103 protein-coding genes, 1 tRNA gene, 4 pseudogenes and 1 riboswitch (2 of these 109 only partly in view) are annotated in these 112573 nt (G+C 71.4%); of the genes and pseudogenes, 56 read left to right on the forward strand and 52 right to left on the reverse strand.

Annotation, left to right across the window (positions count from 1 at the left end; translation table 11 throughout):
• On the reverse strand, positions 1-2084 hold the 5' portion of the coding sequence (locus ABTY62_RS22715; RefSeq protein ID WP_352131250.1) for an acyl-CoA dehydrogenase family protein. The gene continues 163 nt to the left of window position 1, outside the view; the window shows 2084 of its 2247 coding nt (coding positions 1-2084); it begins with the start codon at positions 2082-2084; its stop codon lies beyond the left edge, outside the window.
• A 262-nt stretch (positions 2085-2346) separates the two neighbouring features.
• On the opposite strand from ABTY62_RS22715, the gene ABTY62_RS22720 reads away from it, so the two are divergent.
• The 5 genes from ABTY62_RS22720 (at position 2347) to ABTY62_RS22740 (ending at position 6925) form a co-directional block, all read left to right on the forward strand.
• A complete protein-coding gene (locus ABTY62_RS22720; protein WP_352131416.1) occupies positions 2347-2943 on the forward strand; it encodes a class I SAM-dependent methyltransferase in 597 nt (198 codons plus the stop codon).
• A gap of 272 nt (positions 2944-3215) precedes the next feature.
• Positions 3216-3764 (forward strand): Uma2 family endonuclease, encoded by a 549-nt coding sequence (locus ABTY62_RS22725; RefSeq protein ID WP_502997504.1) that lies wholly within the window; start codon positions 3216-3218, stop codon positions 3762-3764.
• A gap of 98 nt (positions 3765-3862) precedes the next feature.
• The gene (locus ABTY62_RS22730; RefSeq protein WP_352131252.1) at positions 3863-4786 is read left to right on the forward strand and encodes an N-acetylmuramoyl-L-alanine amidase; all 924 of its coding nucleotides are present in this window, start codon (positions 3863-3865) and stop codon (positions 4784-4786) included.
• A 165-nt stretch (positions 4787-4951) separates the two neighbouring features.
• Entirely contained in the window at positions 4952-5779 is an 828-nt protein-coding gene (locus ABTY62_RS22735) for a DUF5336 domain-containing protein (protein ID WP_352131253.1), read from the forward strand.
• A gap of 135 nt (positions 5780-5914) precedes the next feature.
• Entirely contained in the window at positions 5915-6925 is a 1011-nt protein-coding gene (locus tag ABTY62_RS22740) for an LLM class F420-dependent oxidoreductase (protein ID WP_352131254.1), read from the forward strand.
• A 48-nt stretch (positions 6926-6973) separates the two neighbouring features.
• Here the strand turns inward: ABTY62_RS22740 and ABTY62_RS22745 are convergent, their stop codons facing one another.
• The 3 genes from ABTY62_RS22745 to ABTY62_RS22755 all read right to left on the reverse strand — a co-directional run bounded on the left by ABTY62_RS22745 (position 6974) and on the right by ABTY62_RS22755 (position 10280).
• Positions 6974-8071 (reverse strand): prenyltransferase/squalene oxidase repeat-containing protein, encoded by a 1098-nt coding sequence (locus ABTY62_RS22745; protein WP_352131255.1) that lies wholly within the window; start codon positions 8069-8071, stop codon positions 6974-6976.
• Positions 8068-8802: a class I SAM-dependent methyltransferase gene (locus tag ABTY62_RS22750; protein WP_352131256.1), complete on the reverse strand. Its 735-nt coding sequence runs from the start codon at positions 8800-8802 to the stop codon at positions 8068-8070. Before ABTY62_RS22750 ends, ABTY62_RS22745 begins: the two co-directional genes overlap by 4 nt.
• Positions 8803-8888: 86 nt before the next feature.
• On the reverse strand, positions 8889-10280 hold the full coding sequence (locus ABTY62_RS22755) for a glycosyltransferase family 4 protein (protein WP_352131257.1): 1392 nt from the start codon (positions 10278-10280) through the stop codon (positions 8889-8891).
• Positions 10281-10645: 365 nt separating this feature from the next.
• Here ABTY62_RS22755 and ABTY62_RS22760 point away from each other — a divergent pair, with 365 nt between their 5' ends.
• Both ABTY62_RS22760 and ABTY62_RS22765 read left to right on the forward strand, forming a co-directional pair.
• Positions 10646-11296, forward strand: a complete 651-nt coding sequence (locus ABTY62_RS22760; protein ID WP_311722850.1) for a TetR family transcriptional regulator — start codon at positions 10646-10648, stop codon at positions 11294-11296.
• A gap of 124 nt (positions 11297-11420) precedes the next feature.
• Positions 11421-12041, forward strand: a complete 621-nt coding sequence (locus tag ABTY62_RS22765; protein WP_352131258.1) for a response regulator transcription factor — start codon at positions 11421-11423, stop codon at positions 12039-12041.
• Positions 12042-12275: 234 nt separating this feature from the next.
• On the opposite strand, the pseudogene ABTY62_RS22770 reads toward ABTY62_RS22765, so the two are convergent.
• From ABTY62_RS22770 to ABTY62_RS22795, 6 genes and pseudogenes are all read right to left on the reverse strand, one after another.
• Positions 12276-13964, reverse strand: a pseudogene (locus tag ABTY62_RS22770) (ATP-binding cassette domain-containing protein); the annotation flags it as partial.
• Positions 13900-15693 (reverse strand): ABC transporter ATP-binding protein, encoded by a 1794-nt coding sequence (locus ABTY62_RS22775; RefSeq protein ID WP_352131259.1) that lies wholly within the window; start codon positions 15691-15693, stop codon positions 13900-13902. The gene ABTY62_RS22775 and the pseudogene ABTY62_RS22770, both read right to left, overlap by 65 nt.
• A 177-nt stretch (positions 15694-15870) precedes the next feature.
• The gene (locus ABTY62_RS22780) at positions 15871-16008 is read right to left on the reverse strand and encodes a SapB/AmfS family lanthipeptide (protein ID WP_352131260.1); all 138 of its coding nucleotides are present in this window, start codon (positions 16006-16008) and stop codon (positions 15871-15873) included.
• 72 nt (positions 16009-16080) lie between these two features.
• Complete coding sequence (lanKC, locus tag ABTY62_RS22785; protein ID WP_352131261.1) at positions 16081-18915, reverse strand: class III lanthionine synthetase LanKC; 2835 nt, start codon at positions 18913-18915, stop codon at positions 16081-16083.
• A 132-nt stretch (positions 18916-19047) separates the two neighbouring features.
• A complete protein-coding gene (locus ABTY62_RS22790; RefSeq protein WP_311722845.1) occupies positions 19048-19308 on the reverse strand; it encodes a ferredoxin in 261 nt (86 codons plus the stop codon).
• Entirely contained in the window at positions 19308-20774 is a 1467-nt protein-coding gene (locus ABTY62_RS22795) for an aldehyde dehydrogenase (RefSeq protein ID WP_352131262.1), read from the reverse strand. Before ABTY62_RS22795 ends, ABTY62_RS22790 begins: the two co-directional genes overlap by 1 nt.
• A gap of 134 nt (positions 20775-20908) precedes the next feature.
• Between ABTY62_RS22795 and ABTY62_RS22800 the strand changes: the two genes are divergently transcribed.
• The 4 genes from ABTY62_RS22800 (at position 20909) to ABTY62_RS22815 (ending at position 25474) form a co-directional block, all read left to right on the forward strand.
• Entirely contained in the window at positions 20909-21994 is a 1086-nt protein-coding gene (locus ABTY62_RS22800; RefSeq protein WP_352131263.1) for a Strvi_7410 family MBL fold metallo-hydrolase, read from the forward strand.
• Positions 21995-22151: 157 nt separating this feature from the next.
• Positions 22152-23609: a cytochrome P450 gene (locus tag ABTY62_RS22805; RefSeq protein WP_352131264.1), complete on the forward strand. Its 1458-nt coding sequence runs from the start codon at positions 22152-22154 to the stop codon at positions 23607-23609.
• Positions 23591-24724, forward strand: coding sequence for a cytochrome P450 family protein (locus ABTY62_RS22810; protein WP_352131417.1), 1134 nt, complete (start codon positions 23591-23593; stop codon positions 24722-24724). The genes ABTY62_RS22805 and ABTY62_RS22810 overlap by 19 nt, the downstream gene beginning before the upstream one ends.
• Before the next feature lie 234 nt (positions 24725-24958).
• A complete protein-coding gene (locus ABTY62_RS22815) occupies positions 24959-25474 on the forward strand; it encodes a GNAT family N-acetyltransferase (protein ID WP_352131265.1) in 516 nt (171 codons plus the stop codon).
• A gap of 55 nt (positions 25475-25529) precedes the next feature.
• On the opposite strand, the gene ABTY62_RS22820 is transcribed toward ABTY62_RS22815, so the two are convergent.
• The 4 genes from ABTY62_RS22820 to ABTY62_RS22835 form a co-directional block, all read right to left on the reverse strand.
• The gene (locus ABTY62_RS22820) at positions 25530-25658 is read right to left on the reverse strand and encodes a hypothetical protein (RefSeq protein ID WP_352131266.1); all 129 of its coding nucleotides are present in this window, start codon (positions 25656-25658) and stop codon (positions 25530-25532) included.
• Positions 25659-25824: 166 nt separating this feature from the next.
• Entirely contained in the window at positions 25825-26463 is a 639-nt protein-coding gene (locus ABTY62_RS22825; protein ID WP_352131267.1) for an RraA family protein, read from the reverse strand.
• A gap of 69 nt (positions 26464-26532) precedes the next feature.
• Entirely contained in the window at positions 26533-27609 is a 1077-nt protein-coding gene (locus tag ABTY62_RS22830) for a hypothetical protein (protein ID WP_352131268.1), read from the reverse strand.
• Between the two features lie 58 nt (positions 27610-27667).
• Positions 27668-28783 carry a hypothetical protein gene (locus tag ABTY62_RS22835; protein WP_352131269.1) on the reverse strand — a complete coding sequence of 372 codons (1116 nt, stop codon included), beginning with the start codon at positions 28781-28783 and terminating at the stop codon, positions 27668-27670.
• Positions 28784-29205: 422 nt separating this feature from the next.
• Here ABTY62_RS22835 and ABTY62_RS22840 point away from each other — a divergent pair, with 422 nt between their 5' ends.
• Positions 29206-29976, forward strand: a complete 771-nt coding sequence (locus tag ABTY62_RS22840) for a TetR/AcrR family transcriptional regulator (RefSeq protein WP_352131270.1) — start codon at positions 29206-29208, stop codon at positions 29974-29976.
• On the opposite strand, the gene ABTY62_RS22845 is transcribed toward ABTY62_RS22840, so the two are convergent.
• Positions 29948-30748, reverse strand: a complete 801-nt coding sequence (locus ABTY62_RS22845; protein WP_352131271.1) for a DUF5984 family protein — start codon at positions 30746-30748, stop codon at positions 29948-29950. The genes ABTY62_RS22840 and ABTY62_RS22845 overlap by 29 nt on opposite strands.
• A 125-nt stretch (positions 30749-30873) precedes the next feature.
• Positions 30874-30999, forward strand: a riboswitch (cobalamin riboswitch).
• A gap of 162 nt (positions 31000-31161) precedes the next feature.
• Between ABTY62_RS22845 and ABTY62_RS22850 the strand changes: the two genes are divergently transcribed.
• The 5 genes from ABTY62_RS22850 to ABTY62_RS22870 all read left to right on the forward strand — a co-directional run bounded on the left by ABTY62_RS22850 (position 31162) and on the right by ABTY62_RS22870 (position 37034).
• Positions 31162-32493, forward strand: coding sequence for an SCO2321 family membrane protein (locus tag ABTY62_RS22850; protein ID WP_352131272.1), 1332 nt, complete (start codon positions 31162-31164; stop codon positions 32491-32493).
• Between the two features lie 161 nt (positions 32494-32654).
• Positions 32655-33299 carry an SCO2322 family protein gene (locus ABTY62_RS22855; protein WP_352131418.1) on the forward strand — a complete coding sequence of 215 codons (645 nt, stop codon included), beginning with the start codon at positions 32655-32657 and terminating at the stop codon, positions 33297-33299.
• Complete coding sequence (locus ABTY62_RS22860; protein ID WP_352131273.1) at positions 33296-34558, forward strand: CbiQ family ECF transporter T component; 1263 nt, start codon at positions 33296-33298, stop codon at positions 34556-34558. The genes ABTY62_RS22855 and ABTY62_RS22860 overlap by 4 nt, the downstream gene beginning before the upstream one ends.
• Entirely contained in the window at positions 34555-36177 is a 1623-nt protein-coding gene (locus ABTY62_RS22865) for an ABC transporter ATP-binding protein (protein WP_352131274.1), read from the forward strand. The genes ABTY62_RS22860 and ABTY62_RS22865 overlap by 4 nt, the downstream gene beginning before the upstream one ends.
• Positions 36174-37034: an ECF transporter S component gene (locus ABTY62_RS22870; RefSeq protein WP_352131275.1), complete on the forward strand. Its 861-nt coding sequence runs from the start codon at positions 36174-36176 to the stop codon at positions 37032-37034. Before ABTY62_RS22865 ends, ABTY62_RS22870 begins: the two co-directional genes overlap by 4 nt.
• A 25-nt stretch (positions 37035-37059) precedes the next feature.
• Here ABTY62_RS22870 and ABTY62_RS22875 read toward each other — a convergent pair whose 3' ends face one another.
• Positions 37060-37506, reverse strand: coding sequence for a nuclear transport factor 2 family protein (locus ABTY62_RS22875; RefSeq protein WP_352131276.1), 447 nt, complete (start codon positions 37504-37506; stop codon positions 37060-37062).
• A gap of 112 nt (positions 37507-37618) precedes the next feature.
• On the opposite strand from ABTY62_RS22875, the gene ABTY62_RS22880 reads away from it, so the two are divergent.
• A complete protein-coding gene (locus ABTY62_RS22880; RefSeq protein ID WP_352131277.1) occupies positions 37619-38263 on the forward strand; it encodes a TetR/AcrR family transcriptional regulator in 645 nt (214 codons plus the stop codon).
• Here ABTY62_RS22880 and ABTY62_RS22885 read toward each other — a convergent pair.
• Positions 38251-39420, reverse strand: coding sequence for a steroid 3-ketoacyl-CoA thiolase (locus ABTY62_RS22885; RefSeq protein WP_352131278.1), 1170 nt, complete (start codon positions 39418-39420; stop codon positions 38251-38253). The genes ABTY62_RS22880 and ABTY62_RS22885 overlap by 13 nt on opposite strands.
• A 234-nt stretch (positions 39421-39654) precedes the next feature.
• On the opposite strand from ABTY62_RS22885, the gene ABTY62_RS22890 reads away from it, so the two are divergent.
• Together ABTY62_RS22890 and ABTY62_RS22895 are read left to right on the forward strand one after the other, a co-directional pair.
• Complete coding sequence (locus ABTY62_RS22890) at positions 39655-40887, forward strand: cytochrome P450 (protein ID WP_352131279.1); 1233 nt, start codon at positions 39655-39657, stop codon at positions 40885-40887.
• Positions 40888-40944: 57 nt separating this feature from the next.
• On the forward strand, positions 40945-41592 hold the full coding sequence (locus ABTY62_RS22895; RefSeq protein WP_352131280.1) for an HD domain-containing protein: 648 nt from the start codon (positions 40945-40947) through the stop codon (positions 41590-41592).
• Positions 41593-41608: 16 nt separating this feature from the next.
• Here the strand turns inward: ABTY62_RS22895 and ABTY62_RS22900 are convergent, their stop codons facing one another.
• From ABTY62_RS22900 to ABTY62_RS22910, 3 genes are all read right to left on the reverse strand, one after another.
• A complete protein-coding gene (locus ABTY62_RS22900; protein ID WP_352131281.1) occupies positions 41609-42295 on the reverse strand; it encodes a superoxide dismutase family protein in 687 nt (228 codons plus the stop codon).
• A gap of 122 nt (positions 42296-42417) precedes the next feature.
• Entirely contained in the window at positions 42418-44472 is a 2055-nt protein-coding gene (locus ABTY62_RS22905; protein ID WP_352131419.1) for a bifunctional glycosyltransferase 87/phosphatase PAP2 family protein, read from the reverse strand.
• Between the two features lie 315 nt (positions 44473-44787).
• Positions 44788-45327, reverse strand: a complete 540-nt coding sequence (locus ABTY62_RS22910; protein WP_352131282.1) for a hypothetical protein — start codon at positions 45325-45327, stop codon at positions 44788-44790.
• A gap of 214 nt (positions 45328-45541) precedes the next feature.
• Here ABTY62_RS22910 and ABTY62_RS22915 point away from each other — a divergent pair, with 214 nt between their 5' ends.
• Positions 45542-46297, forward strand: a complete 756-nt coding sequence (locus tag ABTY62_RS22915; protein ID WP_352131283.1) for a dienelactone hydrolase family protein — start codon at positions 45542-45544, stop codon at positions 46295-46297.
• Positions 46298-46406: 109 nt separating this feature from the next.
• Positions 46407-47003 carry a dihydrofolate reductase family protein gene (locus ABTY62_RS22920; RefSeq protein WP_352131284.1) on the forward strand — a complete coding sequence of 199 codons (597 nt, stop codon included), beginning with the start codon at positions 46407-46409 and terminating at the stop codon, positions 47001-47003.
• A 167-nt stretch (positions 47004-47170) separates the two neighbouring features.
• On the opposite strand, the gene ABTY62_RS22925 is transcribed toward ABTY62_RS22920, so the two are convergent.
• Positions 47171-47542, reverse strand: coding sequence for a MerR family transcriptional regulator (locus tag ABTY62_RS22925; RefSeq protein ID WP_311722815.1), 372 nt, complete (start codon positions 47540-47542; stop codon positions 47171-47173).
• A 91-nt stretch (positions 47543-47633) separates the two neighbouring features.
• Between ABTY62_RS22925 and ABTY62_RS22930 the strand changes: the two are divergent.
• Both ABTY62_RS22930 and ABTY62_RS22935 read left to right on the forward strand, forming a co-directional pair.
• Positions 47634-48067, forward strand: a pseudogene (locus tag ABTY62_RS22930) (hypothetical protein).
• On the forward strand, positions 48064-48477 hold the full coding sequence (locus tag ABTY62_RS22935; RefSeq protein ID WP_352131285.1) for a cytidine deaminase family protein: 414 nt from the start codon (positions 48064-48066) through the stop codon (positions 48475-48477). Before ABTY62_RS22930 ends, ABTY62_RS22935 begins: the two are co-directional and overlap by 4 nt.
• Positions 48478-48509: 32 nt before the next feature.
• Here the strand turns inward: ABTY62_RS22935 and ABTY62_RS22940 are convergent, their stop codons facing one another.
• From ABTY62_RS22940 to ABTY62_RS22950, 3 genes are all read right to left on the reverse strand, one after another.
• Positions 48510-48944, reverse strand: coding sequence for a VOC family protein (locus ABTY62_RS22940; RefSeq protein WP_352131286.1), 435 nt, complete (start codon positions 48942-48944; stop codon positions 48510-48512).
• Between the two features lie 38 nt (positions 48945-48982).
• On the reverse strand, positions 48983-49630 hold the full coding sequence (locus ABTY62_RS22945) for a class I SAM-dependent methyltransferase (RefSeq protein ID WP_352131287.1): 648 nt from the start codon (positions 49628-49630) through the stop codon (positions 48983-48985).
• A 73-nt stretch (positions 49631-49703) separates the two neighbouring features.
• Positions 49704-50045 carry a winged helix-turn-helix transcriptional regulator gene (locus ABTY62_RS22950; protein ID WP_352131420.1) on the reverse strand — a complete coding sequence of 114 codons (342 nt, stop codon included), beginning with the start codon at positions 50043-50045 and terminating at the stop codon, positions 49704-49706.
• A gap of 139 nt (positions 50046-50184) precedes the next feature.
• On the opposite strand from ABTY62_RS22950, the gene ABTY62_RS22955 reads away from it, so the two are divergent.
• Both ABTY62_RS22955 and ABTY62_RS22960 read left to right on the forward strand, forming a co-directional pair.
• Entirely contained in the window at positions 50185-50811 is a 627-nt protein-coding gene (locus ABTY62_RS22955; RefSeq protein WP_352131288.1) for an NAD(P)-dependent oxidoreductase, read from the forward strand.
• Positions 50812-51025: 214 nt separating this feature from the next.
• Positions 51026-51352 (forward strand): antibiotic biosynthesis monooxygenase family protein, encoded by a 327-nt coding sequence (locus ABTY62_RS22960; RefSeq protein ID WP_352131289.1) that lies wholly within the window; start codon positions 51026-51028, stop codon positions 51350-51352.
• Positions 51353-51470: 118 nt separating this feature from the next.
• On the opposite strand, the gene ABTY62_RS22965 is transcribed toward ABTY62_RS22960, so the two are convergent.
• Positions 51471-51707 (reverse strand): hypothetical protein, encoded by a 237-nt coding sequence (locus ABTY62_RS22965; RefSeq protein ID WP_352131290.1) that lies wholly within the window; start codon positions 51705-51707, stop codon positions 51471-51473.
• A 355-nt stretch (positions 51708-52062) separates the two neighbouring features.
• On the opposite strand from ABTY62_RS22965, the gene ABTY62_RS22970 reads away from it, so the two are divergent.
• The 3 genes from ABTY62_RS22970 (at position 52063) to ABTY62_RS22980 (ending at position 57283) form a co-directional block, all read left to right on the forward strand.
• Positions 52063-53259: an NsdA family TPR-like regulatory protein gene (locus ABTY62_RS22970; protein WP_352131291.1), complete on the forward strand. Its 1197-nt coding sequence runs from the start codon at positions 52063-52065 to the stop codon at positions 53257-53259.
• A gap of 556 nt (positions 53260-53815) precedes the next feature.
• Positions 53816-56764, forward strand: coding sequence for a GH59 galactosidase (locus tag ABTY62_RS22975; protein WP_352131292.1), 2949 nt, complete (start codon positions 53816-53818; stop codon positions 56762-56764).
• Between the two features lie 87 nt (positions 56765-56851).
• Positions 56852-57283, forward strand: coding sequence for a protein-tyrosine phosphatase family protein (locus ABTY62_RS22980; RefSeq protein WP_352131293.1), 432 nt, complete (start codon positions 56852-56854; stop codon positions 57281-57283).
• A gap of 69 nt (positions 57284-57352) precedes the next feature.
• Here ABTY62_RS22980 and ABTY62_RS22985 read toward each other — a convergent pair whose 3' ends face one another.
• A complete protein-coding gene (locus ABTY62_RS22985; RefSeq protein WP_352131294.1) occupies positions 57353-57793 on the reverse strand; it encodes a YybH family protein in 441 nt (146 codons plus the stop codon).
• Between the two features lie 23 nt (positions 57794-57816).
• Complete coding sequence (locus ABTY62_RS22990; protein WP_352131295.1) at positions 57817-58401, reverse strand: NADPH-dependent FMN reductase; 585 nt, start codon at positions 58399-58401, stop codon at positions 57817-57819.
• A gap of 148 nt (positions 58402-58549) precedes the next feature.
• Here ABTY62_RS22990 and sigJ point away from each other — a divergent pair, with 148 nt between their 5' ends.
• Entirely contained in the window at positions 58550-59515 is a 966-nt protein-coding gene (gene sigJ / locus ABTY62_RS22995; RefSeq protein ID WP_352131296.1) for an RNA polymerase sigma factor SigJ, read from the forward strand.
• An 80-nt stretch (positions 59516-59595) separates the two neighbouring features.
• Positions 59596-60150 (forward strand): GNAT family N-acetyltransferase, encoded by a 555-nt coding sequence (locus ABTY62_RS23000; protein ID WP_352131297.1) that lies wholly within the window; start codon positions 59596-59598, stop codon positions 60148-60150.
• A 30-nt stretch (positions 60151-60180) separates the two neighbouring features.
• On the opposite strand, the gene ABTY62_RS23005 is transcribed toward ABTY62_RS23000, so the two are convergent.
• Complete coding sequence (locus tag ABTY62_RS23005) at positions 60181-62253, reverse strand: DHA2 family efflux MFS transporter permease subunit (protein ID WP_352131298.1); 2073 nt, start codon at positions 62251-62253, stop codon at positions 60181-60183.
• A gap of 139 nt (positions 62254-62392) precedes the next feature.
• Between ABTY62_RS23005 and ABTY62_RS23010 the strand changes: the two genes are divergently transcribed.
• Together ABTY62_RS23010 and ABTY62_RS23015 are read left to right on the forward strand one after the other, a co-directional pair.
• A complete protein-coding gene (locus ABTY62_RS23010; protein WP_352131299.1) occupies positions 62393-63580 on the forward strand; it encodes a peptidoglycan-binding protein in 1188 nt (395 codons plus the stop codon).
• A 205-nt stretch (positions 63581-63785) separates the two neighbouring features.
• Positions 63786-64448, forward strand: a complete 663-nt coding sequence (locus tag ABTY62_RS23015; protein WP_352131300.1) for an HAD-IA family hydrolase — start codon at positions 63786-63788, stop codon at positions 64446-64448.
• A gap of 97 nt (positions 64449-64545) precedes the next feature.
• Here the strand turns inward: ABTY62_RS23015 and ABTY62_RS23020 are convergent, their stop codons facing one another.
• Together ABTY62_RS23020 and ABTY62_RS23025 are read right to left on the reverse strand one after the other, a co-directional pair.
• Positions 64546-65127, reverse strand: coding sequence for a TMEM165/GDT1 family protein (locus ABTY62_RS23020; protein ID WP_352131301.1), 582 nt, complete (start codon positions 65125-65127; stop codon positions 64546-64548).
• Between the two features lie 197 nt (positions 65128-65324).
• Positions 65325-66167, reverse strand: a complete 843-nt coding sequence (locus ABTY62_RS23025) for an ABC transporter permease (protein ID WP_352131302.1) — start codon at positions 66165-66167, stop codon at positions 65325-65327.
• Between the two features lie 211 nt (positions 66168-66378).
• On the opposite strand from ABTY62_RS23025, the gene ABTY62_RS23030 reads away from it, so the two are divergent.
• From ABTY62_RS23030 to ABTY62_RS23055, 6 genes are all read left to right on the forward strand, one after another.
• A complete protein-coding gene (locus ABTY62_RS23030; protein ID WP_352131303.1) occupies positions 66379-67050 on the forward strand; it encodes an HNH endonuclease family protein in 672 nt (223 codons plus the stop codon).
• A gap of 147 nt (positions 67051-67197) precedes the next feature.
• Positions 67198-68952: an alkaline phosphatase D family protein gene (locus ABTY62_RS23035; protein ID WP_352131304.1), complete on the forward strand. Its 1755-nt coding sequence runs from the start codon at positions 67198-67200 to the stop codon at positions 68950-68952.
• A gap of 224 nt (positions 68953-69176) precedes the next feature.
• A complete protein-coding gene (locus ABTY62_RS23040; RefSeq protein ID WP_352131305.1) occupies positions 69177-71159 on the forward strand; it encodes an FAD/NAD(P)-binding protein in 1983 nt (660 codons plus the stop codon).
• A gap of 42 nt (positions 71160-71201) precedes the next feature.
• Entirely contained in the window at positions 71202-71681 is a 480-nt protein-coding gene (locus ABTY62_RS23045) for a DoxX family protein (protein WP_311722790.1), read from the forward strand.
• Between the two features lie 252 nt (positions 71682-71933).
• Positions 71934-72608 carry a DedA family protein gene (locus tag ABTY62_RS23050; RefSeq protein WP_352131306.1) on the forward strand — a complete coding sequence of 225 codons (675 nt, stop codon included), beginning with the start codon at positions 71934-71936 and terminating at the stop codon, positions 72606-72608.
• A gap of 91 nt (positions 72609-72699) precedes the next feature.
• A complete protein-coding gene (locus tag ABTY62_RS23055) occupies positions 72700-73377 on the forward strand; it encodes a lytic transglycosylase domain-containing protein (RefSeq protein ID WP_352131307.1) in 678 nt (225 codons plus the stop codon).
• Here the strand turns inward: ABTY62_RS23055 and ABTY62_RS23060 are convergent, their stop codons facing one another.
• Positions 73378-74160 carry an alpha/beta fold hydrolase gene (locus ABTY62_RS23060; protein ID WP_352131308.1) on the reverse strand — a complete coding sequence of 261 codons (783 nt, stop codon included), beginning with the start codon at positions 74158-74160 and terminating at the stop codon, positions 73378-73380.
• Positions 74161-74459: 299 nt separating this feature from the next.
• Between ABTY62_RS23060 and ABTY62_RS23065 the strand changes: the two genes are divergently transcribed.
• Complete coding sequence (locus tag ABTY62_RS23065; protein WP_352131309.1) at positions 74460-75287, forward strand: PP2C family protein-serine/threonine phosphatase; 828 nt, start codon at positions 74460-74462, stop codon at positions 75285-75287.
• An 85-nt stretch (positions 75288-75372) separates the two neighbouring features.
• The gene (locus ABTY62_RS23070) at positions 75373-76380 is read left to right on the forward strand and encodes an MASE1 domain-containing protein (RefSeq protein WP_352131310.1); all 1008 of its coding nucleotides are present in this window, start codon (positions 75373-75375) and stop codon (positions 76378-76380) included.
• A gap of 3 nt (positions 76381-76383) precedes the next feature.
• Here the strand turns inward: ABTY62_RS23070 and ABTY62_RS23075 are convergent, their stop codons facing one another.
• From ABTY62_RS23075 to ABTY62_RS23090, 4 genes are all read right to left on the reverse strand, one after another.
• Positions 76384-77658, reverse strand: a complete 1275-nt coding sequence (locus tag ABTY62_RS23075) for a hypothetical protein (RefSeq protein WP_352131311.1) — start codon at positions 77656-77658, stop codon at positions 76384-76386.
• Positions 77659-77792: 134 nt separating this feature from the next.
• A complete protein-coding gene (locus ABTY62_RS23080; RefSeq protein WP_352131312.1) occupies positions 77793-78296 on the reverse strand; it encodes a hypothetical protein in 504 nt (167 codons plus the stop codon).
• A 199-nt stretch (positions 78297-78495) separates the two neighbouring features.
• Positions 78496-79884, reverse strand: coding sequence for a hypothetical protein (locus ABTY62_RS23085; protein ID WP_352131313.1), 1389 nt, complete (start codon positions 79882-79884; stop codon positions 78496-78498).
• 284 nt (positions 79885-80168) lie between these two features.
• Positions 80169-80801, reverse strand: a complete 633-nt coding sequence (locus ABTY62_RS23090) for a RidA family protein (protein ID WP_352131314.1) — start codon at positions 80799-80801, stop codon at positions 80169-80171.
• Positions 80802-80827: 26 nt separating this feature from the next.
• Between ABTY62_RS23090 and ABTY62_RS23095 the strand changes: the two genes are divergently transcribed.
• Positions 80828-81196 carry a hypothetical protein gene (locus ABTY62_RS23095; protein ID WP_352131315.1) on the forward strand — a complete coding sequence of 123 codons (369 nt, stop codon included), beginning with the start codon at positions 80828-80830 and terminating at the stop codon, positions 81194-81196.
• Positions 81197-81260: 64 nt separating this feature from the next.
• Here the strand turns inward: ABTY62_RS23095 and ABTY62_RS23100 are convergent, their stop codons facing one another.
• Positions 81261-82034, reverse strand: coding sequence for a vWA domain-containing protein (locus ABTY62_RS23100; protein WP_352131421.1), 774 nt, complete (start codon positions 82032-82034; stop codon positions 81261-81263).
• 153 nt (positions 82035-82187) lie between these two features.
• On the opposite strand from ABTY62_RS23100, the gene ABTY62_RS23105 reads away from it, so the two are divergent.
• Positions 82188-82880, forward strand: coding sequence for a restriction endonuclease (locus tag ABTY62_RS23105; protein WP_352131316.1), 693 nt, complete (start codon positions 82188-82190; stop codon positions 82878-82880).
• 80 nt (positions 82881-82960) lie between these two features.
• Here ABTY62_RS23105 and ABTY62_RS23110 read toward each other — a convergent pair.
• Positions 82961-83032: transfer RNA gene (locus tag ABTY62_RS23110), tRNA-Val, on the reverse strand.
• 301 nt (positions 83033-83333) lie between these two features.
• Here ABTY62_RS23110 and ABTY62_RS23115 point away from each other — a divergent pair.
• The 3 genes from ABTY62_RS23115 (at position 83334) to ABTY62_RS23125 (ending at position 85922) form a co-directional block, all read left to right on the forward strand.
• Complete coding sequence (locus tag ABTY62_RS23115; protein WP_352131317.1) at positions 83334-84638, forward strand: hypothetical protein; 1305 nt, start codon at positions 83334-83336, stop codon at positions 84636-84638.
• A gap of 102 nt (positions 84639-84740) precedes the next feature.
• Complete coding sequence (locus ABTY62_RS23120; protein ID WP_352131318.1) at positions 84741-84965, forward strand: FmdB family zinc ribbon protein; 225 nt, start codon at positions 84741-84743, stop codon at positions 84963-84965.
• Between the two features lie 132 nt (positions 84966-85097).
• Positions 85098-85922 carry a DUF4383 domain-containing protein gene (locus tag ABTY62_RS23125; protein WP_352131319.1) on the forward strand — a complete coding sequence of 275 codons (825 nt, stop codon included), beginning with the start codon at positions 85098-85100 and terminating at the stop codon, positions 85920-85922.
• Here ABTY62_RS23125 and ABTY62_RS23130 read toward each other — a convergent pair.
• Together ABTY62_RS23130 and ABTY62_RS23135 are read right to left on the reverse strand one after the other, a co-directional pair.
• Positions 85876-86487: an O-methyltransferase gene (locus ABTY62_RS23130; RefSeq protein ID WP_352131422.1), complete on the reverse strand. Its 612-nt coding sequence runs from the start codon at positions 86485-86487 to the stop codon at positions 85876-85878. The genes ABTY62_RS23125 and ABTY62_RS23130 overlap by 47 nt on opposite strands.
• A 59-nt stretch (positions 86488-86546) precedes the next feature.
• Positions 86547-86780: pseudogene (locus ABTY62_RS23135) on the reverse strand (DNA-binding response regulator); the annotation flags it as partial.
• Between ABTY62_RS23135 and ABTY62_RS23140 the strand changes: the two are divergent.
• Positions 86763-86960, forward strand: a pseudogene (locus ABTY62_RS23140) (DedA family protein); the annotation flags it as partial. The pseudogenes ABTY62_RS23135 and ABTY62_RS23140 sit on opposite strands and share 18 nt — an antisense overlap.
• A gap of 9 nt (positions 86961-86969) precedes the next feature.
• Here the strand turns inward: ABTY62_RS23140 and ABTY62_RS23145 are convergent.
• The 3 genes from ABTY62_RS23145 to ABTY62_RS23155 all read right to left on the reverse strand — a co-directional run bounded on the left by ABTY62_RS23145 (position 86970) and on the right by ABTY62_RS23155 (position 91656).
• Positions 86970-87824, reverse strand: a complete 855-nt coding sequence (locus ABTY62_RS23145; protein ID WP_352131320.1) for an HAD family hydrolase — start codon at positions 87822-87824, stop codon at positions 86970-86972.
• Entirely contained in the window at positions 87824-90394 is a 2571-nt protein-coding gene (locus ABTY62_RS23150) for a phosphoribosyltransferase (protein WP_352131423.1), read from the reverse strand. The genes ABTY62_RS23145 and ABTY62_RS23150 overlap by 1 nt, the downstream gene beginning before the upstream one ends.
• Positions 90395-90456: 62 nt before the next feature.
• A complete protein-coding gene (locus ABTY62_RS23155) occupies positions 90457-91656 on the reverse strand; it encodes an HpcH/HpaI aldolase/citrate lyase family protein (protein WP_352131321.1) in 1200 nt (399 codons plus the stop codon).
• Between the two features lie 242 nt (positions 91657-91898).
• Here ABTY62_RS23155 and ABTY62_RS23160 point away from each other — a divergent pair, with 242 nt between their 5' ends.
• Positions 91899-92972 (forward strand): TerD family protein, encoded by a 1074-nt coding sequence (locus tag ABTY62_RS23160; protein ID WP_352131322.1) that lies wholly within the window; start codon positions 91899-91901, stop codon positions 92970-92972.
• 73 nt (positions 92973-93045) lie between these two features.
• Here the strand turns inward: ABTY62_RS23160 and ABTY62_RS23165 are convergent, their stop codons facing one another.
• From ABTY62_RS23165 to ABTY62_RS23190, 6 genes are all read right to left on the reverse strand, one after another.
• Positions 93046-93774 carry a TerD family protein gene (locus ABTY62_RS23165; RefSeq protein ID WP_352131424.1) on the reverse strand — a complete coding sequence of 243 codons (729 nt, stop codon included), beginning with the start codon at positions 93772-93774 and terminating at the stop codon, positions 93046-93048.
• Positions 93775-93927: 153 nt separating this feature from the next.
• Positions 93928-95076 carry a DUF475 domain-containing protein gene (locus tag ABTY62_RS23170; protein WP_352131323.1) on the reverse strand — a complete coding sequence of 383 codons (1149 nt, stop codon included), beginning with the start codon at positions 95074-95076 and terminating at the stop codon, positions 93928-93930.
• Positions 95077-95127: 51 nt separating this feature from the next.
• Entirely contained in the window at positions 95128-95703 is a 576-nt protein-coding gene (locus tag ABTY62_RS23175) for a TerD family protein (RefSeq protein ID WP_352131324.1), read from the reverse strand.
• 235 nt (positions 95704-95938) lie between these two features.
• Positions 95939-96514 carry a TerD family protein gene (locus tag ABTY62_RS23180; protein WP_352131325.1) on the reverse strand — a complete coding sequence of 192 codons (576 nt, stop codon included), beginning with the start codon at positions 96512-96514 and terminating at the stop codon, positions 95939-95941.
• A gap of 162 nt (positions 96515-96676) precedes the next feature.
• Positions 96677-97135, reverse strand: a complete 459-nt coding sequence (locus tag ABTY62_RS23185; protein ID WP_352131326.1) for a peroxiredoxin — start codon at positions 97133-97135, stop codon at positions 96677-96679.
• A gap of 200 nt (positions 97136-97335) precedes the next feature.
• Positions 97336-97776 carry a DUF3052 domain-containing protein gene (locus tag ABTY62_RS23190; RefSeq protein ID WP_311722764.1) on the reverse strand — a complete coding sequence of 147 codons (441 nt, stop codon included), beginning with the start codon at positions 97774-97776 and terminating at the stop codon, positions 97336-97338.
• A gap of 515 nt (positions 97777-98291) precedes the next feature.
• On the opposite strand from ABTY62_RS23190, the gene aceE reads away from it, so the two are divergent.
• Positions 98292-101024 (forward strand): pyruvate dehydrogenase (acetyl-transferring), homodimeric type, encoded by a 2733-nt coding sequence (gene aceE / locus ABTY62_RS23195; protein WP_352131327.1) that lies wholly within the window; start codon positions 98292-98294, stop codon positions 101022-101024.
• A gap of 356 nt (positions 101025-101380) precedes the next feature.
• On the opposite strand, the gene ABTY62_RS23200 is transcribed toward aceE, so the two are convergent.
• Complete coding sequence (locus ABTY62_RS23200; RefSeq protein ID WP_352131328.1) at positions 101381-102982, reverse strand: DHA2 family efflux MFS transporter permease subunit; 1602 nt, start codon at positions 102980-102982, stop codon at positions 101381-101383.
• Between the two features lie 116 nt (positions 102983-103098).
• On the opposite strand from ABTY62_RS23200, the gene ABTY62_RS23205 reads away from it, so the two are divergent.
• From ABTY62_RS23205 to ABTY62_RS23230, 6 genes are all read left to right on the forward strand, one after another.
• Positions 103099-103752 (forward strand): TetR family transcriptional regulator, encoded by a 654-nt coding sequence (locus tag ABTY62_RS23205; RefSeq protein WP_352131329.1) that lies wholly within the window; start codon positions 103099-103101, stop codon positions 103750-103752.
• 111 nt (positions 103753-103863) lie between these two features.
• A complete protein-coding gene (locus ABTY62_RS23210; protein ID WP_352131330.1) occupies positions 103864-105096 on the forward strand; it encodes an alpha/beta hydrolase in 1233 nt (410 codons plus the stop codon).
• Between the two features lie 167 nt (positions 105097-105263).
• Entirely contained in the window at positions 105264-106295 is a 1032-nt protein-coding gene (locus ABTY62_RS23215) for a DUF4429 domain-containing protein (protein WP_352131331.1), read from the forward strand.
• An 87-nt stretch (positions 106296-106382) separates the two neighbouring features.
• Positions 106383-107822 (forward strand): sensor histidine kinase, encoded by a 1440-nt coding sequence (locus tag ABTY62_RS23220; RefSeq protein ID WP_352131332.1) that lies wholly within the window; start codon positions 106383-106385, stop codon positions 107820-107822.
• Positions 107819-108493, forward strand: a complete 675-nt coding sequence (locus ABTY62_RS23225; RefSeq protein WP_311722757.1) for a response regulator — start codon at positions 107819-107821, stop codon at positions 108491-108493. The genes ABTY62_RS23220 and ABTY62_RS23225 overlap by 4 nt, the downstream gene beginning before the upstream one ends.
• Before the next feature lie 161 nt (positions 108494-108654).
• Entirely contained in the window at positions 108655-109860 is a 1206-nt protein-coding gene (locus ABTY62_RS23230; RefSeq protein ID WP_352131333.1) for an alpha/beta hydrolase, read from the forward strand.
• 59 nt (positions 109861-109919) lie between these two features.
• Here the strand turns inward: ABTY62_RS23230 and ABTY62_RS23235 are convergent, their stop codons facing one another.
• Positions 109920-110855 (reverse strand): DUF5829 family protein, encoded by a 936-nt coding sequence (locus ABTY62_RS23235; RefSeq protein WP_502997502.1) that lies wholly within the window; start codon positions 110853-110855, stop codon positions 109920-109922.
• A 207-nt stretch (positions 110856-111062) separates the two neighbouring features.
• Positions 111063-111515 (reverse strand): MerR family transcriptional regulator, encoded by a 453-nt coding sequence (locus ABTY62_RS23240; protein ID WP_352131335.1) that lies wholly within the window; start codon positions 111513-111515, stop codon positions 111063-111065.
• A gap of 139 nt (positions 111516-111654) precedes the next feature.
• Here ABTY62_RS23240 and ABTY62_RS23245 point away from each other — a divergent pair, with 139 nt between their 5' ends.
• Positions 111655-112470 (forward strand): serine hydrolase domain-containing protein, encoded by an 816-nt coding sequence (locus ABTY62_RS23245; RefSeq protein WP_352131336.1) that lies wholly within the window; start codon positions 111655-111657, stop codon positions 112468-112470.
• Between the two features lie 8 nt (positions 112471-112478).
• Here ABTY62_RS23245 and ABTY62_RS23250 read toward each other — a convergent pair whose 3' ends face one another.
• Positions 112479-112573: the end of a pirin family protein gene (locus ABTY62_RS23250; RefSeq protein ID WP_352131337.1), read on the reverse strand. Its footprint extends 592 nt past the window's final position; only the last 95 of its 687 coding nucleotides appear in the window; its start codon lies beyond the right edge, outside the window; it ends in the stop codon at positions 112479-112481.

The raw sequence follows: 112573 nt of genomic DNA on the forward strand, positions 1-112573 counted from the left end.
AGTTCCAGGGCCAGCTCGGCGACCTTCTGCTGGTGCGCGGTCTGGATGAGCTTGCGGACGCTCGCGCCCGCCCCCGGCTCCACGCCGGACACCTGCCGCAGGGTGGTGCGCAGCGCCAGGCACGCCAGTGCGTGCGCCTCGGCCGCCAGCGCCCCGACCCGCTCCCGCACCCAGTCGTCGGCACCGGCCCCGTCGGCGGCCATGCGCGCGATCAGGGCCTCCAGGCCGGTGTCGAAGGTCAGCTGGTCCGCCATGTGGACGCGCTCGTTGCCGAGCGTGTTGCGGGCCACCGCCCAGCCGCCGTCCACCTCGCCCACCACCGCGTCGTGCGGCAGCAGGACGTCGTCCAGATAGACCTCGTTGAAGAGCGACTCCCCGGTGATCTCCCGCAGCGGGCGGATGTCGATCCCGGCGGTGCGCTCCATGTCGACGAGGAAGTAGGTGAGCCCCTTGTGCTTGGGCGCCCGGGGGTTCGTACGGGCCAGCAGGATGCCGTGGTGCGCCCGCCGCGCCCCCGACGTCCACACCTTCTGCCCGTTGACCCGCCACCCCTCCTCGGTCCGCTCGGCCCTCGTCCGCAGCGCCGCCAGGTCGGACCCCGCCTCCGGCTCGGAGAACAGCTGGCACCACCGCAGTTCGCCGCGCAGGGTCGGCAGCAGATAGCGCTCCCGCTGCTCCGGCGTCCCGTACGCGATGAGCGAGGGCACGACCCAGGTGGCGACCCCCAGGTCGCCGAGGACCACCCCCGCGTCGGCCAACTCCCGCTGCACCGCGAGCTGCTGTACGGGTCCGGCGCCAAGCCCGTACGGGGGCGGCAGGTGCGGGGCGGCGTGGCCGGTGGGCGCGAGGGCGCGGCGGGCGGCGCCGGGGTCCAGGCCGCGCGCCGCCCCGATCGCGGCCCGCGCCTGCTCCCGGTACCGCTCGTAGTCCCGGCGGACCTCCCCCTCCGCCGGGAGCTCCAGCCGCAGCTCGCGCCGCGCGCCCGCGGCGGCGAGCCGGGCGGCCCGCAGCCGGTGGGCGCCGCCCGGGCCGAGCAGGGCCCGGGCGGCGGTGGCGCGGCGGAGATGGAGGTGGGCGTCGTGCTCCCAGGTGAAGCCGATGCCGCCGAGGATCTGGATGCAGTCCTTGGCACAGCTGTGGGCGGCGTCGAGCGCGGTGGCGGCGGCGAGCGCGGCGGTCAGTGCGCGCGCCCCTTCGTCACCCGCCTCGCCCGCCTCACCCGCCTCGTTCGCCTCGCCTGCCGCGCGGGCCGCGTCCCAGGTGAGGGCGCGCGCCTGCTCGACGCGGACGAGCATGTCGGCGCACAGGTGCTTGACCGCCTGGAACTGGCCGATGGGCCGCCCGAACTGCTCACGCGTCCTGGCGTGCGCGACCGCGGTGTCCAGGGCCCACCCGGCCGTCCCGCAGGCCTCGGCGGCGAGGAGGACCGCCGCCAGGTCCCGTACCAGCCCCGGGTCCACCGCGAGCGCCCGGTCGGCGGGGACGGCCGTGCGCACCGCCCTCACCTCGGCGGTCGGGCGGGTCGGGTCGGCGCCGTCGTGGGCGCGGATCTCCAGGTCGCGGGCGTCGACGGCGAACCACGCGGTGCCGCCGTCGGCGGTCGTGGCGGCCAGCACGACGAGGTCGGCCTCGGCCGCGCCGAGCACGGGCGGGGCGCACCCGTCCAGCGTCCAGCCCCGCGCCGCGTCGACCGGGGTCGCGGTGAGCGAACCGGCGCTCAGGGCGACCGCCCCGACGCACACGCCCTCGGCGAGCGCGGCGGTCAGCTCGCCCTGCCCCGCGCGCGCCAGCACCGCCGAGGCGAGCACGGTCGGCAGATACGGCCCGGGGAGGGCCGCGCGCCCGGTCTCCTCCAGGACGACGGCGAGGTCGAGCAGCCCGCCGCCGCCCCCGCCGTACGCCTCGGGCAGATGCGGCCCGAGCAGCCCCTGCCCGGCCAGCCCGGCCCAGTACGCGGGCCGCCCCGACCCGCCCGCGGGGGCGTCCAGCAGCTTGCGCACCTCCTCGGACGGCACGGCCCGCGCGCACCACCCCCGCACCGCGCGCGCCAGTTCCCGCTGGTCTTCCGTGATGGCGATGCCCATGGAGCGCCTCTCTCGGATCTCGAACCGGCCGGCCGGCCGTGGGCGATGGTAGAACCTGTTCCAATCTGACGGAAGGTCAGATGACAGGACGGGCGCGAGGATGTCGCGGATCCATGGACCACCCCCGCCGCCGCGCCGCCGCCGAGCGGTACGGCACGATGACCCGGTGACCCCTCCTGCCTCCGCCCCCACCGAGACCCCCGAGACCTCCGGGTCCCCCGACCCCGCCACGCTCGCCGCGTTCCGCGCCGCGAAGGGCTTCATGCCCGTGGACGAGGGCCTCGCCCTGTACGCCGCCGCCGCTGACGCCGCCGGCGCGCTGCGGCTGCCGCTCCTGGAGGTCGGCACGTACTGCGGCCGCTCCACGATCCTGCTGGCCGCCGCCGCCCGCGCCGCGGGCACGGTCACGATTACCGTCGACCACCACCGCGGCTCCGAGGAGCAGCAGCCCGGCTGGGAGTACCACGACCCGGAGGTCGTCGACCCGGAGGTCGGCCGGATGGACACCCTGCCGACCTTCCGCCGCACCCTCCACGCCGCCGGCCTCGAGGACCACGTCGTCGCGGTCGTCGGCCGGTCCCCGCGGGCCGCGGCGATATGGGGCGGACCGGTCGGGCTGGTGTTCATCGACGGCGGCCACACCGACGAGCACGCGGCGGCCGACTACGAGGGCTGGACCCCGCACCTGGCCCCCGGCGGGCTGCTGGTGATCCACGACGTGTTCCCCGACCCGGCCGACGGCGGCCAGGCCCCGTACCGGATCTACCGCCGCGCGCTCGCCTCCGGCGCCTTCACGGAACTGTCCGTGACCGGCTCGCTGCGCGTGCTGCGGCGCGCGGGCGGGGGCATGGCCGGCTGATTCTTTCCCCTGTCCCGCCCCTTCCCGACGGTCCGGACGGGCGCGATCCCCGCGCCTCCGCACACCTCCGCGCTCTCCATGGCGACCGGGACGTCCACGCCCGGCCCGAGCAATGCCCGGCAACCTCGGCCGGGCTTCGTGAACACTCGACAGCCGACGCCATCCACTACGCTGACACCAGCCGTGCGACCGAGTCGGCGATCAGGGATCGAGGCCCGCACCGCTCCGTGACACGCCTGGAGGAAGCCGTGACCGCCGAACTCCCCGACTGGATGATCCCGCCCAGGCCGAGCGGCTGGGAAGCGGACGACCTCGATCACCTCCCCCAGGCACCGCGGCACACCGAACTGATCGACGGAGCCCTGATCTTCATGATGTCGCCGCAGCGGTCCTGGCACTCCCGACTGGTGGAGAACCTGACCTTCGCCCTTCGGCAGGCGGCCCCAGCGGGATTCGACACCGAGCGCGAGATGACCATTCGACTCGACAAGAAAAGTCGTCCCGAACCAGACATTCTGGTCACCACTGCCTCATACGACCCGGACCGCACCTGGTACGCACCCGAGGAGATCACCCTTGTCATCGAGGTCGTCTCGGAGGAGTCGGCGGACCGCGACCGGTCCCTGAAGCCCTTCAAGTACGCACAGGCCAAGATCCCCCACTTCTGGCGCATCGAGGACGAGGCCGGCGCCCCCACCGTCCACACCTACGAACTCGACGGCATGACCAGCACGTATGTGGCCACCGGCATCCACCGTGACCGCCTGAAGGCAACCGTCCCCTTCTCGCTCGACATCGACCTCAAGAGCCTCGTGCCCTGACACCCTGACCCCGACCCGGCGCACCGCGCGACAAGGGTCCGCGACCGACTGTGCGCCCCGCCCGCGGGCCTTCACCCCGCGCGGCTACCATCGCCCGGGTGTCGAACGGAAGCTTTCCCCCCAGCCCCGGCCGCCCCGGCCGCCGCGGCGGAACCCTCGCGGTCGTGCTGACCGCGCTGGTGCCCGCCTGTCTCGTCGGCTGGCTGATCTGGGACTCCACGAGCGGCTCGAAGAGCGGCGGCGCTCCCCTGCCGACCGCCGACAGCACCTCGATCGCCCCGCCCCGGAGCGGCGGCCCGTCGGGCACGGCCACCCGAGATCCGGAGGGGGACAAGGGAGACCCCGGCCGGTCACTCGCCGGCAAGGTCGTGGTCATCGACCCCGGCCACAATCCACACAACCGCGACCACACCTCCGAGATCGCCCGCAGCGTCGACATCGGCACGGCGAAGAAGGAGTGCGACACCACCGGTACGGCCACCAACTCCGGCTATTCCGAGGCGTCTTTCACGCTCGACGTCTCACGCCGCGTGCGCACCCTGCTCCAAGACCGCGGCGCCAAGGTCGTCTTCACCCAGGACGGCGACCGGGCGTACGGACCGTGCGTGGACGAGCGGGCGGAGATCGGCAACAAGGCGCACGCCGACGCGGTCGTCTCCGTCCACGCGGACGGCGCGGCGGCCGGGCAGCGCGGCTTCCATGTCATCCTGCCCGCCTCCGTACGCGGCGGCGACGCCGACACCTCGTCGATCACCGCGCCCTCCCGCAGCCTCGGCAAGCGGCTGGTCTCGGGCTTCGAAGCGGCGACCGGAGACGCGCCCGCCAACTACATGGGCGACGGCGACGGCCTGAAAGTGCGCGATGACCTCGGCGGACTCAACCTGTCCACCGTGCCGAAGGTGTTCATCGAGTGCGGCAATATGCGTGACCCGAAAGACGCGGCACAACTGACCGACGCGGCATGGCGGCAGCGCGCCGCACGGGGGATCGCACAGGGCATTACGGACTTCTTGAACGGCTAACGCAACAACTCTCCGAACGGCAGGTCACGAGCGGGACACCGATCGGATACCCCTGCTCACCGGCGGCAGAATCACCCGTACGATGGGGCACCACCCCCGACGCCTTCGCGCCACGCGCCCGGCGACTGCCGTCCGTACCGACGAAACCGACAAAGGACCTCTACGTTGAACATCCGCTCCCTCACTCGAGGCGACGGCGTGGTGATCGGAGCAGCGGTGTTGCTGTTCATCGCCTCGTTCCTCGACTTCTACTCCTACAGTTGCAGCGGTCAGTACTGCGGCAGTAGCCCCAGCGTCAACGGATGGAAGTCCGACTTCTTCCCGGTGCTGCCGTCGATCTTCCTGGCTGGTGTGATCGCTGCCGCTCTCATCGTCTCCGCGCGCTTCCAGCCCGCGGGCCGGAACCTCTTCGGGCTCTCGCTCGACCAGTGGGGCACCGCGCTCGCGGTGTTCGCCGCCTGGAGCTCGCTGTGGACGATCATCGGCGGGCCCGACGGGCTCGACAAGGGCGTCGGCCAGATCCTCGGTCTGATCGCCAACCTCGCGCTGGCCGCCGGCGCCCTGCTCACGCAGCGCATCCCCGCCCTGAAGCTCCCGCTGATGAACGCCGCCGCCCCGGCGGCCATGCCTCCGTACGGCGCCGCCCCGCAGCCCGGTTACGGCTACCCGGGCCCGGGTGCCGCACAGCCCGGCGCCCCGGCCCCGTACGGCGCCCAGCCCGGCCAGCCCAACCAGCCGTTCGGCGCCCAGCCGGGCGCGGGCCAGCCGACCCCGCCTCCGGCGGCGGCCGGCTCGGACTTCGCTCCGTTCTGGTTCGCGGTGCCGGTGGCCCGTCCGCTGTACGCGGAGGACGGCTCGTCGTCGACCATCGCCGAGCTGGCCCCCGGTACCTGGTACCTCGCGGTCGAGCAGCGCGGTCAGGCGCTGGTCGCCCAGACGCAGGACGGCCGTCGTGGCGTGCTTCAGGACACCACGGGAATCCAGCGCGGCTGACGCCCACGGAAACCCATCGGCCCCCCGCCCGGTCAAGGGCGGGGGGCCGTTGCCATTCCCGGACCCGGGCCGTACAGTCCGACAGTCATGCCACCTGACGTACCGTCATGTCACGTACGGGGATGGAGGGACGCCATGCGGCTCGGACTGGCGCTCGGCTACTGGGGCCGCGGCCCCGACCCCCGCCATCTGGAACTCGCCCGGCAGGCCGAGCGGTTCGGCTATCACTCCGTCTGGACGGCCGAGTCCTGGGGTTCCGACGCCTTCACCCCGCTCACCTGGATCGCCGCCCACACCACCCGCGTCAGGCTGGGCACGGCCGTCGCACAGATGGCCGCCCGCACCCCCACCGCCACCGCGATGCACGCCCTCACCCTCGACCATCTCTCCGGCGGCCGGATGATGCTCGGCCTCGGGCTGTCCGGCCCGCAGGTGGTCGAGGGCTGGTACGGGCGCCCGTTCCCGAAGAGTCCGCTGACCGCCACCCGCGAGTACGTGGACGTCATCCGCCAGGTGCTGCGCCGCGAGGCCCCGGTGCGGCTGGACGGCCGATTCCATCCGCACCCGTACGCCGGGCCGGACGCCACCGGGCTCGGCAAGCCGCTGAAGCCGATCGTGCACCCGCTCCGGCCCGATCTGCCCCTGCTGCTCGGCGCCGAGGGCCCCAGGAACATCGCGCAGACCGTGCGGATCGCCGACGGCTGGCTGCCGCTGTACTGGTCGCCGCAGCGCACGGAGCTGTACGAGGCGGCGCTCGCCGAGGCGCCCGAGGGGTTCATGGTGGCGCCCATGGCCCAGGCCCGGGTGTGCGTGGACGTCGCCGAGGGGCTGCTGCCGGTGAAGGCGATGCTCGGCTTCTACATCGGCGGCATGGGCCACGCGGCCCGTAACTTCCACGCCGACCTGATGGCGCGCATGGGTTACGAGGAGGAGGCGCGGCGGGTCCAGGAGCTCTTTCTGGCGGGCCGCCGCGCGGAGGCGGTCCAGGCGGTCCCGGACGCCTTCGCGGACGAGATCTCGCTGGTCGGGCCGCGCGAGCGGATCGCGGAGCGGCTGGAGCTGTGGCGCAAGGGGCCGGTGACCGACCTGCTGGTGACCGCGCCCGACCCGGAGACGCTGCGGACGCTGGCCGACCTCAACAGCTGAACGACTGCCGAAGCCGAACGACTGCCGGGGCCGGCCCGGTCCGCCCCGCTAACCGCAGCAGTCCGAGTCCAGCCCGCGCGGCAGCCGCTCCCCGCCGAAGACCGCCATGGTCGCCTCGTCCCCGCCGAGCGCGGCCACCGCCAGCAGCAGCGAGCCCGCGGTCCAGGTGGTGCGCTCCTCGGGCCAGACGGCGTCGTCGTCGAAGACGTACCCCGTCCAGTACATCCCGTCCTCCGCGCGCAGCGGGGACTGGATCCACTGGAGTATCTCCACCGCCCGGTCCGACTCCCCCATCACCCACAGCGCGAGGGCGAGTTCGCAGCTCTCGCCGCCGGTGACCCAGGGGTTGGTGGACAGGCAGCGCACGCCCAGGCCGGGGACGACGAAGCGGTCCCAGCCGGCCTCGATGCGCTCCTTGGCGTCCGCGCCGGTCAGGGCCCCGCCGAGCACCGGGTAGTACCAGTCCATCGAGTAGTGGTCCTTGTTGAGGAACCGCTCGGGGTGGTGGCGGATGGCGTGCCCCAGCAGCCCCGCCGACAGCTCCCAGTCCGGCTGCGGCTCCTCGCGGTGTTCCGCGATGGCCAGGGCGCAGCGCAGCGCCTGGTAGACGGACGAGGAGCCGGTGAGCAGCGCGTCGGTGGCCGCGGTGCCGTCGGCCTCGCGGCGCCAGCCGATCTGTCCGCCGGGCTGCTGGAGGCCGAGGACGAACTCGACGGCGGCGAAGACGGTCGGCCAGACGCGGTCCAGGAAGGCGTCGTCGCCGGTGGCCAGGTAGTGGTGCCAGACGCCGACGGCGACGTACGCGCAGAAGTTGGACTCCCGGCCGGGGTCGGTGGGGTGGGCGGCGTCGACCCCGCTCGCGATGTCGGGGTAGGCGGCGTACCAGGAGCCGTCGGGGTTCTGGTTGCGGGCCAGCCATTCGTACGCGGCCTTGGCGCGCTCCCGCTCGCCCGCCGCGTCCAGCGCCATCGCGGCCTCGATGTGGTCCCACGGGTCGAGGTGGTGGCCGCGGAACCACGGTATGGCCCCGTCGCCGCGCTGGACGGCGGCGATGCCCGCCACGGTCCGGGTGGCCTGTTCCGCGGTCAGCACGCCGGGCAGGACGAGGCGTTCGGTGCGGCCGGGCCCGGGGCCGAAGGCCGTCACGCCTCCCCCCGCGCGGGGATGTGCGGCTTGGTCGCGTACGCCACGAAGCTCTTGCCGACGACCGGGTTGAGGACCCGCTCGGCGAGCCGGGTGGCCATGGGCTTCTTCATGATGTCCCACACCAGCAGCTTGTGGTACGCCCGGACGGGCAGGGCCTTGTCGTTGTCCACCCCGAAGGCGCACTTGAGCCACCAGTAGGGGCTGTGCAGCGCGTGGGCGTGGTGGGTGCCGTAGGGGCGCAGCCCGGCCTCGCGCATCTTGCCGAGGAGTTCGTCGGCGCGGTAGATGCGGATGTGGCCGCCCTCGACCTCGTGGTACGCGTCGGACAGCGTCCAGCAGACCTTCTCCGGCCCGTAGCGCGGCACGGTGACCGCGATCCGGCCGCCGGGGCGGAGCACCCGCACCATCTCGGCGAGCACGCCCTTGTCGTCGGGTATGTGCTCCATCACCTCGGAGATGATGACGACGTCGAAGCTGTCGTCGGGGAAGGGCAGGGCCAGCGCGTCGCCCTCCATGGCGGTGGCCGTGGCGCCCGCGGGGGCCTCCCCGGCCTCCTTCATGGCGGCGAACCACTTGGCGACTTCCCGTATCTCCTCGCCGTTGCGGTCGAGGGCGACGACCCGCGCGCCGCGGCGGTAGCACTCGAAGGCGTGCCGGCCGGCGCCGCAGCCCAGGTCGAGCACGCGATCGCCTGGGGCGAGCGGGAAGCGGGAGAAATCCACGGTCAGCACGTGATCTGCCTTCTGATCAGGGGGAATCCGGCGGGTCGGGTCGGCGTGCGGGCGGGGGTCGGTGGGCCGGGGCGGCGGCCTGGCGGTCAGCCGGGACGGCGGGCGGCGCCGCGGGCGGCGGGCCGGCCGCGAAGGGACCCCGCCTGGGCCGCGATGGCCTCGCGGTAGCGCTCCACCGTGCCGATCGCGGCCCGCTCCCAGGTGAAGTGCGCGAGGACCCGCTCCCGGCCCGCCGCGCCCAGCTTCCGGCGCAGCTCCGCGTCGCCCAGGAGCCGGGTGAGCGCGGCGGCGAGCGCGCCCGCGTTGCCGGGCGGCACCGCGAGACAGGTCTCGCCGTCGGGGCCCGCGACCTCGGGTATCGCGCCGCCGGTGGTGGCGACCAGCGGGGTGCCGGTGGCCATGGCCTCGGCGGCGGGGAGCGAGAATCCCTCGTACAGGGAGGGCACGCAGGCGATCTGCGCGCCGCGCACCAGGTCGACGAGTTCGGCGTCGCTGATGCCCTTGACGAATTCGACGGCGCCTTCGAGCCCGTACCGGGCCATCGCCTCGGCCACCGGGCCGGTCTCGGGCCGCTTGCCGACGACGACCAGATGCGCGTCGTCGTTCTCGGTGCGGACCTTCGCGAGCGCCTCCACGAGGTGGACCAGGCCCTTGAGCGGCACATCCGCGCTGGAGGTGGTGACGATCCGGCCGGGCACCTCGGGCACGGCGGGGTCGGGGGAGAACAGCCGGGTGTCCGCGCCGATGTGCACCACGTGCACCCGCCCCGGGCGCACCCCGAGGTGGCCGACGATCTCCCGGCGGGAGGAGCCGGAGACGGTGAGCACGGAGGGCAGCCGCCGGGCCACCCGCTTCTGCATCCGGGTGAAGCCGTACCAGCGGCGCACCGAGGCGCGGCGCTTCCAGTCGGGCGCGGCGTCCAGCTCCAACTGCCGGTCGACGGTGATCGGGTGATGGATGGTGGTCACCAGCGGGAAGCCGACGCGGTCCAGGCCCAGCAGCCCGTAGCCGAGGGTCTGGTTGTCGTGGACGACGTCGAACGCGCCGCGGCGGGCGGCGAGATGGCGGCGGGCGCGCAGGCTGAAGGTCAGCGGCTCGGGGAAGCCGCCGGTCCACATCGTGCCGACCTCCAGCGCGTCGATCCAGTCGCGGAACTCCTCGCGCCGGGGCGTGCGGAAGGGGTCGGGCTGCCGGTAGAGGTCGAGGCTGGGCAGCTCGGTGAGGGTGACGCCGTCCTCGTCGTCGAGGATCGGGTACGGCTGGGCGCCGATGACCTCCACGGTGTGGCCGAGCCGGGCCAGTTCGCGGGAGAGGTGGCGTACGTAGACGCCCTGGCCGCCGCAGAACGGATTCCCCTTGTAGGTGAGCAGCGCGATCCGCAGCGGTCCGTCCGGATCCCCGGGATCCCTGTCGACGGCGGCTGGAGGTGTGTCGGGAGTTGGTCCGGTCCCGGTCTCCTGCGCGGCCTCAGCGGTCACTCGCGCCCCCTCCTAGGTGCAACTCAGCGGGAGCGTAACCGCTCGCGTTTATCTAGAACAAGTTTCACTAGCGGATCGCCCGAGAAGTCTCGAAGATACCTGGTCAGGACATCGGCACCGGCGCCGGGAAGGGTGATCCGCACCACTGCGGGCACAGGTCGGGGCGTTGCGGCGACGCGCGGACGGCCCGCCGGATACTCGCGAGTAGCGCCGCCACCTGTCTCAACTGCGCAAACGCCGGTGTGGACGGCGACCCACCGCGCTAACCTAGAACGAGTTTCAGTGGTTCGCCACGCGCCCGTTCCGGCCCCCGGGGCCGGCCGGCCGCCGGCGGATCACCTCTGTACCGCACCGAAGTGAGACAGATGACCGCAGAAGCCAAGCCGGCCTCCCTCCAGCTGACCGAGCGGCAGGAGGCGCGCCGTCGGCGGATCCTGCACGCCAGCGCCCGGCTGGCCAGCCGCGGCGGCTTCGACGCGGTGCAGATGCGCGAGGTCGCCGAGAACTCGGGCGTCGCCCTCGGCACGCTCTACCGCTACTTCCCGTCCAAGGTCCATCTGCTGGTCGCGACCATGCAGGACCAGCTCCAGCACATGCACGAGACGCTGCGCAAGCAGCCCCCGGCCGACGAGGAGCCCACCGCCCGGGTCGCCCAGACCCTGATGCGCGCCTTCCGGGCGCTCCAGCGCGAGCCCCATCTGGCCGACGCGATGGTCCGGGCCCTCACCTTCGCCGACCGCTCGGTCAGCCCGGAGGTGGACACCGTCTCCCGCCTCACCACCGCGATCATCCTCGACGCGATGGGGCTGGACGGACCGCCGACGCCCGAGCAGCTGTCCGCCGTGCGCGTCATCGAGCACACCTGGCACTCGGCGCTGATCACCTGGCTGTCGGGGCGCGCCTCCATCGCCCAGGTGAAGATCGACATCGAGACGGTCTGCCGGCTGATCGACCTCACCGCACCGGGGGCGCCAGGGGCGCAAGCGGCGCGCGCGACAGCAGAAAATCGCGAATAAGCTCTTTTGTGCGCCTGTGCGCACCCCGTTGGCTCAATATGCGCGTTCACGGCAGGGGCAACCCCGGTAATCATCAACGACGCCCGGAACCGGGCAAAACCGCACGGGGTTGGAGGGACAGCACGTGATCCGCGTACTTCTGGTGCACGACTCTTGTTTGCTGCGATCCGCGTTGGGGGGACTGATCGACGCCGAGCCGGACATCGAAGTGACGACGACATCGTGGCGTGACGCACGATGCAGAGCCCGCTCGATACGACCACACGTCTGTGTGGTGGACACCCACTGTCCGGGCTCGGACGGAGCCGCGAGAAAGGGAGAATTAGCCAAGATATCCGGCGAGATATCGGGCAAGGACGGCCGGGGCGAGCTGCTGGTGCTGGCGGACGCGGAGCGGCCGGGGCCGCTGCGGCGGGCCCACGAGGCGCGGGCCCTCGGCTACATCGACCGGAACGCCCCGCCGCACCGGCTGCTGGACGGCATCCGGAGCGTCGCGAAGAAGGAGCGGTTCATCGACGACTCCTTGGGCTACGGCTTTCTCCAGGCGGCCCGGATGCCGCTGACCGCACGCGAGTTGAGCGTGCTCTCACTGGCCGCCGAAGGCGCCTCGGTCGCCGAGATCGCCCGCAGCCTGCACCTGTCCAACGGGACCATACGGAACTACATGGCCGCGATCACCCGGAAGACCGGGGCGCGCAACCGCGTGGACGCCATCCGTATCTCCCGGGGCAAGGGCTGGCTCTGAGAGCCCGCCGGCGTCCCAGCTTCCCGCGAGATCGCGGTAGAGCGCCGAGCGCTCCAGCAGCTCGGCATGGCGGCCGCAGACCGTGTGCCGACCGTCCATGACCAGCACGCGCCCGGCACGGCGCGCCGAGCTGACGCGGTGGGCGATCACGATCAGCGTGGTGCCGGGGCGCCGCGCGAAGGCCCGCTCCGCGCGGGCCTCGGCGGCCGGGTCGAGATGGCAGGTCGCCTCATCGAGCAGCACCACGGGGGCGGGGGAGAGATAGGCGCGGGCGAGCGCGATCAGCTGGCGCTCCCCCGCGGACAGCGCGGCCGGGTCGACGTCGGCGCCCGGCCCGCCGAGCCGGGACAGCAGCGCGCCGAGGCCCATCTCGTCGGCGACGGCGGCCAGTTCGGCGTCCGTGAGGGTGCCGCGCTCGGGGCACAGATAGCGGAGGTTGTCGGCGAGGGTGCCCGAGAAGACGTACGCCTCCTGCGGAATCAGCACCCGCGACGCGCCCGCGGGCCCCCGTACGGGCTCGCCGCACACCCGGATCTCCCCCGAGCGCGGCTCCAACAGCCCCGCGATCAGCCCCGCCAGCGTCGACTTGCCGATCCCACTCGGCCCGACCACGGCCAGATGACCACCCGCCGGTACGCGGAGGTCCAGCCCCTGGACGACGGGCGCGGCGCGGTCGCCGTAGGCGAAGGTGACCGACTGCAGCTCAACGGCGGCGGGGTCGGGGCCCGATGGGTCCCGCCCCGGCGCGGCGGCGGGCGCCGCGGCGGCGGGCTCCACGGGGGACGCCGGACGCACCCGAGCCCGGGACTCCGCAGCGGACTCCGCCTCGGGGGCGGACACCGGGCGCGCCCCCGCATGAAACCCCGCCCCGGGGGCCGGCTGCGCGGGGCCGGTCAGGCGGCGGATCACTACCGCGAGTCGGGAGCCGCCCGTGCCCAGTGCCTGCATCAGGCTCTGGAGGGCGGGCAGCAGCGACTGCTGGAGGTAGGCCAGCGCCCCCACCAGCGCGCCCGGTGTGACCCCCCGCGCCAGCAGCCAAGGCGCGGCCGCCAGCAGCAGTACGACGGGCAGCCGCCCGCCGATCCCCGTCGCGAGCACCCGCACCACGCCCCAGCGGGCGAGGGCGCGCGCCGCGCGGTACTCGGCGTCGATCCGCTCTCCCGCCGCCGCCCCGACCGGCTTCTCCGCCCCCGCCGCGGTGATGTCCCGCAGCCCGGAGGCGACGGCGCCGAGCGTCTCCGCGATGTTCTCGTCCGCTTCGAGGAAGGCCTCCTGACGGCGGGCCATCGGACGCAGCGTCGCCAGGAACAGCGCGAGCCCGAGGACCAGCGGCGGGAGGACGACGAGCAGCAGGACCGGGGCGAGCGAGAAGAGGCCGACCAGCGCGCCGGCCGCGACGAACACGAACGAGCGGGAGACCATGACCAGGCCCGCGAAGGTGTCGCGGGCGATCTCCACCTGGTGGGTGAGCCGGGAGACCGCCGTACTGCCCGCGCCCCCGCCCCCGCCCACGGCCCGCGTCACGACGCGCCGCACGAGCCCGTCGCGCAGCGGCTCGACGAGGGCGGCCACCGCGCCGTAGACGCGGCCGGTGCCGTACGCGCCGAGGGCCACGGCCAGCGCGGCGAGCCCCAGCCAGGCCAGCCCGACGCCCCGCTCCCCCGCCAGGAACCCGTCGTCCAGCGCGCGGGCCAGCGCGTATCCGCCCAGGAACGTCTGCCCGGACTCCAGCACCGACCACGCCGCGAGCCGCGCGAGCACCCGGCGCCGCCCCCGCAGAAAGCGAATGCCCTCGGCATATGGCCCCGGCCTGCCCCCGCCACGCCCGGCCCGGCCGCCCTTTTTGACCCGGCCGGATTCAGCCACCCTGAACGCCCCCGTCCGCATATGGCACTTCCGATACGTCCTGCTCGCCGGATACATCCGGGTCGGCGAACACCGTCCGGTACCCGGCCAGTTCCCAGAGGTCCGCGTGGCGGCCCGCCGCCCGGACCCGCCCGTCCTCCAGCCAGACCACCAGGTCCGCGCGGGCCGCAGTCGCCGCGCGGTGCGCGACGATCACCCGGGTGCGGGGCCGCCGGGCGCCGGGGAGGCGGCCGGACAGGGCCCGGCTCACCCGCAGCTCGGTGACGGTGTCCAGGCTCGATGTCGCGTCGTCGAGGATCAGCAGCCGCCCGTCGTGGGCGAAGGCCCGGGCCAGGCCCAGCCGTTGGGTCTCGCCGCCCGACAGCGGCGCGCCCGCGCAGGGCGTGTCGTACCCGTCCGGGAGCAGCCGTACGAAGTCGTCGGCGCAGGCCGCGCGCGCCGCCTCGACCACCCGCCCGGGTGGCGCCGGAGCGGGCCCCAGCGCGATGGTCCCGCCGATCGTGCCGCCGAGCAGCGCGGGGCGTTCGAAGGCGTAGCCGATCGCACGGCGCAGCGCGTCGTGGGTGAGTTCCGGCAGTGGCACGCCGTCGAGCAGCACCTGGCCGCCGTCCGGGTCGGCGAGCCGCCCGGCGAGCGCGGCCAGCGTCGACTTGCCGGAGCCGGAGCGGCCGACCACGGCGAGGCAGCGCCCGCCAGGCACCACCAGGTCGACGCCGCTCAGCACCGCCCGCCCGCCACGCACCGCCCGGACGCCGCGCAGCTCCAGCGTCCCGTCCCCGGGCGGCAGCGGGCGCGGGCCGTACGCGGTGGCGGGCTCGGCCAGGACGGGCGCGAAGCGACGGGCGGCGGTGCGGCTGCGCACCAGGCCGTTGAGGTGGCCGACCAGCATGCCGACGCCGGTGGCCAGCACCGCGTAGCGGGCGGCGGCCAGCAGGCTGCCGACGCTCAGCGCCCCCGCCGTCAGCCGCAGCCCGGCCACCGCCAGCACGGCGATCTGGAGGAGCGGGACGATCGCGGCGGCCCACGCGGCGGAGCGGCCCTGGACCCGCCACATGCGGTGCCCCTGACGGCTGAGCTCCGGCAGCGGCGCGAGCACCCGCGCTCGCTCCCGGCCGGCCGTCCCGGCCGCCGCGATGGTCCGCGCCCCGCCCAGCGCCTCCACCAGGCGGCCCGCGATCTCGCCCTGGCTGTGCTGGTAGCGGGCGACGCTGTCGGTGGTGTCCCGGACGAAGGAGCGCAGCAGAACGGCGAGCAGGGGCAGCCCGAGGAGGAACGCGAGGGCGAGCCAGGGGTCGATGAGGGCCAGCGCGACCAGCCCGCCGACCGGGGTGACGACGGCGGCGAGCGCCGAGGCGAGCGCGGTCGGCGCGGTCCCGGCCTGCGCGGCGTTCCCCACGAGCCGGGTCACCAGGTCCCCGGGCGCGAGCCGCCGGCCCGCGCGCGGCCCGGCGCGCAGCGTGTGGCGCAGCAGACGGCGCCGCAGCCAGGCGATGGAGCGGGCGTTGGCGGTGCCGGTGAGGAGCGAGTCCAGCGCGTCCAGCACGACGAGCAGACAGGTGAGCCCGGCGCTTCCCAGCACCCAGTGCCTGGCCGCCCCGCCATGGGGGTCGGCGAGCAGGGCGTCGAGCGTACGGCCGAGGACGGCGGGAAGCGCGAGCCCGACGGCGGCGGACGCGGTGCTGACGCAGAACACCGCGAGCGCACGGCCGAGACTGCGCCGCAGCAGCTGCCGCAACAGCCCGTCGCCCGCCCGCCCTTCGGCGTCTGTGCTGGTGGAAGAAGCCATACGCGGCAGGTCCTCGCCTCCTCGCGAGTGGGCGTGGCAGGTCGGGCGACGGTCCGTCCGAGGCCGGAAGCGCCGCGAAACCCCGCACCGGTCCGGAAGCCCGGCGCGAGGTCCGCGGGGACGCGGCCCCGGGCGGGTGATCCGCCGGGGCCGCGTCAGTGTGAGACCGTCAGGCCGTCACAGACACAGCAGGTTGCTGACCGAGCTGTGCTTGTCGCAGAGCAGCAGGCTGACGCTGCTCTCGCCGCCGCCACCGCCACCGCCGAAGTCCTCGGACTCTTCGGTCTCGAGCGTCTGGAGGTCGAGAAGTGTCATGATCGTTCCTCTCTCTCAATATTCCCTGGGGATGGGTTTTCTTGCTACGGCCCCCCTCGCGGAGGGCCGGTCCTAGGGCCGCCGGAGCGGCGGCAGAAAGGGCAGGCCGACGGGTTCGCCGGAGCGCGGCGGCGGTGCGCACGCCGCGCCGAGCGCGAGCAGACAGCCCGCGGTCCCGGTGGCCAGATCCATGGAAAGGCGCATCATCTGCTCGCCGGGGAAGGCGAGATGGCCCTGGTACCGCACGGCGTACCAGCCCAGGGCCGCGATCTGCGCGGCGAGCCGTTCGGGCGCGAGGTCCGGGGTGGCGGTGCGGCCGAGGTGCAGCACCATCCCGGCGCGGCCGTTGAACAGCCCCGGCTGGGCGTAGTAACGCAGGGACGCCGCAGCCGCGATGGAGCCGCGTGCCGCCTCGAAGTCGTCGTCGGTGCGGTGGGCGAGCCAGCTGTCGAGGACCATCCCGATCCCGACGCTCCCCGCGCCCAGGTACGGCATGGTGCGGAAGCCCTCGTCGACGAGCAGGGTGCCGTGGCGGTCCGGGACGCAGCGGTCGAGGTCCTGGCGGAGCGCGGTGGCGGCGAGGTCGAGCAGCGCGGGGTCGCCGGAGTGTTCGTACAGCCGCAGGAAGAGCAGCGCCGGGCCGGACGCGCCGTGCAGCAGCCCGGCCCGCTTGCCGGTCAGCCGCGCGCCGCCGGCCTGTCTGTCCGCGAGCAGCCGCGCCGCCTCCGAGGCCCGCTCGCGCAGCCCCGGCTCGCCGGTCGCGCGGGCGAGGTGGTCCAGCGCCAGGCCGACGCCCGCGAGGCCCCCGTGCAGGTCGGGCGCCAGCCGCTGCCACTTCTCGTCCAGCACCCGCTCGATGAGTTCGAGCGCGCGCCGCGGGTGGCCGAGCCGCTCCAGGACGTACGCCACGCCCGCCAGCCCGTCGTAGAAGCCGAGCGGGGTGCCACGCGGGGGCGGGGCGGTGTGCTTCAGCAGCCACTCCTCCCCCGCCTCGTACCGCCCGGCGCCGGTCAGGTCGAGGGCGTGGAGGACGCCCGCCGCGCCGTGGGCCACCCCGAGCCCGCCGCCGTCGGCGAACTGGCCGATGTCGCCCGGGAAGAGCCGGTCGTCGCGCTCGGGCGTGGCCGAGGCGAGGATGGCGCGGGCCATCGAGTCGCGGCTGCGGGGCCAGTCGGCGGGGTCCACCGGCACATACGAGCCGCCGCCGCGGCCCGCCACCGCCACCCCCGTCCCGGCCGACCCCGGCCCGGCCGACCCCGTCGCGGCCGATCCCGGCCCGGCCGACCCCGTCCCGGCCGCCGCGACACCACCGGCCGCCCCCCTGACGCCATCGGCCGCCGCCGACCCGGCACCATCACCCACCACCGGGCCCGCGTCGCCGCGCGCCCCGCCCGCGATCACCTTCACCGCCTCGTCCAGAAAGGCCCGGTCCACCGGGAACTGCGCGGCCGCCACCTCCGCCAGGTGCGCCGCCTTCCCCCGGTCCACCACCAGCAGCGTGGTCATCGGCACGAAGAGGGCCAGCCGCAGACACGCGAGGGCGTAGCGGTCGACCTCGAAGCCGCGGCGGTCCAGCGGCGCGACGAAGCCTGGGTGAGCGATGGCCTGCCGCCGTCCCTCACTGACGTGCGCGGCCGCCTCGAAGTCCAGCAGCATGACGGACAACTCGTCGGGGCTGACCATGATGTTGAACATGTGCAGGTCGTTGAAGACCACCCCGCGCCCGTGGACCGCGGCGACGGCCTCCTCGACCGCGCCGTGGATCCGCAGCGCCCAGCGGGTGTAGTCGGCGACCGCGGCGGGGTCGGGTTCGGCGGCCAGCAGCGGGTGGCGCCGCGCGAAGAAGGAGTTGAGAGTGCGGCCCGCGACATGGTCCATGACCAGGAAGCGGTGGTCGCCCAGGGTGAACCAGTCGCGCACCTCGGGCGCCACGCCCAGCCCGGACAGCCGCTCCAGCGCGGCCTTCTCCCGCTCCAGGCGGGTCACCGCGTCCGCCCCGTCGGAAGCCAGCCCGGCGTACGGGCGCGCCTCCTTGAGGACGACCTTCTCGCCGCTGCGGGTGTCCGTCCCCACATAGACCCCGCCTCCGTTGGAGAAGTGCAGGGCCTTCTCGATGCGGTACGGCAGGTCGGCAATCGTCGTGGCGTTACGAGCGGCCAACTGCGGCGCGAGGAAGTCGGGCAACGTCACCCATTCCGGGACGTGGAAGGCGGGGTCGCGGCGGTCGGGGACGAGCCTGCCGGTCGGGTCCTCGATGGCGGGTACGAGCGTGCCGCCGGAGCCGGAACCGGAGCCCGAGTCTTCGGCGTCCGCGCCATCGACACAGTAGCGCTGCGCGAAGCCGCCGTATCGCACATACAGCGGGCCGTCCTGCCAGCGCAGATCGGTGAGGATGTACGGGCCCGGCTCCCCCGCCAGCAGCTCACCCAATTCACGGAGAATGGTGTGGAGTTCCGCCTCGTCCGCCGGATAGATGGTGGCGAACTTTCCGCTGGAGCCGCGCCCCGCGTATTTCGAGTTGCGCAGGAGCAGCGCATGCGCGGTGGGCACGAATTTGAAGGGTATTTCCCTGGGCACGCAGTAGTCCCAGACCTTGGCCGCGGTTTTCTCCGCGTTGTCGAGGCAGGCCGAGACATGCACCTTCCAGCCCTGGCTCGGCCGGCCCGGTCGCGGGGTGCCGTCCTCCCGCACGGGGCTGACGTGCAGCCAGTCCCCGGAGACGAAGCTGTCCCAGCCCACGGGGGCGGGGCGCTGCGCGGCCTCATAATAGGAGTCGGAGCCCGTTGCGCCGGAATCCGTGGCGCCGGAATTATTCGCGTCGGCGGCCGGGCGACGGGCGGACAGTCGGTCGGGGGTCTCATAGAAATATCTGTCGGCAAGACAGAAGACCTCATACCTCTTGTCCATCGAGCCCCCCTCGGCGGTGATGGCCTAGAGATTTCCACGCCGCCGCCGAGGGGAACAGTCACATCCGTCATGAACAGACCGTGCAATACGCATGAGTAAGTTCGATGAACAGAAGTTCGAAATTCGGCGCGCTCATTCCTCCGGCGGGAACACCTGCTCGCCCCGGGAACCCCCGTCCCCGCCCGCCGCGCCCCCGACCAGCCGGATGGCGATGGCCTCGACCGGGCACCCCTCGGCCGCCGCCAGCACCGCCTCCGACGCGTCCGTCTCCACCGCGACCGGATGCGACTGCCGTGCCCCGTCGAGCCGGAACCCGCCGGGCGCGGAGCTCACACACAGCCCCGAGCCGATGCAGACGTCGCGGTCCACCTCGATGTGCCAGCGGTCGCCCATCAGCCCTGCTCCCCGTCCCAGCCCTGCGGCAGGTGGATCATCTTGTGCTCCAGGAACGAGGAGAAGCCCTCGGGCCCGAACTCCCGCCCCAGGCCGGAGTTCTTGTAGCCGCCGAACGGCCCGAGCATGTCGAGGCTGAAGGTGTTGACGGAGTACGTGCCGGTGCGGATCCGGCGCGCGATGTCGATGCCGTGCGCCACGTCCGCGGTCCATACGCTGCCGGACAGGCCGTAGTCCGAGTCGTCCGCGATGCGCACCGCCTCCGCCTCGTCCCGGTACGGCAGCAGACAGATCACCGGCCCGAAGATCTCCTCGCGGGCGATGCGCATGGTGTTCTCGACATCGCCGAAGAGCGTCGGCTCGACGTACCAGCCCTTCTCCAGGTCCGCCGGGCGCCCGCCGCCCGTCAGCACCTTGGCGCCCTCCCGCTGCCCGGTGGCGATGTAGTCGAGCGACCGCTGCTGCTGCCGCCGGGCCACCAGCGGGCCGACCTGGGTCGCGGGGTCCAGCGGGTCGCCGACGACCAGGGCCGAGGCGGCGGCCGACAGGCGCTCGGCGATCTCGTCGTAGTGGCTGCGCGGGGCGAGGATACGGGTCTGGGCGACACACGCCTGCCCGTTGTTCATCCACGCGTTGGGCACGATCCCGGCGACCGCCGCGTCCAGGTCGGCGTCCGGCAGGATCACCGCGGCGGACTTCCCGCCCAGCTCCAGCGTCACCCGGGTCAGATTGCGCGACGCGACCTCCATGACCCGCTTGCCGCCCGCGACCGAGCCGGTGAAGGACACCTTGTCCACGCCCGGGTGCCCGACCAGGTACTCGCTGACCTCGCGGTCGGCCGGGAGGATCGACAGCACCCCCTCCGGCAGCCCGGCCCCGGCCACGATCTCCGCCAGGATGTAGGAGTCCAGCGGGGTCTCGGGCGAGGGCTTGAGGATCACCGAACACCCGGCCAGCAGCGCGGGCGCCAGCTTCGCCGCCGCCGTGAACTGCGGGACGTTCCACGGCACCACCGCCGCCACCACCCCGACCGGCTCCCGCCGCACCAGCAGCGGCCCCAGCACCCCGGCGCGCCGCTCCTCGAAGACGAAGCCGCGCGCCACGGTGATCGCGGAGTCCCACACGATCATCGCGCCGAGCGCCTGGCCCAGGACGCTCCAGGAGTACGGGGAGCCGTTCTGCGCGCTGATGGACTTGGCGATCTCCTCGTGGCGGGTGGCGACGGCGTCCTTGATGCGGGTGACGACCGCGATCCGCTCCTCCAGCGAGGCGCGGGCCCAGGGGCCCTCCTCGAAGGCGGTGCGCGCCGCCGCGACCGCCCGGTCCACGTCCTCGCGCGAGGCGTGCGGCACCCTTCCGATGACCGCCTCGGTGTGCGGCGAGACCACCTCGATCACGTCCGTACCGGCCGGATCGGCCAATGTGCCGCCGATGAAGAGCTGTCCGTGTTCGATGAGGTCGCTCATCGCCGAGCCTCCCGCCGCTCGCCCAGATCTGACGCCGAATCTGAAATCTGACGCTGCATCAGAACTGATACCAGTTCCAGTTATAGTGGGCAATGCTCACGCGGCTCGCGGGAGCGGCCGGCCGGGAGAGAGGGATGTCCATGGCGGGGGCGGCGAAGAAGGAAGACACAGGCCCAGGGGTCACGGACCACGGCGGCGGGGTGTGGAGCATCCCGGTCCCCATCCCGGACAACCCCCTCGGCCACACCCTCGTCCACCTCCTCGACACCGACCGCGGCCCGGTCCTGATCGACACCGGCTGGGACGACCCGACGGCCTGGGACACCCTCACCGCGGGCCTCGCCGCCTGCGGCACCTCGGTCTCCGCCATCCACGGCGTGCTCATCACCCACCACCACCCCGACCACCACGGGCTGTCCGCCCGGGTGCGCGAGGCCTCCGGCGCGTGGATCGCGATGCACGCCGCCGACGCCGAGGTCGTCCGCCGCACCCGCGAGGCCGAACCCACCCGCTGGCTCGGCTATCTCGCCGTAAAACTCGCCGCCGCCGGAGCACCCGAGGAGCACCTCGCCCCACTGCGCGCCGCCCGCGCGTCCGGCGGCAGAGACGCCCTCCCGGGCACACGCGCCGCCCAGCCCGACCGCCACATCACCCCCGGCGAACTCCTCGACCTGCCCGGCCGCCGGCTGCGCGCCGTCTGGACCCCCGGCCACACCCCCGGCCATGTCTGTCTGCACCTCGAAGAGACCCACCCTGCGGCGGGCGAGGGCATGCCCGGCCACGGCCGGCTGTTCTCCGGCGACCATCTGCTGCCCGAGATCAGCCCGCACATCGGCCTGTACGAGGACCCCGACGACGCCACCGTCACCGACCCCCTCGGCGACTATCTGGACTCCCTCGAACGCGTCGCCGCCCTCGACCCGGCCGAGGTGCTCCCTGCCCACCAGCACGCCTTCACCGACGCCCCGGGCCGGGTGCGGGCCCTGCTCCGCCACCACGAGGAGCGGCTGGCCGGGCTGCGCGCCCTGCTGCTCGGCGCGCCGCTGACGCCGTGGCAGCTGGCCGAGGCCATGGAGTGGAACCGCCCCTGGGCCGATATCCCCTACGGATCGCGGAATATCGCGGTTTCGGAGGCCGAGGCGCATCTGCGCCGCCTGGTGAAGCAGGGCGGGGCGGAGCCGGTCCCGGGCACGGATCCGGTGGCGTATCAGGCAACTTGAATCCCCCCGGGGGTGGAGGCGCCGGAGATCCGCAGCTAGCCTTACCCCCGCTCGGCCGGGCCGTACTGCGCCTCCGCCCCGCGGGATCGAGCCGTGCCCACCCCCACTGCCCTGCCACCGTCATGCCCTGTTCGTCCCAGCGCCACCAGGAGCACGTGTGCCGACCTCCCCGCCCCCCGGCTGCCCCGCACACTCCGGCCAGAGCCCGGAGCCGGGCCACGCCGAATCGCTGTACGGAACCGCCGAATCGCTGTACGGGCCCGAGTTCGCCGCCGACCCGTCCGCTGTCTACGCACGGCTGCGCGCGTACGGGCCCGTCGCGCCCGTGGAGATCTCCCCCGGTGTCCACGCCTCGCTCGTCACGAGCTACGCCACCGCCCTGGAAATCCTGCGCAACACCGAGACCTTTCCCAGGGACCCGCGCCGCTGGGAAGCGCTCGCCGACGGCACGGTCCCCATGGACAGCCCCGTGGTCCCGATGATGATGTACCGGCCCAACCCCATGTACACCGACGGCGAGGAGCACGAGCGGTTCCGCGGCGCGGTCTCCGACACGCTCGAACGGCTCAACCCGCACGCCCTGCGCACGTATGTCGAGGAGAGCGCCGACCTGCTGATCGACCTCTTCGGCCCCGAGGGCGAGGCCGAACTGCTCAGCGAGTACTGCGCCCGGCTGCCGCTGCTCGTCTTCAACCAGCTCTTCGGCTGCCCGCCCGAGCTGAGTGAGCCGCTGGTCAAGTCCATGGCCGCGCTCCTGGACGCGAGCGAGGACGCCGTGAAGGCCAATGACGTCCTCACCGAGACCCTTCTCGCGCTCATCCGCCTGAAGCGGGCCGAGCCCGGGGCGGACATCACGTCCTGGCTGCTGGCCCACCCCGCCCGGCTCACCGACGAGGAGATGATCAGTCAGCTCGTCCTCCTCACGGGCGCCGGCGTCGAGCCGGTGAAGAACCTGATCTGCAACGCGCTGCGGCTGCTGCTGTCGGACGACCGGTTCGCGGGCGATCTGTCGGGCGGCACCATGCCGGTGGACGAGGCGCTCGACGAGGCGCTGTGGACCGACCCGCCGCTCGCCAACTACGCCACCCACTTCCCGGTCCGCGACGTCACCATCGGCGGACACCGGGTGGCCAGGGGCACCCCCGTCCTCATCAGCATGGCCGCCGCCAACAACGACCCGCAGCTGGTCTCCGACCGGCGCGGCAACCGCGCCCACCTGGCGTTCGGCGCGGGCCCGCACGCCTGCCCCGCGAAGGACCCGGCGCGGATCATCGCCTCCACCGCCGTCGAGAAGCTCCTGGACCGCGTTCCGGACATCGAGCTGACCGTCGACCCCGCCCAACTCCGGTGGCGGCCAGGCCCGTTCCACCGGGCTCTGACCGCTCTGCCTGTACGTTTTCCTCCGATAGTCGCCAAGTACGATGCCACGGGCGCCACAGCGACCGACCAGTATCCCGGAGGCAACGCATGGAATCACAGCGCAGATCCCTCGACCTCGCCCCCCTCGTCCTCGACCCCCAAGGACGTGACATCCACGGGGAAGGGGCGCGGCTCCGGGAACGCGGACCAGCGACCCTGGTGGAACTCCCTGATCACGTGGTGGCGTGGGCGATAACCGAACCCGTTCTCCTCAAGCGGCTGCTCACCGACCCGCGCGTCTCCAAGGACCCCAGGCAGCACTGGCCCAGGTTCATGGCCGGCGAGATATCCCCGACCTGGCCCCTGTTCGGCTGGGTCGCGGTGGAGAACATGTTCACCGCGTACGGCGCGGACCACACCCGGCTGCGCAGGCTCGTCGCCAAGGCCTTCACCACCCGCCGCACGGCCGCGATGCGCCCCGGAATCGAGCAGTTGGTGTCCGGCCTGCTGGACGGCCTCGCGGCAGCCGGCCCCGACACGACGGTCGATCTGAAGGCGGCGTACTGCCACACCCTGCCCATCGCCGTCATCTGTGAGCTGCTCGGCATCCCCGAGGGCGAGATGCGCGAGCGCGAGCTGGGATACGTCGACACCATCTTCCGCACGACCGCGACCCCCGAAGAGGCCGTTGCCGCCTTCCAGGGCCATGAGGCCCTGCTGCATGAACTGGTCGCGATCAAGCGGGACAACCTCGGCGACGACATCACCAGCGAGCTGATCTCCGTCCGCGACGAGGACGGCTCCCGCCTCAACGAGCAGGAACTCGCCGACACCATCGGCCTGCTCATCTCCGCCGGGTTCGAGACCACGGTCCAGCTCCTCGACAACGCCGTCACCGCCATGCTGACCCACCCCGACCAGCTCGCGCTGGTCCGCTCGGGCCAGGCCTCCTGGGACGACGTCATCGAGGAGACCCTGCGCGCCCAGCCGCCCGTGGCCAATGTGCCGATGCGCTACGCCGTGGAGGACATCGAGCTCGCGGACGTCACCATCAAGCAGGGCGACGCGATCCTCGTCTCCGTCACCGCCGTCAACCGCCACCCCGACGTCCACGGCGAGCACGCCGCCCAGTTCGACATCACCCGCGCCGTCAAGGAGCACCTGGCCTTCGGCCACGGCGTCCACTACTGCCTGGGCGCCCCCCTGGGCCGCATGGAGGCCCAGATCGCCCTCCCCGCCCTCTTCGACCGCTTCCCGGACCTCCGGCTCGCGGTCCCCCAGGAGGACCTCCTCCCCCTGCCCACCCTCATCTCCAACGGCCACCAGGCCCTTCCGGTGCGCCTGGGCGGGGACGCGGAGCTGACCGGCTGAGAGCCACGGCCGTGGACGTCGCGGCCGTGGCTGTCACAGCCACGGCCGTCACGGCCCCTGGAAGGCGCGCAGCTCAGACGCGGTTGCTACGATCACTGCGCCGCGAGAGACGCGTGATCATGTGACGAGGAGGTTGATGAATATGGCCGCCGCCGGCCCTCATCGGTATGCCCTCGTCCGGCCCGCGCCGTAGCAGAGCGCGGCCCGGGTCGTTCCAACATCCAGGAGTGACACGTGTCTTCCCCTTGCTCGACTTCCCCCGATGATCTGACCACCGACCGCCTCGTCCTTGAGCGGTGGAGCATCACCGAGGCCGCCGCGGTCATCGACAACACCAGGTCGGTGTACTGGGCCGACGACTTCCCCGCCGACGGCGACCGGGTGATCGCGAACCTCTTCGACGAGCACCCGGACTGGCTCGGCCCGTACGGCCACCGCCTGATCATCGAGCGCGACAGCGGCTTGACGGTGGGCTCGCTCGGCCTGTTCTGGCCGCCGAGCGAAGGAATCCTCGAAATCGGATACGGCATCGTGACCTCCCGCCGCGGCCGGGGCTACGCCACCGAGGCCACCCGCGCCCTGGCGGAGTACGCCCTCACCGCACCGGATGTCCACACCGTCTCCGCCGCCGTGGAACTGCCGAACCCGTCGTCCCTCCGCGTGCTGGAGAAGGCGGGCTTCCACCACGTGGCCACCGAGGAGAACGTGGCCAGGTTCAGGATCACCAAGCCGGACCTCGACCGGCAGTGACCCGGTAGGCAGCGGTGGGCCCGGCGGCATGCCGTCGGGCCCACCGCGGCCGCGGTCAGCCGACCATCTCGGCACAGCCGGCGGGCCGGCGGGCCAGGTCGCGTACGTGATCACGTGGCGCGTCCGGGTACTCGATGTACTCGATGTACTCGATCACGAACGGAAGGTCCAGCCAGGCGGGCACGGAGGCGACCCACTCCAGCCGCGTCGGCGGGGAGCCGGGAGAGGACCTGCTCTGGCGACTGGGGCACCGATCAACGGCCCCCGCCCCACCACCGAAACCCAAGGGTGGAACTCGACACAAACGCAGCATCTCCGCCAGTGATGCCCGTTGTGCAAGCCCAGGAACTTCAGTCCCGGGTAGTTGATCCCTCGAAGCCCTTGTCGCTGAGGATCTTGTCGATGCGGGCACGGTGCGCCGCCTCCCACGCGTCCAGGGATTCGTCGGCCTCCTTGGCCAACTTCGCCTGCGCGGCGAGCAGCACCTCGTCCTGGCGGGCGTGGGGAGTGACCACGATGCCCTCCTCGTCCGCCACCACGATGTCGCCGGCGTTCACGTCGACGCCACCGCACCGCACCTGGACATTGAGCGGCTCGGCGGCCGCCTTGGTGCCCGGGATGGGGATGACTCCCCTCGCGAAGACGGGGAAGCCCATCTCGCGCACCTCGCCGAGGTCACGGATCACCCCGTCGAGTACGAACGCCGCGATCCCTCGGCGCTGCGCGACGGCACAGACGTTGCCTCCGGCGAGGGCGTAGTCCACGTCGCCGGATTCGACGACGACGATCGAGCCGGGCTGAGCGCGGTGGATTGCGGCGTGGAGCATGAGGTTGTCGCCGGGAGGGCACCGCACGGTGAACGCGGGGCCGGCGACGCGCGGGATGGGAGACCAGAGGGGGCGGATGCCGATGTCCATGACCTGCGCGCGGCCCAGGATGTCGGCGAGGGTGGTCGGGGGGATGCTCTCGAAGCCGGTGCCATCGGTCATGTTCTGCCCTCTTCCATGGACGAGGGGGTCCGGCGGACCGCCCTCGCCCATGATCGCCCATGGCGGTGGCTAACGGACCGGCTCGTTGTGCGGCGTGAAGTCCTCCAGGGACGGGGTGGCCGCCAGCGCTCCACCGCTCCAGCGGACCTGGTGGCGGGCGGTGCCGCCCGAGGGGCACGACGCGCCCACCGGCGATCCCAGAGTCAGCTTGTATGTCTGCTGCACCTGGACGTTCATGCGGGCCCAGGCCCCGTCTCGCCAGTTCCACCCGAAGTCGGAACCGGCCATACCGAATTTCATCGGGCCGTGCTCGAACTTGACGAGCGCCAACGAACCGCTGCATTTCATTCTGGAGAGCGCGCCCTTGCCCCTCCAGGTGTCCACGCCGATGGAAAGCTCGGGCTGAAAACCCTCAGGGTCGGGGCTGGACGACGCGGCCGCCGCCGGCATCCGGTACGACGCGGGCTGCATCCCGGTCTTCGCGTCGCCCGAGGAGCCCGAGGAGCCCGAAGAGCCCGAGGAGCCCGAGGAGCCCGAAGTGTCCTCGACCCTCAGCACGGCCTTGGGCATCGCCTGCCGAAGCGTGGCGTCCTTGGTCCGGACGACGACCCGGCCCTTCTCCCGGGTCACCCCGCGCACCTCGCGCACCAGCCCCCGCGGCGTCCGCTCGCTCTCGGCGGCGACGACGAAGTCGCCCTTCTTCAGCTTGCGTGCCGCCGCCGAGCCCGCGGCGAAGACCAGCTCCGACTTGCCGGGGCGCCTGTGCAGTCCGGAGTCGGCGGTGTCGGCGGTGTTCAGGACCGTCGTCTTCTCGGAGAGGGCCACGGCGTAATCGATCACCGCCCGCTCGGTCTCACCGCTGTCCACCGTCCAGGTCGTGGTCTCGTCCGCCGTGTAGTAGACGTTTCCCTTCGCATGGCTGGCCTTCGCCGTGATGCGGTAGTCACCCGGCTTGACGGAGAGCGTCTTATCGCTCGTCAGGTCTTCGCTGAATCCGTTCGCCCCGCTCACGTGAAGTGCGAAACCCGCCTTGACGGGAAGGCCCGTGACCTTGACGGCCAGCTTTCCCGGCCGGTTGGCCGCCACCTGCCACGCGGTGAGCAGGCCGGCCGAAACGGCCAGCGCGATCCCGACTGACAACAGCACTCGCAACGACCACCTGCGCGGCCACCATTTCGACATTCGATGCCCCCGAGGTACGTAGCTACTGGAAATCGCCGGTCTGGAAGTTTCCGCGGAGCACGAAGTCGTCCCCCACCCCCTGCGGCAGCGACCCCAACTCCTCCGGCTCCCCGGGCGACGTCAAGCCGGCCCGATACAGCTTTACGCCGCCGTCGTTCAGGACGTCTTCCGATGCGATGTAGAGGTATTGACGATCCGCGGAAACGGCCACGGAAAGAACCTTGCTCTCCGTCTCGGGGGCGATCTCCGCCTTCACCACGGCCTCCAGCGGGCCGTCGGGCTTGTTTCCCATCTCGCTCGCGTCGGCCCGGACGGAGAAGAAGGTGTTGGACGCCCCCTCGCAGAGGACGTCGTCGGCGTTGATCCACGCCACGGGGTCACAGTCGCGCGTCTCGTCGCCGTCGCGCACGACCATCTGGTCGGAGGGGTCGCCGAAGACCGTGTCGTCGTCGAGCCGGTCCATGTGGGGTGCCAGGAGATCGAGGTCGAACCCGTCATACGAGTCAATGCCGTCGATGATCCTGCCGGGAGAGACAGCGAACTTCCCGCTCGGGTGGATGAGGCGCGGACAGGTGACGGCCGCCGACTTCACCGGGCGGTAGAAGCCGTTCTTCTTGGATCGCTCGTCATGGCAGGCCTTGCTGATCGGGTGCCGGGTGAGACGACCGCTCTCATCCGCCGAGTAGTACACCTGCTCATCCCGCAGGAACCACAGCGATCCGTCCGGGGCGAATCCGGGGAACGCGTCGGAGTGTGTCTCCGGGCTGTAGCCCCCCTTCCGCGCGGCCTCGGTGAAGTCCGTGAACTCCCCCGTCACCAGGTCCAGCCACCCCACATGCGACGACGTGAGGGCGCCCACCTCGTCCGTGACCACCTCGACCGCAACCCGCCGACCGTCCGGGGAGACCGGGCTGACTCCCAGGTCCGCCGCACTCTCGCCGTACGGCCGCTCCCCGCAAGGGCTACGCACGAACGCCCGGTCCGCGTCCGCCTCCTCGGCGATCTTGGAGAGCCGGGACAACAGCGGCTCCTCGGAGTACGTGGCGACCCGCTTGCTGAACGTGGCGTCGAAGGCCGCCACCTGCTCGCCCTTGTCGTCGTCGTCCCAGCAGATCACCGGCCCGGTGGCCGAGGTCACGCGGGAGAGGTCTCTCATCGCCCCGGCGAGCCCGGATTCCCCCGACCATTCCCCCGAATCAGCCGCATCCCCCGAATCAGCCGCATCCGCCCCGGACTTGCGCCCACCACCGTCCGAGGCGCCGGATCGCCCGGGGCCCTTTCCCGAGTCGTCGGACGCGCCGCACGCGGTCACGCCTCCCACCGCGAGCACGGTCGCGGCCGCCACCGCGACCCACCCGCGCACACCGGACACACAGGTCTTACTCACTCAGCTCTTCGCCTTCCCCCGCAGCCGCAACCAACACGACCTCCGTGACTACCCTTAGAAGCGAGAATAGTATTAACCACGCAACGCACCTTCACAGCAACTCGGTTGACCGGTACGCCCGACAGCCGATGAAGGATCATTGGGGCGCACCCCACCACGACAAGGAGGCGACGGTGTCCGGCACAGACCGAGACGCAGACCGAGACGCAGACGGAGGCGAGCGCGCGGCAGGGCTGTCGCGGCGGGAGCGGCTGCGCGCGGAGCTGGAGCGCGATGTCAGGGCCGCCGCCCGCCGGATCACCGCCGCGGAGGGCATCGAGGGTCTCACCGTCGCCGCCGTGGCCCGCAGCGTCGGCGTGACCTCACCCGCCCTCTACCGCTACTTCGAGGGCAGGAACGGGCTCATCCGCGCCGTCTACGACGACGTCACCACGGAGTTCATCCAGACGGTCGACCGCGCGGTGGGGCGTCAGGACCCCGACGACGTGAGCGCGCAGCTGCACGCCGCCGCCCGTGCCGTGCTGGACTGGTCCGTGGCCAACCCGGCGGAGTTCAACCTGCTCATGGGCGCCGGCTACCCCTCGGCGGCCAAGACCGCGGACGACATCCCGCACGTCATATCGCGCGAGCTGGGCGGGGTGTTCGGACGGGGCTTCACCCGGCTGTGGCGCGAGGGGAAGCTGGCCTGCCCTGCGGACGAGGAGCTCGACCCGGCGCTGGTGGCCCAGCTGCGGACCTACCGCGAGGTCATCGGCCTCGAAGTCCCCCTCGGCGTCGCGTTCCTGATGCTCACCTGCTGGCGCCAGATCTACGGCATGCTCTGCCTGGCCGTCTACGGCCATCTGTCCTACGTCCTGGACGACCCGGTGCCGCTGTTCGAGGACATGATGGAGCGCCTGCTCGGCCTCCTGGGCCTCACCCGCAGCCCCGGCCTGGTGATCTGAGGAGCGCCGCCGCGCCCGCCCGTACGGCGGCCCAGTCGGTGGCGTACTCGTACTCCCGCGCCCGCGCCAGCCACCCCGCGCGGTCCCGGTGCTCACGGCGCAGCTGCTCCAGGTCCAGCTCGACGCCCGGCGGCGGCCCCGCAGCCGCCAGCTCGCCGATCCGCCGTTCCATCGCCTCCAGCAGCGCACGGTCGAGCTCGCCGACGGCGGCCACAAAGGCGCTGGTCGGCAGGGTCACCCGGCCCGTGGCCGGCGCGGCGAAGTCGATCTCGTCCTCGGGATCCGGCTGATGCGTCCAGCTGACATGCATGACGTCGTCTGCCCCGGCGACGGTCCGCCAGCAGCGGATGTCGGGCGCGACGCGCAGATACCCCGTGTTCAGGGTGCGGCCGCCGTGCCACTGCGCAGCGGCCTCGGCCTCCGGGGTGTCCTCCCAGTGCCAGCCGGAGGAGTCGCGGGCCACGAAGTCGGCCAGGTCCTCAGGTACCGGCTCAAGCGCAGCCGGCAGCAGCGCGAGCAGGTCCTCCCAGAGCCGGACCACGTAGTAGTCCGCATACGGATGCGCCGGGCCGGCGCCTCCGCCGCCCTCGCCGCCCCGCAGCCGCCGCACCGTGCGCTCGGAGTAGCGCAGCAGCTCGTGCTCGCCGAGGTCGATCACGTACCAGCCGTCGGTCAGCCCGAACCAGTGCAGCACCGGGCGGTCGCCCCGCCCCCACGGCCGCACCTCGGCCAACGGCGTCAGCCCGAAGCGGAACCGGATGTCCAGATCCATGGGAGGAGTATGCGCCCGCCCCGTCGCCCGCTCCCTCGCCCGCCCCCTCGCCCGCTCCCCAGCCCACCCCCAAGGGCCCGACCGCCGTGGTCCGGCCCCCGTGGGCGCCGGATAAGGTATGCGTGAAAACTTCATCCGCGTCCGATCGGGGGAAGCCGGTGAGATTCCGGCGCTGACCCGCAACCGTGAGTACGGGCTGTGTGCCGCAGGGCGTACGAGCCGGGACACCTGGTCGGGCGCACCGCAGGCTCCCGCCGCCGGCCCGCCCGGCGGCGGCACCGTCGAGGTATGCGGAGCTGAGCCCGGTGTCATCGCGTTCGCACGTCCCTCGGCGTGCGGGGTGGTTGGCCGTGCGCGGCCGCGTACCGCTGCCCAGCCACCGCCGAGACCCCCGACCGAGAGGCACCGTCGCCATGAACGTACGCCGCAGCGCCACGGCTCTGGCCGCCCTGGCCGCCCTGTGCACGGCCGCCGCCCCCGCCGCGTTCGCCGACGCCAAGCCCTCCCCCAAGCCGTCCGGCTCGGCGGCGCTGCCCAAGGGGCTGTACGGCGCCAAGGACCCGAAGTTCGACGGGGTGTGGCGGCAGTCGCTCGCGCTGCTGGCGCAGGACGCGGTCGGGGTGACCCCGGCGAGATCGGCCATCGACTGGCTGGCCGGCCAGCAGTGCGAGGACGGCGGCTTCGCCGCGTACCGGGCCGACGCCTCCGCCGCGTGCGACCCGAAGAAGGGCGAGTTCACCGACGCGACAGCGGCGGCGGTACAGGCGCTGGCCGCGGTCGGTGGGCGCAGCGCCGCGGTCGAGAAGGGCGTCGGCTGGCTGAAGAAGAACCAGAACGACGACGGCGGCTGGGGCATGAGCCCGGGCAGCCCGAGCGACGCCAACTCCACCTCCGCCGCCGTCGGCGCCTTCGCCGCCGCGGGCCAGGACCCGAAGCAGGTGAAGTCGGCCAAGGACGGCCGGACGCCGTACGACGTGCTGCTCGGCCTCCAGCTGGGGTGTGACGCCAAGGAGGGGCAGCGCGGGGCGTTCGCGTATACGGCGGACAAGGGCAAGCCGGTCGCGAACGACCTGGCGACGACGGCCGCCGCGCTGGCCACCGAGGGCAAGGGCTGGGTCTTCGAGCCCGCGGGCAAGGACGCCGGCAAGGCCCCGGAGCCCTTGGACTGCGGCTCGGGCGGCAAGGACGACAAGAGCGACAAGAGCGGGAGCGCCAAGCCGGCCCGGGTGACCGAGGCCGCGCGGGCCGCCGCCGCGTATCTGGCGGACACCATGGCCGGGCACGGCAGCCACTTGCTGTCCGCGATGCCCGGTGCCGAGGACCAGCCCGACTTCGGCGGCACGGCGGACGCGATAGTCGCCCTGGCCGCCGGGGAGCACAGCGCGACCGCGGCCAAGCCCCTCCAGTGGCTCCAGAACGAGAAGAACGGCGCGCTGGCGTGGGCGAAGGGCGACCCGGGGGCGCTGGCCAAGCTGGTCCTCGCGGCGCACGCGGCCGGGGCGGATCCGCGCAGCTTCGGCGGCGCCGACCTCGTCCAGCAGCTGAACGCCACCGGCCCGAAGCCGGAGTCGGTCTCGGCGTCCGGGTCGCAGGCGGACTCGGATGAGGGCAAGGACAAGGACGGGGAGAAGAAGGACGACGACAAGGGGGGTGTCGGCGGCGTCTGGTGGACGGTGGGCGTCTTCGCGGTGGCCGGCATCGGCATCGGCTTCCTGCTGAGCGGCCGGAAGAAGCAGCAGCTCTGATGGGGCTGCCTCCCGCCGAGCGACCCGAACCCGCGCCGGCGGCCCCAAGGTCATCGGCCGACCGGCCGACGCAGGGGGAGCCCGCTCGCCCTGCGCCGCGGCCCGCCGCCGCGCGTCCGTCCCGCGCCGCCCTCGCCTTCTGCGCCGTGTTCGTGTCCACGATGGTGTCCGCGCTCGCCCTCGGCGCCTCCCCCGCGCAGGCCGCGGGCTACCGCTACTGGTCGTTCTGGCAGCGGGAGCGGGGCGAGGACGGCTGGACGTACGCCACGCAGGGGCCCGCCACGGCCCGGCCGGGCGACGGCGACACGGTCGGGTTCCGGTTCGCGGTGAGCGAGGACTCGGGGGACGCGACCCGGCCGCGCAGCTCGGCCGGGTTCGAGACGGTGTGCGCGGACACCCCCGCGAAGGGCGGCACCAAACGCGTCGCCGTGGTCCTCGACTTCGGCACCGCCGCCGACGCCCCCGACCACCGCACCCCGCCCGAGCCCCGCACGGAGTGCGCGCGGGTCGGCGAGGACGCGAGCGCCGGGGACGCGCTGGCGGCCGTCGCCAAGCCGCTGCGCTACAACTCCGCCGCCCTGCTGTGCGCCATCGCCGGTTACCCCGCCACGGGCTGCGGCGAGCAGGTCGACGCCCCGTCGGACGGCGGCAGTGGCGGACAGGTCGGAGACGGCGGGGACAGCGGGGGCGGCGGACAGGGCGGTGGAGGCGGCGGCCCGTCGGCCGGGCTGATCGGCGGTCTGGCCGCCGTGGTCGCGCTGGGGGCCGCCGCCGTCTGGCAGTCGCGCCGCCACCACCGGCGATGAGCGGCGCCGACCGGGCCGCCGCCGGACACCCGCGCACCGCGCGCACCGCACACACCGCGCGCACCACGCACACCACGCACAGCTCGCGTGGCGCGCTGCACGCCGGGGCCTGGTGGCTGTGGGCCCTCGGGCTGGCCACGGCCGCCTCCCGCACCACCAACCCGCTGCTGCTGGGGCTGCTCGTCGGCGTGGCGGGCTATGTGGTCGCCGCGCGCCGCACCGACGCGCCGTGGGCGCGCTCGTACGGCGCGTTCCTCAAGCTGGGGCTCCTGGTGCTGGCGATCCGGCTGTGCTTCGCGGTGCTCCTGGGCTCGCCGATCCCCGGCACCCACGTACTGGTCACGCTCCCCGAAGTCCCGCTCCCCGACTGGGCGCAGGGCGTGCGGATCGGCGGCCGGGTCACCGCCGAGGGGCTGGTCTTCGCGCTGTACGACGGGCTGAAGCTGGCCACCCTCCTGGTCTGCGTGGGCGCGGCGAACGCGCTCGCCAACCCCGCCCGGCTGCTCAAGTCGCTGCCCGGCGCGCTGTACGAGGCGGGCGTGGCGGTCGTGGTCGCGATGACCTTCGCCCCGAACCTGGTCTCGGACGTCCAGCGGCTGCGCGCCGCCCGCCGGCTGCGCGGCCGCCCCGACCGCGGGGTGCGCGCCCTGCTCCAGGTGGGGCTGCCGGTGCTGGAGGGGGCGCTGGAGCGGTCCGTGGCGCTGGCGGCCGCGATGGACGCACGCGGCTACGGCCGCACCGCCCAGGTCCCGCCCGCCGTGGCCCGCGCCACCGCCGCGCTCACCCTCGGCGGGCTGCTCGGGGTGTGCGCCGGTACGTACGGGCTGCTGGCCGCGCAGGGCGCGGGCTTCGGCCTGCCGGTGCTGCTGGCGGGGCTCGCCGCCGCGCTCGGCGGGCTGTGGCTGGGCGGCCGCCGTTCGGTGCGCAGCCGCTACCGGCCGGACCGGTGGGACGCGCGGGCGTGGCTGGTGGCCGGGTCCGGGGTGGCGGTGGCGGGCCTGATGATCTGGGCGGCCTCGTACGCCCCGCAGGCCCTGGACCCGCCCGCCGTACCGCTCACCTCGCCCGTGCTGCCGCTGTGGCCGGCGGCGAGCGTGCTGGTCGGGCTGGTCCCGGCGTTCGTGGCGCCCGCGCCCGACCGGGCCGCGTCCCAGACCCCGTCACAGGCCCCGTCGCGGGCTCCGGCCCCGGTGGCCGCCGTGCCGCGCCCCACCTCACAGAAGACCAGCGAGGACACCGGCAAGGAGGCCACGCGGTGATCCGCTTCGAGCAGGTGTCCGTCACCTACGACGACGCCCCGCAGCCCGTGCTGCGGGGCGTGGACCTGACCGTTCCGGAGGGGGAGCTGTATCTGCTCGTCGGCCCCTCGGGGGTCGGCAAGTCGACTCTTCTGGGCGCCGTCTCCGGGCTGGTGCCGCACTTCACAGGCGGCACGCTGCGCGGGCGGGTCACCGTGGCGGGCCGCGACACCCGCACCCACAAGCCGCGTGAACTGGCCGATGTCGTGGGCACGGTGGGCCAGGACCCGCTGGCCCACTTCGTCACGGACACCGTCGAGGACGAACTCGCCTACGGCATGGAGTCGCTGGGCGTCCCGCCGGACACCATGCGCCGCCGGGTCGAGGAGACCCTGGACCTGCTCGGCCTGGCCGAGCTGCGCGACCGGCCCATCACGACGCTCTCCGGCGGCCAGCGGCAGCGGGTCGCCATAGGCTCGGTGCTCACCACACACCCGCGCGTCCTGGTCCTCGACGAGCCGACGTCGGCGCTGGACCCGGCGGCGGCGGAGGAGGTCCTGGCGGTGCTCCAGCGGCTGGTGCACGACCTGGGCACCACGGTGCTTTTGGCCGAGCACCGCCTGGAGCGGGTGGTCCAGTACGCGGATCAGCTGATCCTGCTGCCCCACCCCGGCGCCGCCCCCGTCGTCGGGGACCCGGCCGAGGTTTTGGCGGTCTCGCCCGTCCAGCCGCCCGTGGTCGAGCTCGGCCGCCTCGCGGGCTGGTCCCCGCTCCCGCTGTCCGTACGGGACGCCCGCCGCAGGGCGGCGCCGCTGCGGGAGCGGCTGGCGCCGCACACCCCGGACGGAGATCCGCACGCGGGGGACGGTGAGCCCGTCGCCGAGGCGGTGCGGCTGGCCGTACGCCACGGTCGAATCGAGGCGCTGCGGGGCGTGGACCTGTCGGTGCGGCCGGGCGAGACGGTGGCGCTGATGGGCCGCAACGGCGCGGGCAAGTCGACTCTGCTGTCCACGCTGGTGGGGATGCACACGCCCGCCTCCGGCTCGGTACGCGTAGGAGCTGTGGTACCGCACCGCACGCGCCCCGCCGAACTGCTGCGCCACGTCGGCCTCGTACCGCAGGAGCCGCGCGATCTGCTCTACGCCGACACGGTCGCCGCGGAGTGCGCGGCGGCCGACCGGGACGCGGGCGCGGCCCAAGGCAGCTGCCGGGAGCTGGTCGGCCGGCTGCTGCCGGGCGTGGCGGACTCGGCACACCCCCGCGATCTGTCCGAGGGCCAGCGGCTCGCGCTGGCTCTGTCGGTCGTCCTCACCGCGCGCCCGCCGCTGCTCCTGCTCGACGAGCCGACCCGCGGCCTTGACTACGCGGCGAAGGCGCGCCTGGTCGAGATCCTGCGCGGGCTGGCCGCCGACGGCCACGCGACCGTGCTGGCCACGCATGACGTGGAGCTGGCCGCCGAGCTCGCCCACCGGGTGGTGATCCTGGCCGACGGGGAGGTGGTGGCCGACGGCCCGACGGCGCGGGTCGTGGTGTCCTCCCCGGCATTCGCCCCGCAGGTCGCCAAGGTGCTGGCCCCGCAGCCGTGGCTGACGGTCCGGCAGGTGCGGCGGGCCCTGGAGGAGCGGGAGCGGACCGTATGACGGCACGTGGCGACGGCGCCGTACCGGGCGGGGCAAGGGGGACGAACGCGGGGCGCCAGGTCCGCGCCGTCCGCCTCGGCACCCGCTCCGTCGCCGCCCTCGCGCTGGTCTCCGCGATCGGGGTCGCCGCCTTCGGCTGGCCGCTGCTCGCCGACTCCGCGTCCGGGCTCGCCCACTCCGCCGACGCGCCCTGGCTGTTCGCCGCCCTGCTGCCGCTGCTGCTGGCCGTCGTCGTGGCGACGATCGCCGACACCGGTATCGGCGCCAAGGCCGTGGCGATGCTGGGGGTGCTGGCGGCCGCCGGGGCCGCGCTGCGGCCGCTGGGCGCGGGGACGGCGGGCATCGAGCCGATGTTCTTCCTGATGGTGCTCTCGGGGCGGGTGCTGGGCCCGGGCTTCGGCTTCGTACTCGGCGTGGTGTCGATGTTCGCCTCCGCGCTGCTGACGGGCGGGGTGGGGCCGTGGATGCCGTTCCAGATGCTGTCCATGGGGTGGGTGGGCATGGGCGCGGGCCTGCTGCCCGGCGCCGACCGGCTGCGCGGGCGCGGTGAGCTGCTGCTGCTCGCCGGATACGGGGCGGTGGCCTCCGTCCTGTACGGCACGGTGATGAATCTCCAGGGCTGGCCGTATCTCGCCGGGATGGCCTCGGGCGTGTCGTTCGTGCCCGGCGATCCGCTGTCGCACAACCTGGCCCGCTTCGTCGCGTACTGCCTGGCGACCTCCCTCGGCTGGGACCTTCCGCGCGCGGTGGTGACGGTGGTGCTCACCCTCACCCTCGGCCGTACGGTCCTCAGGGCCCTGCGCCGCGCGACCCGCCGGGCGGCCTTCGACGCGCCGGTCGCCTTCAGGGAGCCGTGACCGGAGACCGCGCCGGAGCCGCGGGCTATCCGCCGAGCGCGGCGACGACGTCCGGCAGGCGGTCGGTGGCCTTGGCCACGCCGAGCCCGTCCATGTAGTCGCGGGTGTGGACGATCAGGCCGTCCCGGACCCGGATCACCAGGATCCCCGGGACGGTGACGGGGCGGCCGGTCGGCGCCAGCGCCCCGACCACGGTCTGCTCGACGACGACCGTGCCGGCCTCCGCGGCCTCGTGGATCACCACATCGCGGATCGCCTCGGGCTCCACGGGAGTCGCGCCCCACATCGCCCGGTAGCCCGCCCGGATCTCCTCGCGCCCGTTGAAGCACGCGGGCAGCCCGGGGAACAGGAACGGGAACTCGTGGCGGGCGTCGACCGCGTACAGGTCGGCGAGGTCGTCCGCGGACTTCTTCAGCATCGCGCGGTGGAAGCGCTCGACGATCTCATATGGCGCGGCGGTGGTTTCGGGCATGACGATGCGCTCCGTTCGCTCACAAGTTTCGCTCAACATGCGTTGACTCAACGAGTGTAGAGCGAGTGCCGCCCAGGTCAACAGTCGTGGAGCGATCGGTAGAGTCGGAGACATGACCGCAGCCGGACCCACCCGCGCCGAGCGCCGCCGCAACACCGAGCGGCGCATCCTCGCCGCCGCCCGCGAGCTGTTCGCCGAGCGCGGCTTCGAGCGCACCACGATCCGGGCGGTCGCCTCGGCGGCGCAGGTCGACCCCGCGCTGGTCATGCAGTACTTCGGCTCGAAGCAGGAGCTGTTCTCCCAGGCCGTGCGGATCTCGGTCGCCGGGGCGGAGGACCGGCCGCGGACCGGCGGCCCCGAGGCGCTCACGGACTCCCTGCTGGCCTCGCTCGGGATGAAGATCGGCGGGCTGCCGGAGGCCTCGCTGGCGATGCTGCGCTCCATGCTCACCCACCCGGAGGCGGCGGAGGCGGCGCGTGCCACCCTCGACCGTCAGATCACCGAGCTCGCGGCGGCCATGTCAGCCGGGCACGAGGCCGACCACGAGGCCCAGGACGCCCACGAGGCCCACGAGGCCCACGACGCCCGGCTGCACGCCGCGCTCGCCGTGGCCACCACGGTCGGCGTGACCATCGGCCATCAGCTGCTCGGCATCGAGGACCTGCGCCGCGCCTCCCCGGAGGAGATCGCCGCCGCCCTGCGACCCGCCCTCCAGGCCCTGGTCACAGGCGGTGCTCACGGTGCTCACAGCCGCTGAATGATCGTCCCGGTCGCCAGTGCGCCACCCGCGCACATCGTGATCAGCGCGAACTCCTTGTCCGCGCGCTCCAGTTCATGCAGGGCGGTGGTGATCAGGCGGGCGCCGGTGGCGCCCACCGGGTGCCCCAGTGCTATCGCGCCGCCGTTGACGTTCACCTTCTCCAGGCCCTGCTCGAAGACCTGCGCCCAGGACAACACCACGGACGCGAACGCCTCGTTGATCTCGACGACGTCGATGTCCTTGAGCGTCATCCCCGCCTTGCCGAGCACCGCGCGGGTCGCGTCGACCGGCCCGTCCAGGTGGTAGTGCGGGTCGGTGCCGACCAGCGCCTGGGCGACGATCCGGGCACGCGGCTTGAGCTTGAGCGCCCGCGCCATCCGCTTGGACGCCCACAGCACCGCGGCCGCGCCGTCGGAGATCTGGGAGGAGTTGCCCGCGGTGTGCACGGCGGTCGGCATCACCGGCTTGAGCCCGCCGAGCGCCTCCATGCTGGTGTCGCGCAGTCCCTCGTCCCGGTCGACGAGCCGCCACATGCCCTGCCCGGCGGCCTGCTCGTCCTCGTCCGTCGGCACCTGCACCGCGAAGGTCTCGCGCTTGAAGCGCTCCTCGGCCCACGCGCGGGCGGCCCGCTCCTGCGAGAGGAGCCCGAGGGCGTCGACCTTCTCCCGGGTGAGCCCGCGCCGGCGGGCGATCCGCTCCGCCGCCTCGAACTGATTGGGCAGATCGACGTTCCACTCGTCCGGAAACGGCTTGCCGGGCCCGTGCTTGGAGCCGCTGCCCAGCGGCACCCGCGACATGGCCTCGACGCCGCAGCCGATGCCGATGTCGATGACCCCGGTCGCGACCATGTTGGCCACCATGTGGTTGGCCTGTTGCGAGGAGCCGCACTGACAGTCCACGGTGGTGGCCGCGGTCTCGTACGGCAGGCCCACGGCGAGCCATGCGGTGCGCGCGGGGTTCATCGACTGCTCGCCGGCGTGGGTGACGGTGCCTCCGACGATCTGCTCCACGCAGTCGGGCTGGATGCCGGTGCGGGCGAGGAGTTCGCGGTAGGTCTCGCCGAGCAGATAGGCGGGGTGCAGGGCGGCGAGCGCGCCTCCGCGCTTGCCGATGGGCGTGCGTACGGCTTCGACGATGACGGGTTCCGCGGCCATGACTCGTCAGTCCTCTCCTGTCTCCGCGGGGCTCCCGGCAGCGCCCGCGACGGAACTAGTACGCGTTCTAGTTCCTCAGTCAGTCTGCTGACGTCTCACCCGGCGACGCAAGGGGCGTGCAAGCCCGTTGTGCGCCCGTCCGCCGCAACAAAGGCGGCATAGCACTTGCCACTTATAGAACCCGTTACTACCTTCGCGGGTACTTCTGATAGGCCGTCAGATCTGGAGTGGCCGATGTCCTGTCCAGCGCTGCCCGAAGGCTTCGATTTCACCGACCCCGACATCTACCAGCACCGTCTGCCACTCCCGGAGTTCGCCCGGATGAGGCAGACCGCGAGGGTGTGGTGGACCCCCCAGCCGCACGGCATCGCGGGCTTCGGCGACGACGGCTACTGGGCCGTCACCCGCCACGCCGATGTCAAAGAGGTGTCGACCAAGCCGGAGATCTTCTCCTCCCACCTCAACACCGCGATCATCCGCTTCAACGAGCACATCCAGCGCGACCAGATCGACGTCCAGAAGCTGATCATGCTCAATATGGACCCGCCCGAGCACACCCGGGTCCGCCAGATCGTCCAGCGCGGCTTCACCCCGCGCGCGATCCGCTCACTGGAGGACGCGCTGCGCGAGCGCGCCACCCGCATCGTGGCCGGGGCCAAGGAGGACGGCAGCGGCGACTTCGTCACCGATGTGGCCTGCGAACTGCCGCTCCAGGCCATCGCCGAGCTGATCGGCATTCCGCAGCAGGACCGCTCCAAGATCTTCGACTGGTCCAACAAGATGGTGGCGTACGACGACCCGGAGCTCGCCATCACCGAGGAGATCGGCGCGGAGTCGGCCATGGAGCTGATCTCGTACTCCATGAACCTGGCGGCCGACCGCAAGTCCTGCCCGGCCAAGGACATCGTCAGCCAGCTGGTCGCCGCCGAGGACCACGGCAACCTCGGCTCCGACGAGTTCGGCTTCTTCGTCCTGCTGCTCGCGGTCGCGGGCAACGAGACCACGCGCAACGCCATCAGCCACGGCATGCACGCCTTCCTCACCCACCCCGACCAGTGGGAGCTGTTCAAGCGCGAGCGCCCGGCCACCGCCGCCGACGAGATCGTCCGGTGGGCCACCCCCGTCATGTCCTTCCAGCGCACCGCCACCCAGGACACCGAACTCGGCGGGCAGCGGATCAAGGCGGGCCAGCGGGTCGGCATCTTCTACTCCTCCGCCAACCACGACCCGGAGGTCTTCGACCGGCCCGAGGTCTTCGACATCACCCGCGACCCCAACCCGCACCTGGGCTTCGGCGGCGGCGGCCCGCACTTCTGCCTCGGCAAGAGCCTCGCGGAGCTGGAGATCCGGCTCATCTTCAACGCGATCGCCGACGCCCTGCCGGACATCCGGCTCACGGGCGACCCCAGGCGGCTGCGCTCGCCCTGGCTGAACGGGATCAAGGAGCTGCGGGTGACGTACGGCTGACCGCGGACCGGCCCCGGGAGTGCCGCCGTGCCCCCGGCCGGGGGCACACTGTCCGCCATGAACGACATGAGCGGCGCGCCCGGCGCACAGCACGAGCACGAGTTCCGAAGACTCTTCGACTTCATCGCCTTCACGGCCCGGCTGCGGGAGATCGAGCGCGCCAACAACGCCACCGCCGTCCGCAAGGAGAGCGTGGCCGAGCACTCCTGGCACCTGGCGATGGTCAGCTGGATACTGCACGCCGAGTTCGAGCGCGAGGCCGGCCAGTGCCTCGACCTGACCAAGATGCTCAAGCTCTGTCTGATGCACGACCTCGTCGAACTCGACACCGGCCTCGACTCCGGCCTCGACCCCGAAATCGATGGGGATCCCGACGAGGACCCCTTCGCCACCCTCCCGGACACGCTGCGGCCCGAGTTCCTGGCCCTGTGGCACGAGTACGAGGAGGGCCGTACGCCCGAGGCCTGCCTGGTGCGCGGGGTGGACCGGCTCAACCCCGCGCTGATGCGGTACCTCACCGGCCAGGGCTGGCACGACATGCCCACCGACGCCAACGCCGCCATGGACGCCGACGCCCTGGACCGGCTCCAGCTCCCGCGGGTCGCCGTCAGCGACACGCTGCGCGCGCTGTACGAGGAGGTCCGCGACGCGTCGGTGCGGCGCGGGCTGCTGATCCCCGCGCCGCAGACACCCGCCGCGCCCTGACCGGCGGCTCTGCCCCTTACTTGTAGCCCTTGAACGGCACCTTCACGCACGCCACCCGCGCGCCCGCCACTCCGGCCTTGCCCTTCTGCGTGGCCGTCCCATGCTCATGGATCACGAACGAACGCGCCTGGGAGTCCCGGAACCGCCAGTTCACATGGGTCATGGCGTGGGCGTCCCCGGAGCTGTCGGTCTTGAGGGTCAGCCATACCTCGTTCTGCGGATTGGCGTACTTCGGGTTGACCGACGGCTGCTTCGGGTCCTTCGTGTTCTGGTAGTGCGGACCCGAGTCGTCGGGCTTGGTCCCGCAGGTCTTCGTATGGACATGCGCCCCGAAGGTGTGGTTCGCCTTGGCCCCGTGCAGCCACACCATGACGCTGGTGCCTTCCTGCTTGGCTTGCGGGCTCGGCGAGCCGGTGGGCGTACCGGTCGGCGTGGACCGGGCCTCGCCCTCCATGCGGTAGTGCTGGTGTCCGTGGTCGTTCCCGTGCTCGTACCGCGGCTTGCCCAGGAACTCCACGACGACGACCATGGCGGAGGTGGGCACCAGCTTGGTGTTGTACGTCACCGCCGTGCGACTGGCCGCCTCGGCGGCCGGCGCGAACCTCGAGTGGACGAACGCGACGGGGCAGGGCGGCGAGACCGCGGGGGACACCGCGACCATCGACGCCGCGGCCGCCGCGGTGGCCACCATGGCAAGGGACATGGGGGATCACTCCTCCGGGTGTGACACCCCCCTCGGTCGGCCCCCGGGCGCGGGCCCCGCGCCACGCTCCACCCGTCCGGGCCCGTCCCTCTTATCCACGCTAATGCGCTTCGTCGCACCCTTCAACGCGAGCCGGGGCCGGTGGCCTCCGTCGGCTCGGCGGCCTCGGGGACGGACTCCTTGGACGGCCTGGGCGGCGGCACCGAAACCGCCGCCGATGCCACGGCCTCCGGCCTCGGTTCGCGCCTGCGGAATCCGATCGGCCACAGCGGCCCGGCGGGCTCCTCCTTCGGCCGCTTCCCGACGCCGAACAGCAGGTACTGGAGCCCGAACCCGGCGGCCACGACCACCCCGCCGCCGACCGCGTCCAGCACCCAGTGGTTCGCCGTGCCGACGATCACCGCGGTGGTCATCAGCGGGTACATCAGGCCGAGCACCTTCAGCCACACATACGGCGCCACGATCGCGATGACGACCCCGCACCACAGCGACCAGCCCACATGCAGCGAGGGCATGGCCGCGTACTGGTTGGAGAGCTTGGTCAGCGCGCCGAAGTCCGGATTGTCCAGGTCCTGCGGCCCGTGGGCGGTGTCGACGAAGCCGAGGCCCATGAGGCGGGGCGGGGCGGTCGGGTAGAGCCAGAAGCCGACCAGCGCGAGGAGCGTGGCGAAGGCCAGCGGGGTGCGGGCCCAGCGGTAGGTCACGGGGCGGCGCAGATACAGCCAGGCCAGCAGGGACAGCGGCACCAGGAAGTGGAAGGTGCTGTAGTACCAGTTCATGCTGTCCCTCAGCCATGGTGTGTCCGCCACCACGCTGTTGAACCAGTGCTCGATGTCGATTCCCAGCCAGTTCTCGACCGTGAGGATCTGGTGTCCGTGGCTCTCCGCGAGGGTCCGCGAGTCGGGGGCGTGCGCGCGGATGTAGGAGTATCCGAAGTAGCCGATGCGGATGAGCATCAGCTCGAGCAGCAGATTGGGGCGGGAGAGCGGCCGCCGTACGAAGCGCAGCAGCGGCACCCACGCGAAGCGCCCCTTGTCCGGCTCGGCCACCGGCGTCGGCTCGGGGCGGTCCCACGCGGGGGAGTCACGGGAGAGGAAGGGCACCAGACAGGCGGCGGCGAGGGCCGCCAGCAGCGGTGCGTTATATCCGATATAACCCAGAATCTCGATACCGGGCAGCAGCGCACTGCGGTTGAGGGTCATCACCAGCACCACCAGCACCGGCCACACCAGCCGGTCCGTGGCGCGCCGGCCGACCCGCCCGACGACGGCCAGCAGGATCCACAGCTGCTGGTACTGCCAGGACGTGGGCGAAATCGCCAGCGCCACACTGCCGGTGATCGCCGCGGCCAGCAGCAGCTGCCCGTCCTTGGCGTAGTACGCGGCCCGCCGCAGACCGACCACGGCCACCGCCACCGCGAGCACCACCAGCAGCGCCAGCTCGGCCGGGCCCGAAAGCCCGACCCTCAGCAGCAGCCCGTGCAGGGACTGGTTGGCCAGGCTGTCCGCGGGCGCGCCGAGCCCGGCCCCGCCGATGTGATACGCCCAGTACGTCCACGAGTCGTGCGGCATCGCCGCCCAGGCGAGCGCGGTGCACGTGGCGAAGGTGGCGGCCGCCAGGCCCGCCACCCGCCGCCGCCCGATCAGCCACAGGACCACCGCGAACAGCAGCAGCGCGGGCTGGAGCGCCGCGGCCACGCCGATGAGCACGCTCGTCTGCCGCCCCGAGGTCGCGGGCAACACGGTGAGCAGCACCAGCACCACCGGGATGATGCTGGTCTGGCCGAGCGTGAAGGTGTTCCGTACGGGCAGCGAGAGCACCAGCAGGCTGAGCGCCACGGGCACGGCGAGCAGCGAGGTGCGCCGGGAGACCGGGCCGGGCAGGGAGCGGGCCGCGACCAGGGCGAGCACCACGACCAGCAGCAGCGTGCCGAAGGTCCAGGCGTAGCCGAGGCTCTCCTCGGCGCCGCGGGTCAGCGGCTTGAGCACCAGCCCCGAGAAGGGTGTCCCGGTGAACGCGTCACTGTCGTACAGCGACCCGCTCACATGCAGGACACCCTGCTCGCCGATCCAGGTCTCCAGGTCGGTCAACCGTTCGTCGGGCGGCAGCCGCAGCACCGCCGCGGCCTGACGGACGGCCAGCACACCGGCGAGGAGCCACAGCGCCCCGAGTACCAGTACGCTCCGTGAAGTCCGTGCCCCGACGGCGCCGGGGCGGGGCCCCGAATCCGGGGATCTCCGCAGTCCGCCTCGCTCCGCGTTCGCCACGCCCTGCCGCTCCCCCACTCGCTCTTGTCGCTCGATCCGGATGTTTGAGACCTTACTGAGCCCTGTAATCAGACGCGGAATACCCCCTCGTCACCTGACCGCCGTCGAGGGTTGTCCGAAAAGTACCGCTCAGTCGTCCGGATGAGCCGCGAGGTCCACCCCAATTTCACCAGGGGGTCGGGGGGCTCGGCTAATCGGCCTCCGTCACACGGAGCACCGGAGCCGTCACCACTGGCAGTGGACGTGGGTGGAGTGACCCGCGTTTCCGGGGCCCAGCACGAGCACGGCCCCGTAGGAGCGGCACGCCCGCATGAACTTCTTGGCGTTGTTGTAGCCGGCCCCCGAGGTGCTGACCCGCTTGCCGTTGACGGTGCCGACGTCGAAGGCCCGGCCCGCGTAGTGCTTCGAGCCGCGCGAGTGGCTGCCGCCCGCGACCTCGGTGACCTTGAAGGTGAACCGCTTCGCGGTGTTCAGCTTCAGCATCGCGCTCAGCATGGTCTTGTTGAGCGTGACCGACCGGCCGGGGGCGGTGCCGTAGCTGCTGCGCTTGGCCTTCCGCCCGGCGGCGGTGTCCACGATGTTCTGCTTGGCGTTGGCCTTGTCCCGCACGCCGCTTTCGTGCGTGGTGGCCAGGGATATGCCGCGGTGGTTGAGTATCGACTTCGCGATGGCGGGACGGGTGGCGGCCTCCGCCGTGGTCGCCGTGGCCATGACGGCCATCGACGAGGCGAGGACGGCGGAAATCATGAGCGGCGTGCGCTTCATCGGTGGTTCCCTCCCGATACGGTGATGCGGCCGACTGGCCGACAACGACCACCGTGCCGGTGGGAACGTGCGGGAACCTTGGGCGTTTCTTGAATCGCCGGGAAGGAAGCCGCGAGGCGGCCCGCACAGAGACCCGCACACGCCGCACCCCGAATACCCAACAGTCGCACAAGACATATCGGGCAGAAACCCAACAGAAAAAGGAGCGACGCCGATGACCGCCGTGCACGGAACATCCGTGGACATCCCCACCCCGGACGGCACCGCCGACGCCTATCTGGCCCACCCCGACGACAACAGCCCCCACCCCGCGGTCCTGCTCTACATGGACGCCTTCGGGGTGCGCCCGCAGCTGAAGAAGATGGCCGACCGCCTGGCCAGGGCGGGCTACACCGTACTGGTCCCCAACGTCCTCTACCGCAACCACCGCGCCCCGGTCGTGGAACTCCCCGACTTCATCGACCTCGCCGGGCGCCCCGAGATCTTCCAGCAGCTCATGCCCATGATGCACGCGCTCACCCCCGAGCGGATCGCGCGCGACGCCGGGGCGTATCTGGGCTGGCTGGCCGACTGCCCACAGGCCACGGACGGGCCGGTCGGCATCACCGGCTACTGCATGGGCGCCCGCCTGGCGCTGCGCACGGCCGGTGAGTTCCCCGACCGCGTCGCGGCGGTGGGCGGCTTCCACGGCGGCGGCCTGGCCACCGACGCCCCCGACAGCCCGCACCTGGTCGCCGACCGCATCACCGCCGAGCTGTACTTCGGCCACGCCGACAAGGACCACTCGATGTCGCCCGAGCAGATCGAGCGCCTCGATGCGGCCCTGACCGCCGCGGGGGTACGCCACCGCTCCGAGGTGTATCCGGGCGCGCAGCACGGCTACACCCAGGCCGACGCCTCGTCCTACGACGCCGACGCGGACGCGCGCCACTGGACCGCGCTTCTGGACCTCTTCGGCCGTACGCTCTGATCGTCCCCTTGGTGTGGCCCGCCTCACATCACCCGATCGCATGGGCGCGATGACTTCGGACCGGCTCAGCGGTCTTCATCACGTAAACCCGTAAAGAGGAGCGAGTCCCATGCGCATCGTGATCAGTGAGTTCATCAGCCTGGACGGCGTCGTGCAGGCGCCGGGCGGCGCCGAGGAGGACACCGACGGCGGCTTCGCGCACGGGGGCTGGAGCCATCCGTTCTTCGATCCGGAGGTGGTGGGCGGCGCCTTCGCGGACACCCTGTCCAAGGCCGGCGCCCTGCTGTTCGGGCGCCGCACCTGGCAGACGATGGCCGCGGCGTGGCCCGAGCGGGCCGGCGACCCGTTCGCCGATCAGATGAACAGCATCCGCAAGTACGTGGTGTCCCACACCCTGGGCGAGGCCGAGCTGACCTGGCAGAACACCACACTCATCCCCGGCGGCCAGGCCCTCCCCCGCCTCCGCGAACTGCACAGGGCCGAGGGCGGCGACCTGTCGGTCATGGGCAGCCCCACGCTCGTACGCACCCTGCTGCGGGAGGGCCTGGTCGACGAGCTCCGGCTGATGCGCATGCCGGTGATCCTCGGCGGCGGAAAGACGATCTTCCCGGACGACGGGGTGCTGCGCCCGCTGGAGCTGGTCTCCACGGTCACCGGCAAGACGGGCGTGGAGGTGTGCACCTACCGCCCGGCCGCCGGCGCCTAGGGGGTTTGTGGCGGATCTTGACCCCTGCGGCGGGCCCTCCGGAGACCGGGGCTCCGCCCCGGGGGGCGGTCTTGGGCGGAGCCCCAGGTGCAGGGTGACCGGCCGTCAATTCGCCGTGATCGAGGTTCACCCGGGCGTGGCCGACGTGAGCGGGACAGGCCGCGTACTCAGCCCGCCGCCACCTGCCCGGCCACCCGTAGCGGACATCCGGTGCCGACGCGCGCGTCGAGGTCGGCCCGCAGCTCGGCGAGCTCCGCCATCCGCGCGTCGATGACCCGGATCTTCTCCTCGAACAGCGCGGACAGCGCCTCGGCCGAGTCCGGCGCGTCGCGCAGTTCCTCGCCGTGCCGGGCGATCTCGGCCAGCGAGAAGCCGAGCGTCTGCGCGGTGCGGACGTAATGCAGCCAGGTCAACATCTCCGGCGGGAAGTCGCGATAGCCGTTGGCCAGGCGCCGTCCCGTGACGAGGCCGATCTTCTCGTAGAAGCGAATGGTGTCCTTGGAGATCCCCGCTCGCGCGGCCAGCTCCCCGATACGCATGGCCCTCCGCCGCTCTGTGGACTTGACCTTGGAGAGTACTCCACCGTTTAGCGTCAGGCGTCGCTGCCGTGACCCCGACAGGAGCCTCGCCATGATCCGTCTCTTCGCCCCCTCCCACCACGCCTACCTCCGCGTCGTACGCGCGAGCGCCTGGTACGACCTCGTCATCACAGCGGGTTTCGCGACCCCGTGGACCTATGCCCTGGTGCACGACGCGCTGTCGTCGCTGGGCGAGGCACTCGGGCTCGGCGTCCTGCCCGCCCTCGACCCGATCCAGACCCTGTACGCGGGGCACTCCTGCGGATCCTCAAGACGCTGCCGGTCCACGGGCTCTACGACGGCGCCGCGCGCACGCTGTTCAGCATGTGGCTCGCGTACGCCCCGGCCCACGGTGCCCCGCGGCTGCTGTGGCTCTTCCTCGTCGTGGAGGTGGCGTTCGGCATCGTCCAGCTCGTGCCGTGGTGGCGAGCCCGGCGGAGCAGCCTCATGGACCCGGCCCACATCTCGCTACCCTCCACCAAATGAGCACTACGACATCGAACGACGAACTGATCGCTGCCGCCGAGGCCGTGCTGAATCCGCACCAGGTGGGTGACCGGCTGTTCGGCAACGTGGCGGCCACGCTGATCACCGAAGCCGGCAACACCTACTCGGGCGTGTGCATCGACACCGGATCGGGCACCGGATTCTGCGCCGAGCACGCGGCCATCGCCGCCATGGTCACCGCCCGCGAGTACCGGATCGCGAAGGTGGTCGCGGTATGGCGCGACGATGAGGGCGTCCTGTACGTCCTCCCCCCGTGCGGCCGGTGCCGGGAGTTCATACGCCAGATCGACTGGGCGAACATCGACACCGAAGTGGTCCTGGGCCGCGGCAGAACGGCAAGGCTGCGCGATCTGCTGCCCGCGCATGAGTGGCCCGACCCGCTGGACTGACCACTCCGCCCTCCCCGCCTTGTCTCCGGGCTTCATGCAGAAGCGGCGCCGACGCAGAACTCGTTGCCCTCGGGGTCGGCCATCAGGATGTGGTGCCCGTCAACCTCCTGCACCACGCTCCCGCCCGCCCTCACCAGCCGCTCCGACTCCGCCCTCATCCGCGCCCACCGCTGCTCCGGGCCGCCGTGGCCCGGCACGCGGACGTCGATATGAAGCCGGTTCTTCGCCGTCTTGGGCTCGGGAACCTTGAGGATCGAGAGCCGCGGCCCAACCCCCTCCGGATCGCAGAGCCACGCCCCGTCGTCCGCCGAATCGTCCTCCGGCAGGTCGAACTGCGCCAGCCACTCCTCGCGGGTCTTGAAGGGAGGAGGCGGAGGCTCGTCGACATAGCCAAGCGCCGTCTTCCAGAACTCGGCGAGGCGCTGGGCGTCCGTACAGTCGAAGGTCAGATCGAATCTGGCTGCCATGCCTCGGACCGTACCGCGCGCCTCTGACAACGGGCCTCCTATGCCTTGCGGGCGAGCAGGTAAACCTCCTCGAACTGCCGTCGGTCGGTCGGCTGAGGCTGGCGCACCATCCGGGCCACCTCGGCGAGCCCGGCCTCGCGCAGCAGCGCGGCGAGGTGATCCGGCCACCACCGATAGGCCGGCACGACCGCGTGATCGAAGACCTGTGTCGGGTGAGACGGATCATCGCTGGCCGAAAAGCCGATCAGAAGGTGGCCGCCAGGGGCCAGCACGCGGTGGAACTCCGCCAGGATGGCGGGGATTTCCTGCGGTGGAGTATGGATGATGGACCAGCGTGAGAGTACGCCGCCCAGCACACCGTCGGCGATGTCCACCTCGGCCATCGAGCCCACGTCGAACCGCAGACCCGGATAGGCATCCCGAGCCAACTTGATCATCCCGGGAGAGGCATCAACGCCATACACCGCCAGCCCCAACTCATCGAGATGAGCGGTGATATGGCCGGTTCCACACCCCAGGTCCACGACCTGACCGTCGCCACCCACGCTGACAACCTCGGCGAAGACACTCAAGATCGCGCGGTCCAGGGGCCTGTCACTCAGCTCACCGCTGAACAGCCGCGCGTACACGGGGGCAGCAGCGTCGTAGCCCTCGCGGGTGGCACTGAGGGCATCGTGTTCGACCATGCCCGGCACAGTAGTTCCTGACACTGACACTGACACTGACACGAGCCGAGAGTCGCGATCTCCGCTCCCGCCGTTACGGAGTCGTGTGCTGCTCCCGTGCGTCGAGCAGCTCGTCCCAGTGCTCGGCTGCCCACGCGCATGCGGAATACAGGGGCTCCAACATGCTGCGCCCCAGTGGCGTCAGCGCGTACTCGACCCCCAGTTTCCGGTCGGCGTGCACGGTGCGGGAGACGAGCCCGCCTCGCTCCAGGCCACGCAGTGACTGTGTGAGCACCTTCGGGGTCACGCGGTGCAGTGGCACACGCAGCTCGGAGAACCGGCGGGGGCCGTCTTCCAGGCAGCGAATGATCAGAGCCGCCCACTTGTCGCCGAAGCGGAAGGGCAACAGCGAGGACGGACACAGTTCGTCGAACATGTCCGGGGACAGCGGCTGGCGGTGCGTCACGCTCTCTCCTGCCTGTCGGCTGGGGCCGGTGGCTGGTCACGGTATCCGGGAGGTAACCACCCGTGCGGATACCTTCCGGAGCATCGAGTCAACGGGAGGTATTCCGACGATGGGCAGGTTCGTGATTTTCGGGGCCGGTGGCCGGGCCGGCCGGCAGGCCGTCGCTGAAGCGCGTCGGCGTGGACACCAGGTCACCGCGGTGGTCCGCGACCCGTCCCGCTACGGCGGCTTGGCGGACGACGGCGTACGGATCGCCGCCGGGGACGTCACCGACATGGCGGACGTCGCCGCCCTCGCGGCCGGGCATGACGCCGCGATCAATACGGCGGCGGCGATCGCCCCGGAGACGTTCTTCACCAGCGCCGCACATGCCCTCATCAAGGGCCTGCGCCAGGCCGGGGTGGACCGGCTTGTCGCGGTTGGGCTCGCATCGCTGCTGCCCGGCCCCGATGGGACCCGTCTGCTGGACATGCCCGGTTTCCCCGCCGAGTTCCGGCCCTTCTGCCTGGCCCACGCCGACGGTCTTGAGGTGCTTCGCGCCGAAGGCGCCACGCTGGACTGGGTGTATATCAGCCCGGTCGGCGACTTCGACCATGAGGGGGAGCGCACCGGCCATTACGAGATCCGCGAACACGGTGACACCGCGGCGCGCGTCTCCTACGCGGACTTCGCCCTCGTCCTGCTCGACGAGGCCGAGGCCCCTCGGCACCACCGCAGCCACCTGGCCGTGACATGACGACATGGCGTCGCCTCGAGGCGACGTCGACGGACCGAGGGGTTCGGTCTGTAGGGGATGACGCCCGCCCGGCTCACCAGGTCTTGCCGACCTCGCGCTGATGGACCTGCCGGATCCGGCGTGAGCCCCTGCCGGGGCCAGGTCGCCGCCAAGCTTCCATGTCTGTGGCGGCCCGGTCACGCCCGGGATCGATGCTCTGAGGCAGGATGGGGACATGAGCATCGTCAAGATCAATGTGCTGACGGTCCCGGAGGAGCAGCGCGAGGTGCTGGAAAAGCGCTTCGCCTCACGGGCCGGGACGGTCGAGAACTCAGACGGGTTCGAGTGGTTCGAACTATTGCGGCCCGTCGAAGGCACTGACACCTACCTCGTCTACACGAGGTGGCGCAGCGAAGAGGACTTCCAAGCCTGGATGGAAGGTCCCATGAAGGCGGCCCACCAGCGCGGAGGGGAGGGCGCACCCCAGCAGAAGCCCGCCGCATCAGGCTCCACGCTGTGGTCGTTCGAAGTCGTGCAGCAGACCGGGCCCAAGCAACACTGACATGCGCCCCTTGCGAACATCGCTAGCCCTCTGACCTTGGCCAGAGGGCTAGCGGCTTTGGTGTTGTACCTGTCAGGCAGCTATGAACTCGTGCATGCCAGGCGAGGCTGACGGGCCATCACTTACGCCATCCACGGATCTCCTCCCGCACGGCGCGCGAGAGGGGGCCCATGAGCGACTCCTCCAGCGGGAAGCGGGAGAGCGCCAACAGCGCGCGCTGCTCCTCTACGCCCGGGGCGCACTGGGGGCACTGGCACGGCGGCCACACCGACGTCTCCAGCGGCGCGAGGGGTTCGGTGGGCCTGACGACCCGCGTCGGCCCGTAGGTCTTCCCGCCGTCTCGCGAAACGCGCATGGTCATCATCGCGCGGCCCTTCATCGGGCTACCTCGCTGTGAAGCGGGCCCTCATGGTGCCGCTGGAGTTCAATGAGGCAGGCGGCCGCCCACCTTTGATCACCGTTGCGCCTCGCTTCGCCTTGCTGTCGCAACAGCGACGCACACACATCGCAGTCGGTGCTTGAAGGAGTGTTCGCGGGTGGGGTGGCTGGACTAGTGTCCGTCATGTTGTCGCTCCTGTTAGCGATGGCCACGCCCCCGGACCGTTCGCCCGGTCGCGGGGGTCCTTGCGTACGTCAAGACAACCGCGAATGCGCAGTTGCGGTTGGTGACTGGGTGGTGACTCCGTGGTGACAGCCGTACTCTGGTCACCATGAGCAGCGGGGAGTTCAGCCGAAGAGTCCGCGACCTGCTTCGCGATCGGAGCATGAGCATCCGGGCGGTCGCCCGGCGCCTGAACTACGACCACGCCTATCTGTCCCGCGTACTCTCCGGAAAGCAGCAGCCGTCGATGCAGCTGGCCTCAGCGCTGGACAAGCTGCTCAACGGAAACGGGGAACTCGTCGAATGCGCGTCGCAAGCAACAGCGCCGACAGCTTCGCCGGAAACTACGAAACCACCGGCTATCACTGACCGCATATTCAAGCTCAATGAGGCACGTGGACCTGACTTCTCGCAGGCCATCCGAGAGACTAGCCGTCGACTCATCGCTCTGGACAACGAGCTCAACGGGGTATCCATCGCCGAGCCCGCAGGCCGCGCGTTCAAGGTCGTACATCGACGACTTGGAGACGGAGACTATGATCTGCGGCATGAACGCGACATTCAGTCGGCTGCCGCAGAACTTGCCGAAGTCGCTGGTTGGGCTCTTTGGGATGCGAAAAGAGACGACGCTGCCCAGCGTTTCAATCTTCAGGCGCTGTTCCTTGCGAAACTCTCGGGGGATCGATCCATTGAGTTGCTGACGCTGCAAAACATGGCCACGCTGAGTGAATGGCGCGGACGGAATCAAGAGGCACTGTCCATCGCCCGATCAGTACTCAACCAGGGACGGCTGTCGCCGCGTGTCGAGGCGATGTTCCGCTTCCGTGAAGCCAAGGGGCTCGTCGGCACGGGACGTACGTCGGATGCCATCGAGTCGCTCGAACGGGCCCGATCGCTGATCGAGGACGGTACGGAGCTTGGCACACCGGACTGGGCATGGTGGGTGACCCACGGAGAGATCGACAGCCAGTGGGGTCATGTGCTTCAGATCGCAGGTGACACAGAGAAGGCAATCGAGTTACTACTGCAATCTGTACAACCAGGACGCCACGCCACGACTGGCTACTCAAGCGCGCCAGTCGCGCGACTCGCCCAATGTTTTCTGGACGTCCATGCATGGCGCGAGGCGGAAGACGTGGCAAGGTCCTTGGTCACCGCCGCACCCGGAATCTCGTCGGAGCGGACGGTCCGCTTAGTTGGCCGCGTCGCCAAGCAGCGCGAAAAGCTGAAGGGTGCACCGTCAAGCCTTACGGATACCCTTGAACATCTGGGGAAACAGCTTGACGAGGATCCCTTCGCCCTCTGATGCGGCCTGTCGCCTTTTTATGCATGACACAGTGCGCCATAAGTGACAGGCTCAGATTCCTGAGTGGCGCGCCGCAGGCGCGCAGCGACCCGCCCGGTGCACCCGGTGCCCGCTCGGCCGTCGCGCGGGCACCGTCGGGGTGCAACCAGCCGCGCGAAGTACCTGGTCGGCGCCAGAGAGGTCACCCCGCCATATCGATTGCGATCGGTTCTGATCGAATTCGATCGGTTCTGTTCAGAGTTATTGACTTCAGCCTACGGCAGCTACTGAACTGTGCCGGCACACGCTCGGTACAGGAGGACGCAATGGCGCTTCGCGCGACAGTTGCCGCCGCAGCAACGCCGACGCGGCGCCGAGCCTGCGCATTTGATGGGGCGTAAGGCGATCGGCCGGGCCTCGTGTACCGCCCAGCCCTTCTGAGGGCGCGATCACCGGTGTTTTCCCGATGCCGCCGGGCCTGACGCGGCGAGTGGCGAGTGGCGAGCGGCATCGTGGACCGCTTCCAACAAGAAGAAGGAGTCGAAGCCGGATGGGCAGACAGAGAAGACTTCGGTGGATGTCACTTGCCGCCGCGTCCGCAATGGCACTGACGGCAGGGGTGATCGCCGCCCCTGCCGCCTACACCGCGGATGATTCCGTGGAGGTCATAGTCGACGGAGACAACGTTCGCAGCGACAACAAAAACGGCTTGACCTACAAGGGCCTCGGCGTGCTCAGCTGTAACAGCACGAGCAACCTGCTGATGGACTACAAGGCGGAGCACCCCGAACGGTACTGGCAGCTCATCAGGGTTCTGTTCGGCGGCAAGAGCCCACTGATCAACCATGTCAAGATCGAGATGGGAACGGACACGAACACGTCGACCGGTTCCGATCCGGCGACCATGCGCACACCGGACGAACTCGCTGACGCGTCCCGTTCCCCAGGCTTCCAGCTGGCCGCCGACGCCAAGACGGTCAATCCGAACCTCAAGGTCTCGATTCTCCGCTGGGAAATGCCCGAATGGGTCCAGAAAGAATGGGACAAGGGGACGGGCTCCGATGACATGTACCAGTGGTACAAGGAGACGATCCTCGACGCCTACGAGAAGTACGGGTACATGGTCGACTACGTCGACCCGGACAAGAACGAGACGCGGGATCCGGACGAGTCCTTCATCAAGTGGTACAAGAACGCGATTCTCACCGACACCGACTTCGCGAACCCGCGCTACAACATCCCCGCAGGCAAGCAGGACAAGGTCAGGAAGGCCTACCAGAAAATCAAGATCGTCGCCTCCGATGAGAACAACACACACAACATCGGGCCTGCACTGCTGAGCGACAAGCAACTCTTCGACACGGTCGATGCGGTGGGCTACCACTACAACACCGATGACCGACGCGAAGGGGATCCCGGCGGCGACACGTACCTCCCGTACACCAAGCTGGCGACCGGCGAGAACAAGTACGACGAGGACAAGGAAGTCTGGTACAGCGAGGGCACGGCCTCGTTCGGCTACACCGAGTACCGCGTCAACAACACCGAAGGGCCGAACGGAACGAGCACCGGCATCGGTGGCGTCCAAAGCGCTCTCGACCTTGCGAACCGCCTTGTCAAGAGCTACGCGAACTCGAAGAGGACGCACTACATCTTCCAACCGGCGATCGGGTCCTTCTACGAAGGCGCGCAGTACAGCCACAAGGAACTCGTCAGCGCGCGCGACCCGTGGTCGGGCTACTTCCACTACGACGCGGCCGTCTATGTGATGCAGCATTTCACCCAGTTCGCGAAGACCGGCTGGGAAAACGACACGAACACCGCGGGCATCTGGCGCACCGTGCCGGAAGCCAGTTACAGCGGGGTCAGCGGCACCGAGAACGTCGACGGCTCCAACGGGGCTCCGAGTTACATGACGCTCGCAGATCCCCGCAAGAAGGACTTCTCCACGGTCGTCGTCAACGACAGCGACCGGTTCAAGACCTACCGGATCAAAGCCGAGAACATGCGACTCGGCGATCCGACGATGGAGATCTGGGAGACGCGCGGAGCGGACGCGGGGCAGGCGTACGGCGCGAACCTCAAGCACCTCGTCGACGAGATCCAACCCGACAGCAACGGGTACTACACCTACACGGTCAAGCCCAGGTCGATCGTCACCTTGACAACGCTCGACAAGAGCCACGACAAGGCCATGAAGCAACGTCTGCCCGAGTCCGGGAACCGCACGGTGCTCGACACGGACGCGACCGGCAAGAAGCGCGACACGAGCGACAACGTTCTGTACGCCGACGACTTCGGGTACGAAGAGGAAGGCGATGTCCAGGTCGGGACGGGCAATGGCGCGAGGAAGGTGTCCCAGCCCTACCTGAAGTCGCGTGGCAATCAGCCTCGCTACATGGTCGACCAGACCGGCGCCTGGGAAGTCGGGAAGGACGCGCGCGGCAACAACGTGCTCTACCAGTACACGGACCAGTCCATGAATGACACCCACGCCTGGAACCGGAACACGCCGAACACGACGGTCGGCGACTTCCGCTGGGAGAACTACAAGGCCACGGTCGACGTCTCGTTCCCGGACCGGGACGGCGGACTCGCCACCTTGGGCGTCCGCCAGCAAAAGGGCATGGCGGCCGGCGACGCCGCGTACAACGTCCGCATCGCCCCGAACGGCACCTGGACGTTTTACGAGTACGGCACGGAGGTCAAGAAGGGGAACGTCGCGCCCGCTGACTCCTACCGTCTCGCCATCGAGGCGAAGGGGGCGAGGATCACCACCTTCATCGACGGAAAATCCGTCTACACGTACGAGGACCCCACTCCTCAGATGGAAGGCCGCGTCAAGCTCGGCACCGACTTCTACAAGACGGCGTTCGACAATCTGAAGGTCGAGAAAGTCGACGGATACACGCCCTACGCCGGCGCGCAGCTCGACAACATGGACAGCTCGGTCGGGTACGAGGGCACGTGGAACAGAAAGAGCTCGTTCGGCGACGCGATGGACTGGTACAGGTCGACGTCGACGAGCACGGAAGCCGGCGCGTCGTTCACCGTTCCGTTCACCGGCACGGGCATCGACGTCATCGGTGGCAATGACGGTAGCGCCGTGCTCGATGTCTACGTCGACGGCAAGCTGGTCGCAAAGAATGCGAAGACGTCCAGCACGGACAAGCGCCTCGCGACGTACATGCTCCGCGGACTGCCTGACGGCCGGCACACGGCGAAGTTCGTCCTCGCCTCCGGAAAGATCGTCCTCGACGCTTTCAACACCTTCTCCGGGCATGTGGAGGGCGCTGTGGATACGACACCGATCCGGAACAGCCTGGACAAGGTCGGAACTCCGTCGCAGGCCGACTACACGGCTGACTCGTGGGCTCTGTTCGACTCCGCGTTCTCGGCCGCGACGGCTGCGAGCGCGAGGCAGAAGGGCCTTGACACCATAGGCGTCGACCAGATCGCGAACAGGCTCGATGTGGCTTACGACCGGCTGGTTCGCGCCGATGTCACGGGGGCTGACGCCCCATAGGTCCGCTGGGCGGTGCAGCCCGTCAGCGTTCTTAGCGCTGAGCTGAATTCCGGGTGGCGGGCGGGCGCGCGGTCTACGCTCGCTCGGATGACCACCACTTGGGAGCCCACGGCGGCGGGCGTGCTGCGGCTGCCCTCAGGACGACTCGTACGGGGCAGAGGGCTGCGCCGCCCCCTGCCGGACGGGCCGGAGCCCGACTTCGCGCTGTATCTGCTGGGCAAGGAGCCGCCCGCCGTGTCCTGGGAGACCCGCTGGGTCCGCTGGCCGGACTTCCGGCTGCCGGCGGACCGTGCGGCGGCAGGGGAGGCGCTGCGTGAGGCGTGGGAGCGCGCCGGGGGCGAGCGGGTCGAGGTCGCCTGCGGCGGCGGGATCGGGCGCACCGGCACGGCGCTGGCGTGCCTCGCCGTGCTGGACGGGGTGCCGGGCGGCGAGGCGGTGGCGTACGTCCGGGAGCACTACACGTCGCGCGCGGTGGAGACCCCCTGGCAGCGCCGCTTCGTCGCCCGTTTCGAGGGGTGAACCGCTCGCTGCGCGGCCGGTGACGCCCCGGTCTGCACGGACCGGGGCGTCCCGAACGTGCGCGAATCGTCAGGGTTCGAGGTCGGTCACTCCCTTGCCGCTCGCTATATCGAACGGCACGGAAACCTGGTCGTGCGCGATCAGCCAATTGCCGTCGGTCTTCCGGAAGCAGAGAGTGGCCCGGACCCACATACCGCTGGTCGCCGTCCCGTTCCTCAGCGTTCCGCTGAGCCGGCCGAAGAAGTGCCCGAACGCCACATCATCGCCCACCGTGAGCGTCAGGTCGCGAACTTCATAATTCACATCCTGGAAGAACGTGAACGCGTTCGTCCAGTTCTTCAGTTTCGCCTCTGTCCCCACATGCTGGAGCGGCGGCTCCACGTCGAAGGACACGATGTCCGTCGCGTAGAGCTGCTTCAGGCCGTCGAGATCCTTGGCCCGGATTCCTTCGACTATCTTCTCGACCTGCTGCCGGATCCTGATTTCTTCGATCTCGCGTTGCGTGGGCATTTCTACCCATCCTTTCAAGACGGTCAGGCGACGGTGACGGGGGAAGCGGTGCGCAGCGGGGCGAGGGCGGTGCTCCAGGCGATGACCTGGTCCAGCAGCGCGTCCAGGGCGGTGGCGTTGTGGTCGCCCGGCTTGAGAGTGGTGTAGTTCTCGAATTCGGTCAGCAGCGACAGGGCGACCTGCGGGGTCACATCGGCCATCTGAAGTGCCCCGCAGATCAGCCGCAGCTGTTCGACCGCGCGGGCGCCGCCCGCGGCGCCGTAGGAGACGAACCCGACCGCCTTGTTGTTCCACTCCGCGCACAGGTAGTCGATGGCGTTCTTGAGCGCTCCGGGGATGGAGTGGTTGTACTCGGGGGTGACCATCACGAACCCGTCGAAGGAGGCGATGGCATCCGCCCAGGCCCTGGTGTGCCCGTGTTGATACCGGCCCGCTGACATCGCCGCAGGCGTGGGCTCGTCCAGGTGCGGCAGCGGGTGGTCGAGCAGGTCGATCACCTCGAACTCGGCGTCCGTGCGGCGCGTTGCCGCGCCGTGGACCCACTGGGCGACCTGTTCACCCCTGCGGCCGGGGCGGGTGCTGCCGAGGATGATCCCGATCCTGGTCATCGTGTCTCCTTCATGTCTCGCGTGAGCTCCTCCGAGCAGTACGACGACACGGCCCGCCGGAATGTCAGGGGCGCGGCGGCCTGACAATTGCGTGCGCTGTCTCGTCGGACTGATGAGGGCAGATCCGACGCAGGGAGCATCCGGAACCATGACCAACCACTCGGTGCCAGGACACGACCGGTCCGACGCGCCCGCCGCGCCCGACGCGGGCCTGAGCGCGATCATCAGCGAGCGCAGTCAGCTGATCAATCTCGCCTACCGGCTCCTCGGTTCCCTGGCCGAGGCCGAGGACGCCGTCCAGGAGACGTACGCCCGCTGGTACGCCATGTCCCGGCAGCAGCAGGACGCCATCGAGTCGCCCGGCGCCTGGCTGACCACGGTCGCCAGCCGCATCTGCCTGGACCTGCTCGGTTCGGCGCGGGCCCGGCGCGAGCGCTACGTGGGTGAGTGGATTCCCGAACCGCTGCCCGACCGTACCGAGTGGATCAGCGGACGGCCGGGCCACACCACCGCCGACCCGGCCGACCCGGCCGACCGGGTCACGCTGGACGAGTCGGTCAGCATGGCCTTCCTCGTCGTGCTCGAATCGATGACCCCGGCCCAGCGCGTCGCGCTCATCCTGCACGACGTCTTCCGCTACTCCTTCGCCGAAATCGCCGAGATCACCGGCCGCACCCCGGCGGCATGCCGCGAGCTGGCCTCCGCGGCCCGCCGCCGCATCCGCGCCTCCGGACCGCCCGAGGCCCCGGCGGCCCAACAGGCCGGCCTGGTCAGGAGCTTCAAACAGGCGTGGGAAGCCAGGGACATCGACTCCCTCATCGGCATCCTCGACCCCGGCGCCACCCTCACCGCCGACGGCGGCGGCCTGGTCAGCGCCGCGCTCCACCCGATCGAAGGCGGCGAGCGGATCGCGCGGTACATCGTCGAGCTCGCCGGCCGGGCATCCGGCGACCTGACGGTCCTGGAGCGCACGGTCAACGGCCGGCCCGGCCTGGTGGGCCAGTACGGGGGCGTCATCGTGACGGTGTACGCGTTCGACGTCACGGACGGCCGGATCACGCACATCTGGGTCGTCCGCAACCCCGACAAGCTCCGCCCGTGGACGGCAGGCTGACTCTCACGGCCCGCGCGGCCCGCGCGCCCCGCACGGTAACTCGGGTGCGCGGTCCGGCGGCGGGTGCCAGGATGCCCGCCATGACCAGCACGTCTCTCCCCCGCCCCAGCGCGCCCTGGACGGTCGCCGCGCGCCCGGTCGACGACCCCGTCTCGGCCGGGCTGCTGCGCGAGTACCTCGTCGATGTCGCCGACCGCTGGTACGAGCTGTACGAGGGGCGTTCCACGACCCCCGAGGAGATCGAGAAGCACCTCGCCGAGATGCCGAGCGACGACCTCGCCGCGCCGCACGGCGCGTTCCTGGTGGCCCACCGCGGCGGCGAGCCCGCCGGCTGCGCGGGCGTGCGGCTGCTGGACGGCGACGGCGACGGCGGCGGCCGTACGGCGGAGCTCAAGCGGATGTTCGTACGGCCCGCCATGCGCGGCCTCGGCGCGGCCGCCGTGCTCCTCGCGGCGGCCGAGGCGGCCGCGCGCGGGCTGGGCGCCGGGCGGATCGTGCTGGAGACGCGGCTGGACCTCACCGAGGCGCGGGCCCTGTACGCGCGCCATGGGTACGCGGACGTGCCGCCGTTCTGCGAGGGGCCGTACTCGGAGGTCTGGCTGGGCAAGCGGCTCGACGGCGGCCGCCTCGGCTGACCGCCGAGCCGTCGGTCACCCGCCCCTGGTTCACGCCGCCCGCCGTGGCCCCGGCGGGCGCGTGTCCCCGTCGTCGTCCGGCCGCTCCCCGTCCGAGCCGCACAGCTCCCGGTTCAGCTCCCGCACCAGCTCGACCAGGTCGGTCGGGCGGTCGGGGGACCACCAGTCGCCCAGCAGCTCCGTCAGCGACTCCTCGCGGGCCCGGTAGAGCCGCTCAGCCACCTCCTTCCCCGCCCTGGTGGGCACCAGCGCCACCCCGTCCCGTGCGCCGAGCCCCCGCTCCTCGATCTGCCGGGCCGCCTCGGTGATGGCCCGCAGCGGCACGGTCGAACGCTCGATCAGCTGGAACGGCTCGACCCCGCCGCGGTGGCTCATGCGCAGCAGCATCCAGCTCGCGGCCGGTTTGAGGTCGAGCCCGGCGCGCTGGGTGATGTCCTCGTAGACCTGCTTGCGGCCCTCGCGGCTGCCGAGCACCGAGAGGGCGCGCGCGACCTCGTCGCGCGAGGAGCGCTGGACGGGGTTGCTGGCGACCACCTCGCTGGCCTCGGGCGCGGTGACGCTGGCCCGCAGCGGCTCCTCCCGCAGGAACCAGGCCAGGACGAAGGCGATGACCACGACCGGCGCCGCGTACAGGAACACATTGGTGATGGAGACGGAGTACGCGTCCAGCACGCTCGCCCGCAGCGCCGGGGGCAGCAGCCTCGCCGCCCGCGGATCGGCGCTCAGCGCGCCGGGGTTGGTGCCGGGGGGCAGCCGCTGCCCGGCCAGTACGCGGGTGAGGTGCGGGGCGAGGGAGTTGGCGAAGATCGTGCCGAAGACGGAGACGCCGAAGGAGCCGCCGATGGAGCGGAAGAAGGTGGCGCCGGAGGTGGCCACGCCCAGGTCCTGGTAGCGGACGGAGTTCTGCACGATGATCACCAGGACCTGCATGACCAGGCCGAGCCCGAAGCCGAAGACGAAGAAGTACGCGCTGGTCGCGGCCACGCTGCTGGAGGGCTTCAGCTGGTGCAGGAGCAGCAGGCCGACGACGGCGACGCCGGTGCCGAGGATCGGGAAGACCTTGTAGTGGCCGGTGCGGCTGACGATCTGGCCGGAGCCGGTGGAGGCGAGCAGCATGCCGAAGACCATCGGCAGCATGTGGACGCCGGACAGGGTGGGCGAGACGCCCTGGACGACCTGGAGGAAGGTCGGCAGGTAGGTCAGGGCGCCGAACATCGCGAAGCCGACCACGAAGCTGATGACCGAGCAGAGCGCGAACGTGCGGCTGCGGAACAGATACAGCGGCAGCACGGGCTCCACGGCCCGCCCCTCCACCCGGACGAAGGCCGCCAGCAGCACCAGCCCCGCCACCCCGAGCCCGACGATCTGCCAGGAGCCCCACGCGTAGGTGACGCCGCCGAGTGAGGTCATCAGCACCAGCGCGGCGGCGACGCAGGCGATGAGGAAGGTGCCGAGGTAGTCGATGGTGTGGCGGGCGCCGCCGGCCGGGATGTGCAGGACGGTGGCGATGACGGCGAGTGCGACGATGCCGAGGGGGAGGTTGATGTAGAAGACCCAGCGCCAGCTGAGGTGGTCGACGAAGAGCCCGCCGAGCAGGGGGCCGAGCACGCTGGTGGCGCCGAAGACCGCGCCGAAGAGGCCCTGGTAGCGGCCGCGTTCGCGGGGCGGGACGATATCGCCGACGATCGCCATGGACAGCGAGATCAGCCCGCCGCCGCCCAGCCCCTGGAGCGCGCGGAAGGCGATCAGCTCCGGCATGTTCCGGGCCAGCCCGCACAGCGCCGAGCCGACGAGGAAGATGACGATGGCGGCCTGGAAGAGCTTCTTGCGCCCGTACTGGTCGCCGAGCTTGCCCCACAGCGGGGTGGCGGCGGTCGCGGCGAGCAGATACGCGGTGACGACCCAGGACAGATGCTCCAGGCCGCCGAGGTCGCTGACGATCGTGGGCAGGGCGGTGGCGACGATCGTCTGGTCGAGGGCGGCGAGCATCAGGCCGAGCAGCAGGGCGCCGATCGCCACGAGGATCGTCCGCCTCGTACGGCCCTCTCCCGGGCCGACCGCCACCGGGCCCGGAGCAGGGGCCGGGCTCGCGTCCTGCGCCATGATGGCTCTCCTTCCTGCCCCCATCCTCGCCTTTATGCCCCGTTTCGGCCTGCCGAGGAGCACTGGACTCCGGGGGAAGCGCTGCGCGGAACATGACAGGCTCTGCATAATCGCTGCGACTCCAGGGAGGGAAAGACTTGTGACGGCAGACCTCTGCCCGCACTGCTTCGCGCCGGCGCGCGACAACGGCCGCCCCGGTTGCGCGTGTGCAGCGCGCGCCGCCGCGGCAGCCACGGCGGCGGGCGACAGCGAGGACCGCATACGCGACGGCCGCGACGGCCTGCGCGACGGCAGACGCAACGGCCCCGACGACGAGATACAGGACGACCCCATGGGCCCGCGCCCATACGTCACGTTCTCCGGCGAACGCCGCCGCCAGGGCCCCGAGCTCCGCGACGTACGGCTGTTCGAGCGCATGACGACCCGCAGATCCGTCCGCGACGGCCAGGATGCCGACCACGATGCGGACGCGGATCCCGAACAGTCGGAGAACGCGGAGAGCGCGGCGAGAGCGGAGAGAGCCGACAGAGCGGAAGGCGCGATCGGCCTCGGCGCGGCGACCCGGAGCTTCGAGCCCGTCACTCAGCCCATCGCCACCGTCGGGGCCGCGCGGCCCGGCGCCGACCCCGCCGGCCCTCCAGACGCCCCCGACTCCCCCGACGTCGTAGCCGCGCCCGGCCCCGGCGGGCGCCACCGCAAGAGCCGGCGGGGCCCGGTGGTGGCGGTGCTCTCGGGGGCCGCCGCGGTGGCGGTGGCCGGCACGCTGGCCATCGGCACCGGTTTACTCGGCGGCGACAAGAAGCACGACCAGGAGGCGGACCGGGCACTGTCGGACAAGAGCTCCAGCGCCCCCGCCGACGACCCGCCCACCGAGGACGACGAGACATCCGACGCCCCCTCGCCCTCGGCGTCGTCGTCCGCCGGCCCCACCTCGACGCCCTCCGCCTCCAGGGAGACGAGCCCGAGCGCCCGGCCCAGCCGGGCACCGACGACCCTGAAGTCGAATGAGGCCTCCAGGACGGCCGCCCCGCCCACGCCCTCGGCGACCGACGCCACCGGCAGCGTCTCCCCCGGCCCGACCGAGACCCCGACCCCCACCGGCCCGCCGGTGCTCGAGGAGGGCGACAGCGGCTCCGAGGTGGTCGAGCTCCAGAAGCGGCTCGGCCAGCTGCTGATCTACCTCGGGCCGTCGGACGGCGAGTACGACGACGGGGTACGGAACGCGGTCTCCAGCTTCCAGACCACCTACGGCGTGGAGGGCGACCCGAAGGGGGTCTACGGACCCAATACGCGCCGCGCCCTGGAGTCGCGGACCGACGACCCGTAAGACGACCCGTAAGACGACCCGTAAAGAACGACACCAGAACGCCGACGGCAGAACAGAGACGCCCGCGGATCCACCAGGGATTCGCGGGCGCACTGGCGTATGGGCGGCGCTTTTTGTATCGTGAAGGAACAAAGTGGCTCCGCCCGCACCCCCTGACCGGCGGGCGGGGCCACTTGTCTCTTTTCACGCGCCCTGGAGTACGCCGATGCCGGCCAACGCCCCGCTCACCGCCCGCGCCCTCCTCCTCGACATGGACGGCACCCTCGTCAACTCCGACGCCGTCGTGGAGCGCTGCTGGCGCCACTGGGCCGCCGAGCAGGGGCTCGACGGGGACAGCGTCATCAAGGTCGTGCACGGGCGGCAGGGGTACGCCACCATGGCGGTGCTGCTCCCCGAGCGGCCCATGGAGGAGAACCTGGCGGACAACCGGCGGATGTTGGAGTGGGAGACCTCGGACCTCGACGGCGTCGTGCCCATCCCCGGCGCCCCCGCCTTCCTGGCCTCGCTCGTGGGTCTCCCCTTCGCCCTGGTCACCTCCGCCGACGAGGGGCTGGCCTGCGCCCGGATGGGCGCGGCGGGGCTGCCGATGCCCAGCGTGCGGGTCACGGCGGAGTGCGTGGGGGCGAGCAAGCCGGACCCGGAGGGCTTCCTCAAGGGCGCGGCCGAGCTGGGCATCGAGCCCGCGGACTGCGTCGTCTTCGAGGACTCCGAGGCGGGCATCGCGGCGGGCCGGGCGGCCGGTATGCGGGTCGTCGGGGTCGGTCCCCGGGCCGCGGCCCACGCCCCGGACGCGCATGTACGGGACCTGGAGCAGGTCCGCGTCGAAGCGCTGCCGGACGGCGCCCTGCGCCTGCGCTTCACGGACTGACCGACTCACCGGACCGACCCACTTCACCGGCCACCGGCCGGCTCACGCGCGATGACGCCTCCGGCCCGGGCCGACGCCCGGGCCGGAGGCGTCCGCGTCAGCTCGCGACCGCCTCGTACAGGCTGAACCCCGCGAGCGCCAGCATCACCAGCGCCGCCACCTTCGTGATCAGCCGCAGCGGCACATACCGCATCAGCGTGCGGCCGCCCACGATGCCCAGGCCCGCGACCGCCCACAGGGCGAGCACGGCGCCGACGCCGACCGACAGCGGGTCGTCGTAGCGGGCGGCCAGGTTGGCGGTCATGATCTGGGTCAGGTCGCCGAACTCCGCGACCAGGATGAGCATGAAGCCCGCGCCGGAGACCTTCCAGAAGCTCTGGTCGGCGGGCTTGCGGACCTCTTCCTCGCCATCGTCCTTCTTCAGGAACAGCACCGCCGCACCCGCGAGGAAGAGCACTCCGACGATCGCCTGGACGAGTCGGTGCGGGAGCAGCCCGAGCACGCTGCCCGCGGCGATCGCGAGGGTGACGTGCACGGCGAAGGCGGCGGCGACGCCGACGAAGACGTACGAGGCGCGATAGCGGGTGCCGAGCATCAGCCCGGCGAGGGCGGTCTTGTCGGGAAGCTCGGCCAGGAAGACGACGCCGAAGACGATGGCGGCGACGGTGAAGCTGAACACGGGCTGACTACCTCAAGGGGGTCGGGCCGCACCGAGAGGGGCCCTTGGGGAGGGGTCGCTTCGGCACGGCAGCGTCGGACACTGCGGCCGAAGGTCTCGCTGGCGTACGCACCGCCCCATCGGGACGGGTGCCATACGCTCCGGGCGCCGGCCCGCACCACGAGGGGCGGGCAGTATGTCGACGGTCCGGCGAAGAGCTACTCCCCTTCTGCTGATGGCAAGGATACGCGACCTGCCCGGTGCAGCCGCCCCCGCGCGACCAGTTCCAGGACCACCGAGACGGCCACCGCCTGCACCGCCATCAGCGCGACCAGCACGAACAGCTGTACCGCGCCCGCCATCACGGGCGAGGCGCCGCCCAGCAGCATGCCGACGAACGCGCCGGGGAGTGTGACAAGCCCCACAGTCCGGGTCTGGTCGAGCCCCGGCAGCAGCGCGTCCGAGGCCGCGGGGCGGGCGATCTCCAGCCGCGCGTCCCGGTCCGGCAGGCCGAGCGCCATGCCCGCCTCCACCTCGCCGTGGCGGGAGGTCAGCTCGTCCAGCGCGCGCCGGCCGCCGAGCACGGTCACGGTCAGGGCGCCGCCGATGAGAATGCCGGCGATCGGGATCAGGGCGACACCCTTGAGCGGGACCAGACCGGTCAGCAGCAGGACGGCGATCACGGGCACCACCCCGACACCGATCGGGACCGCGGCCCACCACCAGGTGTGGTTGTCGGTGATGCGGCGGCCCGCGGTGCGTACGGCGACGGCGAACATCACCGCGACGAAGGCCAGCAGCGTCGGCAGGGCGCGCACCACCCAGCCGATCAGATACGAGACGGCGGCCAGCTGGACCGCGGCGCGCAGCCCCGCGACGGCGATGGCGCGGGCGTAGAGGTGGTCGCGGCGGTCGGCGAGGTGGGCCCGGGCGGCGACGGCCACGGCGGTCAGGAGCAGCACCCCCAGCACGATCCCGAGGACCGGGTTGACCGGGAGCAGGGTGGCGGAGGCGGCAGAGGACGTGGCGACGGTGACGGGGGCGGCTGCGAGGGCGGACACGCTTCACATTAGGCCGCCGACCACGCGGGGCGTAGACCCAAAACCGCGCGCCTGCCGGGAATTACCCGGCCCGAACCCCTCGACATGACGTGTCCATGTCGCCAATCTGTTACCTGTCGCACCCCGGAGAGAAACGTTCCGGCGACAGCATTACCCCCGCGTTACCCGGCTCCGGCCGGGCCGAATCGTTCCCCACTCCAAGGGAGTTCGCATGTCCCGAATACGCAATGCCTTCGCCAGGCGCGGGCTCTACGCGCGTCGACGGCTGAGCGTACTGGCCGCGGCCACCGGTCTGCTCGCGCTGACCGGCCTGTTCAACGGCCCGGCCGCCCAGGCGGCGCTGCCCACCCCCGTGAGTGCCGCCACCGCCCGCACCTACCTCGCCTCGCTGACCGTGGCGACCGAGGACCGCACGGGCTACAACCGCGATCTCTTCCCCCACTGGATCACCCAGAGCGGGACCTGCAACACCCGCGAGGTCGTCCTCAAGCGCGACGGCACCAACGTCCAGCAGGACTCCAGCTGCGCCGCGGTCAGCGGCACCTGGTACTCCGTCTACGACGGCGCCACCTGGACCGCCGCCTCCGACCTCGACATCGACCACCTCGTCCCGCTCGCCGAGGCATGGGACTCCGGCGCGAGCCGCTGGACCACCGCCCAGCGCCAGGCGTTCGCCAACGACCTGACCCGCCCGCAGCTGATCGCCGTCACGGACAACGTGAACCAGTCGAAGGGCGACAAGGACCCGGCCGAGTGGCTGCCGCCGCTCACCTCGTACCGCTGCACCTACGTCCGCGCCTGGGTGCAGGTGAAGTACTACTACAACCTGTCGGTCGACTCCGCCGAGAAGAGCACCCTCAGCTCCATCCTGAACGGCTGCTGAGCGCCGGACGGCCGCTGAGCCCCGACAACAGCCACCGGTCCGGGACGTCGGCGAACCGCCGAGCCGGAACCGCCGCGCCCTCCCCCGTCGTTCCGTACCGTGACGGCTTGACCGCTTGCACGCCACGAAGCGACGGAGGAGGGCCGGATGGCCGTGTTGCGCCTGGGACCGCTGCTGCGCCATGTCGACTGGGAGACGGGCACCAGCGCGACGGTCTGGATCGAGGCCGACCGGCCCTGCGAGGCCGAGGTGCGCTGCGCCGACGGCGCCGGGGGCGCGGCCCGCACCTGGCAGATCGCCGGGCACCACTACGCCCTGATCCCGGTCACCGGGCTGCGGCCGGGCGGCGAGACGGCCTACCGCGTGCTGCTGGACGGCGAGCAGGTGTGGCCGCTGCCCGACACGGCCTTCCCGGACTCCACGATCCGCACCCCCGCCGCCCCTGACGCCCCTGACGCCGACTCCGGCGCCCCCGACACCGCCCCTGACACCGCCCGCGACACCGCCCCCGCCGCCGTGCGCGTCGCCTTCGGCTCCTGCCGCTGGGCCGCGCCGCCCGGCGACGCCTCGCCCGACCCGGTCGGCCCCGACGCCCTGGACGCCCTGGCGCACACCCTCGCCCGCACCCCCGGGGCCGAGCGCCCGGACGTGCTGATCCTGCTGGGCGACCAGGTGTACGCGGACGAGACCTCCGAGGAGACCCGCCGCTGGCTCGCCGAGCGGCGCGATGTGTCCCAGCCCCCGTGGCAGCAGGTCGCGGACTACGAGGAGTACACCCGGCTGTACTACGAGTCCTGGCTGGACCCCGAGGTGCGCTGGCTGCTCTCCACCGTCCCCAGCTGCATGATCTTCGACGACCACGACGTCATCGACGACTGGAACACCAGCGAGGCGTGGCAGCGGCGGATGCGCGCCACCCCGTGGTGGCAGGAGCGGATCCTCAGCGGCCTGATGTCGTACTGGGTGTACCAGCACCTGGGCAACCTCTCCCCCGCCGAGCTGGCCGCCGATCCGCTGTACGCGGCGGTGCGGGCCGCGCCCGACGGCACGGAGCAGCTGCGGGAGTTCGCCGCCCGCGCCGACGCCGACCCCACGTACACCCGCTGGAGCTACCGCCGCGACTTCGGGCGGGTGCGGCTGCTGATGGTCGACACCCGCGCGGCGCGGGTGCTGGCGGAGGGCGCGCGGGCGATGGTCGCCGAGCCCGAGCTGGCGTGGCTGCGCGAGCAGGCGCTGGACGGCACGGACAGCTACGCCACGAGCGGCCGCGCCGGCCCGTACGACCACCTGCTGATCGGCACCTCGCTGCCCTGGCTGCTGCCGCACTTCGTCCATGACGTGGAGGCCTGGAACGCGTCGGTGTGCGGCGGCAGGCGCGGCCCGCGCTGGGCGCGCCTCGCGGAAGACCTGCGCCAGCGCGGTGACTTGGAGCACTGGGCCGCCTTCCCCGCGTCCTTCGACGCGCTGACCGAGCTGATCGCGAAGGTCGGCGGCGGGCCCGCGGCGCCGGCGACGATCAGCGTGCTGTCGGGCGATGTGCATCACGCGTATGTCGCCGAGCCCGACTGGTCGCGGTGGCCGCAGCCGCCGGACAGCCAGGTGCGCCAGCTGACCTGTTCGCCGGTGCACAACCGCACCTACGCCTCGATCCGGCTCGGTTTCCGTTTTGGCTGGAGTTCGGTGGGCAGGCGGCTCGGCCGTGCCTTCGCCCGGCACGGACGGGTCACCCCGAGCCGGCTCGACTGGCGCAAGACGGGCGGCCCGTGGTTCGGCAATCAGCTGATGACGCTGACGCTGCGCGGGCGCGCCGCGCGGCTGCGGCTCGACCAGGCCCTGCCCGAACCGTCGGGCGAGCGGGCCCGGCTGGTCACGGCCCTGGAGACGGACTGGCCCGAGGGCTGAGCCGAGCATCGGCCCGCGCGCCGGCCAGTCGACCGACCCCGCCGTGGCGAACCCCCGCCCCCGCGGGGCGCGTAGCGCAGTCGATACGCGGCTCCGCCGCGAGGCCCGCCCGGCGTGATGAGCACCACAACGGAGGCCGGAGTTCCGTACCACGGCGCGATTCGCCGGAACCGAGCGGCATGATGGGCAACTCCTGAGTCACATCTGCCCCGGGAGACACAATCTTGGCCGGAGACCCCCACGCCATAGCCGTCGTCGGTGCCGGTCCCCGCGGCACCAGCGTGCTCGAGCGGCTGTGTGCCTCGGCCCCTGAGCTGGCGCCCGGGGCGCGACTCACCGTTCACATGGTGGATCCGTCCCCGCCCGGCGCCGGCCGGGTGTGGCGTACGGCCCAGCCGGGCGAGCTGCTGATGAACACCGTGGCCTCGCAGGTGACTCTGTTCACCGACGCGAGCGTCGAGTGCGAGGGCCCGGTGCGCACCGGGCCGAGCCTGCACGAGTGGGTCGCGGCCCGCGGGCTCGCCCCCGGCCTCGGCCCGGACGACTACCCCAGCCGCGCGCTGTACGGCCGCTATCTGGAGTGGGTGTTCGCGGAGGCGGTGCGGGGCGCGCCGGACTCGGTGACCGTCCGGGTGCACCAGGCGCGCGCCGTACGGCTGGAGGAGGGCGCGGACGGCGAGCAGACGCTGGCCCTGGAGGACGGCACCCGGCTCGAGGGGCTGCGGGCGGTCGTGCTCGCCCAGGGCCATCTGCCGACGGTGCCGGACGAGGCGGAGGAACGGTTCGCCTCCCATGCCGAGTTGCACGGGCTGCGCTACTACCCGCCCGCCAACCCGGCGGACCTCGACCTGTCGCCGGTCGCGCCCGGTGAGCCGGTGCTGCTGCGCGGCCTGGGCCTCAACTTCTTCGACCACATGGCGCTGCTGACGGTCGGCCGCGGCGGCAGGTTCGTGCCCGGCGACGGCGACCGGCTGGTCTACCGTCCCTCGGGCCTCGAACCGCGGCTGTACGCGGGCTCCCGGCGCGGCATTCCGTACCAAGCGCGGGGCGACAACGCGAAGGGGGCGCACGGGCGGCACCATCCGCTGCTGCTCACGCCCGAGGCGATAGCCCAGTTCCGCAAGCGCGCGGAATCCGGCGATCCGCCGGACTTCCTGACCGAGGTCTGGCCGCTGGTCGCGAAGGAGGCCGAGACCGTCTATTACGAGGCGCTGCTGGAGCAACGGAGCCGGCGGCAGGACCAGCGGGGCCTGCCGGGTGAATCGAGCCAGCCGGGTCAGCCGGGGCGGCCGGGATCTACGGGCCGCACGGGTTTCAGGGGGCGCTTTCTGGCCACCGAGCACGGTGGGGCTGAAGAGGCGGCGGTGCTGGACGATTTCGGCATCAAACCGGCTGACCGCTGGTCCTGGGACGCGGTGGCCCACCCGCACCAGGGCCGGGATTTCACCGGCCGGGAGGACTTCCGGCGGTGGCTGCTGTCGTACGCGCGCGAGGACGTGGCGCACGCCCGCCTCGGCAATGTGTCGGGCCCCGTCAAGGCGGCCCTCGACGTCTTTCGCGATCTGCGCAATGAGCTGCGGCAAATCGTCGACCACGGGGGTCTGTCGGGGCTGTCGCGCCGCGCCCATCTCGACCGCTGGTACACCCCGCTCAACGCCTTTCTGTCGATCGGCCCGCCGCGCCGGCGCATCGAGGAGATGGCCGCGCTGATCGAAGCGGGGGTGCTGGACGTGCTCGGTCCGCATCTGGAGGTGTCCGCGGAGGCCGCCGCGGCGCCCGGGGATTGTCCCGGTTTCGTCGCCCGCTCCGCCCGGGTGCCGGGCCCCCCGGTGGTGGCCACGACGCTCGTCGAAGCACGGCTTCCGGAGCCCGATCTGCGGCGTACGGGGGACGAGTTGCTGGCCCGCCTGCTGCGTACCGGAGCGTGCCGCCCGCACCGGGTGGAGGGGTACGAGACGGGCGGCCTGGACGTCACCCCGAGCCCATATCGCCTGGTGGACGCGGAGGGCCGGGCCCATCCGCGGCGCTTCGCGATCGGGGTGCCGACGGAGGGCGTGCACTGGGTGACGGCGGCGGGAGCGCGGCCCGGGGTCAACTCGGTGACCTTGTGCGACACCGATGCGGTGGCCCGTGCGGCGCTGCGGGCGGCGGTGTCAGAGTTGGCGGAACTTGAACTTGCAACAAAAGGTGAGGGGAACCTAACCTGACGGTTCCGTTGCTTCCCGTCCCCGGAACAAGGAGTCGTCCCCATGCCTCCGTCCGCCACCCCCCAGGGCCTCGCCGACCGACTGGACGGTACGAGACCGTACGTACTCTCGCTCTTCCGCATAGTCGTCGGCCTGCTGTTCTTCTGCCATGGCGCCTCCTCGCTCCTGGGCTGGTTCGGCGGCCTGATGGGCACCGGCAGGACCGTCGACGCGGGCACCTGGCCGGGCTGGTACGCGGCCGTGATCCAGCTCGTCGGCGGCGGCCTGGTCATGCTCGGCCTGGGCACCCGCAGCGCGGCGTTCATCAGCTCGGGCTCGATGGCGTACGCCTACTTCCACGAGCACCAGCCGGAGAAGCTGTGGCCCATCCAGAACGGCGGCGAGGCGGCCGCGATGTTCTGCTGGGCGTTCCTGCTCATCGTCTTCACCGGCCCCGGCCCCTGGGCCCTCGACCGCTTCCTGGGCTCGACGCGCCAGACGGTCACGGCCCCCGAGACGCGCCGTCAGCCCACCGCCGTCTGAGCCACCACATGAACCACGCCGCCTGAGTCGGCGCCGCCCCAGCCGAAACCTCAAGCCGCGTTCACGCGTTATGCGGGGGTACCTCCCCTTCGTCACCGGGGGAGGCAACCCCCGCGCAACGTGATTCGAACAACATCAGCGCCCGTTACCGCTATCCTCTCCTGTCACAGGCGTACGCTGTATGGCTGTGAATGCCGTCCGCCGCTCCCCACAGCGGCGACACGGCTGGGGGGAACCGGATCGGGAGAAGCGTTGTTGGAACATCTGGGGGCGTTGACCAACACCCCATGGATTTACGCGGTTGTCGGCATCTCTGTTCTCCTCGACGTGTTCCTCCCCGTCCTGCCGAGCGGTGTTCTCGTCATCACGGCGGCCACCGCGGCCGCCGGAACCACCGTGGACGCGGTGGGCGTGGTGCGCGTCCAGGCGGGCGCCGCCGACTTCTCCCAGATGCTCGCCCTCGTGCTGTGCGCCGCCACCGCCTCGGTCCTCGGTGACATGGTCGCCTTCCGGCTGGCCTGGCGCGGCAGCGACCGGCTCGACCGCGCCATCGCCCGCTCCCGCCGACTCACCTCCGCCCAGGAGAAGTTGGGCACGGCGCTGGTCCGGGGCGGCGGCACGCTGGTCGTCATAGCCCGCTTCGCGCCCGCGGGGCGCTCGGTCGTCAGCCTCGGCGCGGGCGCGGCGCACCGCCGGGTCAAGGAGTTCCTGCCCTGGTCCGCGGTGGCCGGACTGGCCTGGGCCGCCTACAGCGTGAGCCTCGGATACGTCGGCGGCCAGTGGCTCGGCGCCACGTGGCTGGGCACGGCGGTCTCGGTGCTCGCGCTCTTCGCGGCGGGCGCGGGCGCGGCGTATGTGATGCGGCGCCCCGCCGGAGAGAAGCCGCTCCCGGCCCAGCCGGCGGCGGGCGCGGCGGGACAGCCCTGACGCCACGGCTGCGGGGCACAGGAATTCCGGCCCCGGCCCGGAAATCCCGTTACCGTCCCCTCATGCGTATCCCCACCCCGCCGGCCCCCGCATGGTGACCCGCCGCAACCGTACGACCGGCACCCTGGTCGGCAGCGCCCTGCTGATCGCCGCCGCGCTCCTCGTCGTACGGCAGTTCACCGGACCCTCGGAGCCCGAGCTTCCGACCATCCCCAAGGCCGAGCGCCCGCTGGTCGAGGCGGCCGCCCGCACCTGCCCCAAGGTGAGTGTGCCGCTGCTGGCCGCGCAGATCCACGCGGAGAGCGACTGGCGGCCCGACGCCGACTCCGGGCATGCGCAGGGCATCTCCCAGTTCGCCCCGGAGACCTGGAAGGAGTGGGGCCGCGACGGGGACGGCGACGGCAAGGCCGATGTCTGGGAGCCCAAGGACGCCATCCCCTCGCAGGCGCGCTACATGTGCCATCTGTACGGCGTGGTGAAGGACCTGCCGGGCGACCCGACCAAGCTGGCGCTCGCCGCGTACAACGCCGGTCCGAACGCGGTCCTCAGGGCCCACGGGATCCCGAGGATCGCCGAGACCCGCGAGTACGTGGACCGCATCCTCAACACCCTGCTCCCCCAGTACCGCGAGAGCGAGGCGAAGTACGCGGCGGCGCATCCGTCCCCCTCACCTCGTCCTTCACGCTCTGCCGGTTCAGGTTCAGGTTCCGGTTCCGGTTCCGGGACGGGCTCGGGGCCGGGGCCCGAAGCCGCCGCACCCGGCCCGTGATTACGCGTCCGCCGTGATGAAGTCCTCGACGGCGCGCACGAGTTCCAGCGGGGCCTCGTCGGCGGGGTAGTGCCCGGCGTCGGGCAGCTCGACGAGGTCGGCACGCGGATACCAGCGCAGCCAGGTCTGCCGCATCAGCTCCGCCGTGAGCGCCGGGTCATGTGCCCCGACCACCACCCGGACCGGCACCCGGGCCCCCACGATGTCCTCGTGGAAGTCCTCCAGGGCCCAGGAGTCCAGCCAGGCCCGGAACGCCTTGGCGTCGCTCTGTTCCAGCGAGTGCCTGACCATCAGGTCGAGCCAGGCGGCCGGGTGGCGGCCGCCGGTGGTGTAGTCGATGATCGCCCGGCGGCTCTCGGGGCGCTCGGCGGCGGAGGTGAACAGCCGCCACTGCTCGCCCTCCATCGGCATCCCGCTCGCGGGGACGGGCGCGACCCCGAGCAGCCGCTCGACCCGGTCGGGGGCGGCGGCCACGACGCGCTGTACGACGGCGCCGCCCATCGAGTGCCCGAGGAGTGAGAACCGCTGCCAGCCGAGGTGGTCGGCGAGCGCGAGCAGATCGCGGCCCGCCTCGCCGGTGGTGTACTCGCCGGGGATGTCCCGCGCCTCCCCGTAGCCGCGCAGATCGGGGAGTGCGTAGGTGAAGGCCCGCCGGTCGATGTGCGGCAGCATGGCGGCGTAGGCGGCGCGGTCCGAGAACCAGCCGTGCACGGCCATGATCCTGCGTGGTCCTTCGCCGACGAGCTCATACGGTGGAACGAGGGGTGGAACGATCGGTCCCATGGCACCTCCGGTCCCAGTCGAGGACGGGCGCGCGGCGCGCGTGCCCGTTGCCGGACAACGGTGGCGTCAACCGGCGGCCTCGGCAAGGCCGCTGCGCATATGCGTAGCCGGGCCTGACTGTGACCTGACAGAGAGCTGGTCGCCGCCTCGCTCACGTACGGTGCGGACACCGGCACGGATGGCGATGTCCGCGCCGCCCTCCCCGGCCCGCCGACGGCTCCTTCGGCCGTGACCGCGCGTAACATAAGACCCGGGCAGAGCTCCTCCGGCCATCGCCGGAGGTGCCCATCGGAGCACTGATGAACCGCCGTCGCACCACCTCACACGAGAGCACCGAAGAGGCGCTGCGCTCCCTGGGGCGGCTGACCGCTCAGATCCTCGAGCGGATCAAACTGCAACAGGCACGGGTGGAGCTTGCCGCGGCGCTCCAGCGCCATATGCTGCCCACCGAACTGCCCACACCCCCCGGACTGCGCGCCGCGGCCCGCTACACGCCCGCCCGCGACGGGCTGGACGTCGGCGGCGACTGGTACGACGTCTTCGCGCTGCCCGGCACCGGCTCGATCGGCTTCGCCATCGGCGACGTACAGGGCCATGACGTGGAGGCGGCGGCCTTCATGGGCCAGGTCCGCACGGGGCTGCGCGCCATCGCCGCCGCCACCTGCGACCCGGGCGAGGTGCTGCACGGCGTCAACGAGCTGCTCATCTCGATGGGCACCGACCTGTTCACCACCTGCACCTTCCTCCGCTTCGACCCCGCCTCGGGCGAGCTGGCCTGCTCCCGGGCGGGCCACGTCCCCGCGGTCCGGGCCTCGGCCGACCGCCCGGCCGAGGTCGTCTGGGACCCCGGGGGCCTGCCACTGGGCATCCAGCCCGGCGAGACCTATCCGGTGACCCGGCACCTGCTGACCCGGGCGGGAGCCTTCGTCCTGTTCACGGACGGCGTGGTGGAAGGCCCGTCCTACCCGATCGACCGGGGGCTGGCGGAGGTGTCCCGGCTGGTCGGCGCGGGCTACGGCGACGACGCGGAGGAGCTGGCCGCGCGGGTGAGCAAGGTCGCCGACCGCACCGGCCACTGCGACGACGCGGCCGTGCTGGTGCTCCGCCACGACGGCGTACGCCCATGAGCGCCGCGCCGCCGTTCCTCCGTGTGGCGGACGCCGCGCCACGGCTCTGCGTGTCACCCGCACCCGACCCCGACCACACTGTCTGATGGCCGCTGTGGCAGGCGACGACTGGATCCGGCGATACGGCGCCACGGGTCTGCGGATCGTCGCCGTCGCGGCGGCCTACTACGCCGGGGCGCGGATCGGGCTGCTCCAGGAGCTGGTGCGCGGACAGGTCACCCCGCTCTGGCCGCCCACCGGCATCGCCGTGACCTGCCTGCTTCTCCTCGGCCTGCGCACCTGGCCGGGTATCACGCTGGGCGCCCTCGCGATCAACGCGCCGATCGGCCCGACGCCCCTCGCCGTCGCCGCGATCGTGGCGGGCAACACTGTGGCCCCGGTCTGCTCGTACCTGCTGCTGCGGCGGATGGGGTTCCGTACGGAGCTCGACCGGCTGCGGGACGCGCTGTCGCTGGTCTTCCTCGGCGCGCTGGCCGGAATGCTGATCAGCTCCACGGTGGGCACCGGGGTGCTGGTCCTCGAGGGCGGGCTCCCGGCCGACGAGTTCTGGTCGACCTGGTCGGTGTGGTGGACGGGGGACGCGATGGGCGTCCTGGTCGTCACACCGCTGCTGCTGGTGCTGCGCAGGGCCCGGGTGCCGCGCCACATGCCCCTGTACCGGTGGGCGGAGGCGGCGCTGCTGGTGCTGGGCACCGCCGTCGTCGCCCTGGTGGCCACGCACTCCGTCGGCAGCCTGCTCTTCCTGGTCTTCCCCTTCCTGATCTGGGCGGCGCTGCGCTTCCAGCTGGCGGGGGCCGCGACGTGCGTGCTCATCGTGTCGGTGATCGCGATCCAGGCGACGGCGGCGGGCGTCGGCCCGTTCGCGGGGCAGACACTGCTGGCGCGGATGGTCACCTTGCAGGCGTTCAACGGCTCGACCGCGCTGACCGCGCTGCTGCTGTCGGCGATCATCACGGAGCGGAACCGCACCCGCCAGCAGATCGAGCAGATCTGCACCCAGCTCGCCGAGGTGGTGGTCCGGCTGGCGCCCGACGAGGCGCTGCACCAGTGGCCGCCGCCGCGCCGGGGTGAGCAGCCGCCGGACCCCTCGTAGCGGTCAGCCCTCCGGCTTCCGCGGCTGAGTCAGGTCGCGCCACTGAGTCGAGCTGCTGCCGTGCATATTGAATTCCTGGGCGAGGCCGGTCTGGTGGAGCCCTTGCATCTGCGCGCCCGTGACGGTGACGCCCGCGATCTCGAAGGACGTGTTGTCATCCCAGTTGTATCGGTCCCAGACATTCACCCGGTAGTCGAGGGACACCTTGGGCTTCCCGTGCTCGTCGGGCACCACACTCACGACTCCCGAATGGTTCACCATCGCGTGGCCGACGGCGAAATTCCAGTCGGGGTCGCCCTGCTCGTATCCGTCGGCCTTCGTCTCCACCGGAATGGACACTGTCCGGCCGCCGGACTCCTCGAACGCTTTCAGAGCCTTTTGCCGCCACTCGTCCTCATGCTTGGCGAGGTTCTCCGTGGCGGCCTTCCGAAATCCCTTGTCCTCGTCCCACATACGGTCGATGTCCAGATCCAGCGGCTTTCCGGACCCTCCGAGGTAGTGGGCCAACGCGCGGGCCCCCTGGTCGTAGCCCGCCAGCCCGCCGCCCTTCGCCATGGCCTTGGCCTCGAGCTGGAACAGATAGTCCTTGTAGCCGGGATCGCGCGAGTGGAACTTCCCGGATCCCACATCCGCCGGCTTCCATTTGTACTGCGGGTCCGTGATCCCGGCCGCCACCAGCCCCAGCGCGTCGGCATCCCAGACCCGGCCGCGCAATTCGGGGCTGAGGCCGTCCCAGATCCTGCGCAGTTCGGCGCGCTGGCTGGGGTTCACCCTTTGGCCCAGCGCGGCGAGGTCGACGGCCCGGTCGACCTTGGCGTCATCCAGGGAGTGGTACCCGGCGTGGCCCGCGTTGTTCGCGTCGCCGCCGTGGCTCTTGGCCAGCGCGCCCTTGACGATGCCGTCGATCTCGACGGCCTGGGCGATCTGCCGGTTGACGCGGTTGGCGTACGCCTCCTGGGTGTCCAACTGCGCTTGCGTCCGCGTCCCGTCGTCCGCCGGCGAGTGAGGATAGAAGAAGCGCACGGTGCCGTCGAAATTGTCGGCGAGCCGGAGCCCGTCGTCCTGCGCCTGCGCGACGATCGACTTGACGCCGGCCTGAATTTCGGTCAGCTGTGAGTGCGCGTCGTCGAGGACGCTCCAGATGCTGCTGGCTTCCTTGTGCAGATCCGCGAACTCCTTCGCGGTCTTGCCGACGAATTCACGTGTGACATCTGCGTTGAGCCCGGCCCACCGCGCCCCCGCGGACTTCTTCTGGAGGCCGGAACGCGCATCGTTCATCAGCCTCTTCAGGCCGTCGACAGCGCACTTCCAGTCCGTGACCGCAGTGCCGAGCTTACCCAGATCAACGCCGATGAGATCCGCGTAGGTGAGAGCCCCCATTGTCTTTCTCTGCCCTTCCCCCGTCGTCTGCGCTACTTCACCATCTTGGATATCTCGGAAACGCTGACGGCCGACCCGTCCCGGTTGCGCAACGAGGCCGCGATCTGCGTGTCGTCGTGCGCGTGCGCCTTCTTCGAGTAGTCCAGGTGATTGGAGATATGGGCACACATCTGGAGCACGGTCTTCACCTGGGAACTCCAGACGGTCACCGTGGTGCTCAGCGCGTCGCCCATGGTGAAGTGGTGGTCGCTCAGCGCCTTGGCCGCCTGCATGGACGACCCCACACCGTCCTTGTCGGCCCCCGCCCCGGCGATATCGGCAACCTTCTGCAACTCTCCGTGCAGGACGAAGGCCTCGTGGCCGACGGCGCCCAAGTCGTCCTGGTGCACGACCAGATCGGAGCGCCCGCCGCCGCTCGTGGCCGAAGCCCCGCCGCCGCCACCGACGTCCGCGGGAAACTGGTTGAGCCGCGTATGGGCGCTCTGCTGCCCGGCCGCGTCCGCCTTGAGTTGAGACCACTCGCTGTCGAATGACATTCCCCGTTACCTCCTGTAGAGGACATCTACGCATCCGGTGACACGGTCGGGCCCTCCCCTGGCCACGCCGCGCCACAGCGCAGATCAAAACGCATGGTAGCTGAATCGGATGACATCGCTCCGGCTACGGCCGAACGAGCTTCGCGCTCCCCCTGCCGGGGCGCCGGTCCTGGACCTTGGGGTCCTGGGCCTTGGGTTCCTAGACCTTGGGCCCCGGCCCGTCGTACACGCCGTCCGGCCCCGGCTGTCGGTAGTCGTAATGCGTCACCGAACTGCTGCCGCGCATATCGAAGTCCCGCGCCAGCCCGGCTTCCTGCAGTTTGGCCAGGTCCGGGTCGGGGCGATCCGTCCAGTTGGGTTCGCTCTCGTTCTGGCTGTACCGATCCCAGACGTTCACCTGATAGTCGAGGTAATACTCCGGCTTCCCATACTCGTTGAGCTTCGCCGTCATCGCGCCGGAGACGTTGAATGTTCCGGTGCCGACGGCGTCACGCCAGTCCTGGTTGCCAAATCCGAAAGTCTGGCCCTTTGTTTCCACCGGAACGGTGACGGTCCGCGCCCCTGACTTCTCCAGCTCCTTGCGCGCCTGCTCCGCCCACTTGTCCTGATGGTCGACGATGGCCCACTCGACGTCTTCGTACATGGGAGGGTCGTCGCGGAGCATGCCGTCGACGTCCAGATCATCAACAGCGGTTCCCGTGTTCGAGAGGTAGTGCTCCAGAGCCTCGCCGCCGTGGCTGAGGCCGTTCAGTTTGTCCCAGGCCACCTTGCTTTTTGCCTCGAACAAGTTCCAGCGATCGCCCGCCGTCGGCTCTCTCCATGCCCACCCCGGGTCGCCCTTGATCGCGGACTTCCACGTGTACTTCGGGGAGATGACCCCGGCATCCATCAGCTTTACCCGGTCGGCATCCCACAGTTGGCCGCGCGATTCCGGGCTGAGCGCGTCCCAGAGCTTCCGCAGCTCGGCCCGCTGCCTGGGGTTCGCGTCCTTGCCGAGCGAGGCGAGCGCCGTCGCCCGGTCGAGCGCGACGTCGTCGAGCGAGTCGTACTTCGTGTGCCCGGCGTCGTAGGGGTCGCCGCCGTGCATCTTGGCCAGCGCGCCCTTGACCAGGCCGTCGATCTGGATGGCCCGGGCCATCTTCGCGTTGACGTGGCGGTTGTACTCCTGCTGGACCTCCCGGTCCTTGGGGGAGTACGTCCCCTCGGCCGCGAACGGGTAGACGAACTTCACGGTGCCGTCGTAGTTGTCGGCGACCTCGAGCTTGATTTCCCGCGCCGCCGCGACGGTCGACCTGATATTGGACTGAATCTCGATCAGCTGGGAATGAGCGTCGTCCAGGACGCTCCAGACGGCTTGGGCCTCCTTGTGCAGATCCTCGAACTCTTTCGCCGTCTTCTTGACGAATTCACGCGTGACATCCGCGTTGAGCCCGGCCCACCGGGCCCCCTCCGACTTCTTCAGCAAGCCGGAACTCGCGTCTTCCATCAGCTTCTTCAAGCCGTCAGCGGTCGACTTCCAGTTCGTGACCGCACTGCCGAGCTTCCCCAGGTCGATTTCGACCATATCGTGGTAGGTGAGGCCGCCCATCGACTTTCCCCCGTCGCTCCATCGCCTTGGATATCGCGCAGACTAGCCGAACCGGATGATCTTGTTCCGGGCCCTGGAGCGAGGGAAGAACGGGACATTACAGAGCCAATCCGCCGCGACAACTGACGTATGCGCAGGTGAATGCGCGGCGCCGGATATTTGCTGAACTTCTCCTGAACTGATACGAGCCAAACTTCACCAAGAGTTCAGCGGCTCGGACCGTCCGGCCGCCAGGGCCGCGCGCCCTCCAGCTCACCGCCGCCACGCCACTCCCTCGTCGCCGCTCAGACCTCCGCCACCGCGTCGATCTCGACGAGCACACCCTCACGCACGAGCTGCGCCACCACGGTGGTCCTGGCGGGCAGCGGCGAACAGTCCGCGAAGAACTCCCGGTACACGCCGTTGAACTCCGGAAAGTTCTCCCTGTCGCTCAGATAACACGTCAACTTGACGATGCGGTCCTTACCGCTGCCCGCCGCCTCGAACACGGCGACGAGGTTGCTCAGCACCTGCGTTGCCTGCGCGGCGAAATCGGCCGGCATCTCGTTCGTGGCGGGGTCCAGCGGCCCCTGGCCGGAGGTGAAGACCAGACCGCCGGACACGATGGCCTGGGACAGGGGCGGCTCGGTGCCGTCGGAGAAGCGCACGAACGGCGCCTTGTCGGTGTGAACGCCTTTGATCATGCGGGCATTCTGCACCGCGCGCCACGGCACGTCATCGCGTTTGAGGAAGTCGCACAGCGACGGAGGCACACGATGGGCGACAGCGGACTTATCTCCGGTGCAGCAGAACTGATCCAGAGACGTGTCAGGAAACGCTGGTTCCCCGGCGGAACGCATGTGAGGATTACTCGTGCCCGGTTGCGCGGAATCCGAAACCGGCCGCTCGAAAATATAGTTGGGAAACAATGCGTACACATAAGGCCGCTTCCTGCCTGGTCATCATGGTAGCCCTGCTGACAGGCTGCTCCGAGGACGGCAAGGAGGGCGACAGCACGGCGACTGTCGAATTCAAGGTCACAGGGGACTCGCCGGCCAGCGTATACATCCCTGGCATCAAATACACCGGCGGAGACAGCAGCGGTCCCACCAGTAAATGGGATGTGGATCTCGATTCCGTCAGGACTCCGTGGTCCCAGAAGTTCCAGGTGAAGCCGGGAAGGTCGCTGTCGCTGCAAACGGGTTCAGTGAATCCGAAGACGGAAATCGGCTGCCAGATATTCGTCAACGGAAAGCTCGTGGACGAGGATACGAAGAAGAACAAGCCCGGCTCCACCCTCGTCGCCCAGTGCAAGAGCCACGTCCCCATGTGATCGTGGGTGAGGTCGGGGGCGGCCGCGACCTCGCCCTCTCGCGCCCCTTCCTGGCCGCCGGTTCTCAGTCCTTCACGATGCCCGCGTCACGAGCGGCGCTCAGCCACGACGGGAACTCCTGAAGCAGCTGATCGTAGAGATCGACGTCGGAGAGCGCCTTCGGCGACGGCCCGGCAGCGAAGAACCCCGCGTTGTCGACGACGCGTCGGCTCGGCACCGGAAGGTCGTCGAGCTTGTGGAGGAAGCGGAACTCGTCGTCGCCGAACCCGACGAACTGCCAGAAGATCGGCAGCCTCGCGGCCGAACACAGCATGCTCTGCGCGGCCGCCTTCGACGTGGGGGAACCGTCGGTCTGGAACACCACGAACGCCGGATCGCCGGCTCCGCACGACTGGTAGTGGTCGATCACGGCCCGCATGGCGAGGTGGTAGTTGGTGCGCCCCATGTGGCCCATCGAGTCGTGCAACGGGTTGATCCGGTCCCGATAGTCATCGAGGCCGATCTCAGCGGTCCCGTCGACGCCCGTGGAGAAGAAGACGACCGGCACGACGCCGTCGTCATCGAGGTTGGCCGCGAGAGCGAGAGTCTGCTCGGCCAAGTGCTGCACGGAGCCGTCCCTGTAGTACGGACGCATGCTCCCGGAGCGGTCCAGAACCAGGTACACCGCGGCACGCCGCCCGGCGACACCGCGTTTGGCCAAGGAGACCGCAGCCGTCTTGTACAGGCTGACCAGCCCCGGAGCCCGGGCTGCGACCTTCTCCAGGCTGATCGCGGCGGAGGGTGCCTTAGCCGGCTTGCGGTAGTCGATTGCGGGGCGCTTGCGATAGTCGATGGCCATGCGGAGTGATTGTTCCCCACCCGGCCGGCCGAAGCCGCACCGCGCCACAAGATCAGTCGCCTTCAACGCCGCACGGCTGAGCCCCGCATCGGCCCCCTTGCCGCGCTGAGCCACCGCTCCCCACACTGCCGGGTACGCGTGGGAGGGGGAGAGATGGCGGCACGACGACGACGCAGATGGTCATCACGGCGGTTCAAGGCACGGTTACGCCGCTGGGCGTGGGGCATCGGCGCCGTGATGCTGCTGGTGTTGGCCTTGGCGTGGAAGACGGTGTGGCCCTACGCCGTCGGGGCGGTCCTCGCGGCATCGCTCGGCGGGCTCGGCTGGTGGCTGCTGAGAGCCCACCGGAACGCCGTGTCCGGTGACCGCGCCTGGCAGGCCGGCGAGGAGCGCAAGGCGCGGGAACTGGCCATGTCCGATGTCGACGCGATGACCTGGCAGCGGTTCGAGCTGTACGTCGCGGAGCTGTGCCGCCGCGACGGCTGCACCCAGGTCGTGGTGTCCGGGAAGACCGGCGACCTGGGCGCCGATGTCATCGGGTTGATGCCGGACGGGCGGCGGCTGGTGATCCAGTGCAAACACTACGCACGCCACCGCACCGTGGGGAGCGGCGAGATGCAGAAGTTCCTCGGCACAGCGAAGGCCGAGCACGGCGCGGACATCGCCGTGTACGTCGCCACCTGCAACTTCACAGCGGCGGCGGGGAAGCTGGCCGTGAAGCACGGGATCTTCGCCATGCACCGGGACCTGCTCGGGGCCTGGGTCCGAGGCTCCACGCTGGAGTCGCTGATCCCGCTCAACGGGACAGGAGGCGGACCGCCGCGCGGCCGCCGCCCGGCCCGGTAGCCGACTCTCCTCGTGAAGCGGCCCCCCGATCCGCTTGGATCGGAGGGCCGGAGCAGACTCTCACCTGTGGTCAGTCGCTGTGGGCGCAGACGGGTTCGAACCGCCGACATCTGCCTTGTAAGGGCAGCGCTCTACCGCTGAGCTATGCGCCCGGGAGGAGGTGCCAGCCTACCCTGTCCGCGCCGCACCGCCGCAATCCAGGAGAGGGAGGGAAAGAACGGGCCTGATCGCGAACCATCCGCCATGCCTGTTCGTCAGTGACGGGTGGGAGAATGACAGCCGGGCCTGGGGCGATCCATGTGGGAGAGGGAAGTGGCGGCGACATCCGCGCAGTCTGCACGTCCAGTACGTCGTCCGCGTCCAGGGCATGGTCGGGGTCCAGTGCGTCGCCTGGGGGCGGGGTGGCGGCCGCGGGGGCTGGGGCGGCGGGTGGTCGAGGGGGTTGTGGGGGGTGTGGCGCTGGTGCTGGCGCCGCTGCCGTTGCTGGTCGCGGTGGTGCCGGTCACGTTCGCGGGCGGCGGGGCCCGGCGGTGGTTCGGGGGGCGGGGGGAAGGACAGCGGGCGCAGGCGCAGGCGGCGAAGGACGAGGCCGCGGCGGCGTTCTATGAGCTGGACACCGCGCAGCGCGACCTGCGGATCTCGATCGAGACGATCACGGCGGTCGACGACTCACCGGCCGCCCGGCGGGCGAAGTCCGGCTTCGAGTCGCTCGGGGAGCGGATCGACCAGGTCAGCCGGGACTACATCACCGCCGTGGACAGCCATGACCTGGACCGCGACGACCTGGACGCCGGGGCCGCCTCGCGGGCCCGCGCGGATCTGATCAGGGCGAAGGACGAGCTGCGGCGCACCAAGGCGGATCTCGACCGCTTCGAGCAGGGGCTCGGCCCGCTGCTGGCGCAGGCCGAGACGCAGCTGGCCCGGCTGGCGCCCGCCGTGGAGCGGGCGCGGCAGGCGCTGCGCGCGGCGAGTGACGCGCTGGACGCGGTGCGTGGGTCCGGGCTGCGGGCCGACGACCTGGCGGCGCGGCTGGCCGCGCTGGCGCCCGAGCTGACCAAGCTCAACGAGGGGGCGGGCCGCCACGGTGTGCAGGAGACCATCCGGCGCGCCGACGATGCGCTGCGCCGGGCGGAGGCGGTGCGCGGCGAGGCGGAGCGGCTGCCGGAGCGGGCCGCGGAGATCGACCGGCGGCTGGTGTCGCTGCGTACGCGGGCCCAGGCGATCACCACGCGGGCGGAGGGCGTCGGGCCCGTGCTGAGCGAGTTGCGGCGGCGCTACAGCGCGGCCTGCTGGCAGGATCTCCAGACCGTCCCGGAGCAGGCCGCGAGGGATGTCGCGCAGGCCGAGGCCAAGCTCGAGGAGGCGCGGGAGGCGCGGGGCGAGCAGCGCTGGGCGGATGCCACCGCCCTGCTCGCCACCGTACGGGCGCTGCTGAACACCACGGACGAGGCGGTGTCGGCGGCCGGGGACCGGCTGCGGCGGCTCGACGAGGTGTCGTTCGACCGGGGCAAGGAGGTCGAGCGGACGCGCTTCGCGATCCGGGACGCGCAGCGGCTGGCGATGGCCGGGCGCGACACCCCCGACCCGCGCCACGCCCGGCCGCTGGACGCCGCGGTGGAGCGGCTCGACCGGGCGATCGCCGGGCTGGAGGGGCGGCACCCGGACTGGTGGCACTTCCTGTCCGAGACCGAGGCCGTACGGCAGGCCGTCGGCCATGTGGTGCAGGAGATCCGTGAGGAGCGCGCGGGCGGGCACTGATCCCCCGGCCGTCTGCTCGTTTCCGGCCGTGCCCGCGCCGACCTGCTGTTTCCTGCCTTTTGTGCGCTGTTGGGGCACGCCGTGCCTGGCTATGCTGCCCCTATGCCTCGCTACGAATACCGATGCCGCGCCTGTGGGACCACCTTCGAGCTGAACCGGCCCATGGCCGAGTCCTCGGCGCCCGCGTCCTGCCCGGACGGGCACGACGACACGGTGAAGCTGCTCTCGACGGTCGCCGTGACCGGCACCTCCTCCGGCCCGGCACCGTCCCCGGCCGCAGGTGGCGGCGGGGGCGGCGGGTGCTGTGGCGGCGGGTGCTGCGGCTGAGGTTGAGCGGGGCGCGGCGGGGGCGGATCCTGGGAGGGTACGTACGCAGGTACGGCCTCGACCGCGCAGCGCACAGCTCCGCGAGGCCGGGGTCTCCGCAAGTGGCAGCGGTAAGCCCGAAGGAGGCCGGACATGGCTACGGGCCGCCCCTCCCCCATCGGTCCCCACCCGGCGGGGATCGGACGCCAGTTCCCTGAGCGGATCGGCGTCCGCACCAAACTCGACGAGCATCTGCCGGTCGACCACCGGCTCAGCCACATCTACCGCATCGGTGCGGGCCTGGTGGGGCTGATCCTGGTCGCCTTCGGCATCCTGGGCCTGGTCCACAAGATCGGCTTCTTTGACACCGGCGGCGCCTCCGTCGTCGGGCTGAACACCAACGGCGCGCTGAGCGTGCTGTCCATCGTCATCGGCGGGCTGCTGTTCGCCGGCATGGTCATCGGCGGCAACTTCGCCTCGACCCTCAACATCGTGCTCGGAGTCGCCTTCCTGGTGAGCGGTTTCGTCAACCTCGCTCTCCTGGAGACCTCCTTCGACTTCCTGGCCTTCCGCCTCCAGAACGTGCTGTTCAGCTTTGTGGTCGGCCTGATGCTGATGTGGTTCGGCATGTACGGGCGGGTCAGCGGCGGGCTGCCGCACGACAATCCGTACTGGCAGGCCCGCCACCCCGACCTCGCCGAGCGCGAGGCGCACGTCCGGGAGGTCCAGGCCGGTCGCGGCGGTGGCGGTCAGCCGCCCGGGAAGTGGGGCCGGCTGGATCAGGGCCCCAGTGCGTCCTCCGAGCGCCGGTCCGACGAGCCGCAAGAACGCGGGCGGCAAGAAGGCGGGCCGCAGGAAGGCAGGCGCCAAGAAGACGCGCGGCAGGAAGGCGGGCGGCGGCACGCCCGGCGGCTGCTCCGCCGCCGCAGGCTCAGCGGCGGCGCGCCAGGGTCAGCCCATCCGCGACCGTCAGCATGACCGCCTCCACCCGGGTGTCGGCGGCCACATGCTCGTTGAACGCCTTGATCGCCGCGCCCGAGCCCTTCGCCTCCGGGTCGACGACGGACCCGTGGAAGAACGTGTTGTCCGCGACGATCAGCCCGCCCGGGCTCATCCGCACCACCAGCTCCTCCCAGTACGCGATGTAGTTGCCCTTGTCCGCGTCGAGATAGGCCAGGTCGATGTGCGGCTCGGCCGGCATCGCCCGCAGCGTGTCCAGCGCGGGCGCGATCCGCAGGTCGATACGGTCCGCGACCCCGGCCTTCGCCCAGGCCTCGCGCCCGTACGCCGTCCACTCCTCCGAGACGTCGCAGGCGATCAGCCTGCCGCCGGCGGGCAGCGCCTGCGCCATCGACAGGGCGGAGAAGCCGGTGAAGGTGCCGACCTCGACGATGTGCCGGGCGCCGGTCAGCCGCACCAGGAACGCCAGCAGCGGGCCCTGCTCCTGGGCGGACTGCATGCCCGCGTAGTCGGGCAGCCGGGCGTGTGTGACCTCGACGAGCTCGCGCTGGACCGAGTCGAGCGGCGGGTTGTGCCTCAGCATGTAGCCGTACAGCTCGTCCGTGATCGGCGTGCTCTTGTTCTCGGCCAACGTGGCCCCCTTCAGCTTCCCAGGTAACGCAGTACAGCCAGCACGCGGCGACTGTAACCCGAACTGGCAGGGAGTTCGAGCTTGTCGAAGATCGCGTTGATGTGCTTTTCGACGGCGCTCCGCGAGACGTCCCGCTCACGCGGGGTGAGCCGGCTGAGGGGGTCGGTGTGAGTGCTGCGGGCCGGCAGTCCGCGGACGACCTCGGGGTCGAGGGCGGCGCGGCCGGCATGGTGCCGATCTTCCGCAGCCTGATCTCCGTACCCGCCGGGATCGAGCGGATGCCGGTGCCCGCCTTCCTCGCCCTGACCAGGCTCGGGAGCCTGCTCTGGAACACGGTGTTCGTGCTGGCCGGGTACGTGCTGGGGGTGGTGGCGTTCGTGGGGGTCAGGGTCCTCCGCCCGGGGCGGGGGAGGCGGCGGGGCTGACAGGCGGCTTCACGCGCCCGCTCCCGTCGTCCCCGCGCCCGCCACTCCGGCCCGCGCCGCGAAGGCTCGCAGGATCTCCTCCCCCGCCGCCACGCCCCGCGCCTCCAGCGCGGTCACATGCGGCGCCGTCCAGCCCTCGTCGGCGAGCTCGCCGTGGCCCGGGCGCCAGGCCCGGTCGGCGGCCAGGAGGAGGTCGGCGTCCAGGAGGGAGTCCCCGGCGCCGAGCACCTCGCGCGCCCCCGTACGGCGCGCCACCTCCGCCACCGCCGCGCTCTTCGTGAGCGGCTTCGGCACGGCGTAGATCTTGCGGCCCTGGAGCGAGACCGTCCAGCCGCGCTCCTCGGCCCAGGCGGCCAGCTCCTTGACGTAGCCCTCGGGAAGCAGGGCCCGCTCCACGACGAGGTAGGCGAACAGGTCCTCCGCCACCCGCTCCTTCAGCAGCCAGGCCGGGTCCGCGGTGCGGACGAGATGGGCGCGGACCTCCTCCAGGGGCGCGGACGCGGCGGCGAGGCGGGCGCGCACGGACGCCTGCCAGTCCGGGTCCGACTCGCCGTCGACCAGCAGATGCCCGCCGTTCGCGCAGATCGCGAAGCGGGGGGCGGGGCCGGGGAGGCGGATACGGCCGTACTGCTCGCGGGTGCGGGTGGTGGTCGGTACGAAGACGGAGCCGCGGGCCAGCTCGGCGAGCAGCCCGGCCGCCGTCTCCGTCATGTACGACAGCGGCTGGTGGCCGTACACCTCGACGCACAGCAGGCGCGGCGCCTCGGCGTCCGGCATGCGGAGGCCGAGCGCGGCCGCGGAGTAGATCAGTGTGCGGTCGAGGTCGCTCGCGATCAGCACGGACGGCTGCTCATGGCTCGTCATCAGGCGGTCACCGCCTTGCCGTCCGCGCCCGTCGCGCCGCGCGTGTAGCGGGGGTGGATCAGGCCGACGCACGAGTACGGCAGGCCGTCCACCTCCTCCACCGGCACCCCGCGCTGCTCGGCCAGCAGCCGCACATGGTCCAGGTCCGCGCCGGCGCCGCGCGCCGCGAGGATCTTCCACGGGACGCGGCGCAGCAGCACGCGCGTCGTCTCGCCCACCCCCGGCTTGACGAGGTTCACGTCATGGATGCCGTACTCCTCGCTGATCCGCTCGACGGCCGCCCACCCCTCCCAGGTCGGGGTGCGGTCGGCGGCCGCGAGCTCCTTCGCGTCGGCGGCGACCTGGTCGGCGACCTCGTCGAAGCGGGCCGCGACCGTATCGAGGAAGAGCCCGGAGACATCGGCCCCGGCCAGCTCCCGGTAGAACTTGCCGCCGTGGAAGTCATCGGGCCCGACCAGGTCGGCGCGGAGCACGGTGCGCGATATCAGCCCGGAGACGGTCGAGTTGAGGCAGGCGGAGGGGATGAGGAAGTCATCACGCGTGCCGTACGTATCGACGCAGCGGCCGGGGTCGGCGAGCACGGCGATCCGCGGGTCGAAGCCGGGGTACGGCCGCACGGCCTCCGCCAGCTCGCGGGTGATCGCGCCCTTGCCCGTCCAGCCGTCGACGAACACCACGTCGGCCGGGTCGTGACGGTCCGCCAGCCAGCGCAGCGCGGTGGTGTCGATGCCGCGGCCGCGCACGATGGAGATGGCGTAGTGCGGCAGGTCGAGCCCGTGTGCGTGGCGCGCCCAGCGGCGCATCAGCACGCCGACGGGGGTGCCGGCCCGGGCCAGCGACACCAGGACGGGGCGCGGCGACCGCTCGGCCAGCACGGTCTCGGTGACCGCGCCGACCGCCCGCGCGATGCGCGCCGCCGAGGTGGTGAGCGCGGCCCGGAACAGCGCCTGGTACGCCTCGGTGGGCTGGTACTCGACGGGCAGCGACTCGGCGTAGTGCGCGCCGCCGCTCTGGATCGCCTCCTCGCGCTCCTCGGTGGGCGCCTCGAGCGTGACGTCGGAGAAGTCCTGGAGCAGCCAGCCGACCTCGTCGGGGGCGTACGAGGAGAACGCGGGGCCGCGCAGCGGCTCCGGCAGCGGCGGTTGTGCCATGGGGGGTGCCTGTCGCTCGGGAGTGTGGGTCTTGGGCGTGTAGGACGGTACGACGGCCAGCAGGAGGCGGTCGGTGTGCGAGGCGAGGCGGGCCAACAGCCCCTCCGGGCCGTGCAGTTCGGGGGTGTCGGCGACCGAGTCGACGACGGCGACGATCGCGTCGAAGCGGCGCTCCGGGTCGCCGCCGGGGGCGACGTTGTACGCGTAGCGCTCCCCCGGCCCGTCGGCGGGGGCGTCGTGCGCGGGGAAGGCGAGGCGGGTCCGGATCGCGTAGCCGGGGTCGTCCACGGCGAGCACGGGTGAGCGCGTGGTGGTCGAGTACCGCACCTCGGCCCCGGCCGGGCCGGTGGTCGCTCCGGTGTCCAGCGCCTCGGCGATCCGCAGCGGCGCGTACATCAGCTCCTCGAAGCCGAGGACGAGCACGCGCCGCGGCCCGCTGCCCAGCGCTTCCGCGATCCGGGCCGCCATGCCCGGAAGCGCGGCCTCCAGCCGCTCCCGGTGGGCGGGGGTGAAGCCGTGCCGCCCGCCGTCGGGCACCCCCTGCGGCCAGCCGAGCTCGACGCGGACCGCCCCCGCATGCCCGGCCGACTCCACCCCGGGCGCGGACGCGGACGCCTTGTCATGCCTCGGCGCGTGCGCCGGGTGAGGCGCAGCCGCAGGCGCGCGCGCTGGGCCGGGCGCAGCCGCGGGCGCGGGATCCGCGGCCCCAACCCCGGCGGCGGCCGCCTCGTGCTCCGCGACCAGGCGCCGGCCGCGCTCCAGGACCTCCGCCGGGAGCCGGACCGTGCCCGTCGCCGCCGCGATCAGGTCCACGCGCGCGCCGAGGTCGGCCGCGAACGCGTCCAGGCGGGCGCGGTCCTCGGGCGAGCGCATGTCGACCAGGGCCACCACCACATACCGCTCGCGCGGGAAGCTCCGGTGGAGCGCGGCGATGGTGTTGAGCACCGTCCGGCCGGTCGAGAACTCGTCGTCGACGAGGACGAGCGGGCCGTCCGTGGCCAGCAGGTCGGGGTTCTCGGGGAGGAGGAGGTGGGACGTGGCGTGGCTGTGCTCCTCCTCGAAGCCGCCGACCGGGGCGACCCCCGCGACCGGGCGGCGGGTGGAGTGGAGGTAGGGGGCGAGGGCCAGGCCGTCGGCGACGCTGTGGCCCAGGCCCGTCGCGGTCTCCGCGTAGCCGAGCACGACCGCGCGCGCCGCGGCCTCGTCGCCCAGCAGCTCGCGCACCCGGCGCCCGAGCCGTACGCCCGCGCCGTGGACGGCCCGCGGCCGCTGCGGCACGTGTTTGCCGAGCACGTTGGACACCAGCAGATGCGCGCGCTTGGGGTTGCGGCGCAGCGCGAGCCCCAGCAACTCGCGCAGTTCGTCGCCGCCTTCGAGCCCGACTCCCAGCCGGTCCGCGACCCACTGCCCCGACCACATCACGCCGTACGCCCCATCCGCTCCATCAACCCCGTCAGCCCGATCACTTACCCGTCATCCCGTCATCCCGTGTGCAACCCCGCCGCCAGCAGTTCCACGAAGCTGATGTCCTCCCGGGCCACGCCGAACACCTCGGCGCGCCGCAGCGTCCGCTCGGCCCAGGCGCGGTGCGGCTTCACCTCGTTCATCTTGTTCGTGTACGCCGAGCGCAGCACACCGCCCCCGCCGCGCTCCGGTTCGAGTATGTCCACGGCGTCGCTGTATTCCTCGTGGCTGACCACCGACAACGCGTGCACGGGGGCGACATGCGTCGGGTGGATGCAGGTCTTGCCCTGAAGGCCGTTGGCGCGGTCGAGTTCGATCTCGCGCAGCAGCCCGTCCATGTCGTGCTCGATGAGGGCGTTGCGCAGCGACGACGCGGCGCGGCCGGTGAAGGGGCTGATCCGCAGCTGCGGCTTGAACATCCGCTCGTGGGGCTTGAAGTACTCCCACACCGGCCCGGTGACCGTGAAGCCGGTGCCGTCCGCGCGGCCCAGCATGTTGACCACGTCGGCGATGACGGAGGCGACCAGCTGTACGTCGTACGCCGTCATGTCGGGCGCCCGGCGCAGCCCGTAGGCCGAGCACAGGTCGGTGACGCCGAGGCGGAGCGCCAGGACCCGCTCGCGGTGCTTGTCGATGGTGCGGCCGATGCCGGCCAGGGTCTCGGTGCGGGTCTCCCGGTGCATCAGCTCCGGCGATTCGAGGACCGGCATCGCATACAGCCGCCGGCCGCCCAGCGCCTCGGCCGCCTCGGTCGTCTCATCGGTTTCGGCCGAAATCAGCGCCTCGAGGAAGGGGACGCCGCGCTCCTCGGTGAACTTCGGCAGTACGAATCCGGACAGCAGCCGGACGGCAGGGCCGAGCCGGTGGACGAGATCGACGATCTGCTCGGGGGTCCGGACCCGGATGAACAGCAGGGGCAGGGAGAGGTGCGGGCCGCGCGCCGAGAGTTCGCCCAGCTGCCGTATGAGGTTCTCCTCGGCCTCGGGCACCTCGTTGTCATCGATGGAGTCCTCCAGGCAGAGCACCATGGAGGTCACGCCCTGACCTGCCTGTTTGGCGATGTCATCGGCGAGGCGGGGGCGGGTTGCCGGGCAGTAGAGGGTGGCGCCGAGGGCGACGGCGAGCGTGTGGGCCGGGGAGTCCAGGGTGAACTCGCCGGGCTCCCGATGGAACAGATCTTTCCGTGCCTCGGCCGACAGGTGTCCAAAATGCCGCATAGCTCTCCCCGCATGCCGATGCCCGCGCTGGCCGTTCCGGCCCAGGTAGTGGCCGATAATCGTACGTGTGGGGATGGGTCAAAAGTTCCCCAAGAGCGTGAAAATCGCGTAACTCATATGCGTCCAGCCCGTGTCCGGGAGACCGGCCCATCCCTCCCCCATGCCCCCTCTTCTTGGATTTCCCGACCTCGCACCCACCCCTGCGTTGTCCCGGCGAGGCCCGGGAGGGCAGGATTGCGGCCATGACGCACGCGATGCTGAAGGGATCGAACATCCCGCTGGACGCCACCGCCGTACGGGCCGTGCTCCGCTGGACTCCCGGCGCGGACGTACCCGACGTGGATGCCTCGGCTCTGCTGCTGGGCGCGGACGACCGCGTGCGCTCGGACGAGGACTTCGTCTTCTACAACCAGCCACGGCACCCGTCCGGCCTGGTCCGGCATCTGCCCAAGAAGCGGGCGGCGGAGGGGCTGACGGACACCGTGGAGGCCGATCTGGCGGCCCTGGAGCCGGCCGTCCACCGGGTGGTGCTGGCCGCGTCCGCGGACGGCGGCACCTTCGGCCAGGTACCGGATCTGAGCCTGCTGCTGTACGACGCCGCGGGCGCGGCGGACGCGGAGCCGATCGCCAGGTTCGAGGTCGGGGCGGAGACCGGCCAGGAGACCGCGCTGCTCTGCGGCGAGCTCTACCGGCGCGGGGACTCCTGGAAGTTCCGCGCGCTCGGGCAGGGCTATGAGTCGGGGCTGGTCGGGCTGGCCACGGAGTACGGCATCTCGGTGGACGAGGGCGAGGGCGGCGGTGGTGGCAGCGCCGAGAGCCCGGCCGCCGACCCCGCCCCCGAGCCGAGCACCCCGACGCCCGCGACGCCCCCGCCGTCGCCCTCCGTGGCCGGCGACGCGGCGGCGCCCCCCGGGCCCGCCTTCGGGCAGGACTCCTGGGACGACTCCCAGCTGACCCAGCCGATGACGGCGGCGCCCACACCGCTGCCGACCGGCTACGGCCCCATGCCGCCCCCGCCGAGCGCCCCGCCGGCCGCTCCGCCGCAGCCCCCGGCACAGCCCGGCACCGGCTACGGCTACCCGCAGCCGACGGCGGCGTACGGCTACCCGCAGGCCCCTGCCCAGCCCCCGGCGCCGCAGCCCCCGGCGCCCCAGCCCTCGTACGGCTATCCGCAACAGCCGGCGTACGGGTATCCGCAGCAGCCCGCGTACGGCTACCCGCAGCAGGTGCAGCGCACCGAGCCGATACCGCCGCCCCCGCTGCCCGACCCCAACTTCACGCTGCCGCCGCAGGGGCCGCAGTTCCAGCACCGCTGAGCGGCCGGCGCGGCCGGGCGCCCGGGGCACACCCCAGGCGCCCGGCCGCGCCGCTCCCGCCCTCAGCGGGCGGTCAGACCTTCTCCTTGTAGCCGCGGCCCCACTGGAGCCCCCACCCGTAGAGCCGGTCCAGCTCCGCCTGGAAGCCGTACACGTACTTCACCTCGCGGCGGACCAGCATCTCGCCCTTCACGTTCTCGATCATCACCACGGCGCAGGAGCGGGCCTGCGGGGCGCGCTCATGGAGCTCGATCTCCACCCGCGGCCCGTTGCTCGGGTAGAGCGTCACCATGCCGTGGGTGCGGTCGAAGGCCGGGGTGCCGTCGTAGATGTAGACGAAGACGAGCAGCCGCTTGATGTCGTCCTTGTGGTCCATGTTGATGTAGATCGTCTCGCCGGACCCGGACCCGAACCGGTCGTCGCCGCTGAGCTTGACGTAGGGCGCCTCGTTGAGGTTGCCCAGGAAGTTGCCGAGCGGCTGGACGACGCCCTTGGCGCCGCTCTGCAGCTCGTACAGGCAGGCCAGGTCCAGGTCGACATTGACCATCGCGGACCCCTGGGCCTGCACCATATCCGGCTTGAACATCCGCAGCGGATGGCGCAGCGAGCCCCGCCCCGCCCGGTCGTTGAAGTCCGACGTGCGCATCCGCCAGGACAGGTTGATCCGCAGGTTGCCGCTGGCCGCGCCCTGCTTGGTCAGCGAGATGGTCTGGTGCCGCTTGGTCAGCGCGACCACCCCCGTGGCGGCCCCGCTCTCGAACTCGCGCCACGCGCCCCGTCCCCAGTTGTCCCAGAACGCCATCCTGTGCACCCCCACCAGTCAACTTCTCGATCGCCGGACTGCCCGCGGGGCGGGCCGGGAGACAGAACTCCCGGACCGCCCTGCCCGCGGGGCGGGCCGGGAGACAGAACTCCCGGACCGCCCCGCTCAGAGCGTTCCTCAAACGGACCCGCGTCACACTCCGGAAGTGACTTCCGGTTTGCTCTCGGCGTCCGCTCCCTCCGCCTCCGCCTCCCGGCGGTTGCGCACCACCGAGGACCAGTACGAGGCGCCGATCAGGACCACACCGATCAGGCCGGTGATCACCTCGTTGATCTCGAACTTGATCGTGACGAGCAGGATGGCGGCCAGCGCGCCGATGGCGTAGTGCGCGCCGTGCTCCAGGTAGACGTAGTCGTCCAGGGTGCCCCGACGGACGAGGTAGACGGTCAGCGACCGGATGTACATGGCGCCGATGCCCAGACCCAGCGCCATCTCGAAGATGTCGTTGGTGATCGCGAAGGCGCCGATGACGCCGTCGAAGGAGAACGACGCGTCGATGACCTCCAGGTAGAGGAAGAGGAAGAACGCGGCCTTGCCGGCCATGCCGACCACCGTGGCGCCCTGGCCCTTCTGGGCTCCGGCGGCGGCCTTCTCGGACTCGTCGCCGTCCTCGTCGTCGTCTTCGTCCTCCTCGAGCTTGTCCTCGAAGTAGCCGGAGATGCCGCCGACGATCAGGTACGTGAGCAGACCGGCGACGCCGGCCAGCAGCACCGTCGCGCTCTTGTCACCGCCGCCGTGGGCCACGTCGGTGGCGAACGTCATGGCGGTCACGAGCAGCGCCAGCAGGGCGATGACGATCGAGAAGGTGTCCAGCTTGCCGAGCTTGGCCAGCGGCCGCTCCAGCCAGCCCAGCCACTTGATGTCGCGCTCCTCGAAGATGAAGTCGAGGAAGATCATCAGCAGGAACATCCCACCGAAGGCGGCGATCGCCGGGTGCGCGGCGGTGACCAGGTGTTCGTACTTGTCCTTGTTGTTGATCGCCAGGTCGACGGCCTCCAGCGGCCCCATCTTCGCCGTGATCGCCACGATGATCACGGGGAAGACGAGGCGCATGCCGAAGACGGCGATCAGGATGCCGACGGTCAGGAAGATCTTCTGCCAGAAGGCGTTCATTTTGCGGAGGATGCCCGCGTTGATGACCGCGTTGTCGAAAGAGAGCGAAATCTCCAGGATCGAGAGGATCCCGACAATCGCGAGCCCCTTCCACCCCCAGAGGACGCCGGCCAGGGCCAGGCCGGCCGCCGTCACGGCGAACGACCAACCAAAGGTTTTGAGGAGCACTTCCTGTCCAATCCCTCTTCGTAAGGTCTCCCCCGCGCATGTTACGCGGTTTTACGAAACGTTGACCCCGAAGTCTAGAGCGATCCCGCGGAGACCGGACGCGTACCCCTGCCCCACGGCCCGGAACTTCCACTCACCGCCATAGCGGTAAACCTCCCCGAAGATCATCGCCGTCTCGCTCGACGCGTCCTCCGAGAGGTCGTAGCGAGCGAGCTCGGCGCCGTCGGCCTGGTTCACCACGCGGATGAACGCGTTGTTGACCTGCCCAAACGTCTGACGCCTGGTCTCCGCGTCATAGATCGACACCGGGAAGACGATCTTGTCGACCTGTGCTGGTACCTTGGCGAGGTCGATCAGGATCGACTCGTCGTCGCCCTCGCCCTCACCGGTCAGGTTGTCGCCGGTGTGCTCGACCGAGCCCTCGGGGCTCTTCAGATTGTTGTAGAAGACGAAGTACTCGTCGCCGAGCACCCGCCCCGACTGGCACAGCAGCGCGCTGGCGTCGAGGTCGAAAGGCGCCCCGGTGGTCGAGCGCGCGTCCCAGCCCAGGCCGACCATGACCTGGGTGAGATTCGGCGCGGCCTTGGTGAGGGAGACATTGCCCCCCTTGGCGAGGGTTACGCCCATGTTCCTGGTTCCTCCCCGTAGTGTCGCAAAGAGCGCGTGAAGCGTATGGAGCGCGCGAGGCGCCCGGCTCGCGGACCGCGCGAGGAGCGCGGGCAGCGAGCGGGGCACACCGTGCGCATACGAAGCAGCACGCCCGGCGCCGCGCTCCTGCCGAGATGCAGGGACACGGCGCCGGACGCGCTGACGGTGCGGTGCGTACGCAGGACGTACATACGCGGGTGGTGCTACGGGCCTGTCAGACGTTGACGCCGAAGTCCTGCGCGATACCGCGCAGCCCCGAGGCGTACCCCTGGCCGATCGCCCGGAACTTCCACTCCGCCCCGTGCCGGTACAGCTCGCCGAAGACCATGGCGGTCTCGGTCGAGGCGTCCTCGGTCAGGTCGTAGCGCGCCAGCTCATTGCCGTCGGCCTGGTTGACCACGCGGATGAACGCGTTACGGACCTGGCCGAAACTCTGCTGGCGGTTCTCGGCGTCGTAGATCGACACCGGGAACACGATCTTGGTGACATCGGCCGGCACGCCGGCGAGGTTGACCTTGATGACCTCGTCGTCGCCCTCGCCCTCACCGGTGAGGTTGTCACCGGTGTGCTCGACCGAGCCGTCGGGGCTCTTCAGGTTGTTGAAGAAGACAAAGTTCTGGTCACTGGCGACCTTGCCCTCGGCGTTGGTCAGCAGGGCGCTGGCGTCGAGGTCGAAGTCGGTGCCGGTGGTGGTGCGGACGTCCCAGCCCAGGCCGACGGAGACGGCGGTCAGGTTAGGGGCTTCCTTGGTCAGCGAGACGTTGCCGCCCTTGCTGAGGCTGACTCCCACGAGTCCTCCCAAAAAGATTCGTCAGGAGCACTGCGTGCCCCTTCATTGCTATGCCGGGTGCCAGGGGCACCGCCCGGACGCGGCCGGGGATGCCCGGGGATCCCACCAGGATCAACGCGTCGATCCTAGTGAGCGGTTCCCCTCGGTACAGGGTTTCGGGGCCTACAGGCTTTCCAGAGCCTTCACGTAGTCCTCGAGGTCCCGGGCGTCGGGGAGGCCGTTGACGACGGTCCAGCGGACCACGCCCTCCTTGTCGATCACGAAGGTGCCGCGCACCGCGCAGCCCTTCTCCTCGTCGAAGACGCCGTAGGCCCGGCTGGCCTCGCCATGCGGCCAGAAGTCCGACAGCAGCGGGTACTCAAGACCCTCCTGCTCGGCGAAGACCCGCAGCGAGAAGGGCGAGTCGTTGGAGACGGCGAGCAGCTGCACCTCGTCGTTGACGAACTTCGGCAGCTCGTCGCGGAGGGCGCACAGCTCACCGGTGCACACGCCGGTGAAGGCGAAGGGGTAGAAGAGGAGGACGACGTTCTTCTCACCCCGGAAGTCGGAGAGCCGGACCGACTCCCCGTGCTGGTTCTTCAGCTCAAAATCGGGGGCCTTCGCACCGACCTCTATCGCCATGGGTGGCATCCCTTCCCTGGATCATTGGCAGCTGGACTGACAGCCGGGCCGCCAGCCGGACTGGCTGGATTGGCTGGATTGGCTGGATTGGCTGGTTGACCGGATACACCCTACGCGCAGAGCCCCCCTCCGAACTGTGCGGAGGGGGGCTCTCGGCAGGGTGTCGCGGGGCCGTGCGCCGACGGCCCCGCGGGGCCGCTTCAGCGCTTGCCGGACTTGGCGGCCTTCGGGGTGACCAGACGGCTGCCCGTCCAGTCCTTGCCCGCGTTGATGCTCTTGGTCGTGGACAGGCCGGCGGTGGTCGCGGCCTCGTTGATGTCGCTCGGCTCGACATAGCCGTCACGGCCGGTCTTGGGGGTCAGCAGCAAGACCGGTGCGCCGTCGTCGATCATCCCGATGGCGTCCACCAGCGCGTCCGTCAGGTCGCCGTCGTCCTCTCGGAACCACAGCACAACGGCGTCGGCCACATCGTCGTAATCCTCGTCGACGAGCTCCTGGCCGGTGATCTCCTCGATGGCCTCGCGGAGCTCCTGGTCGACATCGTCGTCGTAGCCGATCTCCTGGACCACCTGATCGGGCTGGAAACCCAGCCTCACGGCAAGGTTGGTCCGCTCCTCCGCGTGGTCCGCGGTCGCGCTCACGGATTGCCTCCTGTCATCTTGCGTTCATTCCTCGAGTCGCTGTACGCCACGCGCGTACGCGGGGCTTGGGGCGTAGTCCACACGGGCCGGGCGGATCGCGCAAGTACCTGGCCAGCGATCCCGCCCAAACGTGGGGGGTCACCCCATACGGCGTTCAACGGAGTATGGGGGATGCCGCGGAGCACGGAGCGCCGCAACTCCCATCATGGACGAACAGCCGCGAGTGAGTCACATCACTCCAATACACCCGGATTACCCGAGCGTATCGTCACGATACGCCGAGTACACGCCCCAGGGCCGAACGGGCGTACGCGAACCCCGTCCGGGGTGCGCGTATGGTTGCGATTTGGCCGTCGCACCCCGACGCCCGCGCAGCGTACGTCTCACCACGTGATGGTTACCACTCGGTAGAGGTGACGTATCCCCTACCCGAGGTACACGATGGAGATCGGCGCGACACCAGCAGAGCACGAATCCATTGCGTGCACAGCACGACCGAAAAGCGAAGGAATAGCGTGGCTTCCGGATCCGATCGCAACCCGATCATCATTGGCGGCCTTCCCAGCCAGGTCCCGGACTTCGATCCTGAAGAGACCCAGGAGTGGCTCGACTCGCTCGACGCAGCCGTCGATGAGCGAGGCCGGGAACGTGCCCGCTACCTCATGCTCCGCCTGATCGAGCGCGCCCGCGAGAAGCGCGTCGCGGTGCCCGAGATGCGCAGCACGGACTACGTCAACACCATCGCCACCAAGGACGAGCCGTTCTTCCCCGGCAACGAGGAGATCGAGCGGAAGGTCCTGAACGCGACCCGTTGGAACGCGGCGGTGATGGTCTCCCGGGCCCAGCGTCCGGGCATCGGCGTCGGCGGCCACATCGCCACCTTCGCCTCCTCTGCCTCGCTGTACGACGTGGGCTTCAACCACTTCTTCCGCGGCAAGGACGGCGGCGACGGCGGCGACCAGATCTTCTTCCAGGGCCATGCCTCGCCCGGCATCTACGCCCGCGCCTTCCTCCTGGACCGGCTGAACGAGCAGCACCTGGACGCCTTCCGCCAGGAGAAGTCGAAGGCCGGCCACGGCCTGTCCAGCTACCCGCACCCGCGGTCGATGCCGGACTTCTGGGAGTTCCCGACGGTCTCCATGGGCCTCGGCCCGCTCGGGGCGATCTACCAGGCGCGGATGAACCGCTACATGGAGGCGCGCGGCATCGCCGACACCTCCGCCTCGCATGTGTGGGCGTTCCTGGGCGACGGCGAGATGGACGAGCCGGAGTCGCTCGGCCAGCTCTCCCTGGCCGCCCGCGAGGGCCTGGACAACCTGACCTTCGTCGTCAACTGCAACCTCCAGCGCCTCGACGGCCCGGTGCGCGGCAACGGCAAGATCATCCAGGAGCTGGAGTCGCAGTTCCGCGGCGCCGGCTGGAATGTGATCAAGCTGGTGTGGGACCGCACCTGGGACCCGCTGCTCGCGCAGGACCGCGACGGCATCCTGGTCAACAAGCTGAACACCACGCCCGACGGCCAGTTCCAGACGTACGCCACCGAGACCGGCTCGTACATCCGCGACCACTTCTTCGGCGACGACCAGCGGCTGCGCAACATGGTCGAGCACATGACCGACGACCAGATCCTGCACCTGGGCCGCGGCGGCCACGACCACCGCAAGATCTACGCGGCGTACGCGGCGGCCAAGGCCCACAAGGGCCAGCCGACGGTGATCCTGGCCCAGACGGTCAAGGGCTGGACGCTCGGCCCGAACTTCGAGGGCCGCAACGCGACCCACCAGATGAAGAAGCTGACGGTCGACGACCTCAAGCGCTTCCGCGACCGGCTGCACCTGCCGATCCCCGACAAGGAGCTGGAGTCCGGCCTGCCGCCGTACTACCACCCGGGCCGGGACTCGGAGGAGATCCAGTACATGCACGACCGGCGCAAGTCGCTGGGCGGGTATGTGCCGACCCGGCTGGTGCGGGCCAAGCCGCTTCAGCTGCCGGGCGACAAGACGTACGCCTCCACCAAGAAGGGCAGCGGTCAGCAGCAGATCGCCACCACCATGGCGTTCGTGCGGCTGCTGAAGGACCTGATGCGGGACAAGGAGATCGGCAAGCGGTTTGTGCCGATCGCGCCCGACGAGTACCGCACCTTCGGTATGGACTCGCTGTTCCCGTCGGCGAAGATCTACTCCCCGCTGGGCCAGACCTACGAGTCGGTCGACCGCGAGCTGCTGCTGGCCTACAAGGAGACGCCGACCGGGCAGATGCTGCACGACGGCATCTCCGAGGCGGGCTGTACGGCCTCGCTGATCGCCGCGGGCTCGGCGTACGCCACCCACGGCGAGCCGCTGATCCCGGTGTACGTCTTCTACTCGATGTTCGGCTTCCAGCGCACCGGCGACCAGTTCTGGCAGATGGCCGACCAGCTCTCGCGCGGCTTTGTGCTGGGCGCGACCGCCGGCCGTACGACCCTGACCGGTGAGGGTCTCCAGCACGCGGACGGCCACTCGCAGCTGCTGGCCTCGACCAACCCGGCCGTCGTCGCGTACGACCCGGCGTTCGGCTTCGAGATCGCCCACATCGTGCAGGACGGTCTGCGCCGGATGTACGGCGAGAACAGTGAGGACGTCTTCTACTACCTCACCGTCTACAACGAGCCGATCCGGCACCCGGCCGAGCCCGCCGACGTGGACGGCGAGGGCATCCTCAAGGGCCTCTACCGCTACCAGCGGGGCGAGAAGGGCGCCATCCCGGCGCAGATCCTCGCCTCGGGCGTCGCGGTGCCGTGGGCGCTGGAGGCGCAGCGCGTCCTGGCCGACGAGTGGGATGTGAAGGCCGATGTGTGGTCGGCGACCTCCTGGAACGAGCTGCGGCGCGACGCGGTCGAGGCGGAGGAGCACAACCTGCTCCACCCCGAGGAGGAGCAGCGCGTCCCGTATGTGACGCGGAAGCTGGCCGACGCGGAGGGCCCGAAGGTGGCCGTGTCCGACTGGATGCGGGCCGTTCCGGACCAGATCGCGCGCTGGGTGCCCGGCACGTACCAGTCGCTGGGCGCCGACGGCTTCGGCTTCGCGGACACCCGCGGGGCGGCGCGCCGGTTCTTCCACATCGACGCGCAGTCGATCGTCCTCGCGGTGCTCACCGAGCTCGCCAAGGAGGGCAGGATCGACCGCTCGGTGCTGAAGCAGGCGATCGACCGCTACCAGCTGCTCGACGTGGCCGCCGCCCACCCGGGCGCCGCCGGGGGCGACGCGTAACGGGACCGCGGTGACCCGGCGAGTGAGCCGAAGGGGCGCGGCCGCCCGCGCCGGAGGCGCTGATGTCACTGTGAAAGGGAGAGCGCGCGGAGGCCCTGAGGCTGCAATCGATATGCGGCTCCGCCGCGCGGAAGGGCCGAGGCTGCGATCGCCACGCGGCGGAGCCGCTATCGATACAGCCGGCTACCGCCGCGTGGTCGACCGTCGACAGGGGCTGTAGCGCCCCTGGGGGCGCCCCCAGCTACCGCTGGGGGGACCCCCACCAGCGGTAGCTGGGGGAAAACCGAGCCACGAAAAAAAGGGGCGCCGGGCAGGCCGAGTGCGGCCTGCCCGGCGCTTTGTCCTGCCGTGTGCGGTCAGATGTGGGCCGCTCCCGCGCCCGCCTCCGCGTTCTCGCCGCGCTTGGTGAACGCCGCCACCACGGCCGCCAGGAGCGAGACGACGCCCGCGACGGTGAAGGCGACGCCCATCCCCGACACGAAGGTGTCATGAGCCACGCCGGTGATCTTCCCGACGAGCTCCGGCGGAGTGCCCGGGGCGAGCGGGGCCTTGCCCACCTCGACCGCCTGGGACGCCTGGTCCAGATCCTTCCCGGACAGCGGCGGCAGTCCGGCGCGCTGCCAGGAGCCGGGCAGGTCGTCGTCGACCTTGGCGGCCATGACCGCGCCGAGCGCGGCGGTGCCGATGCTGCCGCCGACCTGCATGGACGCCTGCTGGAGACCGCCGGCGACGCCGGAGAGCTCGAGCGGCGCGTTGCCGACGATCACCTCGGTGGCGCCGACCATCACCGGGGCGAGGCCGAGGCCGAGGAGGCCGAACCACAGGGATGTCTCGAAGGTGGAGGAGTCCACGTCGAGGGTGGAGGCGCCGAACATCGCCGCGGAGGTGAGCAGCATGGCGACCACCAGCGGAATCCGCGGCCCGAGCTTGGTGATCAGCAGCCCGGCCAGCGGTGAGGCCACGATCATCATGGCGGTCAGCGGCAGCAGGTGCAGCCCGCTGTCGACCGGGCTCATGCCGTGCACGTTCTGAAGGTAGAAGGTGACGAAGAAGAGCCCGCCCATGAACCCGAAGGCCATCAGCACCATCAGCACGGTGCCGGCGGACAGCGGGACGGAGCGGAACATGCGCAGCGGCAGCAGCGGCTCGCTGCTGCGGGTCTCCCAGAACGCGAAGGCCGCGAAGCAGACCACGGCGAGCCCGAGGAACAGCAGCGTCCGGGAGTCGCCCCACTGCCATTCGCCGGCCTTGATCACGGCCCAGATCAGGCAGAACATCGCGCCGGACAGCAGCGCGATGCCGGGGATGTCGAAGGACTTGGGGGCGTTCTCGGCGCGGTGATCCTTCAGGATCGCCAGTCCGAGGGCGAGGGCGAGGACGCCGACAGGCACGTTGATGTAGAAGACGGACTGCCAGTTGACGTGCTCGACGAGCAGACCACCGACGATCGGTCCGCCCGCGGTGGACGCGCCGATCACCATGCCCCAGATGCCGATGGCCATGTTGAGCTTCTCGGCCGGGAAGGTGGCGCGCAGCAGGCCGAGCGCCGCGGGCATCAACAGGGCGCCGAACAGGCCCTGGAGCACGCGGAAGACCACCAGCAGGGTCACGCTGCCGGACAGGGCAATGGCGGCCGAGGAGGCGGCGAAGCCGACGACGCCGACGAGGAAGGTCTGGCGGTGGCCGAAGCGGTCACCGAGCTTGCCGGCCGTGATCAGCGAGACGGCGAGGGCGAGCAGATAGCCGTTGGTGATCCATTGGGCGTCGGCGAGCGAGGCGTCGAGGTCTTCGGCGATGGCGGGGTTGGCTATCGCGACGATCGTGCCGTCGAGGGCGACCATCGTCACGCCGACGGCGATCGTCAGCAGCGTCAGCCACGGGTGCCCCCGCAGCCCCTTCGGGGGATCGGGTATGGGAGGTTCCGGCGCCGCGTGGGCGACGGTGGTCTCAGACGTCATGTTCGGAGGCTAGTGTCAGCCGCTGACAATTGACAAACAAGTTCATGATTCGGTAACTGCCAGGTTCCCCGCAGGTAGGGTGAGCAGCCCGATCGCGCCAGAAAGAGAGCCGACAGGTGACAACGGACCAGGCGGTGGCGCCACCACCGGCGGGACTCCGGGAACGCAAGAAGCGACGCACACGGGCCGCCCTGGTGCGCTCCGCCCTGGAGCTGTTCACCCGGAACGGATACGACCACACGACGGTCGACGAGATCGCGGACGCGGTCGACGTCTCCCAGCGCACGTTCTTCCGGTACTTCGCCAACAAGGAGGAAGTCGCCTTCGCCACCCAGGACGTGGCGGAACGTCACTTCTTCGACGCCCTGGCCGGCCGGCCCGCCGAGGAGGCGCCGCTCACCGCGCTGCGGGGCGCCGTCCAGACCTCCTGGAGCGCCGCCGGCGAGATCATCGCCGAGCTGGTCCCGCAGGACCTCCATATGCGCATGTACTGCGTGATCGAGTCGACCCCCGCCCTGCTGGCCGTCCATCTGCGCCGGACCGCCGAGCTGGAGGACCGGCTGGCCCGGGAGATCGCCCGCCGCGAGGGGCTGGACTTCGACGCGGACCCGCGGCCGCGCCTGGTGGTCGCGGCGTTCGGCGGGGCGATCCGGGTGGCCGGCCAGCTGTGGAACGAGGGCGAGGGCACCAGCATGGAGTCGCTGCGGGACCTCACCCTCTTCCATCTCGACCACCTCGGGGCGGCTCTGGCCGAACCATGGGACAGATAACCCCAAAGGCTGAATAAATCAGACAAAACGATCCGCCCGGATTCTCCTCAAACGTGAGAAGTGTCACGGCATTTGGCAGCCACCACCACGTTTCTCCTAGGGTGTCCCGCGGTGACTTCCTTCTCTGAGCTCGGCTCCCCCTCCCCCGGCTCCACCGCCTGGCGAGCACTCCTCGCCCTGGCGGTGGTGTTCGTCCTGCTCTCCACCACCGGCTGGACGGCCATGCGGAACCAGCCAGGGTCCGGCGGCCCGCTGGCCGCGGAGCTGGCCGCCTGGCGCAAGGGGCACCTCCCGGCGGTAGCCGGGGGAGGCAGCCTGGGCGGCCGCGCCCTGCCCGACCCCTCCGGCCCGCCGCGCCGCCTCGCCCGCTTCCTGGACTCGCTCACCGCGGCCCAGCGCGATCGCCTGGCCCGCCGCTACCCGCTGGTCGTCGGCAATATGAACGGCGCGCCGGTGGAGCTGCGCTACCGCGCCAACCGGATCGCCCTCGCCAAGGCCCGCGACGCCGAGCGCAAGCGGATGCACGACGGCGGGCTCACCCCGCTCGGGCGGCAGGACGCGGGGCGCCGGATGCACCGCTACGAGGAGCTGCTGAGCGGCGGGCGGCAGATCCTCGCCTTCGACCCCACCGGCTCCGGGCGCGTCGCCGAGGTCTTTGGCGACCTGGAACACGCCGGGCGCGTCTCGGTGGTGGTGCCCGGCGTGGACACCGACATCCTGAGCTTCGAGAAGCCCGGGCGCGCCTACAGCGCGGTGGCCGGCATGGGGCGCGCCCTCTACAACGCCGAGCGGGTGGTCGACCCCCGCGGGAAGAACGCCGTCATCGCCTGGGCCGACTACACCTCCCCCAGCGGCATCGGCATGGACGCGGCCACCGGCAGGCTCGCCGCCCAGGGCGCCCTGCGGCTGCGCGCGCTGGTCAACGGCCTGCCCGAGCTGACCCGCGTCTCGCTGATGTGCCACAGCTACGGATCGGTGGTGTGCGGGGTGGCCGCCCGCGACCTGGCGCCCAAGGTCACCGACATCGCGGTCGCCGGCAGCCCCGGGATGCGCGCCGATCATGCCTCCGACCTGGGCACCAGCGCCCGGGTGTGGGCCATGCGCGACTCCGGCGACTGGATTCAGGACATCCCGCACGTGGAGCTCGGCGGGCTCGGACACGGCGCGGACCCGGTCTCCTCCGGCTTCGGCGCCCGTGTCCTGTCCGCCGGCGGGGCGCAGGGGCACGCCGGGTACTTCGTGCCGGGCACCGCCAGCCTGGACAACTTCGCCCGGGTGGGGGTCGGCTCCCTCCGGTCCGTGAGCTGCGCGGACGGCGACAGCTGCCGGACCGGCCTGAGCTGACCGCCCCAACTGACGGCCCGAACCGCCCCATCCGACTGCCCACACGGCCCCAGCTGACGGCTGGAACTTGAGCTGACGGCTGAAAATTAGCTGACGGCGCAAATTGATTTGACGCGCGTAACCTCCGAGGGGGGACGGGCGGGCCCCCGCCGCATACGATGAGCCGCATGGGTGATGTGCTGGCCGGTTTTCAGACCGTCTGGGAGTTCGACACCGACTCCGTGCTCATCCGCTTCGAACGGGGGATTCGTACGCCGAAGCTGCTTCAGGCGCTCGGCGAGCGTCGCGTCCCTTACGAGGCGCTGTCCGCGGTGGAGGTCACCCCCGGCAAGCGGGGGACCGTAGTGCTGCGCGCCGTGCCCAGACCCGGCGCCGACCCCTTGATGGACGCCGCCGACGGCCAGCTCAAGGACGGGGGCGACCCGTACCGCCTGGTGCTGCCCGCCGAGCGCGGCACGCTCGCGGAGTACTACGCCGAGGAGATACGCGCCGCCCTCGGCCCCGCGGCCGCCACCCCCGCCGAGTCCTATCTGGTCGCCGCGCCCGCGCCGCCGCTGTCGTTCAAGGCGTACGACGGCAAGGCGTCCTTCGACGGCAAGGCCGTCTCCTTCCGCTGGTTCTGGACCGGCGCCTCCTCGGCGAAGTGGAAGGTCGGGGACCAGCGCTTCCGGATCGACGACCTGTCGGGCGTCGAATGGCGCTCGCCGGAGTCCAAGGGGACCGGCGGCGGCTCCCCCAAGCAGGGGCGCAGCGGCTATCTGCGGCTGCTGGAGCGCGGCGCGGAGGACGGGCGCCCGGCCGCGCCCGGCGGCGGCGCGGCGCGTACGGGGGCACGGGCGGGCGCGCGTGCCGGCGCCGGCACGGGTGCGGCGGGTGCGATGGGTACGGCGGGTGCGATGGGTTCGGAAGGTCCCGCGGTCGCGACGCGGCCCGACCACGACCCGGCCGCGGTCGTCTTCGGCCTCGGCTACGGGCTGGTCCATGAGTCGCTGCCGTTCGCCGCGGCGGTGCTGGAGGCCGTCCAGGCCGCCACCCCGGACCCGGCCTCGGGCCTCACCCGCGCGACGGCCCGGCCCGGCCGCCGCGACCCCGCCGACATCGCGGACCGCATCCGCCACCTCGGCGAGCTGCACACGGCGGGCCTGCTGACGGACGACGAGTTCAGCTCGAAGAAGGCCGAACTGCTGGCGGAGCTGTAGGCACGGCCAAAGTCTCCGGCGCGGGCCCCGGACCTGATACCCCGGTATGACGTCCGGGCGCGCCGTCCCCCCTACGCTGTAGCCGCCATGTCCCAGCCCTCGCCCGCCCCCACGCCGTCCGCCGCCGCGCACGAGAGCCTGCTGTCGGTCACCCGGCGGCACCTGTCCGGCCTCGCCCGGGCGCTCGTGACGCCCTCGTACCCGGCGACCCCGCTGCTCGCGCGGTCGCCCAGGCGCTGGCTGCGGCGGCTGCCGTACGCGGTCGCGGGGCTGCTCACCATCATCCTGATCCCGACCACCGCCCAGCTCCTCACCAGGGACTACGGCCTGAACGGCGGGCTGGCCAGCGTGCTGGCCGCCGCCCAGGCCGCGCCGCTGCTGCTGGCCGTCACCCGCCCGCTGCCCGCCTGGTGGATCGCCTTCATCGCCGACACCGTCGGCTCGCTGGCGGTGTTGGGCTACGCCGACCTCCCCCAGCGGAGCTGGCCGTGGCAGCCGCCCAACATCATCGGCTATCTCTTCCTCCTCCTCTTCCTCGCGCTGCGCGAGCCCCGCCACACCCTGATGGCGGTCTGGCTGGTCACCGGCGGCGTGGGCGTGGTCCTGGGGATTCCCGGCGCGCGGTACAGCGACGGCTCCAATGTGCTGATGTTCGTGCTCGGCGGCGTGGTGCTGCTGGTCGGCGGCGCGCTGCGCGAGCGCGGGGACGCACAGCGGCGGCTGGCCGAGCAGGAGACGATCAGCGAGGCGGAGCGGGCCCGGCGCACCCTGCTGGAGGAGCGCGCCCGGATCGCGCGCGAGCTGCACGACGTGGTGGCGCACCACATGTCGGTGATCACGGTGCAGGCGGACAGCGCCCCGTACCGGATCGGCGGCCTGCCGCCCGAGGCGGAGCGGGAGTTCGGCACCATCGCGGCCACCGCCCGCGAGTCGCTCGCCGAGATGCGGCGGCTGCTGGGCGTGTTGCGCAGCGAGGACGCGCGCGGGGAGCGCGCGCCGCAGCCCGGTCTTGACCGGGTGCCGCAGCTGGTCGAGGCGACCGTACGGGCGGGGATCCCCACCACGCTGTCGATCGCGAAGGACGTGGCCGCGCTCGGGCCGCTGCCGCAGGCGGTGGATCTGTCGGCGTACCGGATCGTGCAGGAGGCCCTCGCCAATGTGGTGCGGCACGCGCCGGGCGCCCCGACGAACGTGTCGATCCTGACCTCCGCGGACCGTACGGGGCTGACCGTGCTGGTCGTCAACGGCCCGGCGAGCGGCGCGCCGGGACCGCCCCTGGAGACCACCGGCACCGGCCATGGCCTGGTCGGCATGCGCGAACGCGTCCGCCTGGTCGGCGGCACGCTGGACACCGGCCCGCTGCCCGACGGCGGCTTCCGCCTGGCGGCGCGGCTCCCGCTCGTCGAGGTGGCACAGCCCGCGGAAAACCCCGCCGACGGCGCCGACGGCGCGGCCCCGGAAGCCATGGAAACCACAGAGAGCACAGCAGGCGCAGCGAGCGCGGGAAGGGAACCACTCGCCCCATGACCATCCGGGTGATCATCGTCGACGACCAGGCCATGGTGCGGGCGGGCTTCGCCGCGCTGCTCTCCGCGCAGAGCGACATCGACGTGGTCGGCGAGGCCCCCGACGGGAAGCAGGGGGTCGACGTCAGCCGCAGCACCCACCCGGACGTCGTCCTCATGGACGTCCGGATGCCCGAGATGGACGGCCTGGAGGCGGCCCGTCGGATACTCGACCCGCCGGCCGGCGTCGTCCACCGCCCGAAGGTGCTGATGCTCACCACCTTCGACGTCGACGACTATGTGTACGAGGCGCTGCGCGCGGGCGCCAGCGGCTTTCTGCTCAAGGACGCCCCGCCCGCCGATCTGATCTCGGCGGTACGGGTCGTGGCCGCCGGGGAGGCGCTGCTCGCCCCCTCCGTCACCCGCCGCCTCATCGCCGACTTCGCCCGGCAGCGGCCCGCGCCGCGCAAGAACCTCGCCACGCGGCGCAGCGGGCTCACCCCGCGCGAGACCGAGGTGCTGGAACTGATCGCGCGCGGGCTGTCCAACCAGGAGATAGCCGAGTCGCTGGTGCTCGCCGAACAGACCGTCAAGACGCACATCGGCCGGGTGCTCGCCAAGCTGGGGCTGCGCGACCGCGCCCAAGCGGTCATCTTCGCGTATGAGTCGGGCCTGGTGACGCCCGGTCAATAGCCCGTCGCGTCAATAGCCCGCCACCCGCGCATCACCCCGGGTAGGGGCTACCCCCCCTACCCAGGTATGACCCGGGAGTTGGCTCCGGGGTGTGACGTTTCGCCACCCACCGCCTTCCTACGTTTCCCTCCGCCATCGAATGGACAGAGGGGGACGCGACCATGTCGCACACATCGGTCGGCAGGCACCGGGCCCGCAGCCTGATCACCGCCGCGCTCGTGGTCACCGTCATGGCGGGCACCGCCGGCTGGACCGTGGCCCATGAGCAGCAGGCCGTCACCGGACCGCCGCCCGGCACGGCCGCCTGGCGCGCGGACCACTCCCTGGGCCCCGGCGCCGCCGGCCGGCTGCCCGACCCGGCCACCGCCTCCCCCGCCGAGATCGCCCGGTTCTTCGCCGGGCTCGCCGCGGCCCAGCAGCGGACCCTGGCGCTCCGTCACCCGCTGGTCGTCGGCAATCTCGACGGCGCGCCCGTGGCGCTGCGCTACACCGCCAACGCCCTCGCGATCAGGGCGGAGCGCACCAAGGAGCGGGCCGCCGACCCCGAGAGCCCCCTCGTCGAGCGCTACACCGGGCTCCTCGCGCCCGGCCGCCGGATCCTGGCCTTCGACCCGCGCGGCCGGGGCCAGGTGGCCGAGGTGTACGGGGACCTGACGACCGCTCAGCGCACCGCGGTCCTCGTCCCCGGCTCCGACACCGACCTGGGGAACTTCGACCGTACGGACCACCACCCGTACGGCTCCGCGGCCGGCATGGCCAGGTCGCTGCGCGCGGAGATGGCCCGGGAGGCGCCCGGGGTCCGTACGGCCGTCGTGGTCTGGGTCGGCTACACCACCCCGCTCGGCCTCGGCCCGGACGCCGCCACCGGCCGCCTCGCGAAGGCGGGCGTGCCCCGCCTCGACCGCTTCCTCGCCGGTCTCGCCGCGACCGCGGGCGAGTCGGCGCAGGCCCCGCCGGCCGTCTTCTGCCACAGCTACGGCTCGGTGGTGTGCGGGCTGGCCGCCTCCGGCCTCGGCCGCGCCGAGATCTCCGACCTGGTGGTGTTCGGCAGCCCCGGCGTTCGCGCCGACGACGCCGCGGAGCTGGGCCCGGCCGCCCGGGTCTGGGCCACCCGCGACAGCTCCGACTGGGTCCGGCGGGTCACCGGCTTCGACTTCCTGGGCCTGGGCCACGGCCAGGACCCGACCGACCCGTCCTTCGGCGCGCGTGTGCTCTCCGCGGACCGGGCCCACGGCCACACGGGCTACCTCGCCCCCGGCACGGAGTCGCTCCGCAACTTCGCGCGGATCGCCCTCGGCCACTTCACAGCGGTCCACTGCGCGGAGGGCACGGGCTACGACCGCGACTGCCGCCACGGCCTGGCGTAACGCGGCGACGCCGGTCTGCATGGGTCCAGACCGGCGTCGCGCTGTGCTGTCGTGCGTTGTTACGGCTTGTCGAAGGTCCAGACGGCGCGGTCGCCGGGGCCCACGACGAGGGTCGAGTTGCCGATCCGCTCCTCGTGCCGGTCGTCCACCGACGCGTTGAGCGACATCTGGATCTGCTTGAGACCCACCTTGTCGGCCGAAACCACGTCGTACTGGATCGTGGTCAGGCCGTCCTTGACGATGGCACCGCCCGGGACCTTCTTGACGTCCAGCCCGCCGGCCTCGAACAGCGGCAGCTGCGTGTTGAGGTCGAGTTCGGTGACGGCGAAGCGGATACGGGTCAGGTCCCGCATCTGGTGGTCCTTGTAGGTGTCCGGCAGATAGCGCTGACGGGTTATGTCACCGGGGTAGGCCGCCGGACCGGTCTTGCTGCGCGGGTCGTCGAAGTACTCCTCCCGGTACTCCATCGCCCACGCGCCGAAGGCGTCATAGGGATAGTCGGCGACGGGGAACTGGACGCCGTCGAACCACGGCACCAGGACGCCGTCGCCGAAGTTACGCTGCTGGAGGAATTCGTCCAGCTTGTCGAAGCCCTTGTCCCGCAGCTTCTGGCTCACCTTCGCCAGGTCGCCGTCGTGCTCGGACGAGTACGCGACCGAGGTGGAGCCGAAGTTGCCGTCCTGGCCCGGCAGGTCGCCGGTCCCGAACAGCTCGATGTAGGTCTGGCCGCCGTAGAGGTAACGGCCCTTCCAGGTGAGGTTACCGCTGCTCGTGGTACGGACCTCGAAATTGGCGAAGTCCCGCAAAAAGTCCGAATTCTCGACGGCGTCGGCCGTCTCGCGGTCGACCACGCCATAGGAGTGGTTGTAATAGAGCAACTGCCCATCGGCCGACGACCGTCTCTCCGAGTCCTGCGCCGTCTTGGCACCGGCTTCGACGGTCCCGGTGAGGGCGACTCCGGCCACAACTGCGAGGCCGACAGTTGCTCGTAACATCCGACGAATAAACATGTCGGCGATCTTAGTGCGGCGGCGATCCCGAGCGGTAGATATTTTTGCTATTCGTTGAATAACCCCGGCGACGAGGGGCAGCACACAAGGCGAACAGTGGCCTGCGACACAAAAAGACAAAAGCGCCACGGGCGCCATGTCCGCTCTGCAATGCTTTTCCGGCGAGTTCCGGAAATTCATTACTCGCGGCTTTCAGACCCGCTCCGAGACCCGGCGCGCGTCGGCATAGATGTCGATCTTGAAGTCGAGGACATGCAGGGTGTCCTGGAGCTCGGCGATTCGCTGCCGCACGCTCTCCCGGTGCGCGGTCAGCAGCTCCTCCCGCTCGCCGAAAGTGTGCTCGCCCTCGCGCACCAGCTCGGCGTAGCGGACCATGTCCGCGACCGGCATCCCGGTCAGCCGGAGCTTGCCGACGAGGCTGAGCCAGTCCAGGTCCTTGTTGCTGAAGCGGCGCTGGCCGGTGTGGGTGCGGTCCACATGCGGCATCAGCCCTATCCGCTCGTACCAGCGCAGGGTGTGCGCCGTCAGCCCGGTGTGGGCGACGACCTCACTGATCGTGTAGCGGTCCTGTCCGGTGGGCCGGGGGTGGCCGACCGTCCCCGCGCATGCCTGCACCTTCACCGGCGCGCTCTCCAACACGGTCATACCGTCTCGCCACCCTCTCGCAGTCGCTGATCCGTAAACCCTCACGACGATCTCAACGCTATTGACTTGGAGTGCACTCCAAGCAAGCGCAGTTTTGGCGAATTCTTGGCCGGGTCCGCCCTTGGCTAGGCTCTGGGTCATGGAGAGCCTGCGGATGATCGAGAACTGGCCGGTACCCACGGCGGCCGCCGCCGTCGTGCGCGCGGACGGCACGGTGGCCGGATCATACGGCCCGGCCGACCGGCGCTTCCCCCTCGCCTCGGTCACCAAGCCGCTCGCCGCGTACGCCGCGCTGGTCGCCGTCGAGGAGGGCGCGGTGGAGCTGGACGAGCCGGCCGGGCCCGAGGGCTCCACGGTCCGCCATCTGCTCGCCCACACCTCCGGGCTCACCTTCGACGTGCACTGCGTGGCAGCTCCGCCCGGCACCCGCCGGCTGTACTCCAACGCGGGGTTCGAGGTGCTCGGCGACCACATCGCCAAGGCCACGGACATCCCGTTCGCCGAGTATCTGCGCCAGGCGGTGCTGGAGCCGCTGGGCATGACCTCCACCGAGCTGCCCGGCTCCCCCGCCAAGGACGGCGTCTCCACCACCGCCGACCTGGCCCGCTTCGCGGCCGAGCTCCAGGCCCCGCGGCTGCTGGCCGCCCAGACGCTGGCCGAGGCCACCTCCGTCGCCTTCCCCGGCCTCGGCGGTGTGCTGCCGGGCTACGGACATCAGCGGCCCAACGACTGGGGGCTCGGCTTCGAGATACGCGACGGCAAGTCGCCGCACTGGACGGGCGCCTCCTCCTCGCCGCGCACGTTCGGGCATTTCGGCCAGTCCGGAACGTTCCTGTGGGTGGACCCGGAGGCGCGCGCGGCCTGCGTGGCCCTGACGGACCGCGCCTTCGGCCCCTGGGCCGTCGAGGTCTGGCCCGCGCTGACCGACGCGATCCTCGCCGAGCTGCGCGCCTGACCCCGCGGTCAGCCGTACGAGGGCTCCGCGCGCATCGCCCACACCAGCAGCTCCGCATCGGTCAGGGCACGGGCCCGCTCACCCCGCGCGCCGGTGATCCGCG

Origin of the sequence: Streptomyces sp. NPDC097640, assembly GCF_040302705.1 — a bacterium.
Classification (GTDB): Bacteria; Actinomycetota; Actinomycetes; order Streptomycetales; family Streptomycetaceae; genus Streptomyces.

What these genes read in the sequence shown, in the direction of transcription:
- ABTY62_RS22935 (WP_352131285.1), top strand. Translation starts at nt 48,064, where the DNA reads ATGAGCACTACGACATCGAACGACGAACTGATCGCTGCCGCCGAGGCC.
- ABTY62_RS23005 (WP_352131298.1), bottom strand. Translation starts at nt 62,253, where the DNA reads ATGGCGCAGGACGCGAGCCCGGCCCCTGCTCCGGGCCCGGTGGCGGTC.
- ABTY62_RS22955 (WP_352131288.1), top strand. Translation starts at nt 50,185, where the DNA reads ATGGGCAGGTTCGTGATTTTCGGGGCCGGTGGCCGGGCCGGCCGGCAG.
- ABTY62_RS22850 (WP_352131272.1), top strand. Translation starts at nt 31,162, where the DNA reads ATGAACGTACGCCGCAGCGCCACGGCTCTGGCCGCCCTGGCCGCCCTG.
- ABTY62_RS23200 (WP_352131328.1), bottom strand. Translation starts at nt 102,982, where the DNA reads ATGACGTCTGAGACCACCGTCGCCCACGCGGCGCCGGAACCTCCCATA.
- ABTY62_RS23055 (WP_352131307.1), top strand. Translation starts at nt 72,700, where the DNA reads ATGGTGACCCGCCGCAACCGTACGACCGGCACCCTGGTCGGCAGCGCC.
- ABTY62_RS22980 (WP_352131293.1), top strand. Translation starts at nt 56,852, where the DNA reads ATGACCACCACTTGGGAGCCCACGGCGGCGGGCGTGCTGCGGCTGCCC.
- ABTY62_RS23080 (WP_352131312.1), bottom strand. Translation starts at nt 78,296, where the DNA reads ATGTCATTCGACAGCGAGTGGTCTCAACTCAAGGCGGACGCGGCCGGG.
- ABTY62_RS22925 (WP_311722815.1), bottom strand. Translation starts at nt 47,542, where the DNA reads ATGCGTATCGGGGAGCTGGCCGCGCGAGCGGGGATCTCCAAGGACACC.
- ABTY62_RS22775 (WP_352131259.1), bottom strand. Translation starts at nt 15,693, where the DNA reads ATGGCTTCTTCCACCAGCACAGACGCCGAAGGGCGGGCGGGCGACGGG.
- ABTY62_RS22885 (WP_352131278.1), bottom strand. Translation starts at nt 39,420, where the DNA reads ATGGCCGCGGAACCCGTCATCGTCGAAGCCGTACGCACGCCCATCGGC.
- ABTY62_RS23130 (WP_352131422.1), bottom strand. Translation starts at nt 86,487, where the DNA reads ATGCTGAGGCACAACCCGCCGCTCGACTCGGTCCAGCGCGAGCTCGTC.
- ABTY62_RS22985 (WP_352131294.1), bottom strand. Translation starts at nt 57,793, where the DNA reads ATGCCCACGCAACGCGAGATCGAAGAAATCAGGATCCGGCAGCAGGTC.
- ABTY62_RS23165 (WP_352131424.1), bottom strand. Translation starts at nt 93,774, where the DNA reads ATGGCGTTCTGGGACAACTGGGGACGGGGCGCGTGGCGCGAGTTCGAG.
- ABTY62_RS23220 (WP_352131332.1), top strand. Translation starts at nt 106,383, where the DNA reads ATGTCCCAGCCCTCGCCCGCCCCCACGCCGTCCGCCGCCGCGCACGAG.
- ABTY62_RS23060 (WP_352131308.1), bottom strand. Translation starts at nt 74,160, where the DNA reads ATGGGACCGATCGTTCCACCCCTCGTTCCACCGTATGAGCTCGTCGGC.
- ABTY62_RS23035 (WP_352131304.1), top strand. Translation starts at nt 67,198, where the DNA reads ATGGCCGTGTTGCGCCTGGGACCGCTGCTGCGCCATGTCGACTGGGAG.
- ABTY62_RS22825 (WP_352131267.1), bottom strand. Translation starts at nt 26,463, where the DNA reads ATGACCGATGGCACCGGCTTCGAGAGCATCCCCCCGACCACCCTCGCC.
- ABTY62_RS23075 (WP_352131311.1), bottom strand. Translation starts at nt 77,658, where the DNA reads ATGAACGATGCGCGTTCCGGCCTCCAGAAGAAGTCCGCGGGGGCGCGG.
- ABTY62_RS22860 (WP_352131273.1), top strand. Translation starts at nt 33,296, where the DNA reads ATGAGCGGCGCCGACCGGGCCGCCGCCGGACACCCGCGCACCGCGCGC.
- ABTY62_RS22990 (WP_352131295.1), bottom strand. Translation starts at nt 58,401, where the DNA reads ATGACCAGGATCGGGATCATCCTCGGCAGCACCCGCCCCGGCCGCAGG.
- ABTY62_RS22945 (WP_352131287.1), bottom strand. Translation starts at nt 49,630, where the DNA reads ATGGTCGAACACGATGCCCTCAGTGCCACCCGCGAGGGCTACGACGCT.
- ABTY62_RS23015 (WP_352131300.1), top strand. Translation starts at nt 63,786, where the DNA reads ATGCCGGCCAACGCCCCGCTCACCGCCCGCGCCCTCCTCCTCGACATG.
- ABTY62_RS22725 (WP_502997504.1), top strand. Translation starts at nt 3,216, where the DNA reads ATGATCCCGCCCAGGCCGAGCGGCTGGGAAGCGGACGACCTCGATCAC.
- ABTY62_RS23230 (WP_352131333.1), top strand. Translation starts at nt 108,655, where the DNA reads ATGTCGCACACATCGGTCGGCAGGCACCGGGCCCGCAGCCTGATCACC.
- ABTY62_RS23085 (WP_352131313.1), bottom strand. Translation starts at nt 79,884, where the DNA reads ATGGGCGGCCTCACCTACCACGATATGGTCGAAATCGACCTGGGGAAG.
- ABTY62_RS23095 (WP_352131315.1), top strand. Translation starts at nt 80,828, where the DNA reads ATGGTAGCCCTGCTGACAGGCTGCTCCGAGGACGGCAAGGAGGGCGAC.
- ABTY62_RS23045 (WP_311722790.1), top strand. Translation starts at nt 71,202, where the DNA reads ATGCCTCCGTCCGCCACCCCCCAGGGCCTCGCCGACCGACTGGACGGT.
- ABTY62_RS22910 (WP_352131282.1), bottom strand. Translation starts at nt 45,327, where the DNA reads ATGAAGCGCACGCCGCTCATGATTTCCGCCGTCCTCGCCTCGTCGATG.
- ABTY62_RS23185 (WP_352131326.1), bottom strand. Translation starts at nt 97,135, where the DNA reads ATGGCGATAGAGGTCGGTGCGAAGGCCCCCGATTTTGAGCTGAAGAAC.
- ABTY62_RS23215 (WP_352131331.1), top strand. Translation starts at nt 105,264, where the DNA reads ATGGGTGATGTGCTGGCCGGTTTTCAGACCGTCTGGGAGTTCGACACC.
- ABTY62_RS22780 (WP_352131260.1), bottom strand. Translation starts at nt 16,008, where the DNA reads ATGACACTTCTCGACCTCCAGACGCTCGAGACCGAAGAGTCCGAGGAC.
- ABTY62_RS22845 (WP_352131271.1), bottom strand. Translation starts at nt 30,748, where the DNA reads ATGGATCTGGACATCCGGTTCCGCTTCGGGCTGACGCCGTTGGCCGAG.
- ABTY62_RS23070 (WP_352131310.1), top strand. Translation starts at nt 75,373, where the DNA reads ATGGCCGCTGTGGCAGGCGACGACTGGATCCGGCGATACGGCGCCACG.
- ABTY62_RS22720 (WP_352131416.1), top strand. Translation starts at nt 2,347, where the DNA reads ATGCCCGTGGACGAGGGCCTCGCCCTGTACGCCGCCGCCGCTGACGCC.
- ABTY62_RS23150 (WP_352131423.1), bottom strand. Translation starts at nt 90,394, where the DNA reads ATGTGGTCGGGGCAGTGGGTCGCGGACCGGCTGGGAGTCGGGCTCGAA.
- ABTY62_RS22870 (WP_352131275.1), top strand. Translation starts at nt 36,174, where the DNA reads ATGACGGCACGTGGCGACGGCGCCGTACCGGGCGGGGCAAGGGGGACG.
- ABTY62_RS22975 (WP_352131292.1), top strand. Translation starts at nt 53,816, where the DNA reads ATGTCACTTGCCGCCGCGTCCGCAATGGCACTGACGGCAGGGGTGATC.
- ABTY62_RS23000 (WP_352131297.1), top strand. Translation starts at nt 59,596, where the DNA reads ATGACCAGCACGTCTCTCCCCCGCCCCAGCGCGCCCTGGACGGTCGCC.
- ABTY62_RS22970 (WP_352131291.1), top strand. Translation starts at nt 52,063, where the DNA reads ATGAGCAGCGGGGAGTTCAGCCGAAGAGTCCGCGACCTGCTTCGCGAT.
- ABTY62_RS22960 (WP_352131289.1), top strand. Translation starts at nt 51,026, where the DNA reads ATGAGCATCGTCAAGATCAATGTGCTGACGGTCCCGGAGGAGCAGCGC.
- ABTY62_RS22900 (WP_352131281.1), bottom strand. Translation starts at nt 42,295, where the DNA reads ATGTCCCTTGCCATGGTGGCCACCGCGGCGGCCGCGGCGTCGATGGTC.
- ABTY62_RS22740 (WP_352131254.1), top strand. Translation starts at nt 5,915, where the DNA reads ATGCGGCTCGGACTGGCGCTCGGCTACTGGGGCCGCGGCCCCGACCCC.
- ABTY62_RS22915 (WP_352131283.1), top strand. Translation starts at nt 45,542, where the DNA reads ATGACCGCCGTGCACGGAACATCCGTGGACATCCCCACCCCGGACGGC.
- ABTY62_RS23065 (WP_352131309.1), top strand. Translation starts at nt 74,460, where the DNA reads ATGAACCGCCGTCGCACCACCTCACACGAGAGCACCGAAGAGGCGCTG.
- ABTY62_RS23240 (WP_352131335.1), bottom strand. Translation starts at nt 111,515, where the DNA reads ATGACCGTGTTGGAGAGCGCGCCGGTGAAGGTGCAGGCATGCGCGGGG.
- ABTY62_RS22920 (WP_352131284.1), top strand. Translation starts at nt 46,407, where the DNA reads ATGCGCATCGTGATCAGTGAGTTCATCAGCCTGGACGGCGTCGTGCAG.
- ABTY62_RS22950 (WP_352131420.1), bottom strand. Translation starts at nt 50,045, where the DNA reads ATGTTCGACGAACTGTGTCCGTCCTCGCTGTTGCCCTTCCGCTTCGGC.
- ABTY62_RS22855 (WP_352131418.1), top strand. Translation starts at nt 32,655, where the DNA reads ATGGTGTCCGCGCTCGCCCTCGGCGCCTCCCCCGCGCAGGCCGCGGGC.
- ABTY62_RS22940 (WP_352131286.1), bottom strand. Translation starts at nt 48,944, where the DNA reads ATGGCAGCCAGATTCGATCTGACCTTCGACTGTACGGACGCCCAGCGC.
- ABTY62_RS23225 (WP_311722757.1), top strand. Translation starts at nt 107,819, where the DNA reads ATGACCATCCGGGTGATCATCGTCGACGACCAGGCCATGGTGCGGGCG.
- ABTY62_RS22760 (WP_311722850.1), top strand. Translation starts at nt 10,646, where the DNA reads ATGACCGCAGAAGCCAAGCCGGCCTCCCTCCAGCTGACCGAGCGGCAG.
- ABTY62_RS22965 (WP_352131290.1), bottom strand. Translation starts at nt 51,707, where the DNA reads ATGCGCGTTTCGCGAGACGGCGGGAAGACCTACGGGCCGACGCGGGTC.
- lanKC (WP_352131261.1), bottom strand. Translation starts at nt 18,915, where the DNA reads ATGGACAAGAGGTATGAGGTCTTCTGTCTTGCCGACAGATATTTCTAT.
- ABTY62_RS22800 (WP_352131263.1), top strand. Translation starts at nt 20,909, where the DNA reads ATGTCCATGGCGGGGGCGGCGAAGAAGGAAGACACAGGCCCAGGGGTC.
- ABTY62_RS23160 (WP_352131322.1), top strand. Translation starts at nt 91,899, where the DNA reads ATGACGCACGCGATGCTGAAGGGATCGAACATCCCGCTGGACGCCACC.
- ABTY62_RS22890 (WP_352131279.1), top strand. Translation starts at nt 39,655, where the DNA reads ATGTCCTGTCCAGCGCTGCCCGAAGGCTTCGATTTCACCGACCCCGAC.
- ABTY62_RS23030 (WP_352131303.1), top strand. Translation starts at nt 66,379, where the DNA reads ATGTCCCGAATACGCAATGCCTTCGCCAGGCGCGGGCTCTACGCGCGT.
- ABTY62_RS23235 (WP_502997502.1), bottom strand. Translation starts at nt 110,855, where the DNA reads ATGTTACGAGCAACTGTCGGCCTCGCAGTTGTGGCCGGAGTCGCCCTC.
- ABTY62_RS23100 (WP_352131421.1), bottom strand. Translation starts at nt 82,034, where the DNA reads ATGGCCATCGACTATCGCAAGCGCCCCGCAATCGACTACCGCAAGCCG.
- ABTY62_RS22880 (WP_352131277.1), top strand. Translation starts at nt 37,619, where the DNA reads ATGACCGCAGCCGGACCCACCCGCGCCGAGCGCCGCCGCAACACCGAG.
- ABTY62_RS23145 (WP_352131320.1), bottom strand. Translation starts at nt 87,824, where the DNA reads ATGACGAGCCATGAGCAGCCGTCCGTGCTGATCGCGAGCGACCTCGAC.
- ABTY62_RS22875 (WP_352131276.1), bottom strand. Translation starts at nt 37,506, where the DNA reads ATGCCCGAAACCACCGCCGCGCCATATGAGATCGTCGAGCGCTTCCAC.
- ABTY62_RS23125 (WP_352131319.1), top strand. Translation starts at nt 85,098, where the DNA reads ATGGCTACGGGCCGCCCCTCCCCCATCGGTCCCCACCCGGCGGGGATC.
- ABTY62_RS23175 (WP_352131324.1), bottom strand. Translation starts at nt 95,703, where the DNA reads ATGGGCGTAACCCTCGCCAAGGGGGGCAATGTCTCCCTCACCAAGGCC.
- sigJ (WP_352131296.1), top strand. Translation starts at nt 58,550, where the DNA reads ATGACCAACCACTCGGTGCCAGGACACGACCGGTCCGACGCGCCCGCC.
- ABTY62_RS22795 (WP_352131262.1), bottom strand. Translation starts at nt 20,774, where the DNA reads ATGAGCGACCTCATCGAACACGGACAGCTCTTCATCGGCGGCACATTG.
- ABTY62_RS22790 (WP_311722845.1), bottom strand. Translation starts at nt 19,308, where the DNA reads ATGGGCGACCGCTGGCACATCGAGGTGGACCGCGACGTCTGCATCGGC.
- ABTY62_RS22895 (WP_352131280.1), top strand. Translation starts at nt 40,945, where the DNA reads ATGAACGACATGAGCGGCGCGCCCGGCGCACAGCACGAGCACGAGTTC.
- ABTY62_RS23120 (WP_352131318.1), top strand. Translation starts at nt 84,741, where the DNA reads ATGCCTCGCTACGAATACCGATGCCGCGCCTGTGGGACCACCTTCGAG.
- ABTY62_RS23105 (WP_352131316.1), top strand. Translation starts at nt 82,188, where the DNA reads ATGGCGGCACGACGACGACGCAGATGGTCATCACGGCGGTTCAAGGCA.
- ABTY62_RS23245 (WP_352131336.1), top strand. Translation starts at nt 111,655, where the DNA reads ATGGAGAGCCTGCGGATGATCGAGAACTGGCCGGTACCCACGGCGGCC.
- ABTY62_RS23155 (WP_352131321.1), bottom strand. Translation starts at nt 91,656, where the DNA reads ATGCGGCATTTTGGACACCTGTCGGCCGAGGCACGGAAAGATCTGTTC.